Here is a 115,343-nt window from a genome sequence, read left to right on the forward strand (position 1 = left end):
TGCTGCCGTGATCGGCCGCTTCGAGGCCTGCCGCCGTCAACTGGAGCGCACGCCCCCAGCGCTGCATCGCGTCCAGCCACGGCCGCGACTGCGCCGCGAAACCCGGATCGACCGTGCCCGATCGGATGATGTCGGGCGCATTCGTGATCTCGTCGGCACGCGCGGTCAGGTCCGCGATCGCCTCACGCCGCGCCGCCGCGTCGCCGCCGGCCAGTGCCTCCCGCACGCGGTCCAGCGCCGCCTTCAATCGCGGTGCCTGCTCCTGCCAGGGCTGGCTGCCGAAGGTCGGCGCCATGTGCTGCGTATCGAAGAACGTCAGCAGCGCAGCGGTGGCGTGTTCGTCGCCGCCCGCCAGTTCCCGCGCGGAGAAATGCCACGTCCGTTGCGCATCATACGCCTTGTCGTTCCAGCCGAACGCGGCGACGCCGGTCACTGCCGGGCGGCTGGGGGCCTCTTGGTTCATCGGGTTCGACAGGATGCCGGTAAGCTCACCCGACAGCCCCGCCTCGCGCCGCGTATAGGGCGCCATTAACAGTCGGCCGGTAGTTTGCGCATAATCGTTGACCGGATAATTGTCCCATAACAGCGTCTTGCGACCGAACGCCTTGGTCGCCGCCTTGGCGTCGGGGATCGAGATCGCCGGCGGCACGACGTCGGTACCGGTCCACTGCACGACGATCCGCGGGTCGAGATGTTTCCGGAGCGCCGCCTTGTACGGCGTTTCCTTGGCATCGTAGTACTCCGTCGGCACCATGATTAGCGCCCGCGCCGACGGGTCCTTGGCCGCGAGGTTGGCCTGCACCGCATTGAGCAATTGCGACTGCGCGATGCCCGCCGCCTCCGCGCCCGACGGACCGAACGCCGTCTTGTCCCTATCGCAGTTCCACTTGGTATATTCGATGTCGTCGAGCGCAACGTAGAAGCTGCCGACGCCGATCGATCGCATCGCGTCGAACTTGCGTTCCAGCGCCTGCACGTCCGCAGGGTCGGAGAAGCATACCGACGGCCCGGGTGAGACCGCGTAGACGAAATCGACATGGTTCCGCCGCGCGGCCGTCGCGAGCGTCCCCAGCGCCTTCAACGTCGCGGCGGGATAGGCCTCGCGCCAGCGATCACGCGCATACGGATCGTCCTTCGGACTATAGACATAGGTGTTCGCCTTGACCGTGGCGAGGAAGTCGAGATGCTTGGTGCGATCCGCCATCGACCACGGCGCCCCGTAGAAGCCCTCGATCGTGCCGCGGATCGGCATCGCCGGATGATCCTGGATCACCATGGCCGGGATCGCCGACCGCCGGGCAAGCTGGTGAAAAGTCTGTGCGGCATGGAACAGGCCGTCCGCATCGTGTCCGGCCAGCGTGACGACCCCGCCCGACGCCGAGGCCAGGCTCGCGATCGTGTAACCCTCGGCATGATCGTCGGCCACCGCGCGGCTACGGGCGAGCGCATCGCGGACGATCGGCGCGGCGGCGGTGCCGAGCACGACATACGTCCCGTCGATGACAGAGGGCAGGCGCTGGGCGGTGGTGATCGTCTCCACGCCCGATGCCGTCAGGATGCTGCGGACGAGCGCGACCGTCTCGGGATCGACGCCGGGCGCTGCGATCAGCGATACCGAACGCCCGGGCGCGATCGTCCCCGACCCGAGCTCGATCGAGGTCGGCGTCGGGAACAGCGCGGGCATAGTTACCGGACCAGCCGAAGCTGATCCCGACGCGAGACTCGCCAGGCTCGCGGCAACCATCAGCGTGGGCACGAGGCCGAACTTGCCAATCTGTTGCGTCATGCTCGTCTCCGGTATCATAATGGTATTATGAACCCGGGGATACGGTAGCCGCGGGACGACCGCAACCCGTACGGAAACCCTCAGCGGCTAGCGAGCATCGCCGCCATCTTTGGCCGGACGGCGACCCCGTCGAGCCTGTAGCTGACCATCACGCCGATATGGTCGGACAGCATGGTTTTGTCGCCAGCAAGGCCGAACGGCGCGCTCAAGGCGACCGGCTTCACCGACAGCGCATCCGACGCCCGGTACATCAACCAGTCCTTGGCGCGCCCGGTCGAGGTCGCGACGTCGGCGGCTTGCGTCACCAGGCATGTCGGGGTCGACCGGCACCGCTGCTCGCCGCCCGTCAGCGGCATTGCCCCGCCGAACATGTGCTGCGCGAAATACGCGCGGCGCGCGATGTCCTGCCCGACGTTGAAGTCGCCCGCTACGAGCAGCGTCTCGTGCGGCCGTTCCATCGAGCCGATGAACGCGCTCAACAGGTCGATCTGGCGCTTGTACGCATAGAGCGCGCGGGGCTCGGATACGCCGGTGGCGCCGTTCGAATTCAAATGCGTGTCTATCACCGTGACGGGCCCCGCCAATCCGGGAACCGCGATCATCGCCGCCATCGCGCCCTTGTTGGCGAGGCAGTCATAGCCTGCGCAGACCGGATAGCTGATCCGCCGCACCGCGAGGATCGGATAGTCGGAGAAGATCGCGAGCCCGCTGTCGACATGCTTGCCGACCTGTTCGCCGCGGAACATGCTGCCGGCGGATACGAAGCTGCGGTCGGTCGGCGTCTCGGCGGTCGCGGCGGCGTCGGCGGAAGCACCGAACGCGATGTAGCGATAGCCGGCGGCGGCACCGATCGCCTTCGCATCGGGGACGAACGCCTCCTGCAACGCGACGATCCTCGGCTGGTGCCCGGCGGCGCGCATCGCCTTGAGCTGTGCGGCGATCGCCGACAGCGATGCCGTCCGATCCTCCGCGATCGGCCAGGGTAGGCCGTGCACATTGTAGGTCATGACCGATACCGTCGGCTCCCCCCCGCTCGCGGTTGCGCGCGATGCGGCTGCTGCGAGCAATGCGAGGGGAGCGGCAAACCGACCGAGACGACGCGAAACCATTGGCGATCCAATTTCTGTATGTGCGGGGGAGACGCCACGGTCCGGCCGGAACCGCACGTGCCCAGGCATATTTATGACGATGTCAGCGCTTCAGCGGTGCGAACGAGAACAGCCCGCTTCGATAGTTCATCACCACCGTCGTCGGCGTGATCCCGGCATGCGCGACGACCCGCGCCGCCTCTGCGCTCGGTTTGGAATGGCCGAGCCGCGGGTTGCCGGCAAAGCCGATGCCGTCGTGGAGCAGGCTGAACCCGTGACCGCCGCTGCGGGCATGGACGACGCTGAGCGCATACGCACCCTCGCCCGGAACGCGCAGGCACAGCCGTGCCGGACCTGATGCCGGAACCGGGATCACCGCGCGGCGAAACGTCTTGCCTTGCGCCACCAGCACATTGTCGTCGGCCAGGAACTCACCCTCGACCGCGGGATAGACCTCGGCGCGAAGGTTACCCGCGCGGTCCTTGAGCCTTTCGATGGTCACGACGATCGCCGGGCCCGGCTCGTGCGGTCGGCACTGCGCCGCCGCGGTCCCCAGCGCAGGGGTCGAGGCGATCCGCGTTGCGGCGAGGGCCAAGAGCGCGACGATCATGGGTTATGCTCCGGATTGAGAAGTTCGACCGCGGTCAGCGCCGCGCCAAGCAGGAGGTGCGTGACCAGCCAGAGTGCCGCGATCATCGTCAGCATCGCGGCGACGTTGGAGGCCTGACCGACGGTGAACGCGACGAGGCCGGCGAAGACGATGTCCTTGTTCGGCAACAGCGGCAGGCGGGAGACGAGCAGGCGCAACGTCGCCAGCACCAGCCACCAGGCGAGCGGTGCCGCAGGCAACGCGACCGCCCACAGCGCAGCGGCGAAGACCGTGGTCGCGACGATCCGCAGCAGGTGGATGACCGCGATCCGACCCAGCTCATCGCGCGGCAACGTGAAGAGCCGCTTGCGCATCACGAGCGCGACGACCGACGGCAACGCGATGCTCGCGGCCGATACGATCATCACCTTGGCATCGGTGCCGAGGTTCAGCGCGACCAGCGACTGCCAGCTGACCGCGGCGAGCGCGAGTGTGCAGACATTGGCGACGACCGCGGACAGGATCGACACGTCCTTGATCGCGCCGAACGGGGTGCCGACCAGCGACGCATGCCGCCGCGCCCATGCGTAGAAGTACAGCTCGCCGGAATAGCCCGCGATGATCTCGTTGCTGATTCGCTTGCGCAACAGCGCCAGGAATCCGCGCGGCGGCAGGTTCCACAGGCGGCGATAGATCACCCACTCGCTCGCCGGCAGCGCGAGATAGCCGGCCGCGAAAAGCAGCCAGAACAGCGGCGAGCGCGGCACCATCGCGATCACGCCGCGGACATCGAGATACCGCAGCTGCCACAATGCCGCGATCAGGATCGCCGCGGACAACAAAGGCGTCAGGCCGCGTGCGACGATCCCCTTCCGGACTTCGATCGTCTTGAGCGGAAGCTTGGGGGCGGGCAGGGTCGCCTGGTTGAGGGCGTTGCTCATGCCGCCCTGCGCCGTACGGCGACCGGGACGGCAATCTGATTTCCATGACGCAGCGATGCCGCGATGGCGGGGAAGCCGGGATGTGTCATGGGTTCTGGACGTCACCGCATCGCAGCATCCGCAGCCCGAAAAATTCGCCACAAAAAATAATCTTGGCGGACTGCGGTTCGAACCGCGCGGTGCCGTCTCCGGGGCATGTGTGTGACCAAGCTGCTCGACCTTCTGTCGTGAACGCCCTGCCAAAGGCCGTGCGCCCGCCGTCACCAGACCGGCGCCTCATCGTGTCGATCCACGATGTCTCGCCGGCGTTTGCCGAGCCCATCGAGCGGCTGGCTGAGATGATCGGCGGTATCGTGGGCGGCCCGAGGTTCGCGATGCTGGTCGTCCCCGATCACTGGGGGGCGGCGCCGCTCGACCGGACGCCGGCGTTCGCGCGCCGGTTGCGCGAATGGGCCGATGCCGGCGTCGAGATGTTCCTCCACGGCTGGTTCCACCGCGACACCAGCGCACACAGCAGCACGGCCGCGACGATGAAGGCGCGCTACATGACCGCGGGCGAGGGCGAGTTCCTCGGGCTCAGCGCGGACGAGGCCGAATACCGGATGCGTGCCGGACGCGACATGGTCGAACAGGCCATCGGCGGGCCCGTCGCGGGCTTCATCGCGCCGGCGTGGCTATACGGTCCGGGCGCGAAATCGGCGCTGAAGGCGTGCGATTTCGCGCTCGCGGAGGACCATTTCCGGGTCTGGCGCCCGGCGAACGACGCGGTCGTCGCGCGCGGTCCGGTCGTCACCTGGGCAAGCCGATCCCCCGCGCGCACCGCCAGTTCGCTCGCGGTCGCCGCCGCCGCGCGCACGCTCCCGGACTGGCTGCCGACGTTGCGGGTGGCCGTGCATCCGGGCGACGTCACGAAGGAGTCGCTGATGACCAGTATCGATCGGACCATTCGGTGTCTGGCGGGCCGCCGTACGGTTGCCCGCTACGCCGATCTGTTACCGGGCGCATCTATGTCGGAAGGGGAGGGCCGTCATGAAGATCGTTGATGTCTGCGCCTTTTACACGCCCAGCGGAGGCGGGGTCCGGACCTATGTCGATCGCAAGCTCGTCGCCTTTGCCGAGCGTGGCCACGAGATGGTGGTCATTGCGCCGGGCGAACGCGACGGCGAGGAACGTCGCGGCCCGAACGCGCGGATCCGCTGGGTACGCTCGCTGCGGTTTCCCCTGGACCGATCGTACCGCTATTTCTCCGATCGATCGGCGCTGCACCGCGTGCTCGACGAAGAAAATCCGGACCTCGTCGAAGTCTCGTCGCCCTGGCGCAGCGCGTCGATGGTCGCGGACTGGAGAAGCGAACGCGGCGCCCGGGCGCGGCTCGCGTTGATCGCGCATGCCGATCCGCTGGCGGCTTATGCCTATCGCTGGTTTGGCGGAGTCGCCACGACGCAGACGATCGACCGCGCGTTCGACTGGTATTGGCGCCACTTACGCCGCCTTGACCAACGCTTCGACATGATCGTCAGCGCAAGCGACAGCCTGAGCGAGCGGTTGCGGGAGGGCGGGCTTCGAAAAGTGCTGACCGACCCGATGGGCGTCGAGCCCGGCCAATTTTCGCCGGCGCTTCGCGACATGACCGTGCGTCGCGAGATGCTGGCGCTATGCGGGCTCCCCGAAGACGCAATGCTGTTGATCGGCGTCGGTCGCCACGCACCCGAAAAGCGCTGGCCGATGATTGCGCAGGCGGCGACCATGGCGGGGGCACAGGCGCCGGTAGGCCTCGTCATCGTCGGTGGCGGATCACGCCAGCGTCCCGTGATCGAGGCGATCAACGGCAATCCGCACGTCCGCCTGCTCGAACCGACCACCGATCGTGCGGCGCTAGCGCGGATGATGGCGAGCGCGGATGCCTTGATCCACGGATGCGAGGCGGAAACCTTCTGCTTCGTCGCCGCAGAGGCGATCGCGTCGGGCCTGCCGCTGATCGCGCCCGACCGCGGCGGCGCCGCCGACCTCGCGCGCAAATCCGGTGGCGTCTTGTACGGATCCAGCGACGCGCTGGCGGCGTCCGAGGCGATCCTTTCGGTCGCCCGCAACAGTCGTACGCCACGCGCGGCAGCCCCGGTCCGCACGATGGACGATCATTTCGACGCGCTGCTCGCGCTGTACGCGAACGAGGATCTGGTGAGGAGAGAAGGATCATGTCGATGACCGCGACCCATTTCGCCCTGCAACCGATACACGTCTCGGATCACGATCCGGTCTGGGGAGCCGAGCCGCCCGAAGCGGCGGTGCCGCTCTGCGATTTTCGGGGCGACGGACGCCTGATCGACGCCTTCGTCCATCCGCGCTCCGCCTGGAGCTGTCCGCTGTTCTACCTTGCCATTCCGGCCTACGCGATCCTGGCCTTTGCTGCCGCGGCGATCCGCCTGTGCGACCGCGTCGGGATTGTACCGAACCACTCAGCGCGCTGACCTGACGCCGACGGTCTTATTTTTCAGGGCGACATCCCGGACGGGCAGGAGCAAGACGCTCTTCCAGCGACGATGAGCCTCGGAGGAATGCCGTAGCCGACCCCGATACAATACTTTCCTCGCACCAGTCCGAAGGCCTGTCCGCCGTACTCGCCGCGAACCGTGGCCGGCTTGTACGGTTCTTCACGGCGCGGACGGGCAGCGTCGCGGAGGCCGAGGACGTCGTGCAGGAAATCTGGCTACACACGGCGCAGCCGTCGCTGGCACAGGCAACGGGACCGATCGCCAATCCGCTAGCGTATCTGCACCGCGTCGGCATGAACATCGTGCTCGACCGTGTCCGTGCGAATGGCCGTCGTCAGCGTCGCGACATTGGCTATGTCGACGCGACGACGTCGATCGTCGGGGTGGAGGCGGTCGACGATGCGCCCTCCGCATTCGACGCGGTCGCCAGCCGCGAGCGGTTCGATCGGCTGGCCGCTGCGCTGTCCGGCCCCCCCGAGGGAGCGATGCGCGTCTTTCGTCGCCACCGTATAGACGGCGTGTCCCATGCCGACATCGCCACCGAACTCGGCATCTCGCGAAGCGCTGTCGAAAAACACATCGCCGTCGCCCTACGACATCTGAGAAAGGCCTTGGATGAATGATTTAGGGGGAGGGGTGCGGTTCGATCCGCGCCGCGGCGTCTATCAAGCAGTCCGATATTCGTCGGGAGAGGTTTGCAGGATTGGCGCGGGTCGCGTCGATCCTGACGCAGGCGGGGGGCATCCGCCGGAAAGGGGGACGCATGACTGACACGCACGCTGCGACGGATAGCGCGGTCGAAGCCGCTGCGACATGGCATTCGCGGCTCGACGCGCCGGATATGGACTGGGACCGGTTTGGCGAGTGGCTGGCGGCCGACCCGGCCCATCGCAATGCCTATGATTCGATCGCGAGTCTCGATGCTGAGTTCGTCGCTGCCGCACCGGCGATCGCCGCACGCCTGCCGGCAAACGACGACCATGCGGACATCGCCGACCAAGACGTCGTACCCCGTGCAGCAGCGCGCGGTCGCCGGTGGCAGTGGGCGGCGCTCGGTTCCAGTGGAGCGCTTGCCGCAGGGCTGGCGTTCATATTGGTCGCGCCGTCGGGCGACGACGCGGCGCAGGCCTATGAGACGGGTCGCAGCGAAACTCGGTCGGTGACGCTTGCCGATGGCAGTCGCATGCAGATCGATCGCGGCTCTCGCGTGTCCGTCAGCGGCGGCGGCAGTCCGGTGATCGAGATCGCACAAGGCGCGGCGAACTTTGCCGTCCGGCACGATCCTTCGCGCGTCCTGATGGTTCGCGCGGGCGGCTACGAGGTACGCGATCTCGGCACAACGTTCGATGTCGTGAGTGCGCGTGGACGTGTCGCCGTCACCGTTGCCGAGGGTATGGTCAGCGTCACGCCCGTCGGGGGCACGCCGTCCGACGCAACGACGCTGCACGCGGGCCAGAGCCTGGATATCACGCCGGACAAACAGATTGCCGAACGGCGGAAGGTCGATCCTGCGCGCGTGTCCGACTGGACCGACGGCCGCCTCGACTATGACGGCGCACCATTGTCACTGGTTGTGGCGGATATCGCGCGGTATGCGGAAAGCCCGTTGACCGTCGATCCTTCGGCGGCGAACCTGCGTTTTTCCGGGGTGTTGACGATTGGTGACGGATCGCGGCTTGTCGATCAGCTGCAGGCAGTGCTGCCGATACGCGTTCGTCGGGTTGCTGGCGTCGTGCATCTGGGTGCCGCCGGCGGACGCTGAACGCGCTCCCCCGACCAGGCGTTCGATCACGATCCCTGCGGGACCTTTACGGTCTGCGCTCGAGTCGCTTGCAAGCCAGACCGGGATCTCGATCGGGATGGCGGGCGGGTTGCCGGATCTCGTCGTCAAGCGGGTCGACCATTCTGCCAACGTCGCGCAGGCCGTGCGCCGCATGTTGGCCGGCAGCCGGCTGCGCGCGGTGCAGGTCGATGCGACCACGTGGCGGATCGAGGTCATTCCGGCAAAACGACCGCGCGAGCCGGCGCGGCGCGGTGACGCCGCGGGGACGCTGGTGAGCGGCGATATCGTCGTCATCGCCAGCAAGCGCGACGAACGGCTGTCCGATCTTCCCGCCTCGATCAGTATCGTCGGTGCACCTACCTCGGGACGGCTGGCGGGACGGCGTGGACTGACGGACGTCATGGCGACGACCGACGGGGCATTCTCTACGAACCTGGGCCCGGGCCGTGACCGGATTTTTCTCCGCGGGGTTGCCGACAGCGCGTTCAACGGCACCAGCCAGTCGCTCGTCAGCCTGTATCTGGACGATGCGCGGATCGGCTATTCGTCACCCGATCCCGACCTGCGGCTCGTCGATGTGGACCGGATCGAGATCTTGCGCGGACCGCAGGGTACACTCTACGGCACCGGTGCACTTGGCGGGGTCGTTCGTGTCGTAACCGCCGCGCCGGACCTGGATCGGCTCGCGGGCGGCGTCGCGGTCGAGGGAACGGGGATCAACAACGGTGCGGTCGGTGGCGCGGTCGAGGGGATGCTCAACCTGCCGATCGTCACCGGGACGGTCGCGCTACGAACATCAGCTTGGGCCGAGACGATGCCCGGCTGGATCGATGATACCGGGCGCGACCGGCGCGACGTAAACCGCACGCGGCGGGTCGGCGGCCGTGCCGCTCTGCGCTGGTCGATCGGCGAGGGGTGGTCGGCCACCCTGAGCGGGGTCGCCCAACGCATCGACGCGCGCGACAGCCAATATGCGACCATTGGCCTGTCGCGCGCCACGCGGATCGCCGAGCCGCAGGACAACGACTTCACATCCGGGGCGCTGACGGTGCGGGGGCCGATCGGCAAACTCGAGGCGCAGGCCACGACGGCCTATGTCGACCAGGAGTTCGGCAGCACCTATGATGCGAGCATCCTGGCATCGTTGCTCGGCGTGGCATCGCCGGTCGCGTATATCGAGGATCGCTCCGCGCGGTTGCTGTCGCAGGAGGTCCGGCTGAGTGACCCGACCGCGCGCCATCCCTGGATCATCGGTGCGACCATCCTGCATTCGACCAGTCTTCTGAAGGGGCGCTTCACGTTGGTCGGCGACGACACCATCGACGCGCGACGCGACGAGGAGGACGTCACGGACCTCGCCGTATTCACCGAGGGTACGCAACGCCTCTCGAACGCGCTCGATTTCAAGCTCGGGCTGCGGGCCTTCTCGACGTCGAGCCATCTCGAACAACAGGCACCCGGCCACGTTCGCGCCAACCGCATCGGCGTTACCCCCAGCGGGACGCTCAGCTGGCATCGCGACGATCTCGGCTTGGTCTGGCTGCGCTATGCCAGCGCGGTAAGGCCTGCGGGGATCAGTCGAACCGCCGATCCGAACAATCTCCGGATTCCCGGCGACGAACTCCAGAGCCTAGAGCTTGGCTGGCGCATCCGCGTCGCACGTGACCGGCTGGCCTTCCACGGTGCCGTGTTCGGTTCGACGTGGCAGCATCTGCGCAGCGATACGGTTGGACCCGACGGACTTCTCGGTACGGTCGATGCAGGCAATGCGGTCAATTACGGCCTGGAGCTAGGCGGCGTCCTGAACCTGTCCCCGATCACGATCGATTTCGGGACCACGCTGCAACGCGCCCGCCTAACGTCGCCGTCGTCGAACACTGGCCTCGATCGCGACGATCGGCGCCTGCCGGTCGTTCCCGACATATCGTCTCGACTGACGGCATCGCGAACCCTCGTCGCGTTCGGCTCGCCCGCCTCGGTTTACGGTGTCGCGCGTTATACCGGTCGCACGCGACTTAGCTTCGATCCCTTGCTGGATCGCCCGGCGGGGAACTACGCGACGATCGACGCCGGCGCGACGATCGACCGCGGGCCGTGGCACTGGTCGATCGCCGTCGACAACCTGCTCGACAGCCGCGGCAACAGTTTTGGCTTCGGCAATCCGTTCACGCTAGCCACGAGCACGCAGACCGTTCCCATCCGGCCGAGGACCATAACCCTGCGCGCCACGATCGGGCTGTGAAGTCTCGAAAGCACGACCAACCACCGCAATTGCCGACCGAATCGCAGCTTGGATTTCGGATTCCGACGTAACCTTTTCGCGCAGCAGATCGCTGCCTGTAAAAAAGGACGTCGCAATGACCTTCGAATATTCCCCCTCCATACCCTCCGAAAGGCACCAAGAGCTTCACGAGGCCTCAATTCATTCCTTGAGCGCGGTGCCCAGCCGGCGCCCGTTCGAGTTCGTCGATCTGGAAACGCATTTCGACGCCGAACTCGAAACCCTCTGGACCTACATGCGCCAACGCAGCCGGCCGAGCTTCAACCCTAATTTGCTCGCCGAGTTCACTCAGTGGCAGAACGACATAGCAGCCGCACGGTCGTCGGCTACCATGCCGATCCGGTATGTCGTCCTCGGATCTCGTTTTCCCGGCGTATTTTCCCTGGGCGGTGACCTCGATCTCTTCTCGGCGCACATCCGCAACGGCGATCGGGAGGCACTCGTCCGCTATGGCCGCGCATGTGTCCATATCCTGCACCGCAACATGCTGAGCCTCGATCAACCGATCATCACGATCGGATTGGTGGAAGGCGATGCGCTGGGGGGTGGGTTCGAGGCACTATTGTCGTTCAACGTCGTGATCGCCGAACGCGGCACGCATTTCGGCCTGCCCGAAACCAATTTCGGTCTCTTTCCCGGCATGGGGGCGCATTGCTTCCTGTCCCGGCGCCTGGGCGCGGCGCGGGCGGAACAGATGATCCTGAGCGGCCGGTCGTACACCGCCGAAGAGCTGTACGAGCTCGGCATCGTCCACGCGCTCGCCGATCCCGGCATGGGCCGTGCCGAAGTCGAGCGCTACATTCGTCAAAACCGTCGGCGACATAGCGGCCACTGCGCGATCTACGAGGCGTCGCGGTCGGTCAATCCGCTGCCGCTCGTCGAGCTGCAGGCGGTCGTGGATCTATGGGCGGATGCCGCGCTCAGGCTTAGCGAGGCGGACCTCAAGTTGATGCGCCGCCTTGTTGGTGCGCAGACAAGGCTGTTGGACAAGGCAGCGTAGCGTCCCGTTCAGGCGCGGCCCAACGCCTTGACGTCTTTGCCGGCAAGCATCGTCATGACCATGCTTGCCGGCATAGGATGTGCCAGCAGAAAACCCTGCACCGCATCGCAGCGGGTACGGCGCAACTGTTCGAGTTGCGCCTGCGTCTCGACCCCTTCGGCCACCGTATGCATGCCCAGCTTGGCTGCCAGTTCGATCACGGTCTGGACGATCGCAACCGATGCCGGGCTCTGCTCGAGGTCCGTGATGAACGATCGGTCGATCTTCAAAGTCTGGAAGGGGAACTTGGTCAGGTAGCTGAGCGAGGAATATCCCGTCCCGAAATCATCGAGCGTGGTCCGGACATCAAGGCGGTTGATCGCGTCCAGCGCCGCCAGCGACGCATCGATATCCTCGAGAAGGACTGATTCTGTCACCTCCAGCTCAAGGCGGTCCGCTGCCAGGCCACTGGCGGCCAGCGCGCTCATGATGACGGTCGGCATGTTCGCCGATCGCAGCTGGATCGGTGACAAGTTGACGGCGACGGTCACGTCCTTAGGCCAGTCGCTGGCGGTCCGGCACGCTTCCCGGATAACCCAGTCGCCGATCACGACGATCAACCCATTCTCCTCGGCGATCGGTATGAACTCGGCGGGCGAAATCGCGCCGTAACGGCGGTTGGTCCAACGCAGCAGCGTCTCGCAAGACAATATGCGCTGGCCGGTCAGGTCGAAGATCGGCTGGAACATGAGATGGAACTCGCCACGCTTCAGCGCACCCTGCATCTCGGCGCCCAGATCGCGCGTCCGTTCGATCTTCTCGTCCATCAGCGGCTCATAGAACCGCATCTGGCCACGGCCGCTTTCCTTTGCGCGGTACAAAGCGAGATCGGCATTCTTCAACAACGTGTCCGCGTCGATGCCGTCGGATGGTGCGACCGCGATTCCAAGCGATGCCCCGACGCACAACGCGCGACCGTCGTGATGGACCGGTTGCTCGACGAGCGCGATGATCCGCTCGCCCTTCGCGACGGCTTCTGTTTGCGAGACGACGTCGCAGATCACCGCGAACTCGTCGCCACCCAACCGGGCTACGATCCCGGTTGCGCCGAATTCGGTGTTGAGCCGCTGTGCCACCCCTGCCAGCAGCGCATTGCCGGCCAAATGCCCGAACGAGTCGTTGATCTCTTTGAACCGGTCCAGATCGATCCAGAAGATGGCGAGGCGTCGGTCGCCGTGACTTAAAGCCTGCAACCGCGACTCGAACTGTTCGCGGAACGCCGTCCGGTTGGCGACGCCGGTCAGGTCGTCGCGGCGGGCGACGGCAGCATGATGTTCGGCGAGCGCCGCCTTCTCGCGGGATACCAGCGTTGCCTTCAGGATGACGCCATAAGTCTGCAGGGTGATGTCCATCATCGCGACGACGAACAGAACGATCACCGCAGCCAGTGCCATTTTCAGCGGCTGCATCGAAACGACCAGCCCGACGGTCAGGGGCAGCGAGGCGAAGCATAATTGGGACAGCGCTATCCAAGGCCGTCCAGCGTTGCGACCCGCAATCCCTGCAGCGTATCCGATCGTCGTCGTCACCGCGAGCAACTGAAGGACGCCGTCGTCGCTATGGACGAGCGTCAAAAGCCCGAATGTGCCGAGCAGGGCCGAATACCCCAGCGCGCCCGACCGATAGATAAATTCTTGCCGAGCCGCCCAGCTGTTTTTCGATGATCTCGTGCGGGCGGCCCGACCCGGTCGCTTCAGCGCGTCGATCATTCGTATTCCCGCAACCAGCGCGATCGCCAAGGCGCAGACGACCAGCCATCGATTGCCACTGACGTAGGCGACGATGCCCGTGATACCGCTGCTGGTAATCGCGCCGATGATCAGCGATTGCGGGGATGCGTATAGCGACTCCAGCAGGGTGGCACGAACCGACGCGGCGATCGCCTGGTCAGAATGCCGTAGCTGTCTGAGACGAGAGATTAAGCCACTCATTCAATCGTCCATGGACGTCGAAGATTTAAAAGAAACGAATGAAGCGAGATTTGCCACCGTTCAGTACTTGAGTCAGGGATGTCGAAGACACCGTGATGAAGACCCTGCGCGTCTGCAGAACACGCGGGGTCGAGCCGATCGTTAGTGCGCTCCGCGTATGCGTCAGATCGGTATGCCAATGGCGACAAGGGTCACCGACCCCGAGTGAAGTCGAACGACTGGTTCGGACAGCGACCCTTGACGTCCAACCACATCAGATCAGCCCCTCATGCTGCATTGCCGTCTGGACTGCCGGACGCGCTTTCATCCGTTCCCGGAACGCTTCCAGTGGCGCCGGCACGTCGATCTGGTTCTTCGCCGCCCACAACAGCATCACGAACAGGTAGCAGTCCGCCACGCTAACCGTGTCGCCAAACAGATAGTCGCCCTCGATCGTATCGGCGAGATAGCCCATCCGCTTTACGATCGTCTCGCTGGCTTTCGCCTTCTCCTCGTCGCTACCGCCGGAGAAGAACGGCTTGAAGCTCTTGTGGATCTCGGTCGAGATGAAGGCGAGCGCCATGAGCAGGTGGGTGTGCCCCATCGCTCCGCTTGGTTTCAGGGCACTGTCCTGATGCGCAATCCAGTCGAGGATGGCGATGTTCTCCGTCACCGTCTCGCCCGAGTCCAGGGTGAGGGCAGGGACGTATCCCTTCGGGTTGATCGTCGCATAGTCGGTGCCGCTCTCGGTCCGCTTGGCCTTGAGATCGACCTTCTCGTGTTCGAACGAAAGCCCGGCTTCGTGCAGCGCGATGTGATCTGCGAGGCTGCAAGCGCCGGGGGAATAATAGAGCTTCATCGATGGTCTCCGCGTTGATCTTCCTGAACGCGCCAGCACGCCGATAGCTGCGACCGTCACCCCATCCCCGCTATTGCAGCATCGCCGCGCGCACCCATCTCCGGTCGATGAACGACAATTTGATCCGCCTCGGTCTCCTCGACGAGGACGACATCATTCTCGATGAGGCCGCATTGTCACTGGCACTGCTCGATCATCCGGACACCGATCCGACACCCTATCGCGCTCTGATCGACGCCGTGGCGACACGTCTCGAGACGGTCGGCCGAGGCGCCGGTACCGCGGAAGAGCGTGCCGATGTCCTGTCGGAAGTGCTAGGCGAGGAGTTCGGCTTCGTCGGCGACCGCGAGACCTATGACGACCCCGCCAACGCCGACCTGATCCGTGTCATCGACCGGCGCCGTGGCCTTCCGGTAAGCCTGTCCATTCTCTACGTGGGTGCGGCACGCCGGATCGGATGGACGGCCGACGCGCTCGATGTTCCCGGGCACGTATTGGTGATGGTGGGGGCCGAAGCGGCACCCGTCATCGTCAATCCGTTTCGGGGCGGAATGCGCGTCGATCGCGAGACGCTGGCCGCTTTGGTACTCGCGTCCAGCACCGGACCTGCCGAAGCCGTGTCCCATATCGCGACGATGCCGAACCGCGCAATCCTGGTGCGGCTGTTGCTGAATCAGGCGACGCGCGCCGAGCAGGCGGGGCATGGCCGACGCGCGCTGGAACTGTACGCGCGGATGACCTTGATGGCGCCCGCTTATGGACACGCCTGGTGGGAGCGCGCGCGGCTGGAACTGGTCGACGGCGACGTAACGGCCGCGCGGGGCAGCTTGAGCGCGATGCTGGAGATCACCCGCGATCCCGATTTGCGACGGCGCGTGACGGATACGCTGGGGTCTCTGCCTCCAACCTAGCTCTCCACTTTCGTGTCGGGGCACCGGGTCCCGACCTAACAAAGCTTGGCGTCGGCGCGCTGTCGGCGCTAACCGCGCGGTCATGGCCGCGCTGTCGATCCTCATCGTCCTTCACGATTTCGCGCTGGGCGGCACCGAACGCGTTGCCGTGCGTCTGGCCGAGGCTTGGGCGAAGCGGGGTGTCCAAGTCACCATCTTTGCCGGTTCGGATGCCGGGCCGCTTCGGGCGTTGGCCGGCGAAGCGGTCGAGATCGTCGTTGCCGAGCCTCCGATCCCGCGTGGATCGGCCTCACGCAGGCGGTTGGCGCAGGCCGCGCGCGCGTTCGTCGAGCAGCGACGGTTCGACGGCGTCTTCATTCCCGGTAATTTCCATTGGCCGGTCGCCGCCGCGCTGGCCGGATCGGGCATCCCTGTGGTCGCGCAGGTCAGTGCAGCGCTCGACAAGCCGCAGCGCGGTCGGCTGCGGCAATGGGCGTTCGAGGTTCGGATGCGACACCTTCTTCGCAAAGTGCAGGCCGTGGTCGCGCTGTCGGACGTCGCGCGTGATCAGGCGGACCGGATCCTCCGCCGTCCCGTGACGACGACGATTGCGTTGCCCGCGCTGAGCGACGACGCCGCACCGCCTGTGCCGATCCCCGAAACGCAACCGCCGATCGTGCTCGCTGCCGGACGACTGGTCCCCGAGAAGGGGTTCGCGCGGTTGATCGAAGCCTTTGCGAAACTGCCGAAAGGCGCCGCACGGCTTGTCATAGTCGGGGACGGCCCGGAGGCAGATGCGTTGCGCCGGCAGCGCGAGACGCTGGGACTTGCCGATCGGGTGGAGCTTGTTGGGTATGTTACGGATATCCGGCCCTGGCTCGACGCGGCCCGGCTGTTCGTGTTGGCGTCCGATTTCGAAGGATATCCGGCGGTCCTGGTCGAGGCTCTGGCAGCGGGGCGGCCGGTGGTCGCGACCGACTGTACGCCGGCAACACGACTGCTCGATGCGCCGGGCGCGGGCAGGGTCGTGCCACTGAACGACAGCGACGCCTTGGCTCGCGCGATCGCGGCAACGCTCGCGCAGTCTCCGCCCGATCCGGAGGCACTGGCGGCGTTGGTCGCGCATCATCGGATCGGCGCGGCTGCGGCTGCGTACCTCGATCTGTTTGCAGAGTTGCGCGCGTGAGCATACGCCCGATGCGGATCGCCTATGTGATCAACTCGGTCGAGGGCGGCGGCGCTGCGTCCCCCGTGCCCGCGGTGCTCGGCGTGCTGCGCGACGGCGGTGCCGAGGTCGCAGTGTTCGCGCTGACCGCACGCGACCGTCGCGGCGAGACCGCGATGCGAGCCGCCGGGCTGGACGTGCATGTCCGCGATGGCGGCGAGACCGATCACGCGGCCGCACTCCGCTGGCTCGACGCGATCCTGAAGGACTGGGCGCCGACGCATCTCTGGACCTCCCTTACCCGCGCGACCCTGCTCGGCCAGATCGTCGGGGTCCGACGCGGGTGGCCGGTCGTCAGCTGGCAGCACGCTGCGTTCCTCAAGCCGGCCAACCGCATCTTGCTGCGCGCGATGCAGCGCCTGTCGCGACTGTGGGTCGGCGACTCCACCGCGGTGACGCGACTGACCGCGGAACGTCTCCACGTCCCCCCCGAGCGGCTCGTCCAATGGTCGATCTTCCGCGCGGATCCAGAAGCGCTTCAGGCGACGCCGTGGCAACCGGGCCAGCCGATCCGGATCGGCAGCCTCGGCCGCCTCCACCGCGTGAAGGGCTACGACGTACTGGTCGAGGCGTTGGCATTGCTAGACACGTCGACGCCGTACGAGATGGTGATCGCGGGAGACGGCGCAGAACGGGACGCTCTCGAAGCTCGCGCGGTCGCGCTCGGTATCAAGACGCTGAGGTTCGCGGGCTATGTAGCTGACCCTGCGGCATTCCTGGCAAGCTGCCATCTCTACGTGCAGCCATCGCGCTCGGAAGGCCTGTGCGTCGCCGCGCACGAGGCGATGCAGGCAGGGCTCCCGGTGATCGCTTCGGCGGTCGGCGAACTTCCCGGCAGCATCGTCGAAGGCGAGACCGGCTCCACGGTCCCACCGGGCGATCCGGTGGCGCTCGCCGCCGCGTTGTCGCGAGCGTTGGCCGAGCCGACACAGCTGGCGACGATGGGGCAGGCGGGTCGCGCGCGCGTTCTCGCGACGTTCGGGCCCGAGCGGTTCGCCGCGACCGGTCTAGCTATCCTCGATCGGATGCGCGCCTTTTAGGACGCAGTTTCTTGACCTCTCGGATCGCCTCGATCGAGAGCCCGTGAAGCGACAATTCGGTGCGCTTCATATCGACCAGCGTCACCGGCCCTGCCGCCGACAGCGTATGAAACCCCTCGACGAACGGCGCGGAAGAGGCCGGCGGGACGAGCGCGTCGCCCACCTCGGCCTCGAACCGATCAGGCGTCAAAAGCGTCATCGTCAGCGGCCGGATCGCGCCACCATAGGTCCAGCTGCAATCCTGCACCGGTAGAACGATCCGTCCATCGATCACCAGCGGCATCCCGCCTGGTCGCGCGCTTGCGACATCGACCCGCACAGGGTTCATCGGGTGCGGCGTCCACGGTCCCGCCAACCGGTCCGCATAGGCCACGTGCAGCGCGCTCATCTTGTCCGGCTCGCGGTCGGCCGAGGTGTAGAACAGCCACCACCGCCCGTCATGGAACACCGGCGTCGCATCGACCGCGACATGATCGAGTTCGATGACATGCACTGGCTCCCACTGGGTCGGGAAATCAACCGCGCGGTACAGCGTCAGCCGGTTCGAGCGATGCGCTTCGGGCAGCATCCACGTCTCGCCTTCCGCCTCGAACACCAGCGGGTAGGACAAATGCCAGGGCTCGTTCAGCACCGGCTGGCGATCGACCAGGCGGAAGTCGGCGTCATAGACCAGCACCTCGATCGCGCCGATCCGGACGCGGTAATCATAGGTCTCGACGAACACGTACAGCCGCCCATCGCGCCATAGCCCGAACGGATCCGCGAGAAACTGGAAGCTGCCCATCGGCGGCAGCCACATCAGGGGGAACCCCTCGATCGAGCCGCGCGCGACGATCGCCTCGGCGGTCGCCATCACGATCGCGGGGCGCCAGATATCCTTGCGTAGAGCCACTGTGGTCGATCGATCCCAAACGCCGCGTCCGACAGGGGCGCCGCGCGGGCCTTCTCGCGGCGGATTAGGCTACGCGCAACCCCTGCAGTCCGCCCTGCAGTCCGGTTGCCGTCTCCAGTTCGCGCTCGGGCAGCACTGCCGGGACGGTATCGCCGAGCACGCTCATCACCGCCCGCGCCGCACGGACGGCTGAGCGTTCCGCGGTCAGTTCGAAGCTCCGCTGGAACAGCGCGCGTTGGACCGGACGATAGCGGTCGTGCTGTGCCACCGCGCGGTCGAGCGCGGCGCCAAGGTCGTCGGTGCCGGTGACGACTTCGCCCGCCTGCCAGTGCGCATAGTTCGCATCGCCGTCCCACGCCGTCGCATGCGCGTTGAGGAACAGGCACGGGCGCGGCGTGTGGAGGAATTCGTACACCTGGCTGCTGACGTCGCCGAGATAGATGTCCGCCGCCGCGGTATAGGTCATGTCGGTCGATGCGGCCGATCCGAGATCGACATGGATGTTCGGCGCATCGAGAAACCGCTGCTCGATCACGCCGGCACGGTCGACCCGGAACTTGTCGATCGTCAGCACGAACTTGCGGTGGAACAGCATGACGTGCGGCGCGAAGATCAGATTGTAGCGGTCGTCGTGCAGGAAATGCTCGAGCACCGCGCGGCCCTGCGCATACCAGGACGACAGATGCGGCGACGGGTGCGGGTTGTAGAGCACCGTCGGCTTTCCGTTCGCCTGGAACGGTAGGCGCGGCGCAGGCTCCGGCATAAGGTCGAACTTGGGATAGCCGATCAGGCTCATCTTGTTGAACGGCACCCCGGCCTCGCGGTGCAGGCGCTGGCGGATCTTGCTGCCCGAGACAAGGACGTGATCGAACGTCGCGCTGTGCTTGTTGAAGCCGATCGCCCGGTCGCCCGCACCGTGCCGCGTATGGATGATCTTGAGATCGTCGAGGCCATAGCGCGTCTTGAGCAGCAGCGACGTCTTCTCGGCGACGACCAGCGCGTCGAGCGACCGGAAGAAATCGAGGTTGTCGCGATAGATGCCGATCTTGGTCACCGGCAGCGCCCATTCGAGCGCGCCGGACAGCGCACGCGTCGATGCACGACGCAGGCCCAGTTCGACCAAGGGGACGGTAACGCCGAGCCGCGCGCACAGCCGTCGCACTTCATCGGTCAGCCGTGCGTTGGTGGTCGCGACGACGATCTCCGCGTCGGGATAGCCCTCCGCCATCGCCAGCGCGGTTGGAAGGGCGTGCGCGACCTGATGAACCTGGTCGTGATTGAACAGAAAACCGATCTTCATGGCCGGTAGACGTTCCCGGCACCGGTCATCCTCACTAAATATTTTGTCATCTGGCCAATCGCGCGGAACTTTCCGTTCGTCGGCGCAACGCTGGGCGTCTAAGCGCTCGCGATGCGTTCGCTTTTCCACCGTATGACGTCCCGGCAGGCGGATACCGCCAAAGCTGGGGCGGGGCGCGGCGATCGGTCGGGGCTGTGGCTGGTGCTGGCGAACCTCGGCCACTTGCTCGGCGGCAAGGCGGCGGCAGGCGTCATGAGCCTCGTCTACCTCGTACTCGTGACGCACCGGCTGGGCGCAGCCGATTATGGCGTGCTGGTGCTGGTCAACGCCTATGCCGTGCTGATCGGCAGCGTCCTGGCGTTCTCCGGTTTCCACGGCGTGGTGCGGTATGGCGGGCTCGCGCTGGAGGCGGGCGATCGGGCCGGGTTCGCGCGGATCGTCCGGTTCATGGCGGTGATCGAACTCGGCTGCGGTGCCGCCGCGGTGGTCGTGGCGGCGCTGCTGGTGCCGCTGATCGGACCACGGCTCGGCTGGTCGCCCGACACGATCCGGATTGCCATTCCCTATTCGCTCGCGGTGATCGCGACGGTCCGCGCGACGCCGCAGGGACTGCTGCAGATCGCCGACCGGTTCGACCTGATCGGCATCCACCAGGCGGTGTCGCCGCTGATCCGCCTGGTCGGCGCGCTGGGAGTCTGGTTCGCGGGCGGCGGGCTGATCGGCTTCATCGCCGTCTGGCTGGTCGCCGCCGTCGCCGAGGGGCTGGCGATGTGGGGATTCGGCTGGGTCGCCTGGCGCAAGCTTGCCGCCGGCGAACCATTGCGCGGACCTTGGCGCGGTACGGCGCGCGATACCAAGGGGCTCAAGCGCTTCATCCTCATCACGAACTTCGACATCACGGTCCGCGAACTCGCGCCCAACCTCGCGCCGTTGACTGTTGGCTGGCTACTCGGGCCGGCGGCGGCAGGGTTGCTCGCACTGACGCAGCGCGCGACGTCGTTGCTCGCTCAGCCGACGGTGCTGCTGAGCCAGGCAAGCTACGCCGTGCTCGCAGCCCAGGTGGCGCGCGGCGATCTGAAGGCGTTGCGGCACACGGTCTGGCGCAGTGCGGGACTGGCGCTCGCAGTGGCGCTGCCGATTGTTCTGGTCCTCGCTTTCGCAGGCGACTGGTTGCTGGTCACGCTCGGTGGCGCAAGCTTCGAAGGCGGCACGGTCCTCCTGATCCTCATCGCCGGCGCGCGTGCCGCAGGGCTCGCGAGCGCACCAATGGCCTCGGGACTGACAGCACTCGGACTGCCGGGCCGCTCGATGACCATCGGCCTCGTCACCAGCCTCGCGCTCTACCCGCTGCTACCCGCGATCCTGTGGGCGTTCGGGACCGACGGGGCAGGGTGGCACGCGCTGCTCCAGAACGGCGCCGCGATCATCGCGCTTGCGGTGCTGTTCCGCCGCGATGCGAAGGCCGACCCGGCATGACCCTGGGCGGGCTCCGTGCCGTGTTTCTCGCCGAGCGTGCGATGCTGCTGCGGCTGCTCGTCGCGCGGCTGGGCAGCGTCGAGGAGGCGGAGGATGCGTTGCAGGATCTGTGGCTGAAGCTGGAGACGGTGACCGGCGGCCCGATCGCCGAACCGCTCGGCTATATCTGCCGGATGGCGAACAACATCGCGGTCGACCGCCGTCGTCGCGCGGCGCGGCGGGCGGACCGTGACACCGACTGGCTGGAAACGCAGGCGACCGCCGACGAGCATCCCGATGCCGAACGCGCGTTGATCGCGCGCGAACGGCTCGGGCGGGTCGAGGCGACGCTCACCGGCCTGCCCGATCGCGTCGCGACCGCGTTCCGCCTCTACCGGTTCGAGGACCTGCCGCAGAAGGCGATCGCCGAGCAGATGGGGATCACCGTCAGTGGCGTCGAAAAGCTGCTGCACCGCGCGTACCTGCGAATTCACTTGCAACGGAGCAATTCCGGTGCGGATATCCCGCAGGCAGGACGTCTCACTCATGAGGAGGACCAGCGCGATGGTCGATGAGTGGGGCAAGGACGGCGATTACGGCCCGGGCTACGGCAAACACGCCGCGGCCGACGCCGTCGCGTGGCACCTCCGTTTGCCGACTGCCGATGGTGGCGCATGGACAGCGTTCACCGACTGGCTGGATGCTGACCCGCAAAACGCACGTGCCTATGACGCGCTGGCGGTCGCGGACGCGGAACTGACCGACGCGCTGAGCCCGCCAGACTGGTCGCAAGCACTACCGCCGGTTGCCGCCAATGACGATCGACCGACGCCGCGGCGGCGCTGGATGCTGGGAACCGTCGGCGGACTGGCGGCGGCGGGGATCGTCGGCGTCATGCTGCCGCTCGAAAACCCGTCAAAGACGGGGGCGCGGATCATCGAGACGCCCGCCGGGGTTCGCCGCAGCGTGACGCTTGCCGACGGCAGCCGTATCGACCTGAACGGCGGCACCAGGCTCGCGGTCGACGACAGCAGTTCGCGTCTCGTCACGCTGGAACGCGGCGAAGCGATCTTCCGGGTCACGCACGACGTCGCGCATCCCTTCGTCGTCCAATCGGGCACGATGCGGTTGCAGGACGTCGGCACCGTCTTCAACGTCGCCCGCGTCGGCACGCATCTCGGCGTCCAGGTTGCCGAGGGTGCGGTGATGTTCCAGCCTGAACAGGAACGCATCATGCTGACCGCGGGTGCGGCGCTGTCGCATGTCGATGGCGGCGCGCCACGGATGTCGGGTATCGCGATCGACGACGTCGGCAGCTGGCGTAAAGGCCGGCTGGTATTCCAGCAGACGCCGGTTCGCCTCGTCGCCGCAGCATTGGAACGCAGCACCGGTACGGTCGTGCGCGTCGATCCCGGACTGGCGGAAACGCGGTTCACCGGATCGATCGGCGTGACGGGCGGAGCCGACAGCCTGATCCCGCGCGCGGCAGCGCTGATCGGCGCGAGGGCAGAGCATGTTAATGGCCGCTGGCGTCTGGTTGGGGGCCATGCCGGTCCGTAAAATCAACCTGGCAGTATCGCTCATCGCCGCCACCCTGATTACGCCGTCGCTGTCTACTCCCGCTCGCGCAGCGGAGCGGCGGGCGATCGCCGTTGCGCCGGGGACGCTCGATCGCGCGATCGCGGTACTTGCGCAGCAGGCGGGTGTCGACATCGGCAGTGCGGAGCCCGGATTGACGCGGGTCATGACGCGGGGCGTAAAAGGTCGAATGACCGCGGGTGCAGCGCTCGACCAGATACTCGCCGGCACTCCGTACACGGCGCAAAAACTGGGTGAGGGCAGCTTTCGGATTATTCGTCGCCCGATCATCGTCCAGCCGGTCGCACGCGAACGCCAACCGAGACTCCCCCGGACGCCATCGCCGGTTGAAGTGTCGCCCGAAATCATCGTCACCGCGACCAAGCGCGCGACGTCCCGACTACGCTTTCCCGGCGCGCTCACGATCCTGCGCCCGGCAAGCGCCGTGAACATCCGCAACGATGCCGCGAACGGCATGGACGAGGCGATCGCCGCGACACCGATCCTGCAGAGCACGGCGTTGGGTGCGGGTCGCAACAAGCTGTTCATCCGCGGGGTCGCGGACAGCAGCTTCACCGGACCGACGCAATCGACCGCCAACGTCTACTTTGGCGAAGTGCCGGTCGCGTATAACGGTCCCGAACCCGGCCTCAACCTGTACGACGTCGATCAGGTCGAAGTCCTCGAGGGGCCGCAGGGCACGCTGTACGGCGCAGGCGCGATCGGGGGAATCGTCCGGCTGGTGCCGCACGCGGTCGATCTGTCAGGGGTGTCGGCCAATGTGTCGGGCGGCGTTAGCGCGACCAAGTCGGGCGATCCGGGCGGCGATATCGCCGGGATGGTCAACATACCGATCAAGGCTGGCGTCGCTGGCGTACGCGCGGTCGGCTACCGGGTCGTCGAAGGTGGCTATATCGACGATATCCGCCGGGGCCTGCGCAACGTCAACCGCGTTGCGACGACGGGCGGACGCCTGGACGTACGTGTCGTTCCGGCAAGCGGGTGGACGGTCGACGCGGGCGTCGTGATCCAGGATTTGACCGCCCCCGACCTGCAATATGCCGAGCGCGGAATGGGATCGCTCTCTCGCGCGTCCCTGCTCGCGCAGCCATTCAGCCAGCAATATTTCCTCGGGCGTGTCGTGGTCGACAGGCGTTGGGAGGACGGGCTGCACCTCGTCTCGGCGACCGGGTTCGTCCACCGCGATGCGGAGAGCCGGTTCGACGCCACGCGGCCGATCCGTCCGAACGCGCCGATCGCCTATGACACCGACGAACGCAGCCGCTTGTTCTCGCACGAGACACGCCTCTCCCGCGCAGAGCCGAACGGCGCCGGTTGGCTGGTCGGCGTCGCGCTCATTCACGCGCGCGACGCCTATGCACGCAAATACGGCGCGCCCGACAAGCTGCGCGACATCGTCGGCGTCACCAATCGGACGCTCGACGCAGCGGTGTTCGGCGAAGCGGGGATCGCGATCAGCCCGGCGTTGACGATCACCGCAGGTGCACGACTGACGCATCAGCGCACCGACGGCGACCCGATCGCCAAACTCAAGACGACGACATACATTCGCGGACTAAGTTCGACCCGACTCGATCCGACGCTCGGCGTATCCTGGCTGCTGACCCCGACGCTGGCAGCGTATGCGCGCTACCAATCGGGTTTTCGGACCGGCGGGATCACCGTGGCGCCGGGCGTCGGCCGCGTTACCGATCTCGTTCGCGATACCATTCACGTTGGAGAGATCGGCCTGCGCAAGGAGCGGCATGGACCGCTTGGGCTTTCCGCATCGATCGGTGCTTCACTGACCGACTGGCGGCATATCCAGGCGGATCTGGTCGACAAATCCGGTTTTCCGTTCACCACCAATCTCGGCAACAGCCACATCTATGGTCTTGAGGCGAGCGCCAACTGGGTGCCGCTGACCGGCTTGAAGGTCGACATGGCGATGTTCCTCAACGAGACCCACGTCGCCGACGCAGACCCCGCACTACGCCGGCAGGTCGGCGCACGACTGCCCAACACGCCGCCATTCGCGGTGTCGGGAAGCGTCGGCTATGAATGGTCGCTCAGCGCCGATACGCACGCCAGCGTCGACGCGGGTTGGCGCTACGTCGGCCGGTCGACCGTCGGGACGCAGGCCCCGCTCGACGTGTCACAGGGGGAATATGGCAGCACGCACCTCGGCAGTACGTGGAGCAGGAACAACATTCGTCTGACCGCCACCGTCGAGAATGTGTTCGACGTGAAGGGAGACCGCTTTGCGGGCGGCAACCCGTTCGCGCTGGCGGCGCGTAACGAATACACGCCACTGCGCCCGCGCACGTTCCGGCTGGGCGGCGCGATCGGCTGGTGATCGATCAGCGGATCGGCTGCAGCGATCCGCCTTGCAGGTAGGTGAGGGTGACCGGCACGACCGTCGTACCCGATCCGACACGCACCTGGACGATCTTCGGATCGGGCTTGCGCGAGAACAGCATGTCGAACAGCGTGACGTGCGGGTTGCCCGATGCACCGCCGCCGTCGCTGCGGTCGGTCTTGTCATTGGCGTTGATGTCGTGGCGGACGTCGACCGCATAGACGCCCGGCCGATCGACCGGCATGCAGATCGCGACCCGGCCTTCGCGCGGCGTCGGAACTTCGGTGCGCAACAGCGTCTTTTTCTTGTCGAAATACGTCGAGGGCGATCCCCCGAACGTGCGGACACGAACGGTTCCGGTGCGGACCTTGAAGCCCTCGACGACGACCAGCATCGCCGGATGGGTACTGCCCGCCGTGCATTTCGCAGCGTCGGGACCGATCGGTTTCAAGGTGGCGTTGGGCGTCATCGACAACGCCGCGAGATACAGGGCAATCATGGTTCGTGGCTTTCGACTCTTTCGGATCGGGGTGCAACGCGGGCGCGTCGTACCCGGATCGGTGAATGTGCCGCTCGTTACAGGACTACCGCATCTTCAATATCTTACGGCGGACAGTTCGTACCGTTGGAGAGACCCTCGCGCATGGCGAACATGACGAATTTCTCACGGAACACGGTGGCGGCTTGGACGGTATTTCAGGTCTTCCTGCAGTGCTTTCAAGGATACCGCCATGCGCTTCACCACCCTTCTCGCTCTTCCGCTCCTCGCGATGACGGCGTCGCCCGTGCTGGCGAAGGGCTGCATCCGCGGCGCTGCCGCTGGCGGCGTTGGCGGGCATTTCGTCGGTAAGGGCCATGCGGTTGCCGGTGCCGCCATCGGCTGCGTCGTTGCGCATCACCACTACGCCAAGCAGGCACGCACACAGAAAGCCGCAGCGCGCGCCCACGGCTGATGATTAAGGGTCGCGGACGGTACGCCGCTCGCGACCCTTCTCCGTAGTCAGTGGCTATAACGTCCGATCAACGCGCGTCTCAGCATGCGATCCTCGAGCGAATAATATAATGCAATCCGGTCGCCTTCCGCGACGGTTGAGGCGGCGAACGCTATATCTGTCGCCTCGCGGCTCAGCGCAGGCGGCGGCACGAGCAGCGGTTCCAACCCGCGCCCCGTCACCCGCGCGAGATCCGGGCTGAAGCTGATCCACCCGATCCGCCACCGCGCATCATGCGTCGCGCCATTGTAGAACATTACCGGGTCAGCACCCTCCATCTGCCAGATCGGCCCCGTCGACAGATGCCAATTGTCCCAGCTATCCTCGCGGATGCCGAACGGATCGGGCAGCACCGTCCACGGTCCCTTTGCAGTGGGTCCGCCCGCCATGCCGATCCGCGACGCACCATCCGCGGCGTATTCGTAGAACAGCCGCCAGTCGCCGGCACTCGTCTGCACCAGCGTGGCTTCCTTGATGTTGCCCTCGCCGGGTGGAGCCTTGAGCACCAGATCCTCTTTGACCAGCGCCGTCAGGTCGCGGCCGGCGGCGAGGATCATGCAGCCCTGCGAGCGGTCCGCATCGACGCCGGTGTAGTAGATCAGATATTCGTGATCGTGCGTCACCAGGACGGTCGGGTCCTCGCACCCACCCATGTCCTCCGCGCCGGGGCCGGGGGTTATCGCTAAGCCCGGATCCATCGTGAACGACAGCCCGTCGCGGCTTTCGCCGCGGGCGATGATCCCGGTCGGATCGTGCGGCCCGAGCGGGTGCGGAACGCCGCGAACCATGATCCGGTACAAGTCGCCTTCCTTCCAGACGAACGGGCTCATCAAATCCATGCCGTCGATCACCGAATTGGCGGAGATCGCGACGGTGTCGAGCTGCTCGACCGCATAAGTGACCATCACGCGCTCTGCGCCACGGTCAACGACAGCGCGCCGTCGATCGTCACCGTCGTGCCAGTGATATAGTCCGCGGCGGGCGACAGCAGGAACTTCACGAGCGACGCTACCTCGTCTGGTCGTCCGGCACGCTTCCACGGGATCGCGGCCTCCTTGGCGGCGAGTTCCTGCGGATGATCGAGCGCGGACTGGTTCATCGGCGTCAGGATCATGCCCGGTGCGACACCGTTGACCGCGATGCCCTTCGGCGCAAGTTCGAGCGCCAGCGTCGCCGTCAGTTGCGACAGGCCGCCCTTCGCAGAGTCATAGTCGACGCCGCCGGGCCGCGGGGCACGTTCGTGGATCGACGAGATGTTGACGATGCGGCCCTTGATATCCTTGGCTTCCAGAGCACGGACCATGCGGCGACACGTCAGGAACGGGCCGTAGAGGTCGGAGCGGATGACCCGGTCGAATTGGGACAGTTCCATGCCCACCAGCATGACGCCGCTCATGTTGAGGCCCGCGGAGTTGACGAGCAGCGTGACCGTGCCGAACGCTGCTTCCGCTTGCGCGAACAAATGTTCGATCGCGGTTTCGTCGCCGACGTCGGCCTGGACGGCGATGGCGCGGTCGGATCCGCCGATCGCCGCGCATACCGTCTGCGCCGCCGCGGAGTCCTTGAAATAGGTGATGACGACACGCGCGCCGGCCTCGCCGAGCGCCTTGGCGCAGGCGGCACCGATGCCGGATTCACCGCCAGTGACGATAGCGATTTGATCGTTGAAGATGGTCATCTTTCCCCAACCGGCAACGCCACACCGAGTTGCAGGAAATGGCGGGATGACGCGCTTTTCACCTCGCCGTCATGCAATCCGAAGGCCACTGGTCAGTGCGTCGAGCAGCGCATCCACCTTCGGACTGAGCTGCCGCCGACGGGGCCAGACGAGATGCAGCGGAAGCCCCGCCGTCGCCAGTTCAGGAAGAACCTCGACCAGTTCGCCACGCGCGAGTTCGTCCTCGATCAGCCAGGTCGCCAGTTGCGCGATACCGAACCCGCCCTTGACCGCGCCGACCTGAGCCTCCGCGCTGCCGAGGACGATCCGGCCATCCATCGCGCGCTCGTCGATGCCACCAGCGCCGTCGGCAAAACGCCACTTGATCGTGCTGCCGTCGCCGCGCCCGTACAGGATGCAGTCGAACCGCGCGAGATCGTCCGCCGATGCCGGTGTCCCGCGCCGTGCGAGATAGGCGGGGGCGGCGCAGATTATGACGCGCTCGCTGCCGAGATAGCGGTGGCCGAGATTGTCCGCCCAGGGCTCCGACGCGCCGATCCGGATCGCGACGTCGATGCCCTCCTCGACGATGTCGATCTTCCGGTCGGTGAAGGTGATGCTCGGGCGTAAATTCGGATGGCGTTCGGCGAAGGCGAGCAACAGCGGCATCGCCTGCATCCGCCCGAACGCGATCGGCACGTCGACCTTCAGCCGCCCGACGATCTCCGACCGGTGCGCCGCCAGCACCGCTTCGGCATCGGCAAGATCTTCGAGCACGCGGACGCAGGTCTCGTAGAAGGCGGCGCCGACGTCGGTCAGCGTCAGGCGACGGGTGGTCCGTTCGAACAAGCGGCTACCCAGCCGCGCCTCCAGCCTGGCGACGCTCTTGCTGACCGCGGAGTTGGTCAGGTTCAGCCGCACGCCGGCCGCAGTGAAGCTGCCAGCGTCGGCGGTACAGACAAAGGCTTCGATGCCCTTGAGGCGTTCGGAGGGAATCATGCGAGTCCATTCTGGAATTATTGTCCCGCCATACGCGAAAACATGCCGCAGGACGTCGCTTTTCGTCGCGCGTAGAGACGGCAGCTACAGGAGTTTGCCAATGTCGTCCCCCGTTCGTCCCATTACTGCTGCGCCGCCCGGTGCAAAATCCGCCGGGCATGGCCTCGCGGTGCTGCTGCTGGCGATCTCCGCCTTCGTGATCGTCACGACCGAGTTCATCATCGTCGGCCTGCTCCCGAGCCTGTCGCGCGACCTCGGCATCTCGATCACGGTCGCGGGGCAACTCGTGACGCTGTTCGCGTTCACCGTGATGCTCGCCGGCCCGTTCCTGACCGCGATGCTGTCGCATTTCGAGCGCAAAAAGCTGTTCGTCGTGATCCTCGTGATCTTCGCCGCCGCCAACGCACTCGCCGCGGCCGCTCCGGACATCTGGGTGCTGGGCCTCGCACGGTTCCTCCCGGCGCTGGCGTTGCCTGTGTTTTGGGGCACGGCGAGCGAGACCGCGGGCGAACTCGCGGGGCCTGAGAAGGCGGGCAAGGCCGTCGCCAACGTCTATCTCGGGATTTCCGGCGCGATGGTGCTCGGCATTCCGCTCGGGACGCTCGCATCGACCGCGTTCGGCTGGCGCGGGACGTTCTGGGGATTGTCGGGACTGTCTCTGCTGATGACAGTGCTGTTGCTCGTCGTGATGCCGACGCTGGCCCGCCCCGCGCGCGTCAAGCTGGCCGAACAGGCACGCATCCTGAAGGACCCGTATTTCCTCGGCAACGTCGTGCTGTCGGTGATCGTCTTCACCGCGATGTTCACCGCCTATACCTATCTCGCCGACACGCTGGAGCAGATCGCGCACATTCCGGCGGGGCAGGTGGGCTGGTGGCTGATGGGCTTCGGCATCGTCGGTCTCGCCGGCAACTGGCTGGGCGGGCAGTTCGTCGGTCGCGGGCCATTGCTCGTGACGGCGGTCACGTCGGTGGTGTTGGCGGTCGGCATGGCAGCGACGACTCTAGTCGCGGGCTCGCATGCCTGGCTCGCAGTGGCGCTCGCCGTCTGGGGCATCGCCAACACCGCGCTCTACCCGATCTGCCAGGTCCGCGTAATGCAGTCGGCAAGCCACGCGCAGGCACTGGCCGGCACGCTCAACGTGTCGATGGCCAACGCCGGCATCGGTCTCGGCGCGATCATCGGCGGTTCGGTGATCCAGCACCTCGGGCTCGGCGCGGTCGGCTATGTCGCCGCCGCGATCGCCATCCTCGCGGTGCTTGTTACGCCGATAGTCAACCGGGTGAAGACCCGGAGCATCGCGTAACGATCGGGTTTCGTGCGGGAATTTACGCGCCCGCCGGCCCGGCATTCTGTCTTCGCGCGTTCGACCCTTCCGTCATCAGGAACCCAGTCATGCCCAAAGCCTCGACCACGACCGACTATGCACAGCGCGATGCCAGCATCGTCATCAACAGCTACACGACGGTATTGCGCCGCCCCCGCGTCCCGCACGAAGTTTTCGCGACCTATTGGCGCGACGTCCATGGTCCGCTGTGTTCGCGCATCCCGGGGCTCGGCTGGTACGTCCAGAACCATTTGAACCGCGAGCAGGACGCGCACCTCTGGCCGGTGATCGACGGTATCGCACCGTTCGCGGACTACGAACTCGATGGCGGGGTCGAGATCGGCTTCGCATCGAAGGCGGACCAGGACGTCTTCAACGCCGCGAGCCACATCCTGTTCGCCGACGAACAGAACATGTTCGCCGCCACTGTCGCCTATGCGCTGCCCAACGGATCGCGCACATTGGTAGACCGGATCGCGGATCCGATCCCCAATGGCGACGACGGCTTCGACCGGATTCACGTCCATTTCGGCGCAGCGGGCGACGATACGGACGCGTTTGGTACGTTCATGACCGAGTTTGCCCGGACGCTCGCCGCTGACCCTGCGGTGCTGAAACTGCGGCTGCACTTGCCGGACCGCTACGACAACGCCGAGCCCGCGCCGCCTGCACCCAATGTCGATCATCTCGTGCCGGCCGATCGTTTACTGATCGCGGTGATCGAATTGGCCTTCGAGAGCCCGCTCACACGCCGCGCTTTCTTCGAGTCCGACATTTTCGTCGCGACGCAGGCCGCGCAGAAGGCGAACATCGCGCATGTCCAGGCGTTCGCGGTCAGCGGCGTCTACACCTATGTGCGCGACAAGCAGCTGACGACGGCCGGCTTGCGGGGCAGCCGTCAGGCGCAGTTGATCGAGCGGCTCGGCGCCAACAATCAGGTCGCGGACGACGTGCGTCACCTGATGCATACGGGCTCGACCGAGTAGGGGATCAGGCGTGCGGGAGGTCGTCGTTGATCGGCGCGCCGATGGTGACGCGGAGGCCGGGATCGTTGTCGGCCTCCTCGATGGTGCCGGACAGCCGAGCGACCATGGACATGAGCATCCGCGACCCGAACCCGGTCCCGGAACTCGCCTTGCCGCGACCGCGGTCGGCGACGATCAGCCGAAAGCGGTTGCGATGCTGTTCGAGCGCGATCGTGATCGGTCCCGACGCACCGGCATAGGCGTATTTGTTGGCGTTGATCACCAGCTCGGTCAGGATCAGCCCGACGCTGACCGCACGATCGGTGGAGATCAGGATCGGCGCGAGTTCGAGTTCGATCTGGCCGCCCCATGACCGGTCCATCGTCGATTTGATCTCGGTGCACAGGTCGCCGATGTACCGCGCGAGATCGACCGCCTGGACATGCTCGTCCGAATGGAGCCGTCGGTGGACCATCGCGACCGCCGACAGCCGTCGCTGCGCCTCCGCCAGATGCGCGGTCAGCACGTCGTCGCCGACCGCTCGCGCCTGGAGTCCAAGAAACGCGGAGACGAGTTGCAGGCTGTTCTGGACGCGGTGATGGACCTCCTTGATGAGATAGTCCTTCTGCAGCAACAGGCTCTCATTGTCGGCGATCGTCGCGGTCAGTTCGCGGTTCACCTCGAACAGGCGACGGTTCTGGCGGGCGTCAAACATCGTCCGCTTCAGCCGCCCGGCCGCCTCGATCTCGAACAAGGTCCACGATACCGATCGGCCGCGGACCGCCTCGCTCCAGCTTTCGAACGAGGCGCGCGGTGTCAACGGGATGTGAGGATCGACGCCCAGATTCTTGTGCGGGTTGCCGGCCCAGTTCATCACCTCGATCTGCTCGGCACGAAACCAGATCAGGATCGTCGGCTCGTCGGTCGACATCGTCACCGCGAGAACGCCGCTGGCTAGATCTTGGAAGCCGGTGGCGGCGGGCAGCTGTTCGGACAGTCGATCCGTCGAGAAGGGCAGCGCTCGGCCGAGATCGATCACATGAGCGGCGACCGCGCGGATGTCGTCATGGCGGGGGGAGCGACCGGCGACGAACAATTCGGTCCCGCGCACCGCCGCAAAACTGTCGGCGCCGAGCATCCGGCACATGTCGTCGCCCGCAGTCGCGAAGAAGCCGGCGAGCGAGATGTCGCTGCCGAGCCGAAGCACGACCGCGTCCTCGGCGGTGCGGAGCCGGATGCGCTCGCGGTAGAGTTCGGCATCCTCCTTCGCGCGGATCTGGCGGGCAAGGCTCCCGGCGAGCGCACGGCAGGCCATGCGGACATGCAGTGGCAGGAACTTCGGCGTCGGATGGTGGCAGGCGACTAGGCCCCACAGCGTGCCGTCGCGGACGATCGACACCGATGCCGACGCCGCGACGCCCATGTTGGCGAGATATTGCAGGTGGATCGGCGATACGCTGCGCAACGCGAGATCGCTCATGTCGAGCGGCGTCGCACCGGCTGGACGTAGCAATGCGGGTTCATAGGCGATGTCGGGAATGATGCGGACGCGGTTCCGGACGTACAACGCGCGCGCCTGTTTCGGGATGTCGGACGCCGGGAAATGCTGGTTGAGGAAACTGCCGAGCGCGGGATCGCGGTCCTCGGCCAGGACGACCCCGGCGTCATCGTCGAGAAAGCGGTACAGCATCACCCGGTCGAAGCCGGTCAACTGGCGAAACGTCCTGGCGGCGCGTTCGCACAGTTCGCGCAGGCCGAACGCCTGTTCGAACGTCGCCGCGGCTTCCTCCATCTCCACCAGAACGTCGATCGGGGACGGCATCGCTATGGGGGCGGGTTCGAGTTCGACGACGATGGTGTTCGATACGCGGTGTGCGATTGCGTCGAACGGCGTTTCGAGACCGATCACGCGCGCAAGGACGACCGTGCTGGCGTTGGGCTTGGCCGCAAGTTGCGCCGAGACGGTTTGGCCGAGCAACTCGTCGAGGTTCGCGCCGAGCCACTGCGGCGCCAGCAGATTTTCGATGTCGCCCGCGCCTGCCATGATCTTGAAGGTGCAGGCGTCGGCAACGAGGACGAGGCCGTGCGGCTGGATCGATCCAGGCCGGTGGATCGGTTCGCGGTCGCAGGCGGAAACGTCCGGGCCGTGCGACCGTGCACCGCCGTCTATCGCCTCGGGTAGGGAACCAGGCATGGCGGGTGCAATCCAGACGGAGGCGATCCGACACCGCAAAGAGCTGCATCGTTACGCTAACGATACAGAAGCCGTCGGTGCGATCTTGTCAACGACCTGGATCAGCCGGGGGTGTTATTGCGTTGTCGATACCGAACTAGCGCCACAGTCTTGAGTTTCTATTATACGCCGGAATCGCTGGACTATCGTGAGAAGCAAGCGTCCATCGCCACGATCCGCGCTGCACCGTCGGTATGCGTGGCGTCACCAGGATAGTAGCGCATCGTTACCGCGAGCTTCGCCAGTTCGTCTCGTGTGAGCCAACCCTGTATCTTGCCCTGTTGCACCGCCCAGCAATCCGCAGCGGCTTCGCCCGGACCGAAGATCTGGTGCGCGCATTCGTGCGTGTACCAGAAGAGTTGCTGCGCGCGCGGCAGGTCGAGGACGCGTGGGTGGAGGATGATGCGGCCCTTATACGCGGCGGCGATGTCGTTGATCGGCTGGATCATCGTATCGACCGGTCCGCAGGTCGCGCGGTAGCCGGCGAGCAGGAGCGCGCCCGGCAATACCACCGTCTGCGCGGCCGAGGGTTGCGGGATGACTGCGAGGAACGCCGCGGCGGCGCCGGCGAGAAGATTTTTGAACATGACTATCCTGGCCCCGCGAGGCGCGAGGACGAGCAAGAGCAGAATGGGGGACGTCGGTGGGTCGGGGTGGCGTTCAGCGCGCGACCCGCGAGCGCCTACCGAAAGCGTTCGGTCTGCCGGTCCTTGATCCGCTGGGGGATGCGCTGGTTCTGCGCTTCGGTCGCGATCGCCAGGGTGGTGTGCCCGCCGGACCAAAGCCCAGCGCCCACGAGAAATCTCGGGTTCATGAATAGTCTCCGCCGATGTCGTTCAATCGCGTCACCCAGGGCTCACGCCGGCAGCGGAGCGGGGGATGTTCCCGAACTCTTCGGTAGGTGCGACTTATGCGCATCCATGAGGGCTGCGGTTCGCGATGTAGTCGCGCAACCGGCCTAACCTATGTTGGTCGTACATGATAAACGTCGGTTATCTGATAAGGATGCACGTTGTACGAAACTTAATCTGCTTTATAGATCCAAGTCATAATCCTCATCGTGATTCTTGTGAGTATTGCGGACTTTATGACTAATCTTGACAGCCCAGGCGCCAATTCGGACGCACGATCCACCGATCGTCGCGATGGTCAAATCGAAGCGCTTGGCAGGGCGAACTCTGCCGAGCAGGTGCGCGATCGGATCCTGTGCTATCCCGGCACGGTCCGGATGCCGGCGAACGGCATGGAGCTTTATATCGTCCGCGATTTCCTCACGCTCGACGAATGCGCCGCGGTGATCGCGCTCATCGAAGCCAATCGCGTGCCGTCGCCCGTCGTCGGCGATGCCCCGGTGTCTCCGCACCGCACCAGCGAGACGTGCTACCTCTATCCCGGCCCCGCGCCCGTGACTGCGGTCGAGACCAAGCTCGACCTGCTGACGGGACTCGAGCCGCGCTACGGCGAGGCGTTGCAGGGGCAGCGTTACGCGGTAGGGCAGGAGTTCAAGCCGCATCACGACTTCTTCGATACCGAACAGCCCTATTGGCTCGACCAGGTAACGATGGGCGGCCAGCGAACGTGGTCGGCGATGACGTTCCTCAACGAGCCCGAGGCTGGAGGGCGGACGAACTACCCGACCGCGGGGGTGATGATCGCGCCGAAAGCGGGCAACCTCGTGATCTGGAACAACATGGACGAGTATGGCGCGCCGAACTTGGGGTCGCTCCACCAGGGCATGCCGGTCGAGCAGGGCGTGAAGTACGTCCTGACGAAATGGTACCGCGAACGGCCTTGGTGTCAGTGACGTAACGTTTGATCCTCCCCCGCAAGGGGGAGGTGGCGCCGAAGGCGACGGAGGGGGAGGGCACGATCAGGCCCGTTCCGTGTCCTCCCCCTCCGTCTGGCAAGCGCCAGCCACCTCCCTCTGGCGGGGCAGGATCAAGCGTCAGTTTGGCACGGCGAACACGGTCCGGAGCGGTTTCGTTTCTGGCAGGATATAGACGATTCCGACGGTCCCGGTGAACAACGGCTTCACCACATCGTCGTAAAATCCCGGCGGCACATTCACGCAGCCATATGAGATCCGGTTGTCGCTCGGTGTCGCCGATGCGAGCCGTCCGGCGCGATCGTCGACGCGGCGCCCTTTGATCACACGGTGCAGCGACAGCGCGGCATCATAGTCGATCCACAGGATATCCTGTTCGAAATCGCGCCCGAGCGAGGCCTGGAAGCGACCGGCCGGCGTGGTGCGCTCGGCGGGCGTAATCGTCGCTAGCTTGCGCTGGCCGATACCCGGCACGCTGGCGTCGCCGCGTGCCATCCCGAGCAATGCCGGCGCCCGCCCGCGTAAATTGCCGCTGCCATCGAACGCGAGCACGACCGCATTTACCTTGTCGATCACGACGAACGGCAGCGCGTGATTGTCGTGCGACTTCGACACCCAGTTCACCGTGTCGCGCACGTCTTCGGACGTCGCCACGCCGCCGAACCGGCCGGCATCGTCCGGCGCCGCGGTCGCGACAATAGCAGCCGGCGCGGGGGACGCCGCGATGCCCGGTACGGCGGCGGCGCCCGCAACGATTCCCCAGCCGAGCAGTGCCTGCCAGCGCGAAAACCAGCGAGCGGGCGCCGAGACGCCGCGCCGCGCGGTCCCGATCATCTCAATGACGCGCCTGCTTCCGCGGATAATTGGGCACGGCTGGCGTATTGGGCGGCGTAGGCTGCACGAACGGGCGTTCGACGACCGGTTGCACGACCTGCGGCGTTTCGGGTGTTTCTACGATCACGGTGCCGGGCCGTTCTGGCGTCGGATACGTCACGCCACCCTCGACCACCTCGATCGTCGGCGGCGTCGGTACGCGCACCGTCACCGGCGGAACCTCCAGAAACGGCCGCGTAGCAGTGGGCAGGTTCGGGACGGGCGTGAGGGGCGGCGTCGCGGTAGGGGGCGGCGCGAGTACTGGCGGAGGCGTCGGGGTTGGCGTCGGCGTTGGTGTCGGTGCCGGAGCAGGCGCTGGTGCAGGGGCGGGCGCCGGTGCCGGGGCGGGCGCTGGTGCCGGGGCGGGCGCTGGTGCCGGGGCGGGCGCCGGTGCCGGAGCGGGCGCTGGAGCTGGGGCGGGCGCTGGAGCAGGCGATGGTGCCGGAGCGGGCGCTGGTGCCGGGGCAGGCGCTGGTGCCGGAGCAGGCGATGGTGCCGGGGCAGGCGCTGGTGCCGGGGCGGGCGCTGGTGCCGGGGCGGGCGCTGGAGCCGGGGCGGGCGCTGGAGCCGGGACGGGCGCTGGTGCCGGAGCAGGCGCTGGTGCCGGAGCGGGCGCTGGTGCCGGAGCGGGCGCTGGTGCCGGAGCAGGCGCTGGCGCCGGAGCGGGCGCTGGAGCTGGGGCGGGCGCTGGAGCTGGAGCCGGGGCAGGCGCTGGCGCCGGAGCAGGCGCCGGAGCAGGCGCTGGCGCAGGTGCGGCAGCCGTAATCGTCCCCGTCGTCCGGAACCCGGCGACGCAGCACGAGCTCGCCAGCGCATACTGGTTCGCGTTCGCGCCGGTCAGCGTGTAGCCGCTGAAGCTGACGCCGATGCCCGTGCCTTCGCCGGTGCTGTCGAACGTCGCGGTCGCGTTCGGACCGGCGACCAGCGATACGCCGGTCGGCGTCCCCGACGTGCCGTTGGTGTTAAACCCGCTCAGCACCGCCGCATTGGTGCCATCGGCGACCTTCTGCGCGGTCGGGAACAGCAGCATCCGCTGCGTGATCGCCGCGCCCTCGGTTAGGACGAACTCGGTCGAGAAGTCGGTCGGCGTTGTGTACGAGACCGGGTTGTAGTTGATCGATACCGGCGCCGCGGTGACCGTGGTCGGCGGCGACAGCGCGGAGAACACGATCGTGCCGCCGTTGACGCCCGGCCCGGTGCCGTCCGACCCCGCGATCAGCGTGAGGCCTACCGGCAGGCCGAGGCTCTGCGCGGGGATCGTCGTGCCGCGGGTCAGCGTCACCGCCGCGTCGATCATCACATCATGCCCTGCGCACAAGGCGATGTTGCCGTCGGTCGTGGTGATCGCGTGGAACACCTGCACGTTGCGCCCGGCGTTGAGCAGGATGCTGCCGTTGGTCGTGGTCAGGTCCGCGTTGACGTTCACGTCGCGGCCACAGCACGCGACGATGTTGCCGTTGGTCGCGGTGATCGGCGCGTTGATGTTGACGTCGCGAAACGCGTTCATCGTCAGCGTCGTCGGTACGCCCGACGCGGTCCAGGCGACCGCATCGTTGACGAAGATGTCGCCATTGCCGGTGGTCGTGTCGCCTGCAGCGGGGATCGTGCTGATCGTGATGCTCGTCGTGACGAGCTGCGCCGACAGCGTCGAGCCCGAGATGTTGCCCCCTGCGCCGATCACGTAATCCTGCGGATCGATCAGCCATGTGCCGGTCAGGCCGCCCGGTGCGTAGGTCGAGACCTTGGCGCTGTCCGCCACGTTGACGGTCGCCGCCGACGTCTCGATGAAGCCGCCATTGCCGCCGACCGGTGCGCTCGCGTCGAGCGTGCCGGCAAGGCTGACGGTGCCGGTCTTCATGTCGCCGAGCAGGAGAATGGTGCCGCCGCGGTTCTGCAACGTGCGCGCCTCGACGATGCCGGTGTTGTTGACCGCGGTATGGAGCAGGTCGCCCGCACCCTGCGCGGTCATCACGACCTTGCCGCCGTCCGCGCGGATCAGCCCGCCGTTGCGGACCAGCGCGCCGACCGCGCCCTTGTCGACCGCGACGTTGAGCAGCCCGTCACCCGCGACGTCGAGCGTGATCGCCTCGCCACCCGCCAGCACGACCGTGCCGAAGTTCGCCTTGATCGCGCCGCCGTTACCGACGTTCGCGCCGAGCAGCGCGACATAGCCGTTCTTCGCGGTGATCGTGCCGTCGTTCTGCACGCTCGCGCCGCTCGTGCCCGCGAAACTGTTCTTGCCCGCGAGGAAATCGGCGTCGGAAATATTCAGCGTCGAGGCCACGAGCCCGCCGACGTTCACGTTGGCGGTCTGGCCGAACAGGATGCCGTTCGCGTTGACCAGGAACACCTTCCCGTTCGCCGACAGATTGCCGAGGATGACCGACGGGTCCGAGCCGAGCACGCGATTCAGCGCGACCGAGCTGCTGGTCGGCTGCTCGAAGACGACGCTCTTGCCCTTGCCGATCGAGAAGGACTGCCAGTTGATCGCCGCGCGGTCGCTGGTCTGCGTCACGGTCAGCGACTTGGTGCCGGTCGCGATGCTCGCCTGGCCCGCGACGACTTCGCCACCGGTCGGTAGCGTCTGCGCCTCGACCGGGCGCGCCGCCATCGTGCCCGCAAGGCTGAACCCGATCAGCCAGGCAAACCGCGCGAGGCCGGTCGTGCCGAACAACCCGCCTCGCTTGGTACGCGTGACGGTGGGAGCGGGGCGACGGGTGTTTCTGATCGACGAAGGGATGGGGGTCATGTGCGGTATCCTCGGTGGCGGCGGATGGCCGCTAAATTTTGGGGGCTGGTGCGCTCAGAAGGTCTTCGAGAGCTGGAACCAGGCGCGGCCCGACTTGTCGGGGGCGGACGTCGCATCGGCATCGCCGAGTTTCCGCGCATAGGTCGCCTTGGCGGCGATACCGTACGGCCCCGCCCAGCTCAGGCCGGCGCCGTACGCGCTACGCTTCGCGTGGTTCGATCCGTCGAAATACGGGTGCTTGACGTAATCGACCTCGCCAACGTCGACGAACCCGAACAGCTGGAGCGCACCCGGCACGACCTGCGGCAAGGCCAGCCGCGCCTCGGCGGTGGCGACGTAGCCCTGGTCGCCGTAAGCCTCGCCCTCGGGGTAGGCGCGGACGGCATAGGCGCCGCCCAGCTCCATCTTCTCGGAAATGTCGAGGTTGCTGAACGCGATCTGCCCGCGCGCGGAGGCGAACAGCGACAGCGGCCCGGCGATCGTCTGTAACCGCGCGAAGCTGAACTGCACCTTCCCGTAGCTGCCATCGGTGCGCGCGGTCAGCGCATCGATCGAGCGTTCGAATGCGCCGCGAATGTCGAGATTGCCGACCGAGTAGCTCAGCGAATACGCGCTCCAGCCGCCACCCAGAAGCGTGTCGTGCTCATCGCCGCTAAGTCCTGCGGTGACGACCTGCGCGCGGCGGTACGTGGTGACGTCGACGATGCCGATCTTGTCCTCGAACCACTTCACGTCGCCGCCAACCGTCACGTACAGGTTGTTGTCGCGCGAGCGGATCAGCGGATAGCTTGCATAGACGCTCGCGACGTCGGCGTTGCCGCTGCCGTCGAGGCTGTCGAATTCCTTGCCGAGCGAATAGTCGAGATGCGCGAACGCGACACCGAGCGTGACCTGCCCGATCGGTGCCTGGTACGACGCGCGGCCGTAGGCGAGCCCGGGGAACGACGTCAGCGCGCGCAGGCTCAGCACGTCGCCCGAGCCGGTTGGATTGTTCCAGTTGACCACGCCGCCGACGCGGTAGGCGCCGGTGTAGCGGTTGCCGGCATTGTCGGCTTCGACGCTGCCGGTGATGCTCTGGCCGGGGGTGATCGCGACCAGCAGGTCCGACGTGCCGACCGCGGTGCCGGGGCTCAGCGTCGACGATACGCGCACGCCGGGCAGGTCCGACAGCATCAGCAAGCGGCGCTCGATCGGTGCGACCGCGACCGGATCGCCGACGTCGAGCCCGGCAAGGATGCCGTTCGCAACGCTGTCGGAAAGTCGTGACTCGTTCTTGACGCCGACTGCGCCGAAGCGTCCCTCGATGACGGCAATCGTAACGGCGCCGCTCCGTACGTCCTGTGCGGGCAGGTAGGCGTTCGCGACGAAATAGCCGCGACTGGTGTAATAGGCGGTGATCCGCGCGGCGAGCGTCTTCAGGTCGGACAGGTCGAGCTCGCTGTTCGGCGTGAACTGCGACGCGGCGATCAGGTCGGCCTCGGGAAACAGCGTCGCACCGGTCACGCGCAGCGAGCGCACGAGCGTCTTCGGACCACCCGTGGCGGCAACGACGACCGGCGTCTTGCGCTCGAAGCCGAAGTCCGGTGCGCGCGTCTCGTTCAGCGGTACGGGCGGGATCTGCTGGAGCTGTCCACCGGCTCCCACGGGAACCTGCGCCTGCGCCGATTGCGTCGAAATCAGCAAGGCAGCCGGGCTCACAGCCGCAAGCGCGGCCGCCCAAAGGGTCGACTTGTACATGAACACCTCGAAAGTCACCGCGGATGGAAGGCACGGGTCTCCCATCCGCAGCAGCGGGAGCCATGTTCAATGAATGTGGGGAGAGCGTCCGAAGCAAGGACGAAGCCTTCGAAGATACTGGAGCCCGATTATGATCGGGTCTCGAGAATCTGTATGCAAACAGGCATCATGGGGCTGAAACGCTCCGTCGCGACGTTCGCAACGCTTGGCCTATTCCACCATACTTGATCTATGTATGTTACTAAGATCAATTACAAGATAAATGTATGCTTAATTGATCATTAATTTACAACTATTGCAGTAGAGTAGCAGTCGTGGGCGTGACTGGGGCCTGTTATGTGAGCGTGTAGATGACGTTGACGTAAAGAGCAGGGGGATACTGTCATTCGGGCCGGTAGGCAGCGGTATGCTGTTGCTGGAAGTGGTTAGGATTCCACACAGCGCCGGTGCCGTGATCAGCATCCCTCGCACGCGGGGGCACGGTACGCCCGCCACCGACTGTCTCGCGGCCGTGGCGCAATAGCGCGCCGCAGCTATCCTCGAACGTTCCGCTATCGCCTCACCACCGCGAGCAACACCAGCCGGTCGATCAGGAAGATCGCGATCACCGACATTCCCAGGATCGGGAAGACTATCCCCGCGACGATGAGAATGGCGACAGCGCCCTTGATCCTCGTCGGGGAGACGCGCGCTGGCGCGGCAAGGCGACCCGCCGGGCGGCGTTTCCACCACATCACGACGCCGCTGATCACGAGCAACACGATCGCGAGGCAGGTCGCCAACATCACGAGTTGGTTCGCGAGCCCGAAGTAATTGCCCATGTGCAGTTGGACGCCGAGCTCGATCGCCTTCGCTGCCCAGGCGTAATCGGGGTAGCCGACCTCTCGGATTAAGCCGCCGGTCCAGCGATCGAAATACAGCGTGCGCTGCCCCTGCGGCTGATCAGGATAGGTGTAGGCGGTGTAGACGCCGGTCGCCCCACTCGGCAGGAACAGGCGATACGCACCCGCGACGTGGTGATCGCGCGTGACGGAGGTTGCGATCCGGTCGATCCCCGCAACCGCCGCATCGTCCCGCACCGCCATGGTCATCTCGTGGCCCGCATGACCGGCATGCTCCGCGGACGCCGTGGATGTCGGCATCGGCGCTTGCTCCATCGTCCACGGTGCTTCGCCGAGCGCGGTCTTCATCGGCACGCTCGCCGGCGCATTATGCGTCCGGTTCGATGCCGGGTAGCCGATGCCGAGCGCCGCCGTACCGCGGTTGAGCAGGTCGCCCTGGATCCCGGCCCAGGGGAGGCCGGTCAGCAGCAGGAACGCGATGAACGCGACGGACCAGACGCCGATCACCGCGTGCAGGTCGCGCCAGAACAGGCGTCCCCTCGCGCCGAGCCTGGGATAGAGGATACCGCCGAAGCCACCCCGACCACGTGGCCACCACAGGTACAGTCCGGTGACGATCAGGACGAGCGCCCAGCACGCAGCAAGCTCGACGATCCGATCGCCGACCGTGCCGAGCGTCAGCGATCCGTGCATCTCGTCGGCGAACCCTACCAGCGTGCGGCCATAGATCGTCGAGCCGAGCACGCGGCCCGTTCCCGGATCGACGGCCACGCGAAGCGGCTCGCCGTGATCGGGGGTGACGAATACGACCGCCGAGCGGTTGGGCGCGCCAGGAAGGTCGATCCGGGTTGCTGCCCCTGGATGAGCCTTCAGCGCGGCATCGATCATCCGCGACGGCGGCACCTGCGTTGCATGGACCGCGACGAATCGCTGCGCCGGATACAGCGCATCGTCGATCTCGTCGTTGAACAGATAGATCGAGCCCGTGACGGCCAGGATCAGCAGGAAAGGCGCGACGATCAGGCCGGCATAGAAATGCCAGCGCCACAGCGCGCGATAGGCTTTCGGATCGACCGAACCGGTGAATGCCATCTGGAAACCCCTGCTCAGAAATGCGTGGAAAGCGCGATTTCGACACTGCGTGGCGCGCCGATATAGACGTTGGTCGTCGGGTAGCCCGAATACTCGCCGTAGAACGCGTCGGTCAGGTTGCGGCCGCGGACCGACACCGATGCTTGCGGTGCGACCTGATAGCTGATCGACGCATCGATGGTCGTATGCCCGCGGACGAAATAGCTGTTGGCGGTGTCGGTGTAGAAGCCGGACACGTGCCGGACGAACCCGCCGAGGGTCACCGGTATGGCCTTGATCGTATAGAGCGCCGATCCGCTGACGGTGGTCGAGGGCGTGTTGATCGGTCGGTTGCCGGCGCGGTCGATGCGGACGCCGGCGATCAGCTCGCTCAACTGGTCGTACTGCGCGTCGGTATAGGCGGCACCCGCCGACACCGAGAGCGCGTCGGTCACCGCCGCGCCGATGTTGAGTTCGACGCCTTGCGACGATTGCTCGCCACCTTGAATGGCTTGCTGCGGATTGTTCGGATCGCGCGTGAGGATGTTGGTCTGCTCGATCCGGTATGCGGCGCCAGTCATCGTCAGCCGCTTGGCGAACGCCGAGGCCTTGAAACCGACCTCGTAGGAGCGACCCTTGGTCAGCTTGTACGTCGTGTTGACGATCGATTGGAGTAGTATCGACGATACCGGTGTGACCGCGGTCGTATATTGGCCGTACAAGGTGATGTCGGGCGTAAGGTCGTAGGTGGTGCCGATCCGCCAGGAGAACGGATCATAGGTCGGCGTGCCCCGCGTGACCGCGCCGTTCGCGTTGAGGTTGGTGATGACGCGGGTCAGGTCGATATGATCGTACCGCGCTCCGCCGACCAGCAGCCAGCCTGGAGTCAGGTTGAGCGCATCCTCGGCGAACACCGACGCCGTCTTGAGCTTCGAGTCATAGACGACGTTGGTCGTCGAATAGGCGGCATCGCTGGTCGGGAAGACTCCGACGATCGGCGCGAACGGATCGACGTTCGCGATCCGCACGGCCGCATTGCCACCGACCGGGCTTTGCTGGCGCGGGTTGACGAAGTTCGTGTCGTTATATTCGCCGCCCAGGCTGAACCGGTTGCGCAGTCCTGCGATTTCGCTGTCGTTGGCGATCACGAGCCGCTCGTTCCAGAATTTGTGGTCGTGGTAGATCCGCTGGACCGACCGCGCGAAGCTGCCATTGGGGAAGGCGGCGGTCGGGGCGGTAAAGTTCTGATCGCCACTCAGCACGAAGTCGCGCTTGGCGTGATACCAGGTGAAGTCGTTCGCGACCGACCAGCCGCCGCCGATCGTATAGTCGATCCGCGACCGCAGCGTCGTGTCGCGTGCGCCAGAATAGGCGCCGTACGGATTGTAATTGCGACGGCGCAGAGCCTTGTCGAGCACCATGCCGTTACTGCTCCGCAGCGCGTTGCTCGGATCGCGCGCAACGGCGGCAGAGACGAACGGCAGCCCTTGGTAGCTGCTGTCGTACCGGTCCTCGTAATGGTCGACGGCAAAGAGCAGGCTCAAATCGGCCGATGGCTTGAACAGGATGCTGCCCGTCAGTCCGACCGAGCGCGTCGCATTGTCGTCGACGTCGTACAGGTCGCATTGTCGTCGACGTCGTACAGGCTGTCGGAGTGCATGTAGCTCGCGTCCGCGCGGATCGCGGCGCTGTCCGACAGTTTCAGGTTCACGCCGCTGGCCGCGGTCACCGTGTCGAAGCTGCCGACGCTCAGCAATCCGTCGAGGTGGTCGCCGTCGAATGTCGGCTTGCGCGTGACCTTGTTGATGACTCCGGCCAGCGCGCCTTCGCCGTAGAGCACCGAGGCCGGCCCCTTGATCACTTCGATCCGGTCGAAATGCCAAACATTGGTATCCCGTTGGACCACGGTCGAGGTGGAGATACGGACGCCGTCCTGCAGGATCGAGACGGCGCCGCCCGAAAACCCGCGCAACGTCACGACCGCGGGGTTGCCGGGGACGTTGCCAGCGATCGCGCCGACGACGCTGTTGAAAACCTCGCGCGCGGTGCGCAGCCCCTGCACCTGCATGTCCGCCTGCGTCAGCGTCTCGACGGTCGCGGGCGTCTCGCGGACCGAGAGGCCGAGGCGACTGCCGGTATCCGATTTGCGATCGAGCTTCAGCTGGTCGCGCTGGCCGGTGACGACGATCTCGGCCTTCTTGTCGATCGCGTCCTCCTTGTCAGACGCGTGGGCGGTCCCCGAGAACGCGACGATCGATGCCGACGCGAAGACTATGGTTTTGAACATGTGAATCCCTGCTGGATCCGTCCGCACATCGAGGTGTGGATCGGATACCGTCATCCCCCGCGGGCAAGCCGCGCGTGTCGAGACCGGTCCGCCATCATGGTGGACCAGCCGAAGCATCGTGATCGCGCCCGGTCCGAAGACCGACGGATCACGCGGCGGGGAAGGGCGGAGGGCCTCGCAAGGGTGGCCGAAGATAGGGTTGCGCAGCGATCGATACCGCGGTTCTCACGTGGCGGACGAGACCGACGATGAACGCGATGGCGATCGCCAGCAGCACCGGATCGACCGCTGCCAGCGACGGCGCGGTCAGGCCGGAAAAGGCGCAGGGCATCTCCCGCTCCTGATGATCGGACTTGCCCGAATGATGCGCCATGCCCGGCATCGCCATCGCCATCATGGGTGCCATCACCGTCTGCACAGGCACGGTGCCGCCGCAGATCTCGATCGTCACGCGCCCCCCGGAGACGACCGGCATGAACCCGGCTGGCACCAGGATCTTCATCGCCAGCGCGCACGCAAGCACCCACGCCGCCAGCTGGCGATGGTCCAGGAGAAGGCGACGGAGTGCTGCCACGGCGCACGACTACGCGCTCGCAGTGGCGCTGTCACGTGGACGAAACGTCCCGTTAAAGCCTGGATCAGCCGCGTCTCAACCGCTTCCAGCCGAGCCAGATGCCGCTGACCGACGTCACCAAGCCAACCAGCGAGAACAGCCAGATCAGCAGGTCCCACGCCGGCCGGTACCGCGTCAGTATGGTCAGATCCCATTTGTGCAGCAGGTCGAACGCCCAGCGGTATGTCCGCCTGCGCCGATCGATCCTGGCCAGCACGTCGCCGGTCGCGGGGTCGATATACAGCCACGTCGCGGCCGGATCGTCGAAGCGCAAACGGAGCATCGGCAGGCGAGGGAGACCACCGGGGTCGTACCAATATGCGTCGGGCTCGGTCAGCCGGTCGATCGCGACCGGCGGCGTGCCGGCGACAAGCACCCGTGCGGCGGCAACGATCGCATTTGGCTTTGGCTGGGACGGCACGAGCGTCGCGGCGTCGAGAATCTGACGTCGGCCATCCGGATACTCGAGCACCACGAGGGGTGTCGCCGCATAGTTGGTAATCCCTAGACGGACGGCTCCCGCGCCGACATGGCGCAACCGGTCGAGGGGTACGGCCGGCATCACGCCAGCAGCGGCATAGGCGCGCACCGCCCGCGCATCCGGTTCCGCACTTCGGAACAGGTGCCAGGGACCGACCGACAACCATCCGCTGAAGATCCACGCGATCAGGAAACCGCCGCCGACCAGCCCCGCGACATGATGCCAGAGCATCCACCCGCGATACGGCGTCATCCGCCCGCCCTTGAACCGGCGGGGGCCGATGCGTGCGCGGAGGATACCGATCCAGATGCCGGCGAGTGCCGCGGCGATACACGGCCCCGAAACCCACATGACGACCTGTCGCCAGGCGGCGTTGTCCTGGCGCAGGACGGTCGGATACAGCCAGTGCGGCACCGATCCCAGCCAGTTCCAGAACCGCTCGGTCCGGTCGGTCGACTGGACGATCTCGCCGGTCGAAGCCGACACGTAGAGATTGGTGCCGCCCTCGTCCTCCAATGTCGCTTTCCACAGCGGGCGATGTCGGTCGAAACCACCCGACACCGTCCACTGATCCCGCATGATCCGCTCGACATTCAGGACGCGTGCTCGCCCGAAACGGCTTGCGACGCGAACGGCATAAGCCGCGTCCACCGGAGCCAGATGCCGGCCCTTGCTTGCGGAAACGGTATGCCGCTCGTCGTCCCAGCCTTGACTCCGCCAGACCGGTACGCCGTCGCGCATCTCGAGCAACAGGTCTTGCGGCAATCGCCCCGCATCGAGCGGTGGCGGCACGCTCACGGCGGACCAGTCGATCGCCTCGGCTCTCGCCAGCGCTTCGGTTGGCGAGAGTGAAGGGTACGGCACGTACAGCATCACCAGGCCCGACCCGAACCACATCGCGAAGAACAGGCAACTGGCGATGCCGACCCATCGGTGCACGAGATACAGCCACCGGCGCGCGTGCCTGCCGGCGTTAGAAACCGGCACGAAGCGACACGTCCAAGGCGCGCGGCCGCCCCAGCACCCATTGCTGCGCGCCGTAGCTGTTGATCGCATAATCCTTGTCGAACAGATTATAGACATGCACGTCGATCGCGACCCGCGGCGTCACCGCGTAGGACAGCGTCGCGTCGACCGTCGCATAACCCGGAATGCGGAAAACATTGGCGTTGTCGGAGAATCTTCGCCCGACATAGCGCAGTCCGGCACGCGCCTGGACCGCCGGTGTCGCGGTCCAGCTAAGCCACAGGTTCGCCGTCGTCTCGGGGACGTCGGGTGGCGTGTTGCCGGCAAAACTCCTTTCGCCCGAGACGAAGTCGTCGAACCGCGCCTCCAAGACGCTGCCATTGGCGTCGATCCCGAACCCTGCCGGCAAGTCCAGCGACACCGCAGCCTCGATACCCTTCGCGGATCGCTGCCCGACCTGCTCGATCGGGCTCGTCGGGGTCAGTTGCGACAACAGTCCTTTCTTGACGATGCGATAGGCGGCGATCGTCGCGGTGCCGCGGCCATCCAGGAACACGGCCTTGGCGCCCGCCTCGACCTGGTCGCCCGTCGCGTTGCTGAAATGGACCTGCCCGGTGGTATAGGTCGTCAGCGTCCCCAGCGGATCGACGCCGGTGGCATATTGCGCGTAGAACGAGACCGTCGGGACTGGCTGATAGACCGTCCCAACCCGCCATGTCGTGTTGCCGAGCCGCTTGTCGAGCGCGAAGCTTGCGGTCGGGACGGCGGCAGTCGAGTCGATCGTCCAGCGCCGTATCCGATCGCGCTCATAGCGGATGCCGCCGACGATCGAGACATGCTCGCCAAGCTTCAGCCGGTCCTCCGCGAAGATCGCATATTCGTTCGTCCGCGTGCGATACCGCGGTGCGATCCCCTGCGTGTCGACGATCACGCCAGGATCGAACACGAACGGATCGACGACCGAGACCTGCGGGTCGGCGCCGAAATTGTGCGAATAGGTGAGCTTGACGAGGTTCACGTCGAAGCCCGCGACGACGTCATTGGTCACGCCGTCCGCGATCCGCGTCTTGAGCGTCACGCTACCCTGGTCGCCCCATTGCGTCTGATCGTGGACGATCCCGGTCATGTCGGTGCGATAGATGCGCCCGGGCGTGGCGCGCACGTCATTCGCGCCATTGGGACAGAAGCCGTCCGCCGCCACCCAGCAATAGCTTTCGAGGTTGAGCCACTCGCGCTTGGAGGTGAGCCGGTACGCCTGATTGCTGACGGTGAGCGTCTCGCTCGGCTGCCAATCGACCTGGAGGCTTGTCCGGTTGTCGCGGTAGCGGACATGGCCGTCGCGCGTGTTGTAGTTGCGGTCGCGATTGTCGTGGTCGAGCCGTCCGTCGATCAGCGGCGTACCGAAATAGCGCATCGGATTCTGGTTGCCATAATCGTCGCGCACCGTGACGACGAACCGATCGGTCGGTGCCCAGCGCAACGTCCCCGACAGCGCGTAGCTTCGTGATTGCCCGCGATCGACATACCCGTCGGACCGCCTGTAGCTGCCGTCGACGCGGTAGGAGAGATGCTCGTCGAGCGGTCCACCGGCACCGGCTGCGACGTGGAAACTGTCCTGCGATCCATAGCCGATCTCGCCGTCCACATCGGTGTGCCGCGTATTCGGCTTGCGCATCAGCACGTTGACCGCGCCGCCTAGCGCGCCTTGCCCGTACAGGACGGAAGCCGGACCGCTGAGCACGTCGATCCGCTCGACCATCCACGGGTCGCTCGGAAAGGTGATCGTGCCGGCTGCTGGAAAGAGGCGGATACCATCGATCAGTTGCAGCACCGAACCTTGACCGCTGAACCCGCGCGCGGCGAGCGCGGTGCCACCATTGCCGAGGTTGGCGACGCTGGTGATGCCGGGCGCGCGGCTGGTCGCGTCGTTCACGGACACGTCGCCGCGCGCCCGGATCGTATTGCCGTCGATCGTCGACAGCGTCGCCGGCGTTTCGAGCGGCGACAGGTTCAGGCGGCTGCCGGTCGAGTTCGGAACCGTCAGGTCGGCCTGATGGCGGCCGGTTACGAGGATATCGTCGGCGCTACTCGCCGAACGATCCTCACTGGTCTGCGCGCTGGCCAGGGATGGTAGGAAGGTGACGAGCAACGACGCGGCAAACGCGGCATACGGTGATGGAAACGACATATAAAAGCCCCCGAGGCGTCGGACGAACCGGCAGGGGCCTGTCACCGAGCACGAGGCTCGAACGTGCGCCGGCGAGCGCGCCACGAGCGGATTGCCCGAGCACGTCCAAGCGAACGGGAGCAGCCATACCCGACGGACGCCATCGCGACCGGCACGCCTGCCCATGCGGTCCCCACCGCACACATCGTCGCTCAGACGGAGTACCGTGCCTCGGCCATCCCCTGGACCAGGCAAGAGCGACCACACGCCGGCAGGTCTCCTGGCTCACGGGTCAACGCCCGATGCACAACCTTCCCAGACCGATCGGTCCAGTGGCTGGTGACCGGGGACTTCGCCCGACCACGCACGTGCATCACGCTCGCCGCTTACAGTTGCAGGGACAGCCTCGGCATCAGGTGGTCGAAGCCACCCTCACCGCGTTCCCTATTAAGCTCCTCGCGGAGCACCGGTGCGATCATGTCGACCCATCCGAGAACGGGCCGACGGGCAAGGTGTAGCGTGACGTTCCGACGCGGGCAATCGACGATCGCGTAACGATCTCAGCGCTTGGTCGACCTATCGCCCCCGCGTCGCGTCCAGGAAGGCGGCGGTCCAGCAGGTTTGCGATGCGCACCCCTTCATCGGACCGGTGGGGGACGCGGGGTAGCGCTTGTCCGCCGCGGCGGCCCAGAAGCGGTGGTGCGGGTGCTGCACCGGGCGGGTGCCGATACCGGTAACGTAGGATCGGTCGAGAGGATTGCGGCCGAGGATATATAATCAAGGCTCGTCACGACCGCGTCGCGGTATGCTGGCTATCGGTGCGCCCACATCTCGGGATGCGCGTCGATATAGCCCGACAGGGCGGTCGTGATCTGCGCATCGTCGGCGGTCGACGGATGCGAATGGCATCCCGTGAACGCGAGCCCGGTGACGGGCACGAACGCGATATTGCGCTGGCCTTCCGCCTTCAAACGCGCGGCAACCTTGCCGACTTCCGCCGCGATCTCGCCCCCGGCCATGTCGGTCGCCCACAGGACGACATGCGCGTCCGGATCGCGGGCCCGGAGGCGTTTGACGAAGTCGACATAACGCTGCTCGTAATCGGCATGGAGCGCCTCGCGCGTCTTCCACGGCTCCCCGGGATGGAGCGGCGTGGTGAAGTCGTTGGTGCCGAGCGCGATCACGAACAGACGCGGGTGCCACGCCGGATCGACGGAGCGCGTCGCCTTGTCGAAGAGCGTGAAGGGATAGGCAACGGGAAGCGTGTCGGCCGCCATGCCATTGTAATTGCGGACGATCCCCCGACCCGAGATAGCATTGACCTGATAGTCCGCGCCGTATCGCTTCGCCGCCAGCGCCGGCATGGCTTGCGCGGTATCGGTCGTCGCCCACACCTCCGCTTCGGTGCAGTCGCGCTTGGTCGAGACGTTGCCGTAGCCGACGGTGTGGGAGTCGCCGATGAATTCGATCTGGCGAGCACGGGCGGGGATGGGCAACGCGCGCGTTCTGGCCGCCGCGTAAAATCCGCCGAAGACGGTCGGCGCGGCCTGGCTCTCGCTGGCGACGTCGACGCGGATCGTATGGCGGCCGTTTGCTAGACCGGCGACGCGGTAGAGCCCTGGCTTGGGCTTGAAGAGCGTCGTCGGGGAGGATGCGTCCACCGTGATACGCAGGATGACATCCCCTTCGCCGATCTTCAGCAGGATGCCTGCGCCCCGAAAATTCGTCTCGAAATAGGTGCCCGGCCATTGGCGTCGATAGCCGTCCGACGTCCGCTCGACCCGGCCGCCGATATGCATCGGAAGCGCGGCACCGGGCTTGCTCGATACCGCGATGACGGTGATCGGCGTCGCGACCGCCGACGTCGACAACAACGCTGCACCGAGCAGGCCCAGAACCGTACGCATACCGTGTGTTCCAGTTCGATACGACAACGCCGGCATCAGAACGCCGCCATTGCTGAGGCATGCGCCCGGATCACGTCTTGCGTCGAGGCGTCGCTGTCGAACACGCCGTACCAGCCCTGCGGCTCGTGTGGCGGGTCACCCATATAGCCGAGGTCGCCGCGCTGGAACCGGTGGTCGGCATGCGGCGTGCGAGCCTCGCCGTTCCACGCCCAGAAGTTCGAGCCCGCGAGCGGTCCGCCGGACCTGGCATTGGTTTCGATCGCCGCATAAATCTGACGGTAGAAGCGATCCTTATAGACCGTCATGATGGCCGGATCATAGGCGGTCTTCCCGTCGCGCGGATAGCCGAACTCCTCGATCACCAGCGGCTTGCCGAGCGTCGTGGCCAGTCGGATATGCGCGTCGATGTAGTTGGCGACCTTGGCCGCGCCCGCGTCGTAAGTGCCGGCGAGATCATTTGCGTCCATCCAGGTCCAGTTGTTGGGCCAGATATGCGTCGTGAGGTAATCGATCGACGGCGAACGGTGCGCGGCGAGTACGACGTCCTCGCGCTCGATCGAACCCTTCAGCCCCTCCGAACCGGTCGAGACGAGGTGGTTGGGGTCGAGCGTCTTGATGTACCGCGCGGTCTCGTCGATCCAGCGGTAGAAGGCGGGCAGGTTGGGTATGGCGACCGCAGGTCCGCCGGCCGGACGCGGCTCGTTCGCCAACTGCCACGCCATGATCGTCGGATCCGCGGCGTAGGCGACGCCCGTCGCGGTGTTCGTACGCGAGACGACCGCGCGGATATAGTCGCGGTACATCGCCTGCGCCCGGCCGTTGGCATAGAACGCGGCGTTCCAGTCGGCGAACGCGGGCCAAGGGTGCGCGGGGTCGTTCATGTTGATGAACTTGCCGCCGTTGACCCACGACAGATACGTCATCATTCCGCCCGACCATTCCCAGAAGTTGGTCAGGTAGATCACGCCGGTCATGTCGCGCTTCGCCATCTCGGCGAGCATCCAGTCGAGGCCCTTGAGCAGGTCTTCGTTATAGGTCGCGGTCTGGTCGCGGAAACCGGGCGTGATCGAGTTCTTCAACGGCGAGAGTTCCGCCGACCCGAGGATGCGGAGGTTGCGCACGCCGAGCGCCTTCAGGCGGTCGAGTTCGCGGCCGAGACGCGCGCGGTTGCCGTACGCGGTCTCCGCGCCGAGCCATGCGCCGTACCAGATGTTGGCCCCGGCATAGCGGTAGGGCTTGCCGCCCCGCCGGAAATGGGTTCCGTCGACCGTGACGAACGCCGGCGTTGCGGGCAATCCAGCCAGCCGACCGTTGTTCGTGCAGCCAGCGGCCAGGGCAACGCCCCCCAGCAACGCCGCACGTCGACCGATCATCGCGTCGTCCACGCCATCCCCCCTTTATACCGCCACCGCGTGAGCGTCCCCGCCGAACAATCGTCGACCGGTCGGGTTGCCCAGCGCCAAAGCCCTCGTCTTTAGGTTTGCATGGCGCGGCGCGCTACCGGGATTTATCATACTTGGAGCAGAACGCGTCGGACGCTGGCTGCCGGGACGGTGCACCTGCATTCCGTGCATCCCAATCGTACCAGAACGCGTTTGTCCTCTGCCGTCTCGCTAGCCGAGTTGGGTCGCCATCACTGCCGGAGTTGCTTCATGTCCAAGACCATCATCGCCGACCTGTTTGCCGAGACGCTGCACCTGGCGGGCGTCGAGCGGATCTACGGTGTCGTTGGCGACAGCCTAAACGGCCTGACCGACAGTTTGCGACGGCAGGGCAAGATCGAGTGGATCCACGTTCGCAACGAGGAGGCTGCGGCGTTTGCGGCGGGTGCGGAGGCGCAGTTGACGGGCAAGCTGGCGGTGTGTGCCGGGTCTTGCGGCCCCGGCAACATGCACCTGATCAACGGGCTCTACGACTGCAACCGGACACGCGTGCCCGTGCTGGCAATCGCGGCACAGGTGCCGAGCGGGGAAGTGGGCTCGAACTATTTTCAGGAGACGCGGTCGGAGGCGCTGTTCCGCGAATGCAGCGTCTATTGCGAGACGATCTCCGATGCCGACCAGATGCCGCGGACGCTGGAGACCGCGATCCGGGCGGCGGTCGGCCACCGCGGCGTGTCGGTCGTCGCGATGCCGGGCGATGTCGCGCTGCGGTCGACGACGGGCACGCTGGCACGGTCGAAGGGGGCGCTGTTGCCGCCGCGTTCGGTGACGATACCGGCGGAGGCGGACATCGCTGAACTCGCCGCGCTGTTGAATGGTGCGCAGAAGGTGACGATTCTGGCGGGGCGGGGGTGCCGCACCGCGCATGCCGAGCTCGTCACGCTCGCGGGGATCTTGCAGGCGCCAATCGTCCACGCGCTGGGGGGCAAGGAGTTCGTCGAATACGACAATCCTTATGATGTCGGCATGACCGGGCTGATCGGCTTTGCGAGCGGTTACGACGCGATGATGGCGTGCGACGTGCTGCTGATGCTCGGCACGGATTTCCCGTATCGGCAATTCTATCCGGAGAAGGCGAAGGTCGCGCAGATCGACCTGATCCCGGAAAATCTCGGTCGGCGGACGGCGATCGATATCGGGCTGGTCGGCGATGTCGGCGCGACGCTTGCGGCGCTGATTCCGCGAGTGAAGACCGGGCGCGATGGCAGCTTCCTCAAGTCCGCGATCGAGAATTACGCCGAGTCCCGCAAGGGGCTGGACGATCTTGCCAACGGGACGCCCGGCAGCGGTGTGATCCATCCGCAGCACGTCGCCCGCGTCCTCAGCGAGCAGGCGGCGGACGATGCGGTCTTCGCCTGCGACGTCGGCACGCCGACCGTGTGGGCTGCGCGCTACCTGAAGATGAACGGGCGGCGGCGGTTGATCGGATCGTGGAACCACGGATCGATGGCGAACGCGCTGCCGCAGGCGATCGGCGTGCAGGCGGCGTACCCGGAGCGACAAGTCGTGACGCTATCGGGCGATGGCGGGCTGGCGATGCTGATGGGCGAGTTGCTGACGGTGCGCCAACTCGGCCTGCCGGTGAAGATCATCGTCTTCAACAACGGCACGCTCGGGTTCGTCGAGATGGAGATGAAGGCGGCGGGTCTCATCGAGACCGGCGTCACGCTCGACAACCCCGACTTTGCGGCGATGGCGCGGGCGATCGGGATCCACGGCGTGCGCGTTACCGAGCCGGGTGACGTCGAGGCCGGCATCCGCGAGGTGCTCGCGCATCCGGGCCCGGCGCTACTCGACGCCGTCACCGCGCGCACCGAATTGTCGATGCCGCCCAAGATCACGCTGGAGCAGATGAAGGGCTTTACGCTCTACATGGCGAAGGCGATCATCAGCGGCCGCGGCGACGAGGTGGTCGAGCTGGGCAAGACCAATGTCGGCTTGCTCAAACGTCTGTTCTGAGCGAGCCGAGATCGGTCGGTGCTGGGTCCGTCAGAGCGAAAGACGGGCCCGCGCTGCGCGGTATTCACGTTCGAGACGATCGACGCGATCGGCAACGCTCTCGACCTCGGTGACCGCGCCGATGCCCTGGCCAGAGCCCCAGATGTCCTTCCACGCCTTGGGCTTGGAGCCGTTGCCGCCACCGAAGTCCATCGTCTTGAGGTCGCCCTCGGGGAGGTTGTCCGGGTCCATCCCCGCCGCCTGGATCGACGCGCGTAGATAGTTGCCATGCACGCCGGTGAAGAGGTTTGAATAGATGATGTCGGAGGCTTTGCCGGCGACGATGCCGTCCTTGTACGCCTGATCCGCGTTCGCCTCGGTCGTCGCGATGAACGGCGAACCGATATAACCGAAGTCCGCGCCCATCGCTTGGGCGGCGAGGACGGCGTCGCCGGTTGCGATCGAGCCCGATAGCGCGAGCGGGCCGTCGAACCATTGGCGGATTTCCTGGATGATCGCGAACGGTGACAGCCGACCCGCATGGCCGCCGGCGCCGGCTGCGACTGCGATCAGGCCGTCGGCACCCTTCTCGATCGCTTTCCGCGCGAAACGGTCGTCTATCACGTCATGGAGCGTGATGCCGCCCCAGCCGTGTACCGCGGTGTTGAGGTCCTCGCGTGCACCGAGCGAGGTGATGACGATCGGCACCTGCCACTTCGCGCACGTCGCGAGGTCGCTCTCGAGACGGTCGTTGGATTTGTGGACGATCTGGTTGACCGCGAACGGTGCTGCCGGGCGATCGGGATTGGCGCGGTTGTGTGCGCTGAGTTCCTCGGTGATCCGGTGCAGCCACTCGTCGAGCATCGCCTGCGGGCGCGCGTTGAGCGCCGGGAACGAGCCAACGATACCCGCCTTGCACTGCGCGATCACCAACTCGGGGCCGGAAATGATGAACAGCGGCGAGCCGATGACGGGCAGGCGCAGGTTTTTTAGAATGGCGGGTACGGTCATGCCAGTTTTCTAGCGCAACCTATTCGCGCGCGCCAGAGCCGGTTTTGCCCTCCGCCCACGCCGCTGAGGCGGCCGGGTGGAGGGCAGGGTATCAGGCCATCTTGCCGATGACCTTGTCGAGCGTCAGCGGATATTCGCGGACACGAACGCCGCAGGCATTGTAGACCGCGTTGGCAATCGCCGCGCCGACGCCGCACAATCCCAGTTCGCCGATGCCCTTGGCCTTCATCGGCGAGGACTTTTCGTCGAGCTCGTCCATGAAGAACACGTCCTGCATCGGAATGTCGGCGTGCGCGGGCACGTGATATTCGGCGAGGTCGTGGTTGACGAAGTAGCCGAACCGCGTGTCGACGATCGCGTCTTCCATCAACGCCGCACCGACGCCCATCGTCATCGCGCCGATCACCTGGCTGCGAGCCGATTTCGGGTTGAGAATACGACCGGCGGCGAACGCACCGCTCATCCGACGGACGCGGATCTCACCCGTCGCCGAGTCGACCCCGACCTCGACGAAATGCGCGCCGAACGTGGCTTGCGCGTACGTCTTGGTGAGGTCGCCGAACTCGATCGAATCCTCGGCGGAGATGCCGGCATCGCCAGCAGCTTCCGACAGCGAGACGCTGCGGTTGCCCGACTTCACCTTGCCGTCCTCGAACACGACGTCGGTCGAGTTGAAGCCCAGTTTCTGCGCGACCCGCTCGCGCAACGCCATGCACGCTGCATATACGCCCGCGGTCGAGCTGTTGCCGCCCCACTGGCCACCCGATCCCGACGAGGCGGGGAAGCTGCTGTCGCCGAGCAGGACGATGACCTTGTCCATCGGTACGCCCATCATCTCGGCCGCGGTCTGCGCGATGATCGTGTAGCTGCCGGTGCCGATGTCGGTCATGTCGGTGGCGACGGTGACGACGCCCTTCTTGTCGATCCCGACGCGCGCGCCCGACTTCATCGTGACGTTGTCGCGGAACGCCGACGCCATGCCCATACCCACGAGCCAGCGGCCATCGCGAACCTGCCCCGGGACGGGGTTGCGCTTGTTCCAGCCGAAGCGTTCGGCGCCGGTCTTCAGGCAGCCGACTAGGTCACGCTGCGAGAACTGGCGCGTCGGCTTTTCCGGATCGACCTGCGTATCGTTGATGATCCGCAGCTGGACCGGGTCCATCTTCAGCGTCTCGGCCAGTTCGTCCATCGCCGCTTCGAGCGCAAGCAGGCCGACCGCCTCGCCCGGCGCACGCATCGCGTTGCCTTCTGGGAGATCGAGTACGGCGAGCCGCGTCGCTGTCATGCGGTTCGCACCGGCGTAGAGCAGGCGGGTCGCATTAGGCGCAGTCTCGGGACCACCACCGGGGAGATCGCCCGACCAGCTTTCATGCGCGATCGCGGTGATCTTGCCGTCCTTCTGTGCACCGATGCGCAGGCGCTGGATCGTCGCGGGGCGATGCGTCGTGTTGTTCATCACCTGCGGACGCGCGAGCGCCAGCTTCACCGGACGTCCGCCGATAGCACGCGAGCCGAGCGCCGCCATCACCGCGTCGCTGCGGACCCAAAGCTTCGAGCCGAAGCCGCCACCGACATAAGGCGACATCACGTGGATGCTTTCCTTCGGCAGCAGCAGCGTCTCGCTCATGTCGCCGACCGCCCAGTTGATCATCTGGTTAGACGTCCAGAGCGTGAGCTTGCCGTCCTTCCATGCTGCGGTCGTGGAGTGCGGCTCCATCATCATGTGGCTCTGGTCGGGCGTGGTGTAGCGCTCGTCGAGCTTGACCGGCGCCTTGGCGAACGCACCGGCGAAGTCGCCGACGGCGGTGTCGGGCGTGCCGCTCTTCGGCTTGGTAGCCGAGGATTGCGACGCGGCGAGATCGAACCTGCCGGCCGTGCGCGCGTAGTTGACGCGGAGCAGCTTGGCGCCGGCGCGGGCCTGTTCGAACGTCTCGGCGACGACGACCGCGACGGCCTGGTCGTAATGCTGGACGTCCGGGCCAGCGAGCATTCGCGCCGTGTGGTTCTTGGCTTTGCCGAGCTTGCCGGCATTCTGGTAGGTGACGACCGCGAGCACACCGGGAGCGACCTTCGCGTCGGCGTCGTCGATGCTCTCGATCCGGCCCTTGGCGATCGCCGAGCCTACAATGTATCCATAGGCGGCGTTCGGCGCAGCTTCGTTGCGCTCATACGCGTAGTGCGCGGTGCCGGTGGTCTTCAGCTTGCCGTCGACGCGATCGAGCGGCTTGCCGAGGACCTTCATCCGGTCGGTCGGATTCGCCGTGGCGGGGGTATCGAACTTCATGGGCGTCAGGCCTTCGCTTCTTCGAACACGGCGCCGATGGTTCGTTCGACCAACGGCAGCTTGAACGCGTTCTGTGATGTGGTGCGGGCGCCGGCGAGGACTGCCGATGCGGTCGCCTTGGCGCCATTCGGCATCTGCGCCTCGGCGGCTTCGACGCGCCACGGCTTGTGCGCGAGGCCACCGAAGGCAAGGCGGCCGCGACCGCCGGGCTGGATCACCGCGGCAACGGAGATCAGCGCGAACGCGTAGGACGCACGATCACGCACCTTCTGGTAAATGTGCGTGCCGCCGATCGGCTTGGGCAGCGTCACAGCCGTGATCAACTCACCGGGCGCGAGCGAGGTCTCGATGTTCGGCGTAGTACCGGGGAGACGGTGGAAATCCGCGATCGGGATCGCGCGTGTCTGGCCGGCGGCGTTCACCGTCTCGACCGTCGCATCCAGAACGCGCATGGCAACCGCCATGTCGCTCGGGTGCGTTGCGATGCATGCGTCGCTCGTGCCCATCACGGCAAGGTTGCGGTTGAAGCCGCCGATCGCCGCGCAACCGCTGCCGGGCTGACGCTTGTTGCAAGGCTTAGTGGTGTCGTAGAAATACGGGCACCGTGTCCGCTGGAGCAGGTTGCCCGCAGTCGTCGCCTTGTTGCGCAGCTGGCCCGACGCGCCGGACACAAGCGCGCGGCTGAGCACGCCATAATCCTTCCGCACGCGTGCGTCGGCCGCGAGGTCCGTATTGCGGACGAGCGCACCAACGCGGAGGCCGCCCTCCGACGTCGGCGTGATCTTGTCGAGGCCGAGGCCGTTGACGTCGATCAGGTGCTGCGGCGTCTCGATCTGCAGCTTCATCAGGTCGAGCAGGTTCGTGCCGCCGGCGATGAACTTGGCGCCTGGCGTGCGGACCGCGGCGCTGGCGGCTTCCTTCGCCGAGGTGGCGCGCTCGTACGTGAAGGCCTTCATGCGGTGCGCTCCGTACCGGCGACGTCGTGGATCGCGTCGATGATGTTCGCATAGGCACCGCAGCGGCAGATGTTGCCGCTCATCCGCTCGCGAAGTTCATCGGTCGAGACCGTGGGCTGTGCCGAAATATCCCCAGTCACGTGACTGGGAATGCCTGCCTTGATCTCGCCGAGCGTCGCAACCGCCGAGCAGATCTGGCCGGGCGTGCAATAGCCACACTGGTAACCGTCATGCTTAACGAACGCAGCCTGCATCGCGTGCAGCTTCTCGGGCGTGCCGAGGCCTTCGATCGTCGTGATCTCTTCGCCTTCGTGCATGACCGCGAGCGTCAGGCAGCTATTGATCCGGCGCCCCTCGACGATGACCGTGCACGCGCCGCACTGGCCGTGGTCGCAGCCCTTCTTGGTGCCGGTGAGCTTCAAATTCTCACGCAACGCGTCCAGCAGCGTGGTCCGCGTATCCACGTTGATCTTGGTCGTGCGACCATTGACCTTGAGCGTCACGGGCATGGTCGGCGGGGCCGACTGCGCGGTGCCCTGCGTTTGAGCCTGAGCAGCGGGAGCCGCGACCAACGTAGCCGACGCGACACCACCGGCGATCACGCCACGGCGCGACACCGGAAAACCTTCATCCTGATGCATATCAAATCCCTGTATCTGCTAGCGTAACGGGCGAGAGCGGGCAAAGTTGCGCTGCTTCACAATTGGTTCCGTGAATTTTACGTCATAAAAATCTGCGATAGGGTATTGAAATGCGGACAGTTTCTTCCAGCGTGTCGGTGCGGCTGTATCACCTCGACGACAGCGGCGAGGGCGGGGCGGCAACCACGCTGTTCTATGGTCCGCTCGGGGAGGCCCTGACGATCGCAGCGCAGCAGGAAGAGGATGTGCAGGCGGGGCTGTATCTGGCCACAGAGAACGACGTCGTCGCGTATCTGGATCTGGACGAGTAGCGCCGAACGGGCGATCTAGCGCTGCTCGACCCCAATAGCACCACCCCGGCGAAGGCCGGGGCCCAGTTGGAAAGGTGGCAATAACGGATCGCGATCCACCGTTAGCAACACCTCCCAACTGGGCCCCGGCCTTCGCCGGGGTGGTACTCTTTTCTCAAGGTCGTGTACGTCCTCCCGAGTTCGGTTACGTCCCAGGCGTGAACCCGTCATCGCGGTCCGGCGGGGTGGGCGCATGCACTTCGGCGCAGATCGAACGAAGCGCCCCCTTCATCCCTTCCTCGAAGGTCGGGTGGTAAATCGGCAGGTCGAGCACTTCGGTCGCGGTCCAGCCGCTCTGGATCGCCCACGCGATCAGGTGCGCGCTGTGCTCGACTGCAGGCCCCGCCATCGTCGCACCAGTCAGGCGCCCATCGCGGCGATCGGCATAGAACCGGACCAACCCGGCATTGCATGCCTCGACCTTCGCCCGGCCCTGATCGTCATAAGACGCGGTGCCAATCACGCTGTCGGCATCGTCATCCTTGGCGATCTTGCCGATGACCGCGACGTTGGGATGCGTGAAGGTGATCGCGAACGGCACGGTACGCTTGCCCGGCGTAACCTCGGGGTAGCTCGCCGCGTTCCGCCCCGCGATCATGCCCTCTGCCGATGCCTCGTGCAGGACAGCGCGGTCATGGTCCGCATCGCCGGCGATGAAGATAGGCGCGGTGCCACACTGCATCGTCTCGCAGTCATAGTCCGGCATGCCATGCTCATCGAGCGCGAGCCCGGTCGTCTCCAGGCCGATGTCCTTGATACGTGGCGGACGCCCGGTCGCAACGAGCAGATAGTCGAAGCGCTGCTCGCCCGATGCAGAACCACTCCAGGCCAGCTTGACGCCATCGCCGTCACGCTCGACCGTGAGTTCGACACCCAGCAGGATCGGCATCTCGCGCAACAGGATCGCGTGATACGTCTCGGCGACGTGGCGGTCCTTCAGTCCGCCGATCGTCTCGCCAGTGTCGAACACCATCGTCTCGACGCCAAGCCGCGCCATCGCCTGTGCCAGTTCCAAGCCCAGCGCGCCCGCGCCGATGACGCCGAGTGATTTCGGAAGGTCCGTCAGGTCGAAGATGCTCTCGTTGGTCAGCACTCGGTCGCGTACGCCATCGAACATCTCGGGGATCGCGGGGCTCGACCCGGTGGCGATCACCACCGACTTCGCGTGTACCTCGCGGCCGTCACTCAACGACAGGATCGTCGCACCTGCGAATTTCGCGCGTGCCTCGATCTTCACCTCCTCGGGCAACTTATCGATCGATGTCTCGACACCCGCGACGAACGCGTCGCGCTCCTTACGGACCCGCGCCATCACCGCGACACCATCGACCTTGCCCGACGCCTCTACCCCGAACACTGACGCATGCTCGACCGCATGCATTGCGTTTCCGGCCGCAATCAACAGCTTGGAGGGCATACATCCCACGCTCGCGCAGGTTGTACCCCCAAAGCCTTCGTCTATCAGCAGCGTCTTGGCGCCATTGCGTCGGGCGCTGCGCTCGGCGGCGAGCCCGGCGGTTCCGGCGCCGATGATCGCCACGTCGCAGGTCAGCTTGGTCATAAGTCTCTCCGTTGCCGGAGAATTCCGGAGCCACGCTCGACGAAACCTTCGATGCCGCCCAGCCGTTCCGCGGTGCAGCACATTCCTAGTCGAAGGACGCTTATGTTAACGCTTCACCACCTGAACTACTCGCGCTCGATCCGCGTGCTGTGGCTGCTCGAAGAGCTCGGTATCGAATACGACCTCGTCAAATACGAGCGTGACGAGAATTTTCGCGCGCCGGCAGAACTCAAGGCGATCCATCCACTTGGTAAGGCGCCGGTGCTGGTCGACGATGCGCTGACGCTGGCCGAGAGCGCGCCGATCCTGTCGTATATCGACGAGCGTTACGGCGACCGCCGCTTCTCGCCGCCGATCGACAGCGATGCGGCGGCCGTGCACGACGAGTGGCTGCAATATGTCGAGAGCTCGGCGTCGTTGCCGATCATGATGACGTCGCTCGGCAAGCGGATGGGTGGCCTGCCCGACGGCCTTGCCAAGTTCACCGGGCCCGAAGTGACCAAGACGCTCGACTATATCGGCGCCGGCGTTGGCGATGGCCCGTATCTAATGGGCGAGCAGCTGATGCTGGCCGATATCCAGATGTGCTACATCCTCGCGATCGCCGAGAGCGCCGGATTGCTCAAGGAACACCCCGACGTCGCGGCGTATCTGGATCGCCTGCGCGCCCGCCCGGCGTTCATCGCCGCGACTGACATCGGTGGCCCGCTGATGCCGGCCCGTCGTTAAGCCCGCCGCGAGGGGGTAACGGCCGCGTTACCCCCCGAAGCTGCGACCACCAAAGCCGCCACCGAAACCGCCGCGTGAGATCACCGAACTGCGCGACTGGACGCGGGCAGGGGCTCTGGCGGTGGTCGGCGTGAAGGCGTCAGAGCCGACGCGGGTCCGGCCGGTTACATAGTCCCGGTTGATCCGACCGCCAGCGCCGCCGTAATAATTGCCGTCGCGGTCGCGGTACATCGGCGCGCCGCGGTTGCCGAAGCCGCCGTTGAGCGCCTGCCCGACCAGGAAACCCGTCAACAGCGGCGTGAAGAAGCTCCCGCCGCTGCCGTTGTTGCGCGGCTCGCACTGCGCGGCGCCGTATTGCTCCTCGCACGTCTGTCGGTCCTGGAACCGTGGCGCGGTCTTCGCGGCATCGGCCTTGGCCTGCTCGAACGCGGTGTCGCACTGGACCGCGGACAAAGCACCCGCCGCGCGGCACTCCTGCACCGACGCATAGCTCTGCGCCTCTACGGGCTTGCCGCCGACATCGCCGTCGCACGCTGTCAACGAGATGCCCGATCCTGCGATCAGGCTGGTGAGAACGATCGATCTGGAACGCTTCATCGCTATGCCTCTCAGTTCGTCATGCAGGCGGCGTTGAGGATGCCGACGCACAGCGAGATGCTGCCCATATAGGTCGCCGCGGCGATTTCACCGCGGACGATCCGGTCGTTGAAGTCGCGCATCACGAAATGCTGGACGACCAGGAACGTGACGATCTGGATCACGCCTGCGAGCAGCGCCCACACCGCGAACTCGAGCAGCGACACGGTATGCGTCAGCGCGGACGCGAGTGGAAGGACATAGCCGAGCAACGCCGCGCCGAGCGTGATCGCCGCGGCGGTATTGCCTTCGCGGATCAGCGACTTCTCGTGATATGGAGTCGCGACCTGATAGACGATCTTGAACACGATCGTGAACGCCCCCGCCGCGACGAACGCGATCAGGAAGGCGAGCGCGCTGGCGCCGAAGCTGTATTGGTCGATCATGGCATTTCCCCCGGAGCCGTCTGCGCGCGACGCTAGGCCCTGAACTCGCCGAGTTCCAGTGCCACGCCCAGCATGATCTCGAACGAGACGTCACCGGACTCGGTCTCCATGTCGATCGCCAACAGCAATTCGCGGCCGTCGTCGCCCGGCAGGTCGCGGCTGAACAGCATGCAGGTCTGGAAGATACGGCGGTCGACGATCCCGTCACGGTCGTCGTGCAGTTCCTCCCAGAACGTCACGGGCTCCTGCTCGCTCGCTTCGGGGCCGAACCATGCGCGGCTGTATTCGGGCAGTCCTTCGGCAGTGAAGGTGCGTGCCTTGAGCCGGCTTTTCCACGCCGGCCGCTCGGCGGCGGACGACGGATAGCTGCTGTCCCACGGTGCGAACAGCGTGACATCCGTGACGTCCTGCCCGTCGCGGTCGTTCGACACCGCCTGGAACATGATGTCGTCGTCGGTGTAGAACCGGTGGACGAACCCGCCTTCGTTGAGGTCGATCAGCCCCTGTGCGACGATCACCAGCGTATCGCGGTCGAACGGAAACAGCAGTTCCGACCCGAACCGGCGCCACGCCAGCGGATCGACCGTCACCGTGCGCCCCAGCGTGACGTTGCGGACGACGGGCAGGGCGTTGCCGTCAAGCGCTGGCTTGCGGCCGAACAGGCGATCGAACATGCAATCCTCGCGTCTCTGTGGTTGGCGTGCCTCTTAGGCCAAAGCGCGAGCCGTCGCAAAGCGCCATTGGCGTGCCCTCCGCCTGCGCCTATGTGTCTGCGCGAGCGACAAGCACGGGAGTTCTTGCATTGACCGACATCTGGACCGTCCGCAGCCTGAAGGCCGCGCTCGACACGTCCGAGCCTGCGAAAGCCGGCGAGTTTTCCGCTCGGATGCTGGAGGGCGCGGACCCGGTGCTGCTAGTGACGATGCACCATCACGGCGACCTCGAACTGTTCGTCAACGTCAGCGAGGCGCAGATCGCGTGCTCGACTTTGCTGTGGCCCTGCGACGAGCAGGAGGACCAGCTGGCGTTCAACACCTTCCTGCTGAAGTCGCAGAAGCTTGTGCCGCTGTCGAACTTCGGGATCGGCACGGTCGATGGCCGCGATTATTACGAGCTGTTCGGCGAACTCGCGACGTCGAGCCGGCTCGACACCGTGATCATCGAACTGCGCACGCTTGCCGAGAATGCGATCGATGCGGCCACCGACCTGCGCCACGCGCAGATCCCGGCTGTCTGACATCGCCGCCTGATTTAGATATAAACGGAGAGACTGGCATGGCCATCTGGAGCAAGCTTTTCACCCTCGGTCGCGCCGGCGCGCACGAAGCGGGCGCGGCGGTCGTCGACGCGAACGCGCTGCGTATCCTCGACCAGGAAATTCGCGATGCCGACAAGGCGCAAGGCAAGGCGCGCGACGACCTCGCGGGGCTGGTAGCGCGCCGCCGCATCCTCGAAACCGAGGTCGAGAGCTTCCGTGCTCAGGCGACCAAGTACGAGGCGTCGGCGCGGATCGCGGTCGAGAAGGGCAACATGGATCTCGCGCGCCAGGTTGCGCAGCGGATCGCCGATCTCGAACAGGACATCGCACTGAAGTCCCCTCAGGTCGAGGACATGCGCGCCGCCGAGGAGCAGATCCACACCGCCGTCGCGCAGACCGACCGCAAGATCGAACAGCTTCGTCGCGAAGTCGAGGTCGTCAAGGTCAACGAGTCTGTGCAGAAGGCGCAGGCCTCGGTCGCGTCGGGCAGCATGGGCGCCGGCAACAAGCTCGGCTCGGCCGCCGACAGCCTCGCGCGCATCCGTGAACGCCAGGCGATCCGTGGCGAGCGGATCAAGGCGGCGGGCGAACTGGAAGACCGCCGCACTGGCGCCGATCTCGACGAAAAGCTTCGGCTTGCGGGCATCGGGCCGGGCCAGTCTTCGGCCGACGACGTTCTCGCCCGCCTGACGGCTCCGAAGACGCCGCAGGTTGGCCAGACGCTGCAGATCGAGCAGCGCGACGACACCAAGACGTCGGACTCCTGATGCGCCGGATCGCGGTCGACCCGCGCGGCGACTGGCGCGAGCGGGCCGACGCGATCGGGTTCGTCTATCACGACACGGATGGCGAACCATACTGGGACGAGGGCGCGGCCTACGCCTTCACGCTGGCGGAGATCGAGGACGACCTCGAACCCGCCGCGGAACAACTGCACGCGATGTGCCTCGATCTGGTCGACGAGGTGGTCCGCGATCAGCAACTGATGGAACGCCTCGCGATCCCGCGCGAGCAGTGGAACTACGTCGCCGAGACGTGGCGGACGCGCCAGCCGTCGCTCTACGGAAGGTTCGATTTCGCTTATGACGGGACGGGGCCGGCCAAGCTCTACGAGTATAATGCCGACACGCCGACCTCGGTGTTCGAATGCGCGACGTTCCAGTGGATGTGGCTTGAGGACCTGCTCGCGAGCGGCGCGTTGCCGGCGGGGACGGATCAGTTCAACAGCCTGTTCGACAAGCTGCGCGAGCGGTTCCGCGCGCTGTTCCCGAGCGGGGGCTTCGTCCACTTCGCGGCGGATGCGAGCGCCATCGAGGATCGCCAGACGGTGCGGTTCTTCGAGGATCTGGCGTCGCAGGTCGGGATCGAGCCGAAGTTCGTCGAGATGAAGGACATCGGCCTCGCGGCCGACGGCCGCTTCGTCGACACCGACGGCTTCGAGGTGCAGGCCGCGTTCAAGCTGTACCCGTGGGAGTTCATGCTGCGCGAGCCCTATGCGCCGAACCTGTCGCGCGCCGACGTGCGCTGGATCGAGCCGGCGTGGAAGTCGATCCTTTCGAACAAGGGCATCCTGCCGTTGTTGTGGGAGCGGCATCCCGAGCATCCGAACCTGCTCCCCGCGTTTTTCGACGACGATCCCGCCGCGAAGATCCTCGGCCCGAAATATGTGCGAAAGCCTTTGTTCTCGCGTGAGGGCGCGAACGTCGAGGTTATCGGCGAGAGCGGTCATGCGGTGCTCGACCAGGGCTATGGTGCCGAGGGTGCGATCCGGCAGGCCTATGCGCCTCCACCCGTGTTCGATGGCCGCCATCCGGTGATCGGCGCGTGGATGGTCGGCAACGAAGCCGCCGGCATCGGCGTTCGGGAAGATGAAACGGTCGTGACGCGCAATCTCGCGCGGTTCGTGCCGCATATCATCGAGGCGAATGATGACTGACGCGCGAGACCTGCCGCCACTGCCACCAATGGAGCGGTTGGTCGAACTGATGTTCGATGCGGCCCGGACGGGGCGCGAGGAGATGATCCCGGCGTTGTTGCAGGCGGGTGTCGATATCGAGGTGACCGACGCCAAGGGCTACACGCCGCTGGTGATCGCCAGCTACAATGGCCAGGCCGAAGCCACAGCGGCGCTCCTGGCGGCGGGCGCACAGGTCGACGGTGCGGCGGATGCTCGCGGCAACACCGCGCTGATGGGCGTCTGTTTCAAGGGTTATACCGAAATCGCGCAGATCCTGCTCGACGCGGGAGCCGACGTGAACCGGCGGAATGGCGTCGGGCAAACCGCGCTGATGATGGCGGCGCTGGTGAACAAGACCGCGATCATCGACCTATTGCTGGAGCACGGCGCGGACCCGGCGATTGCGGATGCGGCGGGGAACAGCGTGCATTCGCTGGCGGTGTCGCAGGGGAACGCGATGTTGGCCAAGCGCTTCGCAACGACCGGCTAGCCCCCCAAGTTGTTCACCCGCGAAGGCGGGTGCCCAGACTGGGCACCGCCTTCGCGGGTGAACAAGCTTCTGTCAGTCGTCAGCCTCTCGCTCGGCGCCGGCATGAGTCTTAGGCAACACCGCCCCGACATGCGCTTCGCCCCGCGCCTCCGCCAACCGCATCTGCCGCTCCCGCTCCGCATAGCCCGCCCGCTGCGCTTCATCCCGCGCGTCATGACACGCCGGGCAACTCACCCCCTCGACATACAACGGCGAAGCACGGTCCTTGACACCCACCGGCATCCGGCACGCATGGCACAGCACATGACTTCCCAACGTGAGCCCATGTCCGACCGCAACCCGCTGATCGAACACGAAACACTCGCCCTCCCACAGGCTCTCCGGCGCGGGCACGGTCTCCAGGTATTTCAGGATGCCACCCTTGAGATGATACACCTCGTCCAGCCCCTCGGCCTTCAGGAACGCGGTCGACTTCTCGCACCGTATCCCGCCGGTGCAGAACATGGCGATCTTCGGCGGCGGGCCGTCCCCGACCAGTTCGTCACGATGCTCGCGAAACCACGCCGGAAAGTCGCGAAACGTCCGCGTCTGCGGATCGACTGCGCCGGCAAACGTCCCGACCGCGACCTCATAGTTGTTCCGCGTATCGATCACGATCGTCCCCGGCTCGGCGATCAGCGCATTCCAGTCCTCGGGCTCGACATAATGCCCGACGCCCTCCAGCGGATCGATCGTCGGCTCACCCATCGTCACGATCTCGCGCTTTAGCCGCACCTTCATCCGGTGGAACGGCATCGTCTCCGCGCGCGACTCCTTGACGTCGAGGTCGGCACATCCCGGCAGCGCTCGGATATGCGCGAGCACCGCATCGATGCCCGCTTCGGACCCGGCGATCGTCCCGTTGATCCCCTCGGCGGCGAGCAGCAACGTCCCCTTCACCCCGTTCGAGCAGCAGGCGAGCGCGAGCGGCGGCTGGATCGCGGCGATGTCGGCGAACGGCGTGAAGCGGTACAGCGCCACGACGCGGATGGGCAGGGGTTCGGTCATCGGTTCATCGTGCAGGGGAGAAGGAGCGCTCCCTTAGCGCAAGTCGCCCGCCGCGTCAGCCTGCGGTGACGATCATCCCGTCGACCACCGCGACCGGCCAAGGCGTCAGCCGCGTTCCCCCGCACGGTCCACCGACGCACGCGCCGCTGTCGATCTCGAACAACGCGGAATGCCAGCTGCACGTGATCAGGTCGCGGCGCGGCGTGAGATAATCGTCGAGCACCTGCGCGAGCGGCAGGCCCATATGCGGGCAACGATCGACATAGCCGAACACCGCGTCCTCCTTGCGCACGACGAACCCGTGGAAGCGACCCGCGCGCATCTGGAGCACGAAGTTCCGCGCCTTGCCGTCCGCGATCGCGTCGAGCGGCGCGAGCTTGATCCCGCCGGGCGTGGCGGTCAGCCGCTCGCCATTGCTCATGCGGGGTCGGCATCCGGCTGGCGGTCGGGGTGGGCGGCGGCAAAGGCGGGGAGGGCACGGGCGTTCTCTGCCGCCGCCTTGAGCTTCGGGTAAGGCGAGAGATCGACCGCAAACCGTTCCGCGGAGTAGACCTGCGGGACGAGGTGGCAATCGGCGATCGTCGGTGTTGCGCCGAACGCGAAGCCGTCACCATAGCGCGCGATCTGCGTCTCGAGCGCGGCAAATCCGTCGCCGATCCAGCGTGCGATCCAGCGGTTCACCGCCGCCTCGTCTGCTCCGAACTCAGTGCGCAAGGCGTTCAGGATGCGGAGATTGTTCACCGGATGGACGTCGCAGGCAACCGTCGCCGCCATAGCGCGGACGATCGCCCGATCGTTCGCGTCGGCAGGAAGCAACGGTGGATCAGGGTAGGTCTCTTCGATCCATTCGAGAATCGCGGGGCTCTGCGTCAGGACCGCATCGTCGGCCTCCAATGCTGGCACGAGCCCCTGGGGGTTGAGCGCGCGATACCCCACCTCGCGCTGCGCCCCGGTGCGGAGATCGTGCGCGACCTGTTCGTAAGCGACGCCCTTCAACGCCAGCGCGATGCGGACGCGGTAGACGGTCGTCGAGCGCCAATAGCCGTGCAGTGTCAGGCTCACTTCGGCAGCATCGCCTTCGGGAAATCCGACCAGACCGCGTCGTAATCCAGCTGCGAATGCTCAAGCGCATAAGCAGTCGGCTTGTACGGCCAGCAGCTCTCCAGCATGAACGCCATCGTCCCGTCGATCTTGTGCGGCTTCAGGTCCGCCGCACTCGCACCCTTCCAGCTCGCCAGATCGGGGCCGTGGCCCGACATCAGATTGTGCAGCGAGATACCCCCTGGCGCGAACCCCTCCGCCTTCGCATCGTACGCGCCGGTGATCAGGCCCATCGCCTCCGACATGACGTTGCGGTGGAACCACGGCGGCCGGAACGTGCCCTCGGCGACCATCCAGCGCGGCGGGAAGATCACGAAATCGGCATTCGCGCGACCGGGCACGTCGCTCGGCGAGGTCAGAAGCGTGAAGATCGACGGATCGGGATGATCGAAGCTGACCGTGTTGATCGTGTTGAACCGCGACAGGTCATAGCGCCACGGCGCGAGATTGCCGTGCCACGCGACGACGTCGAGCGGCGAGTGATCAAGCGTGGTAGTCCACAGCGAGCCCATGAACTTCTGGACGACCTCGACCGGCTCATCGCGGTCCTCGAACCAGGCGACCGGCGTCTCGAAATCGCGCGAGTTGGCGAGCCCGTTGGCGCCGATCGGGCCAAGATCGGGCAGGCGGAACAGCGCGCCATGGTTCTCCGCGACATAGCCGCGCGCTTCGCCGTCGGGCAGTTCGGCGCGAAACCGGACACCGCGCGGCACGAGCGCGATCTGTCCGGGCGCAATGTCGATTCGGCCGAGTTCGGTCAGCAGTCGGAGCCGTCCGGCCTGCGGCACGAACAGCAGTTCGCCGTCCGCGTCCATGAAAACGCGGTCGGTCATGTCGGCATTGGCCGCGTAGACGTGGAGCGCGACGCCTTCTAGATCGGCAGGATCGCGGTTGGCGAGCATCGTCGTCATACCGTCGATCAGGTCAGTGCCGGGAGCAGGCGCCTTTATCGGGTCCCAGCGCAGGCGGTTGGGCGCGAGCGGCGCGTCGGTGGTGCCGGGCGCAAACCGCTTTGCGCCGGCGTAGCGCTCGAACGGTGGATGCTCTGCGGTCGGGCGCATCCGGTAGAGCCAACTGCGGCGGTTCTCGTGGCGCGGCGCGGTGAAGGCGGTACCGGAGAGCTGCTCGGTATAGAGGCCAAACGCGGGCCGCTGCGGTGAATTGCGACCGATCGGCAACGCGCCGGGGATCGCCTCGGTCGATACGTGGTTGCCGAAGCCGGGCTGATACGCCGTCTCTTCGGTCTGGCCGGCGGTCTCGCCTGCGGCATTGGTCGGCTGGTGGATTGTCATGGCTTCCTCTCCGTCACCTGTTCCGATCAACGCCCGAACCGCCGGCCGTTCAAACTCTTTTCTAATGCCTCTCCCCGAGGGAGAGGGATTAGAACTTACGCGTCGACCGTGATCACACCGCGGCGGATCTGGTCGAGCTCGATGCTCTCATACAACGCCTGGAAGTTCCCGTTGCCGAAGCCCTCATTCCCCTTGCGCTGGATGATCTCAAAGAAGATCGGCCCGAACATGTTTTCGGTGAAGATCTGGAGCAACAGGCCTTCTTCGCCGACATTGCCGTCGATCAGGATCCGGTTGCGGCGCAGGCGTTCGAGATCGTGGCCGTGGTTCGGCACGCGCTTGTCTACCAGCTCGTAATAGGTCTCGATCGTGTCCTGCAGCTTGACGCCGCGCGCGCGCAGCTTCTCGACCGTCTCGAAGATATCGTCGGTCGTCAGCGCCAGATGCTGGATGCCCTCGCCGTTGTAATCCTTGATGAATTCCTCGATCTGGCTCTTGTCGTCCTGGCTCTCGTTCAGCGGGATGCGGATCGCGCGGTCGGGCGCGATCATCGCCTGGCTGAACAGACCGGTCGCCTTGCCCTTGATGTCGAAATACTTCTGCTCCTCGAAGCCGAAGATCTGGCCATAGAATTCAGCCCAGGTCCGCATCTGGCCACGCTTCACATTGTGCGTAAGGTGGTCGAGCAGATCGAGGCCGACGTTGTTAGCGGCTTCCGCTTCAGCCGCGCCCGGAACCTGGTTCCAGTCGTCGTACAAGCTGCCGGCCGCGCCGTGCTTGTCGACAAGATACAGCAGCGAACCGCCGATCCCTTCGAGAACGTAGCTGCCCTCACCAAGCGCACCCGTGCTCGCGTCAGCCGCCTTGGCACCACGTGCTAGCGCCGCGTCGAACGCTTCCTTGGCGTCGTGAACGCGGAACGCCATGCCGCTCGCCGACGGGCCATGATCCGCGCGGAATGCCGCCGCGTGGCCGCCGTCTTCGCGGTTGAGCAGGAGGTTGATGCGGCCCTGCTTGTAGCGGGTGACAGCCTTGGTCGGGTGGGTCGAGGCGGCAACGAAGCCGAACTGCTCGAACTGCGCGGCCATCCGGTCGGGATCGGGCGAGGTGAATTCGGCGAACTCGAACCCGTCGAGACCCATCGGGTTTACGTCCATATGGTCCATGATCACATCCTGACAGTTGGTATCCGTTGTTACCAATCTGGCGGGTTGAACAACTGGTGTCAATCGTTACGATTTCTACATGGCTCACCATGCACTCGTTCTGGACGATTTCATCCCGTATCGCCTGTCGATCACTTCGAACCTCGTCAGCGAGGCGGTGGCGGACACGTATGAGGCACTATTCGGGCTGACGATCCCGGAGTGGCGACTGGTTGCGGTGGTCGCCGAAGCGGACGGCATCACGCAGCAGCAGGTCGGCCAGCAGACCCGGATGGACAAGGTGACCGTCAGCCGAGCGGCCATCGCACTGGTCGAACGCGGGCTGATGCAGCGGCATGCGAACCCGGAGGATCGCCGCTCGCACCTGCTGAGGCTGACTGATGACGGTCACACGCTCTATGCGTCGGTCGCACCGAAGGCGCTCGATCTGGAGCAGCGAATCTTCGCCGGGTTCTCAGGGGCGGAGGTCGAGCAGTTCGTGGCGATGCTGAGACGGATCGATGGGGTGACGATCGACTTGGTTCAGGACTCCCACGGCGGCATCGGCGACCAGAGACCGCGCAGGTAATCGAGCAGCGCAGCGGTGCCCGACGACACCGGGCCGCGCGCATGGACTGCATAAATTCCGACGTCCGCAGACCCGGCCAGTTCCGGCAGGATGCGGACGAGGCGGCCGCTCGAAAGGTCGGCGCTCACGTCCCAAAGCGAGCGCAGCGCGATGCCGACGCCAGCCAGTGTGAGTTCGCGGACGACTTCGCTCGAATTGGTCGCAACATAGCTCGGGCGATCGATCGTGACGTCGCCCTCGGGTCCGGCCAGGCGCCACGGCATCTGGCCTTTCGCTGCAAGCAGGCGGTGTTCCTTAAGATCGGCCGCATCGCACGGGGCACTGTAGCTCGGTGCGGCGCAGAGGACGCGACGGCTGTCGGCGAGGCGGTGGCCGGTCAGGCTTGGCGGCACGGCGGGGGCGATCCGGATCGCGAGATCAAGCCGGTCGCCGATTACGTCCGAAAAGCCGTCCGACAGATCGAGGTCGAGTTCGATCGCAGGGTGCGCGTCGAGGAACGGCTTCAGGTGGGGCGCGATATGGAGACGACCGAACGAGGTTGGCGCGCTGACCCGAAGCGGCCCCGCCGGCGTCTCGGCGCGGTCGGACACGCGCGCCTCGGCATCGCGGATCGCGGCTAGGATCTCGACCATGTCGCGGTGATACGCCGCCCCGCGTGCTGTCAGATCGAGCCGCCGCGTCGTCCGGTTGAGTAACCGCACGCCGAGCCTCGCCTCCAGCCGCGCGATCCGTTTCGACACCATAGCCGGCGAGATACCCATCGAACGCCCCGCCGCGCTGAGGCTGGCGGTGCGGACGACTTCGGCGAAGAGGACGATGTCGGGGTCCATTCGTTCTCCAGGCGATTAACAGCTTTCGGTTTATGATGTCTAGTGGCGAAGGTGGCGGGCGTCTATCGTGCTACCAGAGCATAGGAGAGCAGCATGGCCGAGATGATCGAAAAGGCAGGCCTGAAGGTCGCCGCATCGCTGGTGGACTTCATCGAAACGCAGGCGTTGCCGGGGACGGGGCTTGAAGCCGCCCCGTTCTGGAAAGGCATTTCCGATATCTACGCGCGGTTCGCGCCGGAGAATGCGGCGCTGCTCGCGGTTCGCGACGACCTTCAGGCCAAGGTCGATGCCTGGCACGAAGCCCGCGTCGGCAAGCCGATCGACCAGCCCGAGTATCAGGCGTTCCTGCGCGAGATCGGCTATCTGGTCGACGAGCCTGCGCCGTTCGCGGTCGCTCCGACCAATGTCGATGCGGAGGTCGCCTCGCTCGCCGGCGCGCAATTGGTGGTGCCTATCCTCAACGCCCGCTTCCTGCTGAACGCGGCGAACGCGCGGTGGGGGAGCCTGTACGATGCGCTCTACGGCACCGACGCGATTCCGGACGCGGCGTCCGGCAAGGGCTATGACGCCGCCCGAGGTGCGCAGGTGATCGCGTGGGCGAAGGCGTTCCTCGACGGCTCCGTGCCGTTGGCGAACGGTTCGTGGACCGACTGGACCGGTGGCACGCCTCAGCTTGTCGATCCGAGCCAGCTCGTCGGGCGTGCGGGCGACAACATCCTGTTGCGTCACAATGGCCTGCACATCGAGCTTGTGATCGATCCTCAGCGTCCGATCGGGCGTGACGATCCTGCGAACCTTGCCGACGTAGTGCTCGAATCCGCGCTTAGCACGATCGCCGATCTCGAGGACTCGATCGCCGCGGTCGATGCCGAGGACAAGGTCGCCGCCTACGCCAATTGGCTAGGGCTGATGGAGGGCGACTTGACCGCGAGCTTCGAAAAGGGCGGCCGCACGGTCACGCGCACGCTCGAACCGGACCGGCAGTACACCGCCCTCGACGGCAGCGCGTTCACGCTCCCCGGCCGCAGCCTGATGCTCGTGCGCAACGTCGGACACCTGATGACCACGCCTGCGATCCTGCTCGCTGACGGCCAAGAGGCGCCCGAAGGCATCCTCGACGGCATCGTCACATCGCTGATCGCGCTCCACGACCTGAAGGGCACCGGCCCGATCCGCAACAGCCGCGCAGGCTCGATCTACATCGTCAAGCCGAAGATGCACGGACCGGACGAAGCCGCCTTCACCAACCGGCTGTTCGACGCGATCGAGGACCTGCTCGGCCTAGCGCGCCACACGATCAAGGTCGGCGTGATGGACGAGGAACGCCGCACGTCCGCCAATCTCGCCGCGTGCATCGCCGCGGTGAAGGACCGCGTGGTGTTCATCAACACCGGCTTCCTCGATCGCACCGGCGACGAGATGCACACCTCGATGCGCGCCGGGCCGATGATCCGGAAGGGCGAGATGAAGGCTTCGTCGTGGATCAAGGCGTATGAGGATCGCAACGTCCAGATCGGGCTCGCCTGCGGGCTCAGCGGCAAGGCGCAGATCGGCAAGGGCATGTGGGCCGCGCCCGACCGGATGGCGGATATGCTGGAGCAGAAGATCGCGCATCCGATGACCGGCGCGAACACCGCGTGGGTGCCGTCACCAACCGCCGCGACGCTGCACGCGACGCATTACCACCGCGTCGACGTGTTCGCGCGGCAGGCGGAGCGCAAGGCGGAACCGATCGCCTCGCTCGATGCGCTGCTGACGATCCCGGTCGCGACCGGCCACAACTGGCAGCCGGACGAGGTGCGCGAGGAACTGGAGAACAATGCGCAGGGTATCCTCGGCTATGTCGTGCGCTGGGTAGACCAGGGTGTCGGCTGCTCGAAGGTGCCCGACATCCACGACATCGGCCTGATGGAGGACCGCGCGACGCTGCGGATCAGTTCGCAGCACATGGCGAACTGGCTGCTCCACGGTATCGCCACCCCCGAGGAGGCGGATGCGGCGCTGCGACGAATGGCGGCGAAGGTCGATGCGCAGAATGCGGGCGATCCGCTGTACCGGCCGATGGCGGGTCATGAGGACGAGAGCCTAGCGTTTCAGGCCGCTCGGGCGCTCGTGTTCGATGGTCTCACGCAGCCGAGCGGCTATACCGAGCCGCTGCTCCACGCGTTCCGCGCGCGGGCGAAGGAAAGGGACGCTGCCTGATGCCGCTCTATGAGATCGAGGGTAAACGACCGAGGCTGGCTGACGACGTCTGGGTGGCGCCGTCCGCCGACGTGATCGGCGACGCGCGGCTGGGGGAGGGGGCGAGCGTCTGGTTTGGGGCGGTGATCCGTGCGGACAACACGCCGATCCTGGTCGGCGCGCGGACCAATATACAGGAAGGCGCGATGCTGCACTCCGATCCCGGCGCGCCTTTGACGATCGGCGAGGGCTGCACGGTCGGCCATCACGCGATCCTCCACGGCTGCACGATCGGTAGCAACGTGCTGGTCGGGATGGGCGCGACGATCCTCAACAACGCGGTGATCGGCGATGATTGCCTGATCGGTGCGAACGCTCTGGTGACGGAGGGGAAGGTGTTTCCGGCCGGGAGCCTGATCGTCGGCGCGCCGGCCAAGGCGGTGCGCGAACTCTCCCCGGAAACGATTGCGGGACTGAAGATGTCCGCCGCGTCGTACGCGGCCAAGCAGGGCGTCTACGCCGACGGTTTGAGATTGGTCGAGGTATAAAAATCCTCCCCCGCGAGGGGGGGATCGTGACGGCAGAACCCTTAGAAGCTCAGCCGGCCACCGAGCGACAGCACGACGGCCGACGCATCGCGCAGTGCGCCCGAGGTCAGGATGTTCGTCTGTGCGGCGGTGCCGACATAGGCAGCCGTCCTGCGGTCGATCGTGGTGTTTTCGAAATCGACATATTGCGCGGCGGCGTCGAGCGCGATGCGCGAGGTCAGCTGGTACGAGCCACCCGCCGCATAGGTCCAGCGATCGGCGTCGGGCACTCGGGCATCGCGCAATCCGTCTTGAGTCGGCGTCTTGGTGCGCTGGACACCCGCGCGGATCGTCGCCTTGGGGGTGACGGCGTAATCGAAGCCGCCCGCGAGGCTCCAGCTGTCCTGGTAGTTTTCGGGGATCGCGGTGTTCAGCGGGGCGCCGAGATCGATCGTGTCGAACTTGCTCCAATTGTACGCGACGACCTGCGCGTTCAGCGTCAGCGCGTTGGTGGCACGGATGCGACCGGCGACGATCACCTGGCCGGGCGTGTTGAAGCTCGCCTTGGCGCCATCGATCGAAACGTTCGAGCTTGCCAGCGGACCGACCAGCCCGGTGACGTTCAGGCTGCCCTTCAGATTGTGGCGGATGCTCGACTTGTAGCTGACACCGACGGTGGCGAAGTCGTTGTGAAGCTGCACGCCTGCGGTCCAGCCGAAGTCCCAGCCGTCACCCTTCAGCTCCTGGAAGCCGTCGGGCAGCGCCGCGGACAGGTTGGGGAGCGCATTGTTGAGCGTCGCATCGGTATATTCGACGTTCAGCGCACCACCGACACGGAGCCAGTCGGTCACCGCAACGCCGATCGACGGTTGGATATCGATCGTCCGCAGCCGCGTCTTGTCCGCGCTGTAGCGTGCCCAGCTGTTCGCTTCGTAATTGGTGGTGAAGCTGAACGGCGACGTCACCGCGACGCCGATCGCAATCCGGTCGGTCAGCGGATAGGCGATCGCGCCCGACGGAACGACGCCCTTGTTGATCGGATCGCTCGACGTACCGTTGCCGCCGACCGGCGCATAGTTGAATCCGGTTGGCCGGCCGGTCGTCGGCGAGAAGGTTGGACGGCCGATGAGCGTGCCGGTGTCGACGACGTCGCCCTTGGGCAGGATCGCGCTTGCGCTCAGCGTCGCGCTGCCGTCGCGGATGCCGGCGATCGCGGCCGGGTTCCACCACAGCGAGTCAGGGCCGGTATCGGCGCCTTCGCCCGAGAATGCGCGACCGGCGCCACGCGCGGACTGCGCCTGGAGATAGAAAGCGTCGGCGTAGGCGGTGCTGGCGAATCCGAAGGCGGAGACAAGCGCTGATACCGCGAGAAGCGGAGCTTTGGTGCGAAGCATCATGGGTAAGATCCTGAAAGCTATACTGATAATAGGGAGGTGGAAGCCGCGCCTCAGCGCACGCGCGTCCAGGTCTGGGTCTTGCAGAGCGGGAAGAAGACGCAGCCGCGCAGCTTCAACTGGTTCGCGCCGAGCGGGGTGATCTTGCCGCTATACGTCTTGCCGTCCTCGGCGTTGTAGACTTGGCCGCTGCTCCAGACGCCGCCTGAGTCAGACTTGAACCCGCTGAGCATCTGCAAACCCTGGATCGGGCGGTTGCGCAGCGCAGTGTTCGAATTGTTCGCGTCCTTCATCGAAGGATTCGCGCGCAACGCGTCGGAGGTGAGGATCTTGCCACAGATCGAAGGGCCGCAACGAGCGATCTCTACGATGGCGTTGTGCGTCTCGGTCTTCCAGCGGCCGATGACGGTCTCGGGCGTGGCAGACGCGCCGGCGAGCAGGGCGGTGGCGATCAACAGGGACATCTTCTATCCTCTCCTAGTGTCGTTTGGCGCGCCGTATGCGTACGGTCGCTAAAATCTCGTAAAGCCGGCGACGTTATCGCGACCTCGTTGCCGTATACGGCAGTTATCGGTCCCGACTAGAATTGTACGAAGACAAGTCAAGTCTTCTTACTGATTTCGGGCGGTGAAAAAGTGTTCATAAGCCCACTCCGTCACGTCGCAAGCGCCTCCGTCATGCCGGGCTGGTTCCGGGGTCCACCGTTCCGCAAACTCGAAGAGGTCGAGAACGCGGAACGGTGGACCCCGGAACCAGTCCGGGGTGACGAAGTGAGTGGCGGCTCAATTCCGCAGTGGTTTGCCGGTCTGCAGCATGTGCACGACTCGCGCCTGCGTCCGCGGATCCTTCACGCTCGCCATGAACGCCGCGCGCTCAAGCTCGAGCAACTGGTCCTCGGTCACGGTGTCGACCAGATCGGCCTCGCCGCCAGTGAGCACCTCGGCCAGACGATCCGCGACGACGAGGTCGTAGTCGGTCGCCATGCCCTTCTTGTGGAAGTCCGCGACCGCCATGTTCAGCCCCGTACGGCCACTCGCGCCTGCCAGACGGAAGGTCGGCTTCTCCGGCGGAGCATAGCCTTCGACCAGCGACAACGCCTTGGCCTTCGCATCCGCGAGCAACCGGTCGCGGTTCATCGTGATGCCGTCGGCCTTGCGCACGATCATCATCTCCTTCGCCTCCGCCGCCGACTTGGCGACCTGCGCGGTGGAGACAGCCTGGAACACCTTGGTCAGCACCGGCATCGGCCCATTCGGCAGCGTGCGCGACTTGGTCCAGCGGTCGAGCATCTCGCCATTGCCGCCCCAGCCGGGAACGAGACCGACGCCGCACTCGACAAGACCCGCATAGGTCTCGGCATGCGCCTGCACCGCGTCCGAATGAAGCAGGATCTCGCACCCGCCGCCAAGTGCGAGCCCGGCCGGCGCGCTGACGACCGGGAAGGGCGCGTATTTGAGCGCCTTGTACGCCTGCTGGCCGCCCGAGACGCTGGCCTCGACCATGTCCCAAAGGCCCGCTCCGACCGCGAACATCGCCGCGCCCAGGTTCGCACCCGCCGAGAAGTTCGACGCCTCGTTATAAACCACCAGCGCCTTGAAGCGCTCGCGCACGACCGGGATCGCCTCGTTGATGAGCGCCACGACCTGATCGTCGAGCGCGTTCATCTTCGTGTGGAACTCGAGCGCCGCGACGCCGTCGCCGACGTCCCAGAGCGACGCCGACAGGTTCGTAAGTATCGGTCGCGAGCGGAGCTTGATGTCCTCCAGTAGCTCGACGCCGTCAGCGCGCGGCACGTCGGCATACTCACCGTCCGCAGTGAGATACTGATGCTGCCCGTTTTCGACACGGTAGAACGGACGATCGCCCGCAGTCTTCAGGATCGCCGGAACGTCGCGACCTTCCTCGGCGAGGCGCGCGGCGAGCACACCCGGTTCCATGCGGTCGATCAGCTCGAACGGCCCGTATTTCCAGTTGTAGCCGAGCTTCATCGCGTCATCGATCGCGACGACATCGTCCGCCGCTTCGCCGACGAGCATCGCCGCATAGGACAGCGTGTTGCCGAGGATCGTCCACGCATAGGTGCCGATCTTGCCCGGCTCCGCGATCAGCGCCGCAAGATCCTTGCCCGTCTTGCCCGGCAACTCAGCCGGCTTGGCTTCCGCACGGTACTCGCCGGTTGCGAGATCGAGCGACAGCTTGGTGCGGGTCGCCTTATCGAAGCGGTAGAACCCGCCCTTGCCCTTGCGGCCGGTGAACCCTTCCGCGATCATCTTGTCGACCAGCGGCAGCGGACGCACCGTATCGAAATACGGATCGCCAGCGGGCAGCGTGGACGACAGGCTCTTCGACAGCAACGGCATCAGATCGACACCGACGAGGTCGACAAGCCCGAAGATACCCGTCTTCGGCACTCCCATCGGACGGCCACCGATCTGGTCGGCCTCTTCGACGGTCAGCCCCTGGTCCATCGCCGCGTTGATCGCGATCGCCAGCCAGTAGGTGCCGATGCGGTTGGCGATGAAGCCCGGCGTGTCCTTCGCCCGCACGATCCGCTTGCCCATAAAGCGATCGACGAAATCCTCGACCTTCTCGGCGACCGCGACGTCGGTGTGCTCACCGCGGACGATCTCGACCAGCCGCATGTAGCGCGGCGGGTTGAAGAAGTGCGTGATGAGGAAGTCGGCCTTGAACTGGTCCGACCGCCCCTCGACGAGGTTGCCGAGCGGGATCGTCGAGGTGTTCGACGACACCGCAGTGCCGGGACGCTTCAACGTTTCGAGCTTGGCGTAGAGCGCCTGCTTGATGTCGAGCCGCTCGACGATAGCCTCGACGATCCAGTCGCACTCGGCGACCCGGTCGAGGTGATCGTCGATGTTGCCCGTCTCGACCAGCTTGGCCGCCCGCTTCGACATGAAGGGGGCGGGGTCGGTCTTGAGCATCTTGGCGACCGCGCCCTTCGCCACCGCGTCGCGGTCGCCGCCCTCGGGGAGGTCACGCGGTACGATGTCGAGCAGCAGTACCGGAATGCCGGCGTTAGCGACTTGTGCCGCAATTCCAGCACCCATGACGCCCGCGCCGATAACGCAGACCTTTTTCACAACGTCGACCATCATGCGCGCTCCAGCACCGTAGCGATGCCCTGACCGCCGCCGATGCACTGGGTCGCCAGCGCATAACGGCCACCTTCACGCGACAAGAGCGCAGCCGCCTTGCCGACGATCCGCGCGCCGGTCGCACCGAGCGGATGCCCGATCGCGATCGCGCCGCCGTCGAGGTTGATCGTCTCGTCCTTGAGCCCGAGATCGCGGATGCACGCGATCGCCTGGCTCGCGAACGCCTCGTTGATCTCGACCACGTCGAGGTCGGCGACAGTGATCCCGGCACGCTCCAGCGCCTTCTTCGACGCACCGATCGGGCCGAGCCCCATCGTCTCGGGAGCACAACCCGAGACGCCGATCGACTTGATCCGCGCGAGGATCGTCAGGCCGTGCTTCTTGGCGAACTCTTCCGAGGCAACCAGCACCGCGGACGCGCCATCGGTCAGCGGCGACGAGGTGCCGGCGGTCACCGACCCATCCGCGCTGAACGCAGGCTTCAGGCCGGCGAGCGCTTCGGTGGTCGTGCCGGCGCGGATCGTGCCGTCCTGGCTGACCGGGCCGGCCTTCGTCTGGATCGTCACGATCTCGTCGGACAGGCGGCCATCGGCGCGCGCCGCGGCAGCCTTGTCCTGGCTTTTCACCGCGAACGCATCCTGCTCGGCGCGCGTGATCTGGTAGTTGCGCGCGACGTTCTCGGCGGTCTCGCCCATGCCCATGTATGCGCCGGCGCTCTTCTTCGCGAGTTCGGGGTTGGGGAGGGGGTTGTAGCCGCCCATCGGTACGCGGCTCATCGATTCGAGGCCCGCGCAGATAAACGCGTCGCCCGCGCCGACCGCGATCTGGCCGTAGGCGATATGGATCGCGCTCATCGACGATCCGCAGAACCGGTTGACCGTCATCCCGCCGACCGAGATCGGCAGGTCGGCGATCTGCGCGATCAGCTTGGCGACGTTGAGGCCCTGCTCGCCCTCGGGGAACGCGCAGCCGAGGATGATGTCCTCGATCTCGGCCGGATCGACGCCGGTCTTGTCGAGCAACCCGCGAATCGTCTGCGCGGCGAGATCGTCCGGACGGACGCGGGCGAGTTCGCCCTTGCCGGCGAGGTGGAACGGCGAACGGGCGTACCCGGCGATGACGACGTTGGTCACGATGATCCTCTCATATTGCGGTCGACCCGGTTAACGCTTGCGGGTTACCCTTAAGGTGCGATACCTCACCTTTACGTCAAGGTGAAGCGGCCGACAATATGGCTTACGCACACTGAGCAATGGAGAGCGAGATGCAGGACACTTCCGGGGGCAAGGCGATCGGCGTCCCGTTGCTGGGCGAGCCGCGGCTGCTGGGCGACATGCTCGACCTGTCGGTGCAGCGGTTCGGGTCGCGCAACGTGCTCGACTTCATGGGCCGGACGCTGACCTATGCCGCGCTCGGCGAGTCGGTCGACCGGGCAGCCCGCGGGCTCCAGTACATGGGTGTCGTGAAGGGCACGCGCGTTGCGCTGTGCCTGCCGAACACGCCCTATTATCCGATCCTGTTCTTCGCGATCCTCAAGGCGGGCGGCGTCGTCGTCAACGTCAACCCGCTCTATGTCGAGCGCGAGCTGGCGCATCTGCTCGAGGATTCGGGCGCGACGATCATCGCCACCTGCGACATTGCTGAGATCCACGCACGCGTGCTCAAGGTCGCGGGGCAGATGGGCGTGAAGCATGTCATCACCTGTCCGATCGCCGGCGCGCTGCCGACGGTGAAGTCGATCGCCTACCGCATCTTCAAGCGCGCCGAGATCGGTCGGGCACCGAGTGATGCGCGGCATTCGACGTTCGATTCACTGCTTAAGGCGAAGGGCGCGCCGTCCCCGGTCGCGGTCACCCCGGACGAAGTCGCGGTGCTGCAATATACCGGCGGCACCACCGGCGAGCCCAAGGCAGCGATGCTCAGCCACGCCAACCTCGTCGCGAACGCCGACGCGATGGTGGTGTTCGTCGGTGGCGAGCAGCCCCACCAGGACCGCGTGCTCGGCGCGCTGCCGCTGTTCCACGTCTTCGCGCTGACCACAGTGCTGACCTATTCGATCCGCACCGGCGCGGAGATGATCCTGTTGCCGCGCTTCGAGCTACAGCAACTGCTCAAGACGATCGAGCGGACCAAGCCAAGCTATTTCCCCGCAGTGCCGACGATCTACGCCGCGATCACCACCGCCGCCGAGACGCAGAAGATCGACCTGTCCTCGATCCACGCCTGCATCTCGGGCGGCGCACCTCTTCCGGCGGAGGTGCGGATCGCGTTCGAGGCAACGACCGGCGCCAAGCTCTGCGAGGGGTATGGCCTGTCTGAAGCCTCGCCGATCATCACGTGCAACCCGATCGATGGCCTCAACAAGCCAGGCTCCGCGGGGCTGCCGTTCCCCGGCACGACGATCGAGATCCGCGATCGCGAAGACCCGACGCGCCTGTTGCCAATCGGCGAGAATGGCGAGATCTGCGCGCGCGGACCCCAGATCACGCAAGGCTATTGGCACAAGCCCGCTGCCACCGCAGACCTGTTCGCGGACGGCGCGCTGCGCACCGGCGACGTCGGCCATCTCGACGCCGACGGCTATCTGTTTATCGTCGACCGGATCAAGGACCTGATCCTCGCCGGCGGCTACAACGTCTATCCGCGCGTGATCGAGGAGGCGCTATATGAACACCCCGCGGTGCTCGAAGCGGTGGTGATCGGCGTGCCCGACAAATACCGCGGGCAGGCGCCGAAGGCGTTCGTCGTACTGGCCGAAGGTGCGGTCGCTACCCCGCTCGAACTGCGCGATTTTCTGCGCGACAAGATCAGCAAGATCGAGCTTCCCCGCGAGGTCGAAATCCGCGACAGTCTCCCCAAGACGCTGATCGGCAAGCTATCTAAAAAGGAACTTGTCGCTGAAGAGACCGCAAAGGCGGCGGCGTCGGAGGCGAGGGGAGTGGACGCGTGAACGACCGACAGGACGATCTGACCGGCATACAGGAGGTGTCGCGCATGCTCGGCGTGAGCGCGCGGACGCTGCGGTTCTACGAGGACAAGGGCCTGATCGAGCCCTGCCGGATCGGTACGACGCGCGTCTACACGCGGCGCGAAGTGGCCCGGATGCAGCTGATCCTGCGCGGCAAACGGCTGGGTTTTACGTTGCGCGACATCGAGGAGTTCCTCGACCTCTACGACGCCGACCCGCAACATGTGGAACAGATGCGCGCGCTGGCGGAACGGTGTCGGCAACGGATCGACCTGCTCGATGCGCAACGCGAAGCGATCGTCCAGACACGGGATGAGTTGGAGAAGATCGAGCAGGAGGCTCTCGCGCGGATTCCGGCGGGGACGGTCTAGGCCTACGAGACGCGACCGCCCTGAAACTGCACCACCCCTCGAACCTGCCCCACCCCGGCGAAGGCCGGGGCCCAGTTGGAGAGGTGGCAATAACGAAGCGCAGCGCCAATCAGCAACGTCCCCCAACTGGACCCCGGCCTCCGCCGGGGCGGGGCACGCTGTGCAGATCGAGGAGCGCCTAAAATCCTCCCCCGCCAGGGGGGGGGTGGCTGGCACTTGCCAGACGGAGGGGGCGGACAGGATAACCGCCGTTCCGTGTCCTTCCCTCCGTCACCTTCGGTGCCACCTCCCCCTTGCGGGGGAGGATCGCGAGTTCGCCGAGAAGCTTAAAGCCCCACCACACCCCCGTCGGTCTTCGTGATCACGATCGTCGAGGATCGCGGCCGCGAAGGGGTCGTCACCGCACCCGCCTGGTTGGCTGGCCAGCTGCTCGTGATATTCGTCGGCCCGCCATTCTCGCCGGGATGCTGGATGTTGACGAACAGCGACCGGCCATCCGGCGTCGTATGGATACCGGTGATTTCACACTCCTTGGGCCCGACCAGGAAGCGGCGCAGTGCCGCGCCCGGTGCCTTGCCGACCCGCGTTGTTACCGAACCGGTTGCCGCACCGATCGTGTTGGTCACCGTCCGCGTGCCGCCATCGTTGACGATCCCCGGTACCGAGGCGAGCAGCATGCAGTTGGTGACGTCCGTGAATGCGCCGTCATCCGTCTCGATCCACATCACCGGTGCGATCGTCCCCGACGCGTTGCTCGGCAGGCCGAACCACAGGCCGTCCGGCGACGAGAAGTCGTTGGTCGCATCGAGACCCGACAGGTTGATGTTGGTTGCATCCAGATCGGAACCGGCACCGAACGCATAGATGTCCCAAGCGAACGTCGTTGCCTCGGACGTGTCGCCCGTCTCGCGTAGACGAATGATGTGGCCGTTGGCATTACCCGTGGTCTGGCCGCCCGTGGTCTTGGGGTCGACATAGGCGCGCGGGTTGGGGGCGTCCGCGGTAGCCACCGTGCGCGACGAGTTGTTGGTGAGCGTGCAATACATCTCGCCGGTCGCCGGATTGACTGCGGTCCACTCCGGACGATCCATCCGCGTCGCACCCAGAGCATCCGCTGCCAGTCGCGTGTTGATCAACACATCGACCTGGCTCGAGAACGGATAGGCTGCGTTGGCCGAGGTGAGGGGCCCCTGGCCGAACACCAGAGGCAACCACTGACCGCTGCCATCCGCCGCGAGCTTCGCGACGTAGAGCGTTCCAGCATCGAGATACTTGTCACCGATCGCGAGACGGTTCGCGGCGCTCGCATCCGCTGCCGACCACGGTGTCGCCGACACGAACTTGTAGATATACTCGTTCTGCGCGTCGTCGCCCATGTAGAAGGCCGGCTTCACGCCCGCGATCGTCCGGCCGATCTGGCAGCCTTCGTGGTTCATACGACCCAGCGCGGTCCGCTTGCGCGGCGTCGAGGCTGCGTCGAACGGATCGATCTCGACTACCCAGCCGTACTGGAAGATCTCGTTGCGGAAATCGCCCGTGCCATCGGCCGGCGCGCTGGCCTGTGCGGTGATGTTCCAGCGCGAATATATCGTGCTCGTCGTGTCCGCTGGCGTGACCGTCGACCACCCGTAGTTACCGCCGGTGTTGCTCTCGCCCTTGCCGTAGCGCGTAAGAGACGTGTTCGCCTTTACGCCCACAGGGCCAGTTGCCGCGCGCCGCGCCGCGTCGCCGACTTCGCGCTTGAAATACCCGACCCAGTTCTCTTCGTTTGTCAGGTACGTGTGCCAAGGCATTGTACCATTGGCGCAATTGTTGATCGTGCCCCGACCCGTGGTGGCATCCGGCGAGTAGCGCGTCTTGAGGCTGTCGGCACCGCGCACGGGGCCCGAGAAGCTCATCGGCGTCAGCGGGGTGATACGGCGGTTGAAGGACGAGGCGGTGGTGTAGCTCCAGGCGGCGGCGCGGTTGACTTCGATGACCGACACACCGTGGCATTCCATTTCCTTCAGCGCTTCGGCTTCGGGGCGGACGCCAGCGGTCGTGGTCGGGCCGTTGGGATGCAGATAGGCTTGCGTGATATTCTCGTGGTTGAGCACGAGCAGGCCGCGCGTGTTGCCGTTGGCGTCCGGGGTACCGGTGGCGGACATGCCGAAATAGCTCATGCCGTCATGATGATCGCCCGCGCGCTTCGAGAAGGTCGCGTCGGTACCGTCATTGGCATACGCGCCGACACCGCTGCCGATCGGATCGCCGAGCCGGTACAAGACCGTCACCGCGTAACCCGCAGGCACTGCAACGACATCCGCAAGGCTCTTCGCAACGGCCGTGAAGCCCAGCGATGCAGCACCGACGGTCACGCTGGTCGTCGCGCTGACCGAACCGCTGGCCGAAACCGCGGTAAACTGGAAGCTGAGGACGGTCCCGGCAGCAGCACCCGGTACGACGAAGGTCGCGGTGGCGGTCGAGGCACCGGCGAGCGTGACGGCGGGGCCGGCGGTCTGGGTCCAGGTCACGCTGTCGACCTGGCCGATCGCTGCACCGGTCAGCGTCGCGACGCGACCCGCGGTCGAGCTGCCGCCGGCAGTCGCCGTCACCGTGACGGGGCTCAAGCCGTTGCCGTCATTGTCGTCGTCGCACCCGGTCAGCAACATGCCGCCGAACACCGCCGCGGCGGTTGCGGACATGCCGCCCATCAAGGTCTGGCGACGCGAATAGCGCGACTCGATCAGGTCGTTGATATGCGGATTGGCAGTCGGGTTGGTATCGATATCGCCGTCGGTATAGATGGTCTCGAACGTCATGCTTGGTCCCCCCGGGGATGGTTGCGTGGTGTGTAACGATGCGTGGAAGTTAGAATTTCGCGCCCAGCTCGACGCCGTAGAAGCGCGGCTCGCCGGCGATGTAGGTCGGGATACCGAAGCCGCCGCCGGTGTTGCCCGCGTCGATCAGGTAGCGCTTGTTGGTCGCATTCCGGACGAAGCCGCCGACGCTGTAGCGACCTTGCGCGAACTCGACCCCGGCGCGCGCGTTGACCAGCGTGTAGCCCGGCGTGCTGATCGCGGGGTTGTTCGGCAGCTCGAAAAACGCCTTGGTGCGGTAGGTGACGCTCGGCGTGGCGTAGACCGTCGCGCCGCCGACCGGCAGGCGGAGGATCACGCCGCCCGACGCGGTCGTGTCCGGCTGAAGGCGGAAGCGGTTGCCAGCGAATACGCCGTTCGCCGCTTCGTCGCCGATGCCGCCGTCGATGTACGCAAATGTCCCGAATACCGAGAGATACGAGGCGAGCTTCAGATTGCCTTCGAGTTCGACGCCGAGGTTCTTGGCCGACCCGGCGCTCTGCGTCGTGGTCACGCCGTTATTCGTCACCGACACCTGGAAGCCGTCATAGGTCTGGTAGAAGACCGATGCCGCGCCGCTGAACGGGCCCACGCGACCCTTGATGCCGCCTTCGTAGTTCCAGACGTTCTCCTGCGGGACGACCTGCAGGTTGGGACCGACGCCGAACGCGGTGCGCTGGGCGGCAAGCTGGACCACCGGCGAGCGGCGTCCCTTGCTGATCGTCGCGTAGAGATTGACCGCGTCGTTGAGCTTCAGCAGCGCGTTGAAACGCGGCAGGATCGCGGTGAAGCTTTTCTCCGCGACGAACTTGTTGCCGTTGGTATTGGCCGTTCCGAGCAGGCTAGTTAACGTCGTAAACGGCGCGGGCAGGCCTGCGAGGATCACGGAGTTCGGCTGGATCGACGAGTAGCCCGACTGGCGATCCTCGATCAGGAGGCGCGCACCAGCGGTCAGTTCCAGTGCTGGTACCGGAATATAGGTCGCATCGGCGAACACCGAGTAGGTGTCGTTGTTGCCGTAGTTCGTGAACTCCGCGGCGTAAGGTATTGCCGTGGCTCGACCACCGGTCAGTAGTCCAGTAGCGCGCGTGGCGGGGATCGTGCCGTTCGGTGCGACACACCCAGTCCCGGTTGGGATACCGGCGCTGTTCAGCACCGATCGAATCGGCGCATACGCACCAGCGACCGAGCAAGCGAGATACGTGCCTTCTTCGGTTGCGAATGGTACCCGCTGATAGCCGTTTTCGAAGAACGCGTTCCAGCCGACCGAGGCGCGGTACTTGGGCCCTTCGAAGGCGAAGCGGCTCTCATGGCTCCACTGGTCGCCCTTCGCGTCTTCGGCGAACTCGAGATACGCAGCGGGGCCACCATCGGCGTCGAACACTTCAAGCGCGTCGAACTTGCGATACCCGTTGACGGTGGTGAAGGTGATCCCCGGCGACAACTCCGCGGCGATCGTCAGGTTCGCGTCATAGACGTTGCGGTCGAGGCCGAGCTTGCGTGCACCGAGAACTGCGGCGCTGTACGGCGAGCCCGAGAGTTCAGCGTAGCCATAGTCGCCAGTCTGGCCGCCGGTCGGGGCGTGCGCGCGGCTCTTGAATGCGGTGCCGGGGTTGCGCTGTCCGTCATAGGTCAGGACGAGGTCGGCGGTGATGCTGTCGCTCGGGCGATAGCGGAGCGAGCCGCGGATGCCGCGCTGGTCCTGGCCGTTCAGATCGTCCTGGTCGACGCCGCCCTGGTTCTGGTTCGGCACATTCGCGTCGCCGGCGATGTTGCGGACGTACCCCTTGCGATATTTGTACGCGAAGGCGATGCGGCCGGCGAGGACGTCGTTGCCCGCATTGAGGAAGCCCGAAACCTGGGTGCGGTCGAAATTACCGTACGTGCCGTTGATCGCGCCCGATATGCCGGGTTCCGGCTTGGCAGAGACAAGGCTGATCGCGCCGACCGCGGCTGCGGTGCCGAACAAGGTCGCCTGCGGCCCCTTCACGACTTCGATCCGCGAGAGGTCGAACAGGTCCTGATACGCGCCGCGCGAACGGCTGATGTCGATGCCGTTGTAATAGAGCGTGACGCGCGCGCCCTGCTGCGACGAGCCGTTGTCCGAGGTGATGCCGCGGATCACGAAGCCGGGGTTGTTCGCGCTCTGCTCCTGGATCTGGAGGCCGGGAATATAGGCGGCGACTTCGCTCAGCGAGTTGACGCCGATCGACGCCATGCGTGCGCCGGTCAGCGCGGTGACAGTGATGGGGACGTCTTCGATCCGCTGTTCGCGCTTCTGCGCGGTGACGACGATCTCGTCGTCCGACGTTGCGGCCTCGGTTTCGGCTTGGGCAGTGGCTGGCGTGCCGGCTTGTGCGAGCGCCATGGTCGAGCAGGTCGTGGCGAGCGTCGCAACCGCGAGCCGCATGAAGATACGTGTCATTAAGTCCCCCGTGTCGTTGCCGTCGCACTACGGGGACGAGGTGACGTTTCGATGGCGTCTTCATGAAAGCAAAATGACTATTCCGTAACGACGCTGTCACATCGTTGCCGCCGGGGTGTCTTCGATCGTGGCTAGCAGGCGGGCAACACCCGTTACGAAAGTCCGAGACGATGACGATCAACCGCCGCGATGCCCTGAAAAACGCCCTGAAACTTGCCGGCTCCGGCGCGACGCTCGCGCTTCCCGCGGTAGCGTCACAGGCAGCGGGCGCGGCGAAAGCTCGGTTCGATCACGGGGTGGCGAGTGGTGATCCTTCGGTCGACGGCGCCATTCTCTGGACGCGTGCGACACCGGTCGATGCGACGCAGGCCGGCGACATCGCGCTGACCTGGCACGTCGCGGAGACCGAAGGCGGCAAGCCGATCCGCTCGGGCACGGTCAAGGCCCGCGCGGCGCGCGACTTCACCGCCAAGGTCGAGGCGACCGGGCTCCAGCCGGGGCACGAGTACCGCTATTGGTTCGATGCCGCGGACGGCACGCGCTCGCCGGTCGGCCGGCTCCGGACGCTGCCGAAGGGCAAGGTCGCCGACGTCGTCATGGCAGTCGTCTCGTGCCAGCTCTACGCGGGCGGGCTGTTCAATGCTTATGACGCGATCGCCAAGCTCGACCGGCTCGACGCCGTCCTGCACCTCGGCGACTATATCTACGAATACGGCGCCGATGGGTACGGCGCTGACATCGCCAAGAAGATCAATCGTCTAGTCGAGCCGCGTCACGAGATCGTCAGCCTCGCCGACTACCGGATGCGCCACGCTCAGGTGAAGCGCGACGTCGACATGCAGGCCGCCCATGCGCGCGCTGCGTTCATCTGCGTCTGGGACGATCACGAGGTCGCCAACGACGACTGGATGCACGGTGCCGAAAACCACGATCCCAAGACGGAGGGCGACTGGGACGCGCGCAAGGCCGCCGCGATGCAGGCGTATTTCGAATGGATGCCGATCCGCGATCCCAAGCCCGGCCAGCCCTGGGCGGCGATCAATCGCAGCTTCGATTTCGGCGATCTCGCGACGCTGGTGATGGTCGAGACGCGGCTACTCGCGCGCAGTCATCAGGTCGTGTCGAAGGGCGAGGCGATCACACCCGCAGAATACGCGCCGATGCTGGCGGAACGCGCGCGGCCCGACCGCGAACTGCTCGGGCCGGCACAGCTCGCCTGGGTCGAGAAGACGATGGCAACGTCCGTGTCGGCGGGGAAACCCTGGCAGGTGCTGGGCAACCAGATCGTGATGGCGAAGGTCGCTGGTCCCGACATGGAGCGGCAACTCGGCCCGGTGAAATTCGGCGAGACGATGGCGAAGCTTCCGGCGATGTGGCGCGAGCGACTTGCGGCAGGCATCGCTTCGTACCGGGCTGGTATGCCGTTCGGCCTCGACAGTTGGGACGGCTATCCGCCCGCCCGCGAGCGCCTGTACGCGGCGTTCCGACGTGCGAAGTCGCGGCCGATCGTGCTGTCGGGCGACAGTCATGCCGCCTGGGCGAACGATCTGCACGACGACGCGGGCAAGCTGGTCGCGGTCGAATTCGGCTGCACCGCGATCACCAGTCCGTCCTACGGTTCGCTGTTACCGGGTATCGGCACGTTGATCGCCGACGCCAACAAGGGTGAGGTCCGGTTCTGCGACCAGGACGCCAAGGGCTTCACGCTGCTGACGCTGACGCCTGAACAGGCGACCGCCGATTTCGTGACCGTGTCGACGGTGTTTGCCAAGCCGTTCACCCAAGCGACCGTTAAGCGGTTTCGTGCACAGGCTGCTCGGCCCGAACTACCGCTGGAAGAGATTGCCTAAAACGATCCTCCGTTCGAATAGGATCGGAAACCGATCGCCGATCGCTCGGGCTAGCGCCTGACAATCAAAGTTTTTCCGCCGCAAAGTTCAATCGACTGTCAATTCCTATTCAGCGAGGGGATATTCATCTCATCGGACGGAGATGGGAATGCAGCGAGAGGCTTCGAGTTCGACGGTAGGATGGCCGACCGTCCTTCTGGCAGGTGTCGTGTACGGCGGATGGATGGTCGCGACGGCGTGGCATGCGGCCATTCCGACGCCGTTGCTGGTGCTGATCGGCGGGTGGTTGCTCGCCTGGCAGGGATCGCTGCAGCACGAGGTCATTCACGGGCATCCGACGCGGATCCGATGGATCAACGACGCGATCGGGTTTGCGCCGCTGTCGCTGTGGCTGCCCTATCGCCTTTACCGCCGCAGCCATGTCGCGCATCACCGCGCGGAGGTCATCACCGATCCTCGGCATGACCCGGAGTCCCGCTACCGCGTGCAGGCGCGTGGTTTCGCCGCAGTCCTCGGCCGGCTTCAATCCACGCTTCTCGGTCAGATGGTTTTCGGACCTGCGATCTCGGTCGGCCGCTTCTTCCTGCAGGAGTCCCGCCGCCTGGCGTGCGAACCGGCGCGCGTCGTGCGCGACTGGGCGCCACACCTCGTCGCGGTCGCGCTGGTGCTCTGGTGGCTCGATCATGTCGGTCTTGGCGTCGGCCGTTACGTGCTCTGCTTCGTCTATCCAGGCATGGCGCTGACCATGGTGCGCTCCTACGCCGAGCATCGCGCCGATCTTGAGAGCCCCGGTCGCGCCGCCAGCGTCGAGCATGGCGGGCTGCTTGGGCTGCTGTATCTCAACAACAATTTGCATGCCGCACATCACGAGCGGCCGTCGCTCGCCTGGTACGACCTGCCAGCGTACCACCGACATAACCGAGCCCGGTTCGCGGAGGCGGGGGCACCGATCTATCAGGGCTATGGCGAGATCGTCCGGCGGTTCGCCTTCAGCGCGCATGACGACATGGTTCATCCCCTCCACCGCGAGCCCGTGTCTTGACGGGCCGGATCGCCTCGCTCGGGATGTACGATCACCCCGCGCAGCACACTGCGAACGACCGGCTGTGGTCGGCGATCGCCGCTGTCCTGCGCGAACGCGGTGTCGCGGACGTGCCCGCCCGGCTCGATCGAACACGCGACGTCCATGCGATCTGGCGCGATCCGGCGTTGCTGTTCGGCCAGGCCTGTGGCTATCCGTTGATCGCCGATCCGACGCTGGATCTGCAAGTGATCGCGTTCCCGATCTACGCCGGGCGAGAAAGCGGCAGCGTGATCGTGGCGAGAGCGGACGATCCCCGCAGGGCGGTCGCGGCGTTTCGCGATAGCCGCGCGGCCATCAACGACCGCCAGTCGAACACCGGCATGAACCTGTTCCGCGCTACGATCGCGCCGTTTGCAGGGCAGGGCGCGTTCTTTGCCGAGGTGCTGGAAACCGGCGCGCATCGAGCCAGCATCGTCGCGGTCGGGATGGGCAAGGCGGACCTCGCGGCGATCGACAGCGTGACCTATGCGGCGATCGCGCGGTTCGAGCCGGCTTTGGTTACGGGCCTCAAGATCGTCGCACCGAGCCCCGCATCGCCGAGCCTGCCCTTCGTGACCGCGGCCGGGACCGACGCCGAGACTGTAGCGGCATTGCAAAGTGCGCTCGATCATGTCGCTGCCGATCCCGATCTGGCCGCGGTACGCGAGACGCTGTTGCTCGCCGGGATCATACCCGCCGAGCCAGACGCGCTGGCGCCGATATCGACGCTGGAAGCCGAGGCCGTCCGGGCCGGCTATCCCACGCTCTGCTGACATGAAGGACAACGCCGTGTCACCAGCATCCGACCCGATCGACCTAGCCACGACGATCGACGAACTGCGCAGCGCGCGTCGCGCCTGGCGGCAGGAGCAGGACGGCCGGCATAGTGTCGCGCGCTTCCCGTCGCTGGACGAGACCGGTCGCGCGCTCGACGATCTCGTCGCGGCGTTGTTTCCCGGGCGGCTCGGCATGTTCGCAGGTCCGGTCGAGCGTGAGGATGCGTTCGTCGAGACGCGGCTCCGGCAGGCGCTGGAACGGCTGCAACGGCAGGTCGAACGCGAATTCGCCTATTGGCAGGAAGAGGCGGTGCTGTCGTTCGACGTCAGCCATGCGAGCATGATCATCGGTCTGTTCTGTGCCGAACTGGGGCCGATCCGTGAACTGGTCGACGACGACGTCCGCGCGGCGTTCCTCGGCGATCCGGCGGCCCGCAGCGCGGACGAGATCCTGATCTGCTACCCCGGCATCGTCGCGATCCTGTACCACCGGATCGCGCACGCGCTCTACGGCCTCGGCGCGCCGATCGTCGCACGGATCATTTCCGAGCTGGCGAACAACCGCACCGGTATCGACATCCACCCCGGCGCGACGATCGGCCGCAGCTTCTTCATCGATCACGGCACCGGCGTCGTGATCGGCGAGACCGCGATCATCGGCGACCGGGTACAGATCTACCAGCACGTCACGCTCGGCGCGCGCAGTCCGCTCGGCGTGACCGACGTGTCGGCGCGCGAACGGCTCGCGCGGCATCCGATCGTCGAGGACGACGTGGTGATCTATGCCGGCGCGACGATCCTTGGCCGCGTGACGATCGGGCAGGGCGCGACGATCGGCGGCAATGTCTGGCTGCTCGAAGACGTCCCCGCCGGCAGTGTCGTCGCGCAGCCGACCGCGGTGATCCTGGCGGGCGATGCGGCGGATCAGCTGCACGAGACGCTCAGGGGGCGGGGAGCATGAGCCGGTTCGCCTGCTGCCGCGACGAGGACGGCCCGGTCAAGCCGGTGATCGGCGTGCTGTGCTGCAACGAGATCGCCGATCGGCCGATCCAGGCGGTCGCTACTCGCTTCGTCGAGCCGCTGGTGCGCTATGCCGGCGCCACCGTCCTGCTGGTGCCGGCCGTGGCGGATGCGATGGACACGCGGGCGCTGGTCGGACGACTCGACGGCCTGTTGCTGACCGGATCGCGGTCGAACGTCGCGGGGGCACGCTACGGCAAGTCGGACGCGGCCGACGACGCTCTCGATCTGGACCGCGATGCGGTGGCGCTCGAACTCGCGGGGCGGATGATCGAGGCGGGTCGGCCGGTGTTCGGTATCTGTCGCGGGTTGCAGGAGCTGAACGTGCTGTTCGGCGGCACGCTGACCGATGCGCTGGACGATGGCCATCACCGATCGACCGACGACGCGACCGCGTACGAGACGCTGTTCGACCATGTCCACGACGTGAGACTGCGATCGGGCGGGATGCTCGCGGCCGCGATAGCCGAGCCTAGCATCTCGGTCACGTCGGTTCACCGCCAGGGTATCGATCGGCTGGGGGAGGGGCTCAGCGTCGAGGCGCATGCGGTTTCGGACGGGCTGGTCGAGGCGTTCTCGGCGCGTCCGTGCGGCGGCGACGTGCTGGCGGTGCAATGGCATCCCGAATGGGACGTTGCAGCCAGCGCATCCAGCCGCGCATTCTTTTCACTTATCGGCCAGTCGCTTGGGACCTATCGGGACCGATGACTGCGACCGCTCGTTTGGTTCGCACGGAGATCGTCGCAGAGCGATCCACTAACAGGGACACTATCATGACTGCTTATCGTACCGCGTTGACGCTCGCCGCCTCGACCCTCGCCTTTGCCAGCGCGCAGGTAGCCCATGCGCAGGACGTGCCCGCGCAAACTACGACGGCGCCTGCCGCAGACCCCGCTGCGGCGCCCGACACGGGAGACGATATCATCGTCACGGGCACCCGCGCGGTTGGTCGGTCGCGGCTCGACAGCGCATCGCCGGTCGACGTGCTGAGTTCGGCCGCGATCCAGCGCCAGGGGACGACCGAATTGGGGGCCGCGCTGTCGGCGATCGCCCCCTCGATCGATTTCCCGCGTCCGTCCGCCGTCGATGGCACCGACGCGATCCGCCCAGCGACGCTGCGCGGCCTTTCGCCCGACCAGACACTGGTGCTGGTCAACGGCGTGCGCGGCCATACCGCGGCTTTGCTCAATGTCGGCGGGTCGGTCGGGCGCGGCTCGGCTGCGGTCGATCTCAATACGATCCCGACCGTCGCGCTCGACCGTATCGAGGTGCTGCGTGACGGGGCGTCCGCACAATATGGCTCGGATGCGATCGCCGGCGTCGTCAACCTGCGGCTGCGCGAAGCCCGGTCGGGCGGCGGCATGACCGTCAACTACGGCTTCTACAACACCGATATCGACACCGCGCGCGGCAGCCGCAGCACGAATGGCGAGCATGCGCTGACCGTGTCCGGCTGGCAGGGCATTGGCTTTGGCGAGGACGGCTTCCTGACCCTTTCGGGCGAGTATCTGGATCGCCAGGCGACCAACCGCGCCGACTTCGACACGCGCGCGCTGGTCAAAATCCCCGGGACGCCGGGCCGCGTGACCGGCCTCTTCGGCGACCCCAAGGTCGAGCAATACAGCATCTTCGCCAACGCCGGCACGACGCTGACCGGCACGTGGAAGCTGTACGGCTGGCTCGGCTATCAGGACCGCGACACGCGCAGCGCGGCTTTCCCACGGTTGCCGCTCGCGTCGGACCAAGTCGCCGTCGACCGACTGACCTTGGCAGGACTTTCCGATGGTTTCTTGCCGCTGATCAATACGAAGTCGCGCGACATCAACTCGGCCATCGGCATCAAGGGCGTGGTCGCCGACTGGAACGTCGACCTGAACGCCAGCTATGGCCGCAACAAGATCGGGTTCCGGACGCTGGACTCCGCGAACTATGCCTATGGCCGCACCACGCCGCGCGACTTCTCCGACGGTGCGCTGATCTACGACCAGTACATCGTCGGGCTCGACGTCGATCGCAAGTTCGACGTGTTGCAGGGCGTCAACGTCGCGTTCGGGCTCGAAGGGCGCCGCGAGGGGTTCAAGATCCAGTCGGGCGAACTCGCGTCCTATGGCTATCCCACCGATCGGACGGTGACCGGCGCACTGCCGACCGCACCCCCAGGCGCGCAGGGCTTTGGCGGGTTCTCGCCGGACAACGCGATCGAGCGGAGCCGTCGCAATGGCAGCGTCTATCTCGATATGGAAGCGCAGGTGACGGACAAGCTGCTGCTCGGGCTGGCCGGACGCGGTGAGGATTATTCCGATTTCGGCTCGACCGGCACCGGTAAGGTCTCCGCGCGCTATGACTTCGCGCGCTGGTTCGCCCTGCGTGGAACGGCGTCGACCGGCTTCCGCGCGCCGGCTCTGCAGCAGCAGTATTTCACCTCGGTCGCAACCGTCATTCAAAACGGAAACCCAGTTCAGACCGGAACCTACCCATCGGTAAGCCCCATTGCGGCTAGGCTCGGAGGCCTTCCTCTCGAGCCTGAGAAGTCGACGAATTTCTCGGTCGGTACCGTCATTCGCTTTGGCGGGTTCGACCTGACAGTCGATGCGTACCGCATCCGCATCCGCAATCAGATCGGTCTTTCGGAGAACATCACCACGTCGTCGACCCAATCCGCCGCGGTCAATGCGCAGATCCTCAACTTGCTCGCCGGATCAGGGGCAACGGCGGCGCGGTTCTTCATCAACGGCATCGCCTCGACCACAAAGGGCATCGACGCGGTCGCGCATTACCGGCTGCCGACCGATGCTGCCGGGACGTTTGACCTGACGATCGCCGGTAACGTCAACGATGTGAACGTGACGCGCGTGCCGACATCGACCTCGGCGCTCAACCCGGCACCCACGCTCTTCGCCCGCAACCGCATCGAGTCGCTCGAAAACGGTACGCCGGGCGAGAAGGTGACCGGGTCGATCGATTGGTCGCTCGACCAGCTCGGAGCACTCGCCCGTGTCACCTATTATGGCGACGTGACGCAGCCCGGTACGACCCCCGCCGGCGACGTGCACAGCGGCAAGCACCTGATCACCGATCTCGAACTCCGCTACCAGGCGAAGAAGGGCGCGCAGATCGGCCTTGGCGTCAGCAACCTGTTCGACGTCTATCCCGACGCGACGAGCATCGCGAACAACCCGACCGGGGTGATCGGCTACCCCTATTACTCGCCGTTCGGGTTCAACGGCCGCTACGTCTACGCCCGTGCAGGCCTGAGCTGGTGATTAAATCATAGTCGTACGATAGGGTATTGCGTTCGGCCGCATCGCTGGGTAGCTTTCGGTTCCAGGATCGATTTCGCGCATTGCGGTCGTAATTCTGCACTAGTCATCACGGAGACCATTCGATGAAGAAGATCACGATCGTGCCAATGATTGCAGTCCTGGCGCTTGGCCTCGCCGCCTGCACGAAGCCCGCAGCGACCGAGAACGTTACCGACATTCAGTCGAACACGGTCGTCGAAGAGTCGGACGCGAATCTTTCCGCGGTAGACGGTATCGAAACAAGCAACTCGGCCGATCTTGAGAACTCGGTCGATTCGAATTCGAGCGGCAACGCGCTCTGATCGATGACTTGAAATTGTAACAGATGGTTTGGTTCGGTAATCGAACCATCTGTTCGAAGACTCGAAAGGCGACGTACTTTCCGTTTTAGGGGAGTCGTTGCCTTTTGTATTTCTGATCGATCGAAGTACGTTTTAGAGCTGATGCATTTCGGCGCGATTTATAAACTATTCACCGAGGGTAGTGAATAACTCTATTCCTATTTGATAAGTGGGTATTACAACGGGGCAACGTCAAGGCGAAGTGAAGCTCCCTAGACGGAACCTAGTGGTCCAGTGGAGCCCTTCTGCTGGGCCACCATTTTTGAGCGCGAAGTTTGGAAGACATGGCGGCGTGCCGGCATCTGGCAGGGACCGTACTCTTGAGTATTGGCTATTAGTCAGCTGGTCTTCGGTACCGCGTTGGATCGACGTCCGCGCCAATAGCGGATCGCGGTCATCACTAAGGCGACGACGACTGCGAGGATCGCAACGCCCGCCAACTTGTGCTTCGGCATGATGTTGTGGACCGCGTCGAGCAGCGTGTCGCCGAACAGATAGCCGATGCCGGTGAACATCACGCCCCAGACTACCGCAGAGATCGCATTGAGCATCATGAACGTGCGTGCGGGGACATGCGACGTGCCGATAGCTATGGGGCTGATCGTGCGCAGGCCGTAGAGGAAGCGGAAGCCGAGGATGAAGACGGTCGGATGGCGTTCCAGCGTGTCGAGTGCCTTGGCGAAGGCCGGCTTGGCGGCGATCTTGCGAACGCGGGCCGTGTCGCGGAAACGACGCCCGGCGAGGAAGAAGAGCTGGTCCGCGGCGAACGATCCCGCGACGGCCGCAGCGGCGCTGCCCCAGAGCGGCAGCAAATGCTGATGCGCCAACACACCGCCCGTGACGACCGCGGTTTCGCCTTCGAGCCCCGCACCCAGGAATATCGCGGCGAGGCCGTATTGGGCGATGAGCGTTTCGATCGACATCGCTCGCCCTTGCCGCAGCGCGGAGTTCTCCGCCAGTATCATTTATCCGCCTCACTACAGGCGGTTATCGACGTCGATGCAGGCTTCTACCGACCGAGATAGTCCATCTTGCCGATCGGCACGCCGCGCATCCGCAACAACGCGTAGGCGGTCGTGATGTGGAAATAGAAATTGGGCAGCACGAACCCGAGCACGTAGTTCTGCCCCGTAAAGTCCAACGTCCGGCTGGGCGTGACGATCGTGACGACGGCATCCTCCTTGCCGTCGATCGCCTCGCGCGGCACGCCCTCGAGGAACGCAACCGTTGCGGCGATGCGCTGCTGCAGCGCTGCGAAACTCGTCTCGTCGTCGGCCATTGCGATCGTCGGAACGCCGCCAAGCCGGACCATCGCGCCCTTCGCCGTATCGCTGGCGCGCTGGATCTGCGCGGTCAGTGGCGCCATGTCGGCGATCAGTCGCGTGCCGAGCATGTCCGCCTCGGCGATGCCGTGCTCCTGTGCATAGGCTTCGCCCGATTTCAGGATCGCCGAAAGACTGGCGAAACCGCGGCGAAACGCGGGGACGGTGAGGTCATAGAGCTGGGTCATGCGCGCAGGCGTAGGCGCGCAATCACGTCCGGTCGAGGAGGAACACGGCAAGCTGGTTCCAGGCAGGCTGCTTTGCCGCGACGCCGATCGTGTGCAGCGGGCTGCTGGAGGGAAGCGCGACGATGGTCGGTCTAGCCAAGTTCGGTCCGAGCAGCTTCAGGCCCTGCTTGAGCGCGGTACCGCCGTTGAAGGCGACTGCGCGAAGCTCCGGCAATCGTCCCATGAGCGCGACGATGTCGTTGCCTTCGGCGTCGAGGATCGCCGCGTCGCTGCTTCCCGCCCGCCGCGCCGAGCTGATCACGTCCCACAGCGCCACGCCGCTCGCCCGCAACGCTACCAGCCGATCCTCATAGTCGAGCGTAACGAGATCGCAGCCGACGACCGGCGACATCAGTTGCCAGAACTGGTTCTGCGGATGCGCATAATAGCGCTGCGCGGCAAGCGACCGGTCGCCCGGCAGGCTGCCCAGAACCAGAACCCGCGCTTGAGAATCGAAAACCGGCGGAAACGAGTGCTTGAGCGACATTAAGATCCCCGGGCTGCCACGACCGCAAGACTATGCGATACGCCGGTTATAACCTAGGGTCGGCACATATGGTCGCACCACGCGCGGTACGATCACAGGAAGGACTGCCACTTGGCACTGAACGGACAACTACCGGCGCTCGCACGGACCGGTATCGACGGGCTCGACGACATTCTCAATGGGGGGCTGACGCCGGACCGGATGTACCTCGTCGAGGGTACGCCCGGCACGGGCAAGACGACGCTCGGGCTCGGCTTCCTGCTCGCCGGCGCATCGGTCGGCGAGGCGGGTCTGTATATCACGCTGGCCGAGACCGAAGTCGAGTTGCGCGCGGTGGCGCAGACGCATGGCTGGTCGCTGGATCCCCTGACCCTGTTCGAGATGGTCCCGGCCGATGGCCTTGGCGAAGATCACGAACAGACGTTGCTGCATCCAAGCGAGGTCGAACTCGGCGAGACGATCCGCGACGTGATGGCGAAGGTCGACGAGCTTCGGCCGAAGCGCGTGGTGATCGACAGCCTGTCCGAACTGCGCCTGCTCGCGCAGAGCCCGATCCGCTATCGCCGCCAGATCCTCGCGCTCAAGCACTTCTTCTCGACGCGCGCCTGCACCGTGCTGTTCCTCGACGACAAGAGCGGCTCGGGCAGCGATCTCCAGTTGCACAGCATCGCGCACGGCGTCATCTCGCTCGAACAGACCTTGTCCGGGTTCGGCGCGCAACGTCGACGCCTGCACGTCGTCAAGATGCGCGGCGTTCGGTATCGCGGCGGCTATCACGATTTCGAGATCGAGCGTGGCGGGCTGTGCGTCTACCCACGCCTCGTCGCATCCGAACACGTCATGAAATATTCGGATGAGGCCGTTTCGACCGGGTCGACCGAACTCGATACGTTGCTGGGTGGTGGCTTGATTCCGGGTACCGCGACATTGCTGACGGGGCCCGCCGGTGTCGGCAAGACGACCGCCTCGGTCCAGTCGGTGATCGCAGCGTTGGAGCGGGGCGAGCGCGCGGCGTATTTCCTGTTCGACGAGCGCTTGCCGACATTGCTCAAGCGCAGTGCATCGCTGGGCATGGACCTGATGCCGTTCGTCGAGAACGGTCAGCTCGAGCTGCGGGCGATCGATCCCGCCGAGATGTCGCCCGGCGAGTTCTCAGGTGCGGTGCGGGCCGCGGTCGAGCAGCATAAGGCGAAGATCGTCGTGATCGACAGCCTCAATGCTTACCTTCAGGCGATGCCGAACGAACAGTTCCTGATCCTGCAGATGCACGAGATGCTGACGTATCTCGGTCAGAAGGGGATCGTCAGCCTGCTGATCCTCGGCCTGCACGGGATCACCGGGGACGTTCGATCCGACGTCGACCTCAGCTATCTGTCCGATACGATCGTCCAGCTCCGCTATTTCGAGGCGCATGGCGAGGTGCGGCAGGCTATTTCGGTCATCAAGACCCGCACCGCACGGCACGAACGCACGATCCGGGAGTTTCAGATCGGTAGCAACGGATTGTTGGTCGGCGAGCCCCTTCGCGAATTCCAGGGCGTGCTGACCGGCGTTCCGACATTCTCGGGTGAAGGAAAGACGTTGATGGCCAGTCGGATGGGGATGCAGGACTCGCGCGTCTGACATGGACGATCGCGTCCTGATCCTGGCGCCCCGCGGGCGCGATGCGGCAATCGCGTCGGACCTGCTCGGGCGGAATGACATCGTTGCCTACGTGTGTCGCGACCAGATGGACCTGATCGCCGAACTCGCAAAGGGCGCGGGCGCGGTGATGCTGACGGAGGAAGCTCTCGCGACCGAGGAAGTCGCCCCGCTGGCGGAATGGGTCGCGGCGCAACCCAATTGGGCGGATATCCAGTTCGTCGTGCTGGCCAACGGAACGCGGACGCCGCGCACGCCGCGTGCCACGCAACGCCTTACTGACCTGGGCAATGTCCTGCTGCTGGAGCGCCCGCTGCATGCCGAGGCGATGCTGGGTGCGATCCGGTCGGCGCTGACGGCGCGGCGGCGGCAATATGAGTTGCGCGACGTCGCGGTGACGCTCGAACGCGCGGTACTCGACCGGACCAGCGAACTCAGAACCGCGCGCGAAAGCCTGGAAATCGCGCTCGAAGCTGCCGGCATGGGAAGCTGGGACATCGACCTGACGACCGGCGAATCCCGACGGACGCTGCGGCACGATGCGATCTATGGCTATCCGGAGGGTCGGCCCGACTGGACGATGGAAACCTTCCTGAGCCATATCGACGTCAAACAACGCAGCACCGTCACGCGCGCAATGACCGAAGCGACGCGAACCGGCGTGATCGACGTCGAGTACCGCATCGATGCGGCCGACGGTGCGTCACGGTGGCTCGTCGCCAAGGGGCGGGTTCAGTATGACGATGCCGGCAAGGCGGCGCGGATGACTGGCGTGGTCTCCGACGTCACCGATCGCAAGGAGGCCGACGCGCAACTCGCGCAGGCGCAGAAGATGGACGCGATCGGCCAGCTGACTGGCGGCGTCGCGCACGATTTCAACAATCTGCTGACGCCGATCGTCGGCAGCCTCGACCTGCTCCGCCGGCGGCACAAGGACGACGAGCGTACGCAGCGGATGATCAGCGGCGCGTTGCAGGCAGCAGAGCGCGCCGCGACGCTGACCCAGCGACTGCTCGCGTTCGCCCGGCGGCAGGCTCTCCAGCCGCGCGCCGTCGATATCGGCGCGCTGATCGACGGATTGGTCGACCTGATGCGGCGCTCGCTCGGGCCGTCGATCGCAGTGACGATCGAGATCCCGCGGCATTTGTCGTCGGCTCGGGTCGATCCCAACCAGCTCGAACTCGCGCTGCTCAATCTGGCGATCAACGCGCGCGACGCGATGCCTGGTGACGGCAAGCTAACCCTAACCGTCAGTGAAGTCGTCGTCGACGATCGCAACGTCGTCGGCCTCGCGCCGGATCGCTATGTCCGGATCGCGGCGATCGATACCGGCGTTGGCATGGACCGCGCCACGCTCGCCCGGGCGACGGAGCCGTTCTTCTCTACCAAGGGTGTCGGCAAGGGCACCGGGCTGGGACTATCGATGGTCCACGGCCTCGCCGCGCAGTCGGGCGGCACGCTCCGCCTGACCAGCGAGCCCGGCTCCGGCACCACCGTCGAGCTGTGGCTGCCGGCAACCGAGGAAGCGGCGACCGAGGCGGTCGAGAATACCGCGGAGCCGGTCATCGCGCGGCGTGCGGCGAAGGTGTTGCTAGTCGACGACGAGGATCTGGTACGCGCGGCGACCGCCGACATGCTGCGCGACATCGGCTATGTCGTGGTCGAGGTCCCCTCCGCCAGTCAGGCGCTGTCGGCAATCCGATCCGGTGTCGATGCGGACATACTCGTCAGCGATTATTTGATGCCGGGGATGACCGGCGGACAACTCATCACCGAACTCTGGTCGTCGGGCAATCGCATCCCGGCTTTGCTCGTGACCGGCTATGCCGCCGCGGGCGAGGATGTGCCCGAGGGCGTCACGCGCCTGTCGAAGCCGTTCCGCCAGACCGATCTCGCCGCGCGGGTCGACGAACTGCTGCGCCAGTCGCCGCCGGGCCGTCCGAAGCTGCGCGCGGTCGAGTGAGATCGCGGACCGGGTGAATACCCCCCGGTCCAATCTCCTTCGGGGTATCAGAAGCCCTTCTTCAACGACACGAAGAACTGCCGTGGCGCGCCAGCGAGCAACGTCTGGTTGTCACCGCTGGCGGTGAAACCATTCGATCCGATCGTCGAAATATACTTCTTGTTGGTAAGGTTGGTCACGTTGCCCTCGATCGCGACGCCGTGAAGCGCACCGTCGCCCTCGAAGCGGTAGCCAATGCTCGCGTCGACCAGCACGCGGCTCGGCACCGACTGGTCGTTGAGATAGGTGAAGTAACGCTTGCTCATGTAATCCGCGCCGACCCGGCCGGTGAAGCCCGACTGTTCGAGCACGATCTCGCCCTTGACCATGTGCTTGGGCGTATCGACGACGGTGTCGCCCTTGCGGACCTGGACCGAGCCGGAGGCGTCGGTGACCGTGTCCTGATATTCCGCGTTGGTGTAGGAATAGCTGGCGAACAGCGAGAGCGGGCGGAACACGCGGTAATTGGCGGAGACTTCCGCGCCGTACGTGCGCACGCTGCCCGCGTTGTTGAGCGTCGGCGCGTTGCCGAGGATGCCGACCCCGTTCGCAAAGGCGAGAAGGCGGTTCGAGAAGTCGACATAATAGGCCACTGCCGAGGCTTGGAACGGTCCGCTATGCAAGCGGACGCCGCCTTCAGCCGTCTTCGAGCGCTCGGGCTTGAGGCGCCCGCGGACGGCGTTGAAGCCGGCCTGCGTCGCCGCGAACGGCCCGGTGGTCGCCGACGAGACGAACGCGCGCATGTTCTCGGTATAGTCGGCAAACACTTCCGCCGCCGGGGTCAGCTTGAACAGGATGCCGGCCTGAGGTTGGAACCAGTCTTTAGCGGAGATACGGCCGACCGAAAGCGGCGATGTCGTATCGGGCAGCATCGTCGCACTGTTGACGACATAGGCGCCCTTCCACCCGGCGTTGACGACCAGGCGGTCGTTCATGAGCTTCAGCGTATCCTCGACATGATACTGCATCGTGTCGGTGCCGTATTTGCCGTCCCACTGCGTCGCGTAGGAATTCTTCTGGAACTTCAGCACGTCGCGGTTGGGCTGCGCGCTGTCGGTCATGCCGTAGAAGCGCCGCGCCTGCGTGAAGGTGTTGGTCTCGAGCCAGCCACCGATCTCGAAGGTGTTCGCGCCGGTCTCGTACGCGATGTTGCTGAGCGCACCGCCGCGCTTGATGCTGTATTCCGTCGTGCGGAAGCCCAGCGGGCTCGGCGCGGTGATCGCGCTGCCGTCCTGGTTCAGCGCGCCGACCAGGGTCGGGGAATAGGGCGTGATCCACGACCCCTGGCCCTTGTTGTTGTGGTAATAGCCCGTGGTGGTCATCGTCAGTTCGGGCGTGAGGTTGGCGTCGAGCGTAACGCCGCCGAGGTAATCCCGCCGCACGCCACCGGCATCGAAATACGCATCGTCGACCGTCCCGAACCCGGTCGGGAAGGTCGTGCCCACGCCGGCCCACGGCGCGACGAAGCCGACCGAAGAGCCGTTGTTCGCCTTGGTGTAGGTCGCAAGCGCACCCTGGTTCTGGTAGGTCTTCGCGATCTGCAACGCGAGCGGATAGTTGTCGGCGATGTTGTCGTTACGCAGGCCACGGCGGCGAATGATGTCGTAGCTGAGATCCTGATAATCCTGCTCGCGACGATCGGAGAAGTTCACGAACGCGGACAGGCTGCCGAAGCTGCCCAGATCCTTGACGATCTTGCCGTTCGCCTGATGCTGGCGCTGGACGCCGTCGCCCTTCCACTTGTCGGTCGTCAGATAGCCGTAGCTGAGATAGCCCTTCAACCCGCCACCGAGATCGCCGCTGTCGATACGCGCATAGCCGCGGTACGTGTTGTCGGAGCCATAAGTGCCGCCGCCGGTGACGTTGGCCGTATCGCGGGGCTTGTCGCTGAAGAACTGGATCGTGCCGCCGAGATTGCTGGTCGATGCGGTGCCGAGCGCGCCGGCGCCCTGCGCGACTTCGGTGCGGGCGACGTTCTCGGAAATGATCGCGCGGCTGATGTGCAGTCCGTTGACGTTGCCGTAGCTCATGTCGCCGAGCGGCACGCCGTCGAGCGTGAAGCCGAGCTGGTTCTGGTTGAACCCACGCAGCGAAATGCGGACCGCCCATTCATACGCGCCGAACGGGTCGGACGCCTGGAAGTTGACGCCGGGAAGCTTCTCGATCGCCTTCAACGGGCTCGACCCGGGGGTGAGGCGCGCGAGGTCGACTGCGCTGACGCTCTGGACCTGGCGGCTCTGGCCGAAGCCGAGCACGACGATGTCGGACGACGTCTCGGGTGCCGGATCCGCCTGGACTTCTTCCGGCGCAGCTACCGGGGTTTCCGGTGCGGCCTGGGCAAACGCGGCAGGCGTAGCGAGCGCCGCGAGTGCAACACCGGCGAAAAGCGACGATATGGTCTGCATGATGTCCCCTGAAGCGCGACGGCGCTCAGCGGCCCTTTGCCGATCGACGTGACGCGTCCGCGACAGATCGAAGACGATTTCGAGACGGTCGCCGATATTGTTACGGTAGTGACCCGAATGCCTCGCCTAACGGGAGAGAGAAGGGGCCCGCGGCTACTTTGCCGTGGGAAGGGTGAGGGCACGTGTGCCAGTCACGATAGCCATCACCCCCGCATCATCCGCGCGATCGTCTTGGCCGCCGCCGCACCATAAGGCGGCTTGAGCCCGGCAAGCTTGGCCACATCGAGCTTCGACTGTTTGTAGACAGCCCGCGCATGGCTGAACGTCCGGAAGCCGTCGATGCCGTGATACGCACCCATCCCCGACGGTCCGCTGCCGCCGAAGGGAAGGTCCTCCATCGAGACGTGGAAGATCACGTCGTCGAGCGTCACGCCGCCCGAAATCGTCCGGTCCATCACCCGCCGCCGCTCGGTGTCGTCGGTGCCGAAATAATAGAGCGCGAGCGGCCGGTCGCGGCGGTTCACCTGCGCGATCGCGTCGTCGATGCCGTCGTAGCGGCGAATGGGCAGCACCGGGCCGAAGATCTCCTCCTGCATCACGATCATGTCGTCGGTCGCGTCGCGGACGATGTGCAGCGGCATCTTTCGCGAGTTGGCGGCGCCGAAATCCTCGTTGGCGGGGTTTACGACCTCGACGGCCGCGCCCTTCGCACGGGCGTCGGCGATCCAGTCGGTAAGCCGCTGGTGGTGGCGATCGTTGACCACCGACGTATAGTCGGCGTTAGCGAGCAGCGTCGGGTACATTGCACGGGCCGCCGCCTTGATGCCATCGACCACCGCCGCCTCACTTGCGGACGGGACGAGCAGGTAATCGGGTGCGAGGCAGATCTGACCGGCGTTCATCATCTTGCCGAGCGTCACGCGTTCGGTCGCCCGCGCGATATCGGCCGATGTGCCGAGGATGACTGGCGACTTGCCACCGAGTTCGAGCGTGACGGGCGTCAGATTGTCGGCGGCGGCGTGGAGGATGTGACGCCCGATTGCGGTCGCGCCGGTGAAGATTAGGTGGTCGAACGGCAGCGCCGCGAACGCCTTCCCGACGTCCGCGCCGCCCGAGATGACGGCGAATTCGTCTTGCGCGAAATACTTCGGCACGAGGTCCTCGAACAGTGCGGCCGTCGCGGGCGTATACTCACTCGTCTTCGCCATCGCGCGATTGCCCGCGGCGAGCACGCCTGCGAGCGGCCCCATCAGGAGGTTAACCGGGAAATTCCACGGCGCGATGATGCCGATGACACCCTTGGGCTGATACTCGACCCACGCCCTCGCGCCGAGTAGCCCTAGTGGAAATTGAACCGAGCGCCGCTCCCGCCGCATCCAGCGATCGAGATGCTTCGCGGCATGCGCTATCGGCGCGAGCGAGGCACCGATATCGGTGATCATCGTCTGCTCGCGGCTACGGTGCCCAAAATCCTCCGATACCGCGTCGCAGAACGCAGCAGCATTGTCCCGCACCATCGCCGCCGCGCGCTTGAGCCGGTCGAGGCGCACCGCCTTGGTGACGGGAAGCTCGGCCATGAAGGCGTCGCGTTGCGTGGCGAGGATCTTCTGCATATCGGTCATGGGGGCATCCTGGCGGGAGAGTTCTGACGGGCGAAGCGCTATCAGGTTTGACCAGGCAAAGCGGTTGGTTCGGCAGGTGCATATTGATGCACGAACCTCAATGAGAAGCCGGTTTCGCCAGCAGCGCGCCGTTTCGGATCGCTGATGCTCTGGTCAAAGAAAAACAGCGTCTCGATCGTCCTGTCCGGCAGTACACGCTCTTCGCCTATGGCATGAATGTGGATATCACCCTGATCGCCTTCCATAGGGCGCATCGGCTGGAACCCTCCGATCGCATTTTCGTACGTGTTCGCAATCGTACGATAGGCGTCCATGTTACCGATCTCCGGTGCGTTCCAACGGACGGAGCATGCATGGAATGGTGGATATTCGATCCATAGCGTGGCCCCGCCATCGTTCAGGTCCCAGGCACGTGCTGGATCATCACGCATCGTCACCTTTACTTCGGCCTTGGAGAGTTCGCGGGCGCCACGTGCGATCATCATCGCTTCAACGGCCTTGTCATCTGGAAAGCGAACAAGACAGATGTCTTGGTACAATTTGGTCATCCGCAAGAGGCGTTCGTCTGCCGCCGATGCAACCGATGCCATTAACAGCGCCAAAAATATCGACATCGTTTCCCCCGTAGATGCTTAGCGTTTACCTCGTCGCGTGCGCGTCCATGAAATATCGCTTCGGATCGAATTTAGTCCACATGCTCCTGCGAATATCGTGAGCTTTATGCCCCGACCGGCAGGTCCCGAAACGCCTGGTCCTTGTCGACGCGGATTTCGCCGGGGAGGCCGAGCACGCGTTCGGCGATGATGTTCTTGAGGATCTCGTCAGTGCCGCCGGCAATGCGGAGACCCGGTGCCCACATCGTCGCGGCGTGGAACGCGCCTTTGAGCGGGGTCAGCGCGGGGTCGGATATGATGCCGTATTGATCGCCTGCTTCGACCGCGGTGTTGCCGATCGCCTGTAGCTGGTTGGCGGCGACGATCTTGCCGATCGAGCTTTCGGGGCCGGGCACCTGCCCCTTCGACAGCGCGGTGATCGTCCGCATCCGGGTGTTGCGCAGGCCCTCCGATTGCACCCACCAGTCGGCGAGCGTCTGACGGAACGCGGCATCCTTCAGCAGCGGCCCGTCTGCGCCGTTGGCCTGGGCTGCGAAGGCGAGGATATCCTCGGGCCCGACGCCACCGCTCGTGCCGATCGCGAGGCGCTCGTTCATCAGCGTGAACAGCGCGACCTTCCAGCCGCCGTCTACGGGACCGAGGCGCTGCGCGTCGGAAATCCGGACGTCCTCGAACCAGACTTCGTTGAAGCTCGACCCACCGGACATCTGGTGGATCGGACGGATCTCGATCCCCGGTGCGTTCAGGTCGAGCCAGAACATCGTCAGGCCCTGGTGCTTCGGCACGTCGGGATTGGTGCGGACCAGGACGATGCCGTAGTCGCTGTAATGCGCGCCCGATGTCCAGACCTTCTGGCCGTTGATCACCCAATCGTCGCCGTCTCGGACCGCGCGCGTGCGGATCGCGGCGACGTCGGAGCCGCCGGCGGGCTCGGAGAAGAGTTGCGACCAGATTTCGTCGCCGCGTACCGCGGGGCCGACGAAGCGGTGCTTGGTCGCGTCGTCGGCATAGGCCATCACGGTCGGCACGCACATGCCGAGTCCGATCGTGAAATAGCTGCCGTCGACCGCATGTTTCGCCTCTTCCTGGCCGAAGATGACGCTTTCGATAGGCGTGCCGCCGCCGCCACCCCATTCCTGCGGCCAGGTGATGCACGCGTAGCCGCAGGCTGCCTTGCGCGCCTGCCACGCCTTCGCCTTGGCCATGTCGTCGGGGTAATGGCCGGCGTCGTATTCGGCGATGTTCGCGTCGAGCCACGCGCGTGCGGCGGCGCGATACGTGGCTTCGGCGTCGCTGTCCTTGAAGTCCATGGTCTGCTCCGATCAGGCGGCGTTGCGCATTTCAAGTTGGCCGACGAGGCGTTCGCGCCATGCCGCGGGGCTGCCGGCGACGAGTGCAAGCTGGCGAGAGCGGCGGTAATAGAGGTGGCAGTCGGACTCCCAGGTGAAGCCCATCCCGCCGTGCGTCTGGATGTTCTCCTTCGACGCGAACCAATAGGCGTCGGACGCGGCGACGCGCGCGGTGGCGGCGGCGAGCGGCAGTTCGGCGGCGCCGACGTTCAGCGCCCACGCGCCGTAATAGGCGTTCGAGCGCGCGAGTTCGTTCTTCACATACATGTCGGCGAGCTTGTGCTTGATCGCCTGGTATCCGCCGATCTGTCGGCCGAACGCGTAGCGATCGAGCGCATAGCCCTTCGCCATGTCGAGACAGCGATCCGCGCCGCCGAGCTGCTCGAACGCGAGGAGGACGGCGGCGCGGTCGAACACCGCCTGCATCGCGGCGATGCCGTCGTCGCTGCCAAGTTTCTCGCAAGGCACGCCATTGAAGGTGAGCCGCGCCGCGCTCCGCGTCGGGTCGAGCGTTTCGAGGACTTCCGCGGTGACGCCGGCGCTCTTTTCGACGAGGTAGAGGCCGTCGCGTGCCAGGACGACGATCAGGTCAGCGACGTCGCCATCCGTGACGGGAATCTTCTCACCGGTAAGTTTTCCACCGGAGACGGTGGTGCGGATCGAGCGTGCGGTGACCGGGCCGGCGCCTTCCGAGGTCGCGAATGCGCCGATGACCTCGCCCGCTGCGATCCTCGGCAGCCATCTAACTTTCTGGGCGTCACTGCCATAGAGCATCAGGGCCTCGGCGACGAAATAGACGGTCGAGGCGAACGGGATCGGCGCGCAGGCTCGCCCGAGTTCCTCGGCGATCGCGCAGAGTTCAATATGGCCAAGCCCCAGTCCGCCGAATTCCTCGGGGATCGCTGCGCCGAGCCAGCCTTGTGCGCCGACCGCTTTCCACAGGTCCGCATCATACGCTTTGGCGGGATCGTCGAGCACGGCGCGGACGCGGTCGCTGCCGCAATGCGCGCCAAGAAACTTGCGCGCCTCGTCCTTGAGGAATTTCTGGTCGTCGGAATAATCGAAGTTCATGCAGACTCCTTGGCTTGCGCCCAATATTCGTCGCGGAGCAGGCGCTTGTAGAGCTTCCCCGTCTCGTGCCGCGGCAGTGTCTCGCGAAAGTCGATCCGGCGCGGCGCTTTCACATGGCTGAGGTTCGCACGGGCGAAGGCGCTGAGTTCGGCCGCCAATTGCGCGCGGTCTTCGGACGGGTCGGCGGGGCATATGATTGCCACCACTTGTTCGCCCATCTCGTCGTCGGGCGCGCCGATCACCGCGACGTCGGCGACCTTCGGGTGCGTGACGAGGAGGTTCTCGATCTCGGCGGGATAGATGTTCACGCCGCCCGAGATGATCATGAAGCTCTTGCGGTCGGTGAGGTAGAGATAGCCCTCCTCGTCGAGCCACCCGACGTCGCCGAGCGTGGTCCATCCGTGCGCGTTGGCGGCCTCCGCGGTCTTGGCGGGGTCGTTGTGATATTCGAACGCCCCGCCGCCCGCGAAATACACGTCGCCTTCCGCGCGTGGCGGTAGCGCGTTGCCCGCCTCGTCGCAGATCATCGTCTGCGCGGTCAGGTTGCGGCCGACCGAGCCCTTGTGCGTCAGCCACTCCGCACTGGAGATCGCGCAGAACCCGTTGCCCTCGGTGCCGGCGTAATATTCGCCGATGATCGGCCCCCACCAGTCGATCATCGCCTGCTTGACCGGGAGCGGGCAGGGGGCGGCGGCATGCCAGACCGCGTTCAACGACGATACGTCGTAGCGCGCGCGGACTTCGGGCGGCAACTTGAGCAACCGGATGAAGTGCGTCGGCACCCATTGCGCGTGCGTGACATGGAACCGTTCGACCGCCGCGAGCGCGGCTTCGGGATCGAAATGCTCCATCACGACGACGGTGCCGCCGACCTGGTGCACCGCCATCGACCAGCGCAAGGGCGCGGCGTGATAAAGCGGCGCGGGCGAGAGATAGACCATCTCGGGGGTAAAGCCGTACAGCCCCTTGCCGAGCATCACGAGCGGCGAGACGTTGGTCCCGAACGGCTCGTCCGACAGCGCGTGCTTGACGCCCTTGGGCTTGCCGGTGGTGCCCGAGGAATAGAGCAGGATACCGCCGGGCGAGGGGTCGGCAATGGGCGTTGCGGGTTTTGCATCGCGCGCGGCTTCGTAAGACGCGTACCCGTCGATTGGGCCGTCGACAACATAGCGCCGCACGTCCTCGAGCATCGGAACCAGGGCCGCTGCCACCTCTGCACATCCCTTGCTGGCGATCAGCACGCGGCAGTCGCCATCGCGGATGATGTACGCCGCCTCGCTCGCGGTCAGTTTCGACGACAGGCACGTGCAGTACACGCCGGTGCGTTCGGCCGCCCACATCACCTCCAGATAGCGCGGCGAATTGTCCATCAGCACCGCAATCCCGTCGCCGCGCTTCAATCCGAGCGACCGGAACAGATGCGCACCCCGGTTCGCCCGTTCATCGAGGTCGCGATAGGTCACCGTCTCGCCCGTCGCCGCCATGATATAGGCGGGCTTGTCGGGGGTCGTCAGCGCGTGCGCGACGGGGTGCATCAGACGCGCTCGATGATGATCGCCGGGGCCATCCCGCCGCCCGCGCACATCGTCACGAGCCCGCGCTTCAGGTCGCGGCGTTCGAGCTCGTCCAATATCGTGCCGATCAGGATCGCGCCGGTCGCGCCGATAGGATGACCCAGCGCGATCGAGCCGCCATTGACGTTCACCTTGTCGCGGTCGAGCTTCAGGTCGCGGATAAACTTCTCCGCGACTACCGCGAACGCCTCGTTGATCTCCCATAGGTCGATGTCGTCGACCGTCAGCCCGGCCTTCGCCAGCACCTTTCGCGCCGCGGGAACGGGGGCGTTGAGCATCAGCGTCGGATCGTCGCCCATGTTCGCCATCGCGACAATCCGCGCGCGAGGCTTCAGCCCGTGCTTGGCGGCATAATCGGCGCTTGCAAGCAGCACGGCGGCGGCGCCATCGACCACGCCCGACGAATTGCCGGCATGATGAACGTGCGCGATTTCGAGGCCGGGATAGCGGCGGTTGATCTGCTTGCGATACGTCGTGCCCTTGTCGTCGAGCGGAATGTCGGCAATCCCGGCGAACGAAGGGCGCAGCGCAGCGAGGCCCTCGGCGGTGGTGTCGGGCCGCGGGTATTCGTCCTTTTCGAGCACCAGCGCACCGGTATCGTCGGTGACGGGGACGAGGCTGCGATCGAACCGCCCTTCGGCGACCGCCACCGCGGCACGGCGCTGGCTTTCCAACCCGAGCGCTTCGAGCGTTTCGCGATCGATCCCCTCGATACTGGCGATCGCGTCGGCGCAGATGCCCTGGTTCGATTGCGGATGCGCGGCGTCGAGCCGTGCGTTGCCCGAGCCGATCCCGAGCGGCCGCTTCCCCGCCGCCATGTCGTCCTGCATCATCGTCGTGGTCAGCGACATCATCTCGGTGCCTCCGGCGATCACGAGGTCCTCCATCCCGCTCATGATCTGCGCCGCGGCGAAGTTCACCGCCGTGATCCCGCCGCCGCAGAACCGGTCGAGCGTCGTCCCGCTCGCCTTGACGTCATACCCCGCGTCCAGCGCCGCCATCCGCCCGAGATCGCCGCTCTGCTCGCCGCGCTGAGTCGAGGTCGACCAGATGATGTCGTCGACATCGGCGGTATCTAGCTTGTTTCGCTCGGCAATCGCCTTCAGGACGGTCGCGGCGAGATGTTGGGGGTGCATGTGCGCAAGCGCGCCCTTGCCGGTCTTGCCGATACCGCGCGGGGTACGGACGGCGTCGATGATCAGTGCCTCGGCCACATCGCTCTCCTGTTGCACCCGCCGGTTCGGTCGTGGTGCCTGATGCCGGATTGCGTCCGGCTTCGGTACGACGTAACATTCGTTATGGGGAATGGCTTGTCAAGCAGGGTATTGTTGGAAGACGGGGCGGCACCACGCGCAGATCTGGCGCCGCGCGACTGGTTGGAAATCGGCTTGCAGTTGCTGAAGAATGGCGGGCTCCGCGCGCTGAAGCTTCGCGGTCTAGCGCAAGCGCTTGGTGCGTCGACGGGAAGCTTCTATCATCATTTCAAGGACTTCGATGGGTATCATGCGGCGCTCGCAGGATATTTCGTCGAAGCGCATATCGATCCGTTGATCGTCACGCTGTCCGCGTCGGAGCTTCCACCGGTCGAGCGCATTCGCGCATTCGCGGATCATGTTCGCGACCACGACATGGCGCAGCTGGCCTTGGCGATGCGGGCCTGGGCGAAAAGCGACGCGCGGGTGGCCGCGGCGATCCGCGAGCATGACGACACGGTGATGGCGTTCCTCGTCGAGCAACTCGTGGCGCATGGGTTCGAACCTGCCGAAGCGGGGATTCGCAGCTATGCGCTGTTGGCGATCGGCCTCAGTCAGGTCCATGCCGCCGAAGGGATTGAGCGCAGCGTCGTTCGCGAGGGATTGCTGACACTGCTGTGCGAGCGCTAGCGTAGTGGACTGACGCGACTCCGTAAAAAAGCGGAGCGCGAACAAGAGGATGCGGGCATGCAGACGTATGACTACGTAATTATCGGCGCGGGCTCGGCCGGCTGTGTGCTCGCCGCGCGATTGACCGAGGACCCTGATGTGAGCGTGCTGCTGCTCGAGGCGGGCGGTCGCAACGACGGCGTGCTGGTGCGAATGCCCGCGGGCGTCGGCGAACTCATCAAGAGCAAGAATGCGAGCAACTGGGGCTTCTCGACCGAGCCCGAGCCGCATCTCGACGATCGCCGGCTGTGGTGGCCGCGCGGCAAGGGGTTGGGCGGGAGCTCGTCGATCAACGGCATGATCTACACGCGGGGCCATCCGCAGGATTACGACGAGTGGCGGCAGATGGGCTTGCCCGGTTGGTCGTTCGACGACGTGCTGCCGTATTTCAAGCGGCTCGAAGGGCATCATCGCGGCGCGTGCGACCTGCACGGCGGCGGCGGGCCGCTGACGATCTCGGGCGGCGAGTCCGACAGCCCGTTCTACGACGCGCTGGTCGAAGCGGGGCGGCAGGCGGGCTATCCGGTGACTGAAGATTTCAACGGCGCTAGCCAGGAAGGGTTCGGGCGCTACGACCTGACGGTCGCGGACGGGAAGCGCTGGAGCACCGCGGCGGCGTATCTGCGGCCGGTACTGTCGCGGCGAAACCTGACCTGCGTCACGGGCGCGCGGACGACGCGGATCCGGATCGACAAGGGACGTGCGACCGGTGTCGATTACGTGCTCGACAAGGGTGCGCGCGCGGAGAGCGTGACGGCGACGCGCGAGGTTCTGCTGTGCGCGGGGGCGGTGCAGTCGCCGCATATCCTCCAGCTATCGGGGATCGGCGATCCAGATCGGCTGACCGCGGCGGGAGTGGGCGTGGTGCACGCGCTGCCCGGTGTCGGCGAGAATTTGCAGGACCATCTCGACGTCGTGATGAACTGGAAATCGCGCGGGCTGCGGACCGGGTACGCGATGACCAAGGGCGTGGGGATGATCGGGGTCGGGCTCAATTACCTGCTGCGCGGCAAGGGGGCGGGGCGGCAGCAGTTCCTCGAGGCAGGCGCGTTCGTGTCTTCGCGCGAGGGGCTGTCGCGGCCCGACGTGCAGATCCACGCGGTGCTCGCGATCATGCAGGATCACGGCAAGGTCAAGGCGACCGAGGACGGCTTCACGCTGCACCTTTGCCAGTTGCGGCCAGAGAGCCGCGGGCGGATCGGGTTGCGCTCGGCCGATCCGTTCGCGGATCCGGTGATTGCTGCGAACTATCTCGCGACCGCGGAGGATCGGCGAGTGATGCGCGCGTGCGTCGGGATCGGGCGCGACGTGGCACGCCAAGCGGCGCTCGACCCTTACCGTGCGGGGGAATTGTCGCCGGGCGAGGATGTCCAGACCGATGACGAGATCGATGCGTGGGTAAGGCGGACCGCGGAGACGATCTACCATCCGGTGGGGACGTGCAAGATGGGGACCGCAGACGACACGATGGCGGTGGTCGATGCGAGCTTGGCGGTGCGGGGGTTGCAAGGACTGCGGGTGGTCGACGCATCGGTGATGCCGACGCTGATCGGGTCCAACACCAACGCTCCGACGATCATGATCGCGGAGAAGGCGGCGGACATGATCAAGGGGCGGCAACTGGCAAGGGCGGCTTGAGGGCGGTCGGTATTTGCATCCTCCCCCGCCAGGGGGAGGTGGCACCGGAGGTGACGGAGGGGGAGGACACGGAACAGGCGTTTCCTTTCCTCCCCTCCGTCTGGCAAGAGCCAGCCACCTCCCCCTTGCGGGGGAGGATGCGTCTCCTCGTATCCCGCATCCAACCATCCTCACCAACTGCCGTACCCGATGTCTCGGGCCGGGTGGGAAAGGTGAAGACAGCTCTTTAAACCATCACCGCGGCGCCATCCGGATCGCGCCGTCCAGACGCACGTCTTCCCCATTGAAATACCCGCATTCGATCATCGTCAGCGCCAGCGCCGCAAACTCCTCCGGCCGGCCGAGCCTCTTCGGAAACGGCACAGAAGCCGCCAGCGCATCGCGCACCTGCTGCGGCGCGGCCGCCAGCAACGGCGTGTCGAAGATCCCCGGCAGGATCGTGTTCACCCGGATCCCCTCG

The 115,343-nt window shown here is 65.8% G+C and carries 99 protein-coding genes and 1 riboswitch (2 of these 100 running past the window's edge); of the genes, 41 read left to right on the forward strand and 58 right to left on the reverse strand.

Annotated elements, in window-relative coordinates; genetic code table 11:
• The 4 genes from AC59GX_RS16500 to AC59GX_RS16515 all read right to left on the reverse strand — a co-directional run.
• Positions 1–1,786: the 5' portion of a glycoside hydrolase family 84 protein gene (locus tag AC59GX_RS16500; protein WP_426282280.1), read on the reverse strand. Its footprint begins 197 nt before the window's first position; 1,786 of the gene's 1,983 nt are visible here — the first part of the coding sequence; it begins with the start codon at positions 1,784–1,786; the stop codon falls past the left edge of the window.
• Between the two features lie 80 nt (positions 1,787–1,866).
• The gene (locus AC59GX_RS16505; RefSeq protein ID WP_426282279.1) at positions 1,867–2,895 is read right to left on the reverse strand and encodes an endonuclease/exonuclease/phosphatase family protein; all 1,029 of its coding nucleotides are present in this window, start codon (positions 2,893–2,895) and stop codon (positions 1,867–1,869) included.
• 82 nt (positions 2,896–2,977) lie between these two features.
• Positions 2,978–3,484, reverse strand: a complete 507-nt coding sequence (locus AC59GX_RS16510) for a DUF2141 domain-containing protein (protein WP_497302089.1) — start codon at positions 3,482–3,484, stop codon at positions 2,978–2,980.
• Complete coding sequence (locus AC59GX_RS16515) at positions 3,481–4,404, reverse strand: hypothetical protein (protein WP_426282277.1); 924 nt, start codon at positions 4,402–4,404, stop codon at positions 3,481–3,483. Before AC59GX_RS16515 ends, AC59GX_RS16510 begins: the two co-directional genes overlap by 4 nt.
• A gap of 281 nt (positions 4,405–4,685) precedes the next feature.
• Between AC59GX_RS16515 and AC59GX_RS16520 the strand changes: the two genes are divergently transcribed.
• From AC59GX_RS16520 to AC59GX_RS16550, 7 genes are all read left to right on the forward strand, one after another.
• Positions 4,686–5,447: a DUF2334 domain-containing protein gene (locus AC59GX_RS16520; protein WP_497302090.1), complete on the forward strand. Its 762-nt coding sequence runs from the start codon at positions 4,686–4,688 to the stop codon at positions 5,445–5,447.
• Positions 5,434–6,609, forward strand: coding sequence for a glycosyltransferase (locus AC59GX_RS16525; RefSeq protein ID WP_497302091.1), 1,176 nt, complete (start codon positions 5,434–5,436; stop codon positions 6,607–6,609). The genes AC59GX_RS16520 and AC59GX_RS16525 overlap by 14 nt, the downstream gene beginning before the upstream one ends.
• Positions 6,606–6,872, forward strand: coding sequence for a hypothetical protein (locus AC59GX_RS16530; RefSeq protein WP_426282273.1), 267 nt, complete (start codon positions 6,606–6,608; stop codon positions 6,870–6,872). The genes AC59GX_RS16525 and AC59GX_RS16530 overlap by 4 nt, the downstream gene beginning before the upstream one ends.
• A 137-nt stretch (positions 6,873–7,009) precedes the next feature.
• Positions 7,010–7,519: an RNA polymerase sigma factor gene (locus tag AC59GX_RS16535; RefSeq protein WP_497302142.1), complete on the forward strand. Its 510-nt coding sequence runs from the start codon at positions 7,010–7,012 to the stop codon at positions 7,517–7,519.
• A gap of 140 nt (positions 7,520–7,659) precedes the next feature.
• Positions 7,660–8,658 (forward strand): FecR family protein, encoded by a 999-nt coding sequence (locus AC59GX_RS16540; protein WP_426282271.1) that lies wholly within the window; start codon positions 7,660–7,662, stop codon positions 8,656–8,658.
• The gene (locus AC59GX_RS16545; RefSeq protein ID WP_497302092.1) at positions 8,573–10,921 is read left to right on the forward strand and encodes a TonB-dependent receptor; all 2,349 of its coding nucleotides are present in this window, start codon (positions 8,573–8,575) and stop codon (positions 10,919–10,921) included. The genes AC59GX_RS16540 and AC59GX_RS16545 overlap by 86 nt, the downstream gene beginning before the upstream one ends.
• A 196-nt stretch (positions 10,922–11,117) precedes the next feature.
• The gene (locus AC59GX_RS16550; protein WP_426282447.1) at positions 11,118–11,960 is read left to right on the forward strand and encodes a crotonase/enoyl-CoA hydratase family protein; all 843 of its coding nucleotides are present in this window, start codon (positions 11,118–11,120) and stop codon (positions 11,958–11,960) included.
• A gap of 8 nt (positions 11,961–11,968) precedes the next feature.
• On the opposite strand, the gene AC59GX_RS16555 is transcribed toward AC59GX_RS16550, so the two are convergent.
• Both AC59GX_RS16555 and AC59GX_RS16560 read right to left on the reverse strand, forming a co-directional pair.
• A complete protein-coding gene (locus AC59GX_RS16555; RefSeq protein WP_497302093.1) occupies positions 11,969–13,930 on the reverse strand; it encodes a putative bifunctional diguanylate cyclase/phosphodiesterase in 1,962 nt (653 codons plus the stop codon).
• 253 nt (positions 13,931–14,183) lie between these two features.
• Complete coding sequence (locus AC59GX_RS16560; protein WP_426282266.1) at positions 14,184–14,768, reverse strand: glutathione S-transferase family protein; 585 nt, start codon at positions 14,766–14,768, stop codon at positions 14,184–14,186.
• 107 nt (positions 14,769–14,875) lie between these two features.
• Here AC59GX_RS16560 and AC59GX_RS16565 point away from each other — a divergent pair, with 107 nt between their 5' ends.
• The 3 genes from AC59GX_RS16565 (at position 14,876) to AC59GX_RS16575 (ending at position 17,923) form a co-directional block, all read left to right on the forward strand.
• The gene (locus AC59GX_RS16565) at positions 14,876–15,679 is read left to right on the forward strand and encodes a SirB1 family protein (RefSeq protein WP_426282265.1); all 804 of its coding nucleotides are present in this window, start codon (positions 14,876–14,878) and stop codon (positions 15,677–15,679) included.
• Between the two features lie 82 nt (positions 15,680–15,761).
• A complete protein-coding gene (locus tag AC59GX_RS16570; RefSeq protein ID WP_426282263.1) occupies positions 15,762–16,844 on the forward strand; it encodes a glycosyltransferase in 1,083 nt (360 codons plus the stop codon).
• Complete coding sequence (locus tag AC59GX_RS16575) at positions 16,841–17,923, forward strand: glycosyltransferase (protein WP_426282261.1); 1,083 nt, start codon at positions 16,841–16,843, stop codon at positions 17,921–17,923. The genes AC59GX_RS16570 and AC59GX_RS16575 overlap by 4 nt, the downstream gene beginning before the upstream one ends.
• Here the strand turns inward: AC59GX_RS16575 and AC59GX_RS16580 are convergent.
• On the reverse strand, positions 17,895–18,815 hold the full coding sequence (locus AC59GX_RS16580) for a glucosamine inositolphosphorylceramide transferase family protein (protein ID WP_426282259.1): 921 nt from the start codon (positions 18,813–18,815) through the stop codon (positions 17,895–17,897). The genes AC59GX_RS16575 and AC59GX_RS16580 overlap by 29 nt on opposite strands.
• Positions 18,816–18,879: 64 nt before the next feature.
• On the reverse strand, positions 18,880–20,115 hold the full coding sequence (locus AC59GX_RS16585) for a CDP-glycerol glycerophosphotransferase family protein (protein ID WP_426282258.1): 1,236 nt from the start codon (positions 20,113–20,115) through the stop codon (positions 18,880–18,882).
• A 132-nt stretch (positions 20,116–20,247) separates the two neighbouring features.
• Here AC59GX_RS16585 and AC59GX_RS16590 point away from each other — a divergent pair, with 132 nt between their 5' ends.
• From AC59GX_RS16590 to AC59GX_RS16605, 4 genes are read left to right on the forward strand one after another with little or no spacing between them, the layout of a single operon-like run.
• The gene (locus AC59GX_RS16590; RefSeq protein ID WP_497302094.1) at positions 20,248–21,591 is read left to right on the forward strand and encodes a lipopolysaccharide biosynthesis protein; all 1,344 of its coding nucleotides are present in this window, start codon (positions 20,248–20,250) and stop codon (positions 21,589–21,591) included.
• Complete coding sequence (locus AC59GX_RS16595) at positions 21,588–22,145, forward strand: RNA polymerase sigma factor (RefSeq protein WP_426282256.1); 558 nt, start codon at positions 21,588–21,590, stop codon at positions 22,143–22,145. The genes AC59GX_RS16590 and AC59GX_RS16595 overlap by 4 nt, the downstream gene beginning before the upstream one ends.
• Positions 22,135–23,130: a FecR family protein gene (locus AC59GX_RS16600; protein ID WP_497302095.1), complete on the forward strand. Its 996-nt coding sequence runs from the start codon at positions 22,135–22,137 to the stop codon at positions 23,128–23,130. The genes AC59GX_RS16595 and AC59GX_RS16600 overlap by 11 nt, the downstream gene beginning before the upstream one ends.
• On the forward strand, positions 23,117–25,504 hold the full coding sequence (locus tag AC59GX_RS16605; protein WP_426282253.1) for a TonB-dependent receptor: 2,388 nt from the start codon (positions 23,117–23,119) through the stop codon (positions 25,502–25,504). The genes AC59GX_RS16600 and AC59GX_RS16605 overlap by 14 nt, the downstream gene beginning before the upstream one ends.
• A 4-nt stretch (positions 25,505–25,508) precedes the next feature.
• Here the strand turns inward: AC59GX_RS16605 and AC59GX_RS16610 are convergent, their stop codons facing one another.
• Positions 25,509–26,006, reverse strand: a complete 498-nt coding sequence (locus tag AC59GX_RS16610; RefSeq protein WP_426282252.1) for a DUF2141 domain-containing protein — start codon at positions 26,004–26,006, stop codon at positions 25,509–25,511.
• A gap of 232 nt (positions 26,007–26,238) precedes the next feature.
• Here AC59GX_RS16610 and AC59GX_RS16615 point away from each other — a divergent pair, with 232 nt between their 5' ends.
• Complete coding sequence (locus tag AC59GX_RS16615) at positions 26,239–26,460, forward strand: hypothetical protein (protein WP_426282251.1); 222 nt, start codon at positions 26,239–26,241, stop codon at positions 26,458–26,460.
• 47 nt (positions 26,461–26,507) lie between these two features.
• Here the strand turns inward: AC59GX_RS16615 and AC59GX_RS16620 are convergent, their stop codons facing one another.
• The 3 genes from AC59GX_RS16620 to AC59GX_RS16630 form a co-directional block, all read right to left on the reverse strand.
• Complete coding sequence (locus AC59GX_RS16620; RefSeq protein WP_426282446.1) at positions 26,508–27,404, reverse strand: glycoside hydrolase family protein; 897 nt, start codon at positions 27,402–27,404, stop codon at positions 26,508–26,510.
• Complete coding sequence (locus tag AC59GX_RS16625; RefSeq protein WP_426282249.1) at positions 27,404–28,177, reverse strand: SDR family NAD(P)-dependent oxidoreductase; 774 nt, start codon at positions 28,175–28,177, stop codon at positions 27,404–27,406. Before AC59GX_RS16625 ends, AC59GX_RS16620 begins: the two co-directional genes overlap by 1 nt.
• Positions 28,178–28,246: 69 nt before the next feature.
• Positions 28,247–29,155, reverse strand: coding sequence for a LysR family transcriptional regulator (locus AC59GX_RS16630; protein WP_426282247.1), 909 nt, complete (start codon positions 29,153–29,155; stop codon positions 28,247–28,249).
• Positions 29,156–29,255: 100 nt separating this feature from the next.
• Between AC59GX_RS16630 and AC59GX_RS16635 the strand changes: the two genes are divergently transcribed.
• Both AC59GX_RS16635 and AC59GX_RS16640 read left to right on the forward strand, forming a co-directional pair.
• Complete coding sequence (locus tag AC59GX_RS16635) at positions 29,256–30,461, forward strand: MFS transporter (protein ID WP_426282245.1); 1,206 nt, start codon at positions 29,256–29,258, stop codon at positions 30,459–30,461.
• Between the two features lie 89 nt (positions 30,462–30,550).
• Positions 30,551–31,468, forward strand: a complete 918-nt coding sequence (locus AC59GX_RS16640) for an EthD domain-containing protein (protein ID WP_426282244.1) — start codon at positions 30,551–30,553, stop codon at positions 31,466–31,468.
• A gap of 4 nt (positions 31,469–31,472) precedes the next feature.
• Here AC59GX_RS16640 and AC59GX_RS16645 read toward each other — a convergent pair whose 3' ends face one another.
• The 3 genes from AC59GX_RS16645 to AC59GX_RS16655 form a co-directional block, all read right to left on the reverse strand.
• The gene (locus AC59GX_RS16645; protein WP_426282243.1) at positions 31,473–33,641 is read right to left on the reverse strand and encodes a histidine kinase dimerization/phosphoacceptor domain -containing protein; all 2,169 of its coding nucleotides are present in this window, start codon (positions 33,639–33,641) and stop codon (positions 31,473–31,475) included.
• Between the two features lie 182 nt (positions 33,642–33,823).
• Positions 33,824–34,267: a hypothetical protein gene (locus AC59GX_RS16650; protein ID WP_426282242.1), complete on the reverse strand. Its 444-nt coding sequence runs from the start codon at positions 34,265–34,267 to the stop codon at positions 33,824–33,826.
• A 95-nt stretch (positions 34,268–34,362) separates the two neighbouring features.
• Positions 34,363–34,494 (reverse strand): hypothetical protein, encoded by a 132-nt coding sequence (locus AC59GX_RS16655; protein WP_426282241.1) that lies wholly within the window; start codon positions 34,492–34,494, stop codon positions 34,363–34,365.
• A gap of 273 nt (positions 34,495–34,767) precedes the next feature.
• On the opposite strand from AC59GX_RS16655, the gene AC59GX_RS16660 reads away from it, so the two are divergent.
• On the forward strand, positions 34,768–35,484 hold the full coding sequence (locus AC59GX_RS16660) for a prolyl hydroxylase family protein (protein ID WP_426282240.1): 717 nt from the start codon (positions 34,768–34,770) through the stop codon (positions 35,482–35,484).
• A gap of 141 nt (positions 35,485–35,625) precedes the next feature.
• Here the strand turns inward: AC59GX_RS16660 and AC59GX_RS16665 are convergent, their stop codons facing one another.
• The 12 genes from AC59GX_RS16665 to AC59GX_RS16720 all read right to left on the reverse strand — a co-directional run bounded on the left by AC59GX_RS16665 (position 35,626) and on the right by AC59GX_RS16720 (position 52,583).
• The gene (locus AC59GX_RS16665; protein WP_426282239.1) at positions 35,626–36,339 is read right to left on the reverse strand and encodes a L,D-transpeptidase; all 714 of its coding nucleotides are present in this window, start codon (positions 36,337–36,339) and stop codon (positions 35,626–35,628) included.
• Between the two features lies 1 nt (position 36,340).
• A complete protein-coding gene (locus tag AC59GX_RS16670; RefSeq protein ID WP_426282238.1) occupies positions 36,341–39,127 on the reverse strand; it encodes a two-partner secretion domain-containing protein in 2,787 nt (928 codons plus the stop codon).
• 54 nt (positions 39,128–39,181) lie between these two features.
• Positions 39,182–40,864 carry a ShlB/FhaC/HecB family hemolysin secretion/activation protein gene (locus AC59GX_RS16675; protein WP_426282237.1) on the reverse strand — a complete coding sequence of 561 codons (1,683 nt, stop codon included), beginning with the start codon at positions 40,862–40,864 and terminating at the stop codon, positions 39,182–39,184.
• 551 nt (positions 40,865–41,415) lie between these two features.
• On the reverse strand, positions 41,416–42,798 hold the full coding sequence (locus AC59GX_RS16680) for a PepSY-associated TM helix domain-containing protein (protein ID WP_426282236.1): 1,383 nt from the start codon (positions 42,796–42,798) through the stop codon (positions 41,416–41,418).
• Between the two features lie 14 nt (positions 42,799–42,812).
• Positions 42,813–44,321, reverse strand: coding sequence for a TonB-dependent receptor (locus AC59GX_RS16685; protein WP_497302096.1), 1,509 nt, complete (start codon positions 44,319–44,321; stop codon positions 42,813–42,815).
• Between the two features lie 32 nt (positions 44,322–44,353).
• A complete protein-coding gene (locus AC59GX_RS16690) occupies positions 44,354–45,064 on the reverse strand; it encodes a TonB-dependent receptor plug domain-containing protein (protein WP_497302097.1) in 711 nt (236 codons plus the stop codon).
• Positions 45,065–45,212: 148 nt separating this feature from the next.
• Positions 45,213–45,638, reverse strand: a complete 426-nt coding sequence (locus AC59GX_RS16695) for a DUF2946 family protein (RefSeq protein WP_426282234.1) — start codon at positions 45,636–45,638, stop codon at positions 45,213–45,215.
• 64 nt (positions 45,639–45,702) lie between these two features.
• Positions 45,703–47,097, reverse strand: coding sequence for a PepSY domain-containing protein (locus AC59GX_RS16700; protein ID WP_497302098.1), 1,395 nt, complete (start codon positions 47,095–47,097; stop codon positions 45,703–45,705).
• A 34-nt stretch (positions 47,098–47,131) separates the two neighbouring features.
• Positions 47,132–49,312, reverse strand: a complete 2,181-nt coding sequence (locus AC59GX_RS16705; protein WP_426282232.1) for a TonB-dependent receptor — start codon at positions 49,310–49,312, stop codon at positions 47,132–47,134.
• A gap of 232 nt (positions 49,313–49,544) precedes the next feature.
• Positions 49,545–49,775, reverse strand: a riboswitch (cobalamin riboswitch).
• 92 nt (positions 49,776–49,867) lie between these two features.
• Positions 49,868–50,005, reverse strand: a complete 138-nt coding sequence (locus AC59GX_RS16710; RefSeq protein WP_426282231.1) for a hypothetical protein — start codon at positions 50,003–50,005, stop codon at positions 49,868–49,870.
• 98 nt (positions 50,006–50,103) lie between these two features.
• Complete coding sequence (locus AC59GX_RS16715) at positions 50,104–51,198, reverse strand: SGNH/GDSL hydrolase family protein (protein WP_426282229.1); 1,095 nt, start codon at positions 51,196–51,198, stop codon at positions 50,104–50,106.
• A gap of 35 nt (positions 51,199–51,233) precedes the next feature.
• Positions 51,234–52,583: a glycoside hydrolase 5 family protein gene (locus tag AC59GX_RS16720; RefSeq protein WP_497302099.1), complete on the reverse strand. Its 1,350-nt coding sequence runs from the start codon at positions 52,581–52,583 to the stop codon at positions 51,234–51,236.
• Between the two features lie 267 nt (positions 52,584–52,850).
• On the opposite strand from AC59GX_RS16720, the gene poxB reads away from it, so the two are divergent.
• Positions 52,851–54,599, forward strand: a complete 1,749-nt coding sequence (gene poxB, locus AC59GX_RS16725) for a ubiquinone-dependent pyruvate dehydrogenase (protein WP_497302100.1) — start codon at positions 52,851–52,853, stop codon at positions 54,597–54,599.
• 30 nt (positions 54,600–54,629) lie between these two features.
• Here the strand turns inward: poxB and AC59GX_RS16730 are convergent, their stop codons facing one another.
• From AC59GX_RS16730 to paoA, 4 genes are all read right to left on the reverse strand, one after another.
• Positions 54,630–55,589, reverse strand: coding sequence for an NAD(P)H-dependent flavin oxidoreductase (locus tag AC59GX_RS16730; RefSeq protein WP_133019787.1), 960 nt, complete (start codon positions 55,587–55,589; stop codon positions 54,630–54,632).
• Positions 55,590–55,680: 91 nt separating this feature from the next.
• Positions 55,681–57,873 carry an aldehyde oxidoreductase molybdenum-binding subunit PaoC gene (gene paoC / locus AC59GX_RS16735; RefSeq protein WP_497302101.1) on the reverse strand — a complete coding sequence of 731 codons (2,193 nt, stop codon included), beginning with the start codon at positions 57,871–57,873 and terminating at the stop codon, positions 55,681–55,683.
• Between the two features lie 5 nt (positions 57,874–57,878).
• On the reverse strand, positions 57,879–58,829 hold the full coding sequence (locus AC59GX_RS16740) for an FAD binding domain-containing protein (RefSeq protein ID WP_426282223.1): 951 nt from the start codon (positions 58,827–58,829) through the stop codon (positions 57,879–57,881).
• A complete protein-coding gene (paoA, locus tag AC59GX_RS16745; protein ID WP_426282221.1) occupies positions 58,826–59,470 on the reverse strand; it encodes an aldehyde dehydrogenase iron-sulfur subunit PaoA in 645 nt (214 codons plus the stop codon). The genes AC59GX_RS16740 and paoA overlap by 4 nt, the downstream gene beginning before the upstream one ends.
• A gap of 110 nt (positions 59,471–59,580) precedes the next feature.
• Between paoA and AC59GX_RS16750 the strand changes: the two genes are divergently transcribed.
• Complete coding sequence (locus tag AC59GX_RS16750) at positions 59,581–59,781, forward strand: hypothetical protein (protein WP_426282219.1); 201 nt, start codon at positions 59,581–59,583, stop codon at positions 59,779–59,781.
• 184 nt (positions 59,782–59,965) lie between these two features.
• Here AC59GX_RS16750 and AC59GX_RS16755 read toward each other — a convergent pair whose 3' ends face one another.
• The gene (locus AC59GX_RS16755) at positions 59,966–61,381 is read right to left on the reverse strand and encodes a dihydrolipoyl dehydrogenase (protein WP_497302102.1); all 1,416 of its coding nucleotides are present in this window, start codon (positions 61,379–61,381) and stop codon (positions 59,966–59,968) included.
• Positions 61,382–61,483: 102 nt separating this feature from the next.
• On the opposite strand from AC59GX_RS16755, the gene AC59GX_RS16760 reads away from it, so the two are divergent.
• On the forward strand, positions 61,484–62,110 hold the full coding sequence (locus tag AC59GX_RS16760) for a glutathione S-transferase family protein (protein WP_426282216.1): 627 nt from the start codon (positions 61,484–61,486) through the stop codon (positions 62,108–62,110).
• A 27-nt stretch (positions 62,111–62,137) separates the two neighbouring features.
• Here the strand turns inward: AC59GX_RS16760 and AC59GX_RS16765 are convergent, their stop codons facing one another.
• The 3 genes from AC59GX_RS16765 to AC59GX_RS16775 are packed head-to-tail and all read right to left on the reverse strand — an operon-like array spanning position 62,138 to position 63,806.
• Entirely contained in the window at positions 62,138–62,707 is a 570-nt protein-coding gene (locus AC59GX_RS16765) for a DUF1190 domain-containing protein (protein ID WP_056049223.1), read from the reverse strand.
• Between the two features lie 11 nt (positions 62,708–62,718).
• On the reverse strand, positions 62,719–63,132 hold the full coding sequence (locus tag AC59GX_RS16770; protein WP_353435682.1) for a DUF350 domain-containing protein: 414 nt from the start codon (positions 63,130–63,132) through the stop codon (positions 62,719–62,721).
• Positions 63,133–63,164: 32 nt separating this feature from the next.
• Positions 63,165–63,806 carry a DUF2491 family protein gene (locus tag AC59GX_RS16775; RefSeq protein ID WP_056481639.1) on the reverse strand — a complete coding sequence of 214 codons (642 nt, stop codon included), beginning with the start codon at positions 63,804–63,806 and terminating at the stop codon, positions 63,165–63,167.
• Between the two features lie 128 nt (positions 63,807–63,934).
• On the opposite strand from AC59GX_RS16775, the gene AC59GX_RS16780 reads away from it, so the two are divergent.
• The 4 genes from AC59GX_RS16780 to AC59GX_RS16795 are packed head-to-tail and all read left to right on the forward strand — an operon-like array spanning position 63,935 to position 66,837.
• Positions 63,935–64,369, forward strand: coding sequence for a YjfI family protein (locus AC59GX_RS16780; protein WP_426282213.1), 435 nt, complete (start codon positions 63,935–63,937; stop codon positions 64,367–64,369).
• A 38-nt stretch (positions 64,370–64,407) separates the two neighbouring features.
• Positions 64,408–65,157 (forward strand): PspA/IM30 family protein, encoded by a 750-nt coding sequence (locus AC59GX_RS16785; protein ID WP_426282211.1) that lies wholly within the window; start codon positions 64,408–64,410, stop codon positions 65,155–65,157.
• A complete protein-coding gene (locus AC59GX_RS16790) occupies positions 65,157–66,326 on the forward strand; it encodes a glutathionylspermidine synthase family protein (RefSeq protein ID WP_426282209.1) in 1,170 nt (389 codons plus the stop codon). Before AC59GX_RS16785 ends, AC59GX_RS16790 begins: the two co-directional genes overlap by 1 nt.
• Positions 66,319–66,837, forward strand: a complete 519-nt coding sequence (locus AC59GX_RS16795; protein WP_497302103.1) for an ankyrin repeat domain-containing protein — start codon at positions 66,319–66,321, stop codon at positions 66,835–66,837. Before AC59GX_RS16790 ends, AC59GX_RS16795 begins: the two co-directional genes overlap by 8 nt.
• Before the next feature lie 72 nt (positions 66,838–66,909).
• Here the strand turns inward: AC59GX_RS16795 and trhO are convergent, their stop codons facing one another.
• The 5 genes from trhO to hppD form a co-directional block, all read right to left on the reverse strand.
• Complete coding sequence (gene trhO, locus AC59GX_RS16800; protein WP_497302104.1) at positions 66,910–67,884, reverse strand: oxygen-dependent tRNA uridine(34) hydroxylase TrhO; 975 nt, start codon at positions 67,882–67,884, stop codon at positions 66,910–66,912.
• Between the two features lie 55 nt (positions 67,885–67,939).
• Entirely contained in the window at positions 67,940–68,305 is a 366-nt protein-coding gene (locus AC59GX_RS16805; RefSeq protein WP_426282203.1) for a Rieske (2Fe-2S) protein, read from the reverse strand.
• Complete coding sequence (gene maiA / locus AC59GX_RS16810; protein WP_426282201.1) at positions 68,302–68,946, reverse strand: maleylacetoacetate isomerase; 645 nt, start codon at positions 68,944–68,946, stop codon at positions 68,302–68,304. Before maiA ends, AC59GX_RS16805 begins: the two co-directional genes overlap by 4 nt.
• Positions 68,943–70,277, reverse strand: a complete 1,335-nt coding sequence (gene hmgA, locus AC59GX_RS16815) for a homogentisate 1,2-dioxygenase (RefSeq protein WP_426282200.1) — start codon at positions 70,275–70,277, stop codon at positions 68,943–68,945. Before hmgA ends, maiA begins: the two co-directional genes overlap by 4 nt.
• Positions 70,278–70,372: 95 nt before the next feature.
• The gene (hppD, locus tag AC59GX_RS16820) at positions 70,373–71,443 is read right to left on the reverse strand and encodes a 4-hydroxyphenylpyruvate dioxygenase (protein ID WP_426282198.1); all 1,071 of its coding nucleotides are present in this window, start codon (positions 71,441–71,443) and stop codon (positions 70,373–70,375) included.
• Between the two features lie 79 nt (positions 71,444–71,522).
• Between hppD and AC59GX_RS16825 the strand changes: the two genes are divergently transcribed.
• Positions 71,523–72,011 (forward strand): MarR family winged helix-turn-helix transcriptional regulator, encoded by a 489-nt coding sequence (locus AC59GX_RS16825; protein ID WP_426282196.1) that lies wholly within the window; start codon positions 71,523–71,525, stop codon positions 72,009–72,011.
• Here AC59GX_RS16825 and AC59GX_RS16830 read toward each other — a convergent pair.
• Positions 71,966–72,841 (reverse strand): LysR family transcriptional regulator, encoded by an 876-nt coding sequence (locus AC59GX_RS16830; protein ID WP_426282194.1) that lies wholly within the window; start codon positions 72,839–72,841, stop codon positions 71,966–71,968. The genes AC59GX_RS16825 and AC59GX_RS16830 overlap by 46 nt on opposite strands.
• Positions 72,842–72,943: 102 nt before the next feature.
• Here AC59GX_RS16830 and AC59GX_RS16835 point away from each other — a divergent pair, with 102 nt between their 5' ends.
• Together AC59GX_RS16835 and AC59GX_RS16840 are read left to right on the forward strand one after the other, a co-directional pair.
• Positions 72,944–75,043 (forward strand): malate synthase G, encoded by a 2,100-nt coding sequence (locus AC59GX_RS16835; RefSeq protein WP_426282445.1) that lies wholly within the window; start codon positions 72,944–72,946, stop codon positions 75,041–75,043.
• Positions 75,043–75,570, forward strand: coding sequence for a gamma carbonic anhydrase family protein (locus AC59GX_RS16840; protein WP_426282192.1), 528 nt, complete (start codon positions 75,043–75,045; stop codon positions 75,568–75,570). The genes AC59GX_RS16835 and AC59GX_RS16840 overlap by 1 nt, the downstream gene beginning before the upstream one ends.
• 41 nt (positions 75,571–75,611) lie before the next feature.
• Here AC59GX_RS16840 and AC59GX_RS16845 read toward each other — a convergent pair whose 3' ends face one another.
• The 4 genes from AC59GX_RS16845 to AC59GX_RS16860 all read right to left on the reverse strand — a co-directional run bounded on the left by AC59GX_RS16845 (position 75,612) and on the right by AC59GX_RS16860 (position 81,189).
• Entirely contained in the window at positions 75,612–76,946 is a 1,335-nt protein-coding gene (locus AC59GX_RS16845; RefSeq protein WP_426282190.1) for an OmpP1/FadL family transporter, read from the reverse strand.
• Between the two features lie 50 nt (positions 76,947–76,996).
• Entirely contained in the window at positions 76,997–77,407 is a 411-nt protein-coding gene (locus AC59GX_RS16850; RefSeq protein ID WP_353442603.1) for a DUF2147 domain-containing protein, read from the reverse strand.
• 318 nt (positions 77,408–77,725) lie between these two features.
• The gene (locus AC59GX_RS16855; protein WP_497302143.1) at positions 77,726–80,053 is read right to left on the reverse strand and encodes a 3-hydroxyacyl-CoA dehydrogenase/enoyl-CoA hydratase family protein; all 2,328 of its coding nucleotides are present in this window, start codon (positions 80,051–80,053) and stop codon (positions 77,726–77,728) included.
• Positions 80,053–81,189: a thiolase family protein gene (locus AC59GX_RS16860; protein ID WP_497302105.1), complete on the reverse strand. Its 1,137-nt coding sequence runs from the start codon at positions 81,187–81,189 to the stop codon at positions 80,053–80,055. Before AC59GX_RS16860 ends, AC59GX_RS16855 begins: the two co-directional genes overlap by 1 nt.
• Positions 81,190–81,320: 131 nt before the next feature.
• On the opposite strand from AC59GX_RS16860, the gene AC59GX_RS16865 reads away from it, so the two are divergent.
• Together AC59GX_RS16865 and AC59GX_RS16870 are read left to right on the forward strand one after the other, a co-directional pair.
• Positions 81,321–83,006, forward strand: a complete 1,686-nt coding sequence (locus tag AC59GX_RS16865; protein ID WP_426282188.1) for a long-chain-fatty-acid--CoA ligase — start codon at positions 81,321–81,323, stop codon at positions 83,004–83,006.
• Positions 83,003–83,395 carry a MerR family transcriptional regulator gene (locus AC59GX_RS16870; protein ID WP_120300301.1) on the forward strand — a complete coding sequence of 131 codons (393 nt, stop codon included), beginning with the start codon at positions 83,003–83,005 and terminating at the stop codon, positions 83,393–83,395. Before AC59GX_RS16865 ends, AC59GX_RS16870 begins: the two co-directional genes overlap by 4 nt.
• A gap of 326 nt (positions 83,396–83,721) precedes the next feature.
• Here the strand turns inward: AC59GX_RS16870 and AC59GX_RS16875 are convergent, their stop codons facing one another.
• Positions 83,722–86,196 (reverse strand): PhoX family protein, encoded by a 2,475-nt coding sequence (locus tag AC59GX_RS16875; RefSeq protein WP_426282186.1) that lies wholly within the window; start codon positions 86,194–86,196, stop codon positions 83,722–83,724.
• A gap of 49 nt (positions 86,197–86,245) precedes the next feature.
• Positions 86,246–88,657: a TonB-dependent receptor gene (locus tag AC59GX_RS16880; protein ID WP_497302106.1), complete on the reverse strand. Its 2,412-nt coding sequence runs from the start codon at positions 88,655–88,657 to the stop codon at positions 86,246–86,248.
• 170 nt (positions 88,658–88,827) lie between these two features.
• Between AC59GX_RS16880 and AC59GX_RS16885 the strand changes: the two genes are divergently transcribed.
• From AC59GX_RS16885 to AC59GX_RS16915, 7 genes are all read left to right on the forward strand, one after another.
• Positions 88,828–90,507, forward strand: coding sequence for an alkaline phosphatase D family protein (locus tag AC59GX_RS16885; protein WP_426282181.1), 1,680 nt, complete (start codon positions 88,828–88,830; stop codon positions 90,505–90,507).
• A 148-nt stretch (positions 90,508–90,655) separates the two neighbouring features.
• Positions 90,656–91,549, forward strand: a complete 894-nt coding sequence (locus tag AC59GX_RS16890; protein WP_426282180.1) for a fatty acid desaturase — start codon at positions 90,656–90,658, stop codon at positions 91,547–91,549.
• Positions 91,546–92,343 (forward strand): phosphate/phosphite/phosphonate ABC transporter substrate-binding protein, encoded by a 798-nt coding sequence (locus AC59GX_RS16895; protein ID WP_426282178.1) that lies wholly within the window; start codon positions 91,546–91,548, stop codon positions 92,341–92,343. Before AC59GX_RS16890 ends, AC59GX_RS16895 begins: the two co-directional genes overlap by 4 nt.
• A 1-nt stretch (position 92,344) precedes the next feature.
• On the forward strand, positions 92,345–93,307 hold the full coding sequence (gene epsC, locus AC59GX_RS16900) for a serine O-acetyltransferase EpsC (RefSeq protein WP_426282177.1): 963 nt from the start codon (positions 92,345–92,347) through the stop codon (positions 93,305–93,307).
• Complete coding sequence (locus AC59GX_RS16905) at positions 93,304–94,074, forward strand: gamma-glutamyl-gamma-aminobutyrate hydrolase family protein (RefSeq protein ID WP_426282176.1); 771 nt, start codon at positions 93,304–93,306, stop codon at positions 94,072–94,074. Before epsC ends, AC59GX_RS16905 begins: the two co-directional genes overlap by 4 nt.
• A 65-nt stretch (positions 94,075–94,139) precedes the next feature.
• Entirely contained in the window at positions 94,140–96,629 is a 2,490-nt protein-coding gene (locus AC59GX_RS16910; protein WP_426282175.1) for a TonB-dependent receptor plug domain-containing protein, read from the forward strand.
• 122 nt (positions 96,630–96,751) lie between these two features.
• Complete coding sequence (locus tag AC59GX_RS16915) at positions 96,752–96,970, forward strand: hypothetical protein (RefSeq protein ID WP_056481709.1); 219 nt, start codon at positions 96,752–96,754, stop codon at positions 96,968–96,970.
• 377 nt (positions 96,971–97,347) lie between these two features.
• Here AC59GX_RS16915 and AC59GX_RS16920 read toward each other — a convergent pair whose 3' ends face one another.
• The 3 genes from AC59GX_RS16920 to AC59GX_RS16930 form a co-directional block, all read right to left on the reverse strand.
• Positions 97,348–97,932, reverse strand: a complete 585-nt coding sequence (locus AC59GX_RS16920; protein ID WP_497302107.1) for a DedA family protein — start codon at positions 97,930–97,932, stop codon at positions 97,348–97,350.
• Between the two features lie 86 nt (positions 97,933–98,018).
• A complete protein-coding gene (locus AC59GX_RS16925) occupies positions 98,019–98,519 on the reverse strand; it encodes a DUF1993 domain-containing protein (RefSeq protein WP_426282173.1) in 501 nt (166 codons plus the stop codon).
• Between the two features lie 22 nt (positions 98,520–98,541).
• Positions 98,542–99,045, reverse strand: a complete 504-nt coding sequence (locus tag AC59GX_RS16930) for a DNA-deoxyinosine glycosylase (RefSeq protein ID WP_426282172.1) — start codon at positions 99,043–99,045, stop codon at positions 98,542–98,544.
• Between the two features lie 111 nt (positions 99,046–99,156).
• Here AC59GX_RS16930 and AC59GX_RS16935 point away from each other — a divergent pair, with 111 nt between their 5' ends.
• Both AC59GX_RS16935 and AC59GX_RS16940 read left to right on the forward strand, forming a co-directional pair.
• Entirely contained in the window at positions 99,157–100,668 is a 1,512-nt protein-coding gene (locus AC59GX_RS16935) for an ATPase domain-containing protein (protein ID WP_056058899.1), read from the forward strand.
• A 1-nt stretch (position 100,669) separates the two neighbouring features.
• A complete protein-coding gene (locus AC59GX_RS16940) occupies positions 100,670–102,649 on the forward strand; it encodes a PAS domain-containing hybrid sensor histidine kinase/response regulator family protein (protein ID WP_497302108.1) in 1,980 nt (659 codons plus the stop codon).
• 47 nt (positions 102,650–102,696) lie between these two features.
• Here the strand turns inward: AC59GX_RS16940 and AC59GX_RS16945 are convergent, their stop codons facing one another.
• From AC59GX_RS16945 to AC59GX_RS16975, 7 genes are all read right to left on the reverse strand, one after another.
• Complete coding sequence (locus AC59GX_RS16945) at positions 102,697–105,093, reverse strand: TonB-dependent receptor (protein ID WP_497302109.1); 2,397 nt, start codon at positions 105,091–105,093, stop codon at positions 102,697–102,699.
• A 203-nt stretch (positions 105,094–105,296) separates the two neighbouring features.
• Positions 105,297–106,715, reverse strand: coding sequence for a coniferyl aldehyde dehydrogenase (locus AC59GX_RS16950; RefSeq protein ID WP_426282167.1), 1,419 nt, complete (start codon positions 106,713–106,715; stop codon positions 105,297–105,299).
• Between the two features lie 41 nt (positions 106,716–106,756).
• Entirely contained in the window at positions 106,757–107,329 is a 573-nt protein-coding gene (locus tag AC59GX_RS16955; RefSeq protein WP_426282166.1) for a hypothetical protein, read from the reverse strand.
• A 104-nt stretch (positions 107,330–107,433) separates the two neighbouring features.
• Positions 107,434–108,639: an acyl-CoA dehydrogenase family protein gene (locus tag AC59GX_RS16960; protein ID WP_497302110.1), complete on the reverse strand. Its 1,206-nt coding sequence runs from the start codon at positions 108,637–108,639 to the stop codon at positions 107,434–107,436.
• Between the two features lie 12 nt (positions 108,640–108,651).
• Positions 108,652–109,749, reverse strand: coding sequence for an acyl-CoA dehydrogenase family protein (locus AC59GX_RS16965; protein WP_426282164.1), 1,098 nt, complete (start codon positions 109,747–109,749; stop codon positions 108,652–108,654).
• Positions 109,746–111,284, reverse strand: coding sequence for an acyl-CoA synthetase (locus AC59GX_RS16970; protein WP_426282163.1), 1,539 nt, complete (start codon positions 111,282–111,284; stop codon positions 109,746–109,748). Before AC59GX_RS16970 ends, AC59GX_RS16965 begins: the two co-directional genes overlap by 4 nt.
• Positions 111,284–112,537 (reverse strand): acetyl-CoA C-acetyltransferase, encoded by a 1,254-nt coding sequence (locus AC59GX_RS16975; RefSeq protein WP_497302111.1) that lies wholly within the window; start codon positions 112,535–112,537, stop codon positions 111,284–111,286. Before AC59GX_RS16975 ends, AC59GX_RS16970 begins: the two co-directional genes overlap by 1 nt.
• Positions 112,538–112,633: 96 nt before the next feature.
• Between AC59GX_RS16975 and AC59GX_RS16980 the strand changes: the two genes are divergently transcribed.
• Positions 112,634–113,206, forward strand: coding sequence for a TetR/AcrR family transcriptional regulator (locus tag AC59GX_RS16980; RefSeq protein ID WP_162236821.1), 573 nt, complete (start codon positions 112,634–112,636; stop codon positions 113,204–113,206).
• Between the two features lie 57 nt (positions 113,207–113,263).
• The gene (locus AC59GX_RS16985) at positions 113,264–114,883 is read left to right on the forward strand and encodes a choline dehydrogenase (protein ID WP_426282160.1); all 1,620 of its coding nucleotides are present in this window, start codon (positions 113,264–113,266) and stop codon (positions 114,881–114,883) included.
• 234 nt (positions 114,884–115,117) lie between these two features.
• On the opposite strand, the gene AC59GX_RS16990 is transcribed toward AC59GX_RS16985, so the two are convergent.
• Positions 115,118–115,343, reverse strand: partial view of an SDR family NAD(P)-dependent oxidoreductase gene (locus AC59GX_RS16990; RefSeq protein WP_333960034.1) — the 3' end only. It continues 554 nt past the right edge of the window; the window shows 226 of its 780 coding nt (coding positions 555–780); its start codon lies off the right edge, out of view — the gene reads right to left on this strand; its stop codon occupies positions 115,118–115,120.

It is taken from the genome of Sphingomonas sp. 320_CC (genome assembly GCF_059691795.1).

What these genes read in the sequence shown, in the direction of transcription:
- AC59GX_RS16505 (WP_426282279.1), bottom strand. Translation starts at nt 2,895, where the DNA reads ATGGTTTCGCGTCGTCTCGGTCGGTTTGCCGCTCCCCTCGCATTGCTC.
- AC59GX_RS16510 (WP_497302089.1), bottom strand. Translation starts at nt 3,484, where the DNA reads ATGATCGTCGCGCTCTTGGCCCTCGCCGCAACGCGGATCGCCTCGACC.
- AC59GX_RS16515 (WP_426282277.1), bottom strand. Translation starts at nt 4,404, where the DNA reads ATGAGCAACGCCCTCAACCAGGCGACCCTGCCCGCCCCCAAGCTTCCG.
- AC59GX_RS16525 (WP_497302091.1), top strand. Translation starts at nt 5,434, where the DNA reads ATGAAGATCGTTGATGTCTGCGCCTTTTACACGCCCAGCGGAGGCGGG.
- AC59GX_RS16530 (WP_426282273.1), top strand. Translation starts at nt 6,606, where the DNA reads ATGACCGCGACCCATTTCGCCCTGCAACCGATACACGTCTCGGATCAC.
- AC59GX_RS16540 (WP_426282271.1), top strand. Translation starts at nt 7,660, where the DNA reads ATGACTGACACGCACGCTGCGACGGATAGCGCGGTCGAAGCCGCTGCG.
- AC59GX_RS16555 (WP_497302093.1), bottom strand. Translation starts at nt 13,930, where the DNA reads ATGAGTGGCTTAATCTCTCGTCTCAGACAGCTACGGCATTCTGACCAG.
- AC59GX_RS16560 (WP_426282266.1), bottom strand. Translation starts at nt 14,768, where the DNA reads ATGAAGCTCTATTATTCCCCCGGCGCTTGCAGCCTCGCAGATCACATC.
- AC59GX_RS16565 (WP_426282265.1), top strand. Translation starts at nt 14,876, where the DNA reads ATGAACGACAATTTGATCCGCCTCGGTCTCCTCGACGAGGACGACATC.
- AC59GX_RS16570 (WP_426282263.1), top strand. Translation starts at nt 15,762, where the DNA reads ATGGCCGCGCTGTCGATCCTCATCGTCCTTCACGATTTCGCGCTGGGC.
- AC59GX_RS16585 (WP_426282258.1), bottom strand. Translation starts at nt 20,115, where the DNA reads ATGAAGATCGGTTTTCTGTTCAATCACGACCAGGTTCATCAGGTCGCG.
- AC59GX_RS16590 (WP_497302094.1), top strand. Translation starts at nt 20,248, where the DNA reads ATGACGTCCCGGCAGGCGGATACCGCCAAAGCTGGGGCGGGGCGCGGC.
- AC59GX_RS16595 (WP_426282256.1), top strand. Translation starts at nt 21,588, where the DNA reads ATGACCCTGGGCGGGCTCCGTGCCGTGTTTCTCGCCGAGCGTGCGATG.
- AC59GX_RS16600 (WP_497302095.1), top strand. Translation starts at nt 22,135, where the DNA reads ATGGTCGATGAGTGGGGCAAGGACGGCGATTACGGCCCGGGCTACGGC.
- AC59GX_RS16605 (WP_426282253.1), top strand. Translation starts at nt 23,117, where the DNA reads ATGCCGGTCCGTAAAATCAACCTGGCAGTATCGCTCATCGCCGCCACC.
- AC59GX_RS16610 (WP_426282252.1), bottom strand. Translation starts at nt 26,006, where the DNA reads ATGATTGCCCTGTATCTCGCGGCGTTGTCGATGACGCCCAACGCCACC.
- AC59GX_RS16615 (WP_426282251.1), top strand. Translation starts at nt 26,239, where the DNA reads ATGCGCTTCACCACCCTTCTCGCTCTTCCGCTCCTCGCGATGACGGCG.
- AC59GX_RS16620 (WP_426282446.1), bottom strand. Translation starts at nt 27,404, where the DNA reads ATGGTCACTTATGCGGTCGAGCAGCTCGACACCGTCGCGATCTCCGCC.
- AC59GX_RS16625 (WP_426282249.1), bottom strand. Translation starts at nt 28,177, where the DNA reads ATGACCATCTTCAACGATCAAATCGCTATCGTCACTGGCGGTGAATCC.
- AC59GX_RS16630 (WP_426282247.1), bottom strand. Translation starts at nt 29,155, where the DNA reads ATGATTCCCTCCGAACGCCTCAAGGGCATCGAAGCCTTTGTCTGTACC.
- AC59GX_RS16635 (WP_426282245.1), top strand. Translation starts at nt 29,256, where the DNA reads ATGTCGTCCCCCGTTCGTCCCATTACTGCTGCGCCGCCCGGTGCAAAA.
- AC59GX_RS16640 (WP_426282244.1), top strand. Translation starts at nt 30,551, where the DNA reads ATGCCCAAAGCCTCGACCACGACCGACTATGCACAGCGCGATGCCAGC.
- AC59GX_RS16645 (WP_426282243.1), bottom strand. Translation starts at nt 33,641, where the DNA reads ATGCCTGGTTCCCTACCCGAGGCGATAGACGGCGGTGCACGGTCGCAC.
- AC59GX_RS16650 (WP_426282242.1), bottom strand. Translation starts at nt 34,267, where the DNA reads ATGTTCAAAAATCTTCTCGCCGGCGCCGCCGCGGCGTTCCTCGCAGTC.
- AC59GX_RS16655 (WP_426282241.1), bottom strand. Translation starts at nt 34,494, where the DNA reads ATGAACCCGAGATTTCTCGTGGGCGCTGGGCTTTGGTCCGGCGGGCAC.
- AC59GX_RS16660 (WP_426282240.1), top strand. Translation starts at nt 34,768, where the DNA reads ATGACTAATCTTGACAGCCCAGGCGCCAATTCGGACGCACGATCCACC.
- AC59GX_RS16665 (WP_426282239.1), bottom strand. Translation starts at nt 36,339, where the DNA reads ATGATCGGGACCGCGCGGCGCGGCGTCTCGGCGCCCGCTCGCTGGTTT.
- AC59GX_RS16670 (WP_426282238.1), bottom strand. Translation starts at nt 39,127, where the DNA reads ATGACCCCCATCCCTTCGTCGATCAGAAACACCCGTCGCCCCGCTCCC.
- AC59GX_RS16675 (WP_426282237.1), bottom strand. Translation starts at nt 40,864, where the DNA reads ATGTACAAGTCGACCCTTTGGGCGGCCGCGCTTGCGGCTGTGAGCCCG.
- AC59GX_RS16680 (WP_426282236.1), bottom strand. Translation starts at nt 42,798, where the DNA reads ATGGCATTCACCGGTTCGGTCGATCCGAAAGCCTATCGCGCGCTGTGG.
- AC59GX_RS16690 (WP_497302097.1), bottom strand. Translation starts at nt 45,064, where the DNA reads ATGTTCAAAACCATAGTCTTCGCGTCGGCATCGATCGTCGCGTTCTCG.
- AC59GX_RS16705 (WP_426282232.1), bottom strand. Translation starts at nt 49,312, where the DNA reads ATGTCGTTTCCATCACCGTATGCCGCGTTTGCCGCGTCGTTGCTCGTC.
- AC59GX_RS16715 (WP_426282229.1), bottom strand. Translation starts at nt 51,198, where the DNA reads ATGCGTACGGTTCTGGGCCTGCTCGGTGCAGCGTTGTTGTCGACGTCG.
- poxB (WP_497302100.1), top strand. Translation starts at nt 52,851, where the DNA reads ATGTCCAAGACCATCATCGCCGACCTGTTTGCCGAGACGCTGCACCTG.
- AC59GX_RS16730 (WP_133019787.1), bottom strand. Translation starts at nt 55,589, where the DNA reads ATGACCGTACCCGCCATTCTAAAAAACCTGCGCCTGCCCGTCATCGGC.
- paoC (WP_497302101.1), bottom strand. Translation starts at nt 57,873, where the DNA reads ATGAAGTTCGATACCCCCGCCACGGCGAATCCGACCGACCGGATGAAG.
- AC59GX_RS16740 (WP_426282223.1), bottom strand. Translation starts at nt 58,829, where the DNA reads ATGAAGGCCTTCACGTACGAGCGCGCCACCTCGGCGAAGGAAGCCGCC.
- paoA (WP_426282221.1), bottom strand. Translation starts at nt 59,470, where the DNA reads ATGCATCAGGATGAAGGTTTTCCGGTGTCGCGCCGTGGCGTGATCGCC.
- AC59GX_RS16750 (WP_426282219.1), top strand. Translation starts at nt 59,581, where the DNA reads ATGCGGACAGTTTCTTCCAGCGTGTCGGTGCGGCTGTATCACCTCGAC.
- AC59GX_RS16755 (WP_497302102.1), bottom strand. Translation starts at nt 61,381, where the DNA reads ATGACCAAGCTGACCTGCGACGTGGCGATCATCGGCGCCGGAACCGCC.
- AC59GX_RS16760 (WP_426282216.1), top strand. Translation starts at nt 61,484, where the DNA reads ATGTTAACGCTTCACCACCTGAACTACTCGCGCTCGATCCGCGTGCTG.
- AC59GX_RS16765 (WP_056049223.1), bottom strand. Translation starts at nt 62,707, where the DNA reads ATGAAGCGTTCCAGATCGATCGTTCTCACCAGCCTGATCGCAGGATCG.
- AC59GX_RS16770 (WP_353435682.1), bottom strand. Translation starts at nt 63,132, where the DNA reads ATGATCGACCAATACAGCTTCGGCGCCAGCGCGCTCGCCTTCCTGATC.
- AC59GX_RS16775 (WP_056481639.1), bottom strand. Translation starts at nt 63,806, where the DNA reads ATGTTCGATCGCCTGTTCGGCCGCAAGCCAGCGCTTGACGGCAACGCC.
- AC59GX_RS16785 (WP_426282211.1), top strand. Translation starts at nt 64,408, where the DNA reads ATGGCCATCTGGAGCAAGCTTTTCACCCTCGGTCGCGCCGGCGCGCAC.
- AC59GX_RS16790 (WP_426282209.1), top strand. Translation starts at nt 65,157, where the DNA reads ATGCGCCGGATCGCGGTCGACCCGCGCGGCGACTGGCGCGAGCGGGCC.
- AC59GX_RS16795 (WP_497302103.1), top strand. Translation starts at nt 66,319, where the DNA reads ATGACTGACGCGCGAGACCTGCCGCCACTGCCACCAATGGAGCGGTTG.
- trhO (WP_497302104.1), bottom strand. Translation starts at nt 67,884, where the DNA reads ATGACCGAACCCCTGCCCATCCGCGTCGTGGCGCTGTACCGCTTCACG.
- AC59GX_RS16805 (WP_426282203.1), bottom strand. Translation starts at nt 68,305, where the DNA reads ATGAGCAATGGCGAGCGGCTGACCGCCACGCCCGGCGGGATCAAGCTC.
- hmgA (WP_426282200.1), bottom strand. Translation starts at nt 70,277, where the DNA reads ATGACAATCCACCAGCCGACCAATGCCGCAGGCGAGACCGCCGGCCAG.
- hppD (WP_426282198.1), bottom strand. Translation starts at nt 71,443, where the DNA reads ATGGACCATATGGACGTAAACCCGATGGGTCTCGACGGGTTCGAGTTC.
- AC59GX_RS16825 (WP_426282196.1), top strand. Translation starts at nt 71,523, where the DNA reads ATGGCTCACCATGCACTCGTTCTGGACGATTTCATCCCGTATCGCCTG.
- AC59GX_RS16830 (WP_426282194.1), bottom strand. Translation starts at nt 72,841, where the DNA reads ATGGACCCCGACATCGTCCTCTTCGCCGAAGTCGTCCGCACCGCCAGC.
- AC59GX_RS16835 (WP_426282445.1), top strand. Translation starts at nt 72,944, where the DNA reads ATGATCGAAAAGGCAGGCCTGAAGGTCGCCGCATCGCTGGTGGACTTC.
- AC59GX_RS16840 (WP_426282192.1), top strand. Translation starts at nt 75,043, where the DNA reads ATGCCGCTCTATGAGATCGAGGGTAAACGACCGAGGCTGGCTGACGAC.
- AC59GX_RS16845 (WP_426282190.1), bottom strand. Translation starts at nt 76,946, where the DNA reads ATGATGCTTCGCACCAAAGCTCCGCTTCTCGCGGTATCAGCGCTTGTC.
- AC59GX_RS16850 (WP_353442603.1), bottom strand. Translation starts at nt 77,407, where the DNA reads ATGTCCCTGTTGATCGCCACCGCCCTGCTCGCCGGCGCGTCTGCCACG.
- AC59GX_RS16855 (WP_497302143.1), bottom strand. Translation starts at nt 80,053, where the DNA reads ATGGTCGACGTTGTGAAAAAGGTCTGCGTTATCGGCGCGGGCGTCATG.
- AC59GX_RS16865 (WP_426282188.1), top strand. Translation starts at nt 81,321, where the DNA reads ATGCAGGACACTTCCGGGGGCAAGGCGATCGGCGTCCCGTTGCTGGGC.
- AC59GX_RS16875 (WP_426282186.1), bottom strand. Translation starts at nt 86,196, where the DNA reads ATGACGTTCGAGACCATCTATACCGACGGCGATATCGATACCAACCCG.
- AC59GX_RS16880 (WP_497302106.1), bottom strand. Translation starts at nt 88,657, where the DNA reads ATGACACGTATCTTCATGCGGCTCGCGGTTGCGACGCTCGCCACGACC.
- AC59GX_RS16885 (WP_426282181.1), top strand. Translation starts at nt 88,828, where the DNA reads ATGACGATCAACCGCCGCGATGCCCTGAAAAACGCCCTGAAACTTGCC.
- AC59GX_RS16890 (WP_426282180.1), top strand. Translation starts at nt 90,656, where the DNA reads ATGCAGCGAGAGGCTTCGAGTTCGACGGTAGGATGGCCGACCGTCCTT.
- epsC (WP_426282177.1), top strand. Translation starts at nt 92,345, where the DNA reads ATGAAGGACAACGCCGTGTCACCAGCATCCGACCCGATCGACCTAGCC.
- AC59GX_RS16905 (WP_426282176.1), top strand. Translation starts at nt 93,304, where the DNA reads ATGAGCCGGTTCGCCTGCTGCCGCGACGAGGACGGCCCGGTCAAGCCG.
- AC59GX_RS16910 (WP_426282175.1), top strand. Translation starts at nt 94,140, where the DNA reads ATGACTGCTTATCGTACCGCGTTGACGCTCGCCGCCTCGACCCTCGCC.
- AC59GX_RS16915 (WP_056481709.1), top strand. Translation starts at nt 96,752, where the DNA reads ATGAAGAAGATCACGATCGTGCCAATGATTGCAGTCCTGGCGCTTGGC.
- AC59GX_RS16920 (WP_497302107.1), bottom strand. Translation starts at nt 97,932, where the DNA reads ATGTCGATCGAAACGCTCATCGCCCAATACGGCCTCGCCGCGATATTC.
- AC59GX_RS16925 (WP_426282173.1), bottom strand. Translation starts at nt 98,519, where the DNA reads ATGACCCAGCTCTATGACCTCACCGTCCCCGCGTTTCGCCGCGGTTTC.
- AC59GX_RS16930 (WP_426282172.1), bottom strand. Translation starts at nt 99,045, where the DNA reads ATGTCGCTCAAGCACTCGTTTCCGCCGGTTTTCGATTCTCAAGCGCGG.
- AC59GX_RS16940 (WP_497302108.1), top strand. Translation starts at nt 100,670, where the DNA reads ATGGACGATCGCGTCCTGATCCTGGCGCCCCGCGGGCGCGATGCGGCA.
- AC59GX_RS16945 (WP_497302109.1), bottom strand. Translation starts at nt 105,093, where the DNA reads ATGCAGACCATATCGTCGCTTTTCGCCGGTGTTGCACTCGCGGCGCTC.
- AC59GX_RS16950 (WP_426282167.1), bottom strand. Translation starts at nt 106,715, where the DNA reads ATGACCGATATGCAGAAGATCCTCGCCACGCAACGCGACGCCTTCATG.
- AC59GX_RS16955 (WP_426282166.1), bottom strand. Translation starts at nt 107,329, where the DNA reads ATGTCGATATTTTTGGCGCTGTTAATGGCATCGGTTGCATCGGCGGCA.
- AC59GX_RS16960 (WP_497302110.1), bottom strand. Translation starts at nt 108,639, where the DNA reads ATGGACTTCAAGGACAGCGACGCCGAAGCCACGTATCGCGCCGCCGCA.
- AC59GX_RS16965 (WP_426282164.1), bottom strand. Translation starts at nt 109,749, where the DNA reads ATGAACTTCGATTATTCCGACGACCAGAAATTCCTCAAGGACGAGGCG.
- AC59GX_RS16970 (WP_426282163.1), bottom strand. Translation starts at nt 111,284, where the DNA reads ATGCACCCCGTCGCGCACGCGCTGACGACCCCCGACAAGCCCGCCTAT.
- AC59GX_RS16985 (WP_426282160.1), top strand. Translation starts at nt 113,264, where the DNA reads ATGCAGACGTATGACTACGTAATTATCGGCGCGGGCTCGGCCGGCTGT.